The sequence below is a fragment of the candidate division KSB1 bacterium genome, from assembly GCA_034506255.1.
Taxonomy (GTDB): domain Bacteria; phylum Zhuqueibacterota; class Zhuqueibacteria; order Zhuqueibacterales; family Zhuqueibacteraceae; genus Coneutiohabitans; species Coneutiohabitans thermophilus.
The window spans coordinates 1-115,343 of sequence record JAPDPX010000012.1 but is presented as its reverse complement, the minus strand read 5'-3'; the positions used below and the strand labels follow the sequence as shown (position 1 = coordinate 115,343).

At 59.8% G+C, this 115,343-nt stretch carries 69 protein-coding genes (1 of these 69 running past the window's edge); 51 read left to right on the top strand and 18 right to left on the bottom strand.

Annotated features, from left to right (window positions below):
• From ONB52_20695 to ONB52_20570, 26 genes are all read left to right on the top strand, one after another.
• Nucleotides 1-288, top strand: the 3' portion of a protein-coding gene (locus tag ONB52_20695; protein ID MDZ7418552.1) for an extracellular solute-binding protein. The gene continues 1,029 nt to the left of window position 1, outside the view; only the last 288 of its 1,317 coding nucleotides appear in the window; its start codon lies beyond the left edge, outside the window; the stop codon is at nt 286-288.
• Nucleotides 289-290: 2 nt separating this feature from the next.
• The gene (locus ONB52_20690; GenBank protein ID MDZ7418551.1) at nt 291-1,778 is read left to right on the top strand and encodes an ATP-binding protein; all 1,488 of its coding nucleotides are present in this window, start codon (nt 291-293) and stop codon (nt 1,776-1,778) included.
• A 47-nt stretch (nt 1,779-1,825) separates the two neighbouring features.
• On the top strand, nt 1,826-3,283 hold the full coding sequence (locus ONB52_20685) for a sigma-54 dependent transcriptional regulator (protein ID MDZ7418550.1): 1,458 nt from the start codon (nt 1,826-1,828) through the stop codon (nt 3,281-3,283).
• A 1,024-nt stretch (nt 3,284-4,307) separates the two neighbouring features.
• Nucleotides 4,308-7,037 (top strand): tetratricopeptide repeat protein, encoded by a 2,730-nt coding sequence (locus tag ONB52_20680; GenBank protein MDZ7418549.1) that lies wholly within the window; start codon nt 4,308-4,310, stop codon nt 7,035-7,037.
• 908 nt (nt 7,038-7,945) lie between these two features.
• Nucleotides 7,946-9,277: a group II intron reverse transcriptase/maturase gene (gene ltrA, locus ONB52_20675; protein ID MDZ7418548.1), complete on the top strand. Its 1,332-nt coding sequence runs from the start codon at nt 7,946-7,948 to the stop codon at nt 9,275-9,277.
• Nucleotides 9,278-9,361: 84 nt separating this feature from the next.
• On the top strand, nt 9,362-9,493 hold the full coding sequence (locus ONB52_20670; protein ID MDZ7418547.1) for a hypothetical protein: 132 nt from the start codon (nt 9,362-9,364) through the stop codon (nt 9,491-9,493).
• Between the two features lie 236 nt (nt 9,494-9,729).
• Nucleotides 9,730-9,942, top strand: a complete 213-nt coding sequence (locus tag ONB52_20665; protein MDZ7418546.1) for a hypothetical protein — start codon at nt 9,730-9,732, stop codon at nt 9,940-9,942.
• A complete protein-coding gene (locus ONB52_20660) occupies nt 9,942-10,346 on the top strand; it encodes a type II toxin-antitoxin system death-on-curing family toxin (GenBank protein ID MDZ7418545.1) in 405 nt (134 codons plus the stop codon). Before ONB52_20665 ends, ONB52_20660 begins: the two co-directional genes overlap by 1 nt.
• A gap of 337 nt (nt 10,347-10,683) precedes the next feature.
• Nucleotides 10,684-12,300 carry a sodium:solute symporter gene (locus ONB52_20655; protein ID MDZ7418544.1) on the top strand — a complete coding sequence of 539 codons (1,617 nt, stop codon included), beginning with the start codon at nt 10,684-10,686 and terminating at the stop codon, nt 12,298-12,300.
• 7 nt (nt 12,301-12,307) lie between these two features.
• On the top strand, nt 12,308-14,116 hold the full coding sequence (locus ONB52_20650; protein MDZ7418543.1) for a family 16 glycosylhydrolase: 1,809 nt from the start codon (nt 12,308-12,310) through the stop codon (nt 14,114-14,116).
• Between the two features lie 30 nt (nt 14,117-14,146).
• Entirely contained in the window at nt 14,147-15,838 is a 1,692-nt protein-coding gene (locus ONB52_20645; protein MDZ7418542.1) for a CotH kinase family protein, read from the top strand.
• 882 nt (nt 15,839-16,720) lie between these two features.
• A complete protein-coding gene (locus ONB52_20640; GenBank protein ID MDZ7418541.1) occupies nt 16,721-18,730 on the top strand; it encodes a GDSL-type esterase/lipase family protein in 2,010 nt (669 codons plus the stop codon).
• A 1,029-nt stretch (nt 18,731-19,759) separates the two neighbouring features.
• Nucleotides 19,760-22,018 (top strand): glycoside hydrolase family 3 C-terminal domain-containing protein, encoded by a 2,259-nt coding sequence (locus ONB52_20635; GenBank protein MDZ7418540.1) that lies wholly within the window; start codon nt 19,760-19,762, stop codon nt 22,016-22,018.
• A 213-nt stretch (nt 22,019-22,231) separates the two neighbouring features.
• Complete coding sequence (locus tag ONB52_20630) at nt 22,232-24,844, top strand: T9SS type A sorting domain-containing protein (GenBank protein ID MDZ7418539.1); 2,613 nt, start codon at nt 22,232-22,234, stop codon at nt 24,842-24,844.
• Nucleotides 24,845-25,022: 178 nt separating this feature from the next.
• Nucleotides 25,023-26,825 carry a family 16 glycosylhydrolase gene (locus ONB52_20625; protein ID MDZ7418538.1) on the top strand — a complete coding sequence of 601 codons (1,803 nt, stop codon included), beginning with the start codon at nt 25,023-25,025 and terminating at the stop codon, nt 26,823-26,825.
• A 220-nt stretch (nt 26,826-27,045) separates the two neighbouring features.
• Complete coding sequence (locus ONB52_20620) at nt 27,046-29,346, top strand: T9SS type A sorting domain-containing protein (protein MDZ7418537.1); 2,301 nt, start codon at nt 27,046-27,048, stop codon at nt 29,344-29,346.
• A gap of 312 nt (nt 29,347-29,658) precedes the next feature.
• Nucleotides 29,659-32,358 (top strand): TonB-dependent receptor, encoded by a 2,700-nt coding sequence (locus ONB52_20615; GenBank protein MDZ7418536.1) that lies wholly within the window; start codon nt 29,659-29,661, stop codon nt 32,356-32,358.
• Nucleotides 32,359-32,543: 185 nt separating this feature from the next.
• On the top strand, nt 32,544-35,993 hold the full coding sequence (locus ONB52_20610; protein ID MDZ7418535.1) for a hypothetical protein: 3,450 nt from the start codon (nt 32,544-32,546) through the stop codon (nt 35,991-35,993).
• A gap of 49 nt (nt 35,994-36,042) precedes the next feature.
• Nucleotides 36,043-37,116 carry a PorV/PorQ family protein gene (locus ONB52_20605; GenBank protein MDZ7418534.1) on the top strand — a complete coding sequence of 358 codons (1,074 nt, stop codon included), beginning with the start codon at nt 36,043-36,045 and terminating at the stop codon, nt 37,114-37,116.
• Between the two features lie 37 nt (nt 37,117-37,153).
• Nucleotides 37,154-38,011, top strand: a complete 858-nt coding sequence (locus tag ONB52_20600; GenBank protein ID MDZ7418533.1) for a glycoside hydrolase family 16 protein — start codon at nt 37,154-37,156, stop codon at nt 38,009-38,011.
• Between the two features lie 16 nt (nt 38,012-38,027).
• Nucleotides 38,028-39,083, top strand: coding sequence for a glycoside hydrolase family 5 protein (locus ONB52_20595; protein ID MDZ7418532.1), 1,056 nt, complete (start codon nt 38,028-38,030; stop codon nt 39,081-39,083).
• A 197-nt stretch (nt 39,084-39,280) separates the two neighbouring features.
• Complete coding sequence (locus ONB52_20590; GenBank protein MDZ7418531.1) at nt 39,281-41,329, top strand: cellulase family glycosylhydrolase; 2,049 nt, start codon at nt 39,281-39,283, stop codon at nt 41,327-41,329.
• Between the two features lie 55 nt (nt 41,330-41,384).
• Nucleotides 41,385-42,890 (top strand): hypothetical protein, encoded by a 1,506-nt coding sequence (locus ONB52_20585; protein MDZ7418530.1) that lies wholly within the window; start codon nt 41,385-41,387, stop codon nt 42,888-42,890.
• A gap of 154 nt (nt 42,891-43,044) precedes the next feature.
• The gene (locus ONB52_20580) at nt 43,045-43,956 is read left to right on the top strand and encodes a CsgG/HfaB family protein (protein MDZ7418529.1); all 912 of its coding nucleotides are present in this window, start codon (nt 43,045-43,047) and stop codon (nt 43,954-43,956) included.
• 7 nt (nt 43,957-43,963) lie between these two features.
• Nucleotides 43,964-44,737 (top strand): hypothetical protein, encoded by a 774-nt coding sequence (locus ONB52_20575; protein ID MDZ7418528.1) that lies wholly within the window; start codon nt 43,964-43,966, stop codon nt 44,735-44,737.
• Between the two features lie 6 nt (nt 44,738-44,743).
• Nucleotides 44,744-45,412, top strand: a complete 669-nt coding sequence (locus tag ONB52_20570; protein ID MDZ7418527.1) for an Ig-like domain-containing protein — start codon at nt 44,744-44,746, stop codon at nt 45,410-45,412.
• A 494-nt stretch (nt 45,413-45,906) separates the two neighbouring features.
• Here ONB52_20570 and ONB52_20565 read toward each other — a convergent pair whose 3' ends face one another.
• Nucleotides 45,907-46,764 (bottom strand): polysaccharide deacetylase family protein, encoded by an 858-nt coding sequence (locus ONB52_20565; GenBank protein MDZ7418526.1) that lies wholly within the window; start codon nt 46,762-46,764, stop codon nt 45,907-45,909.
• 103 nt (nt 46,765-46,867) lie between these two features.
• Nucleotides 46,868-48,688 carry a glycoside hydrolase family 9 protein gene (locus ONB52_20560; protein ID MDZ7418525.1) on the bottom strand — a complete coding sequence of 607 codons (1,821 nt, stop codon included), beginning with the start codon at nt 48,686-48,688 and terminating at the stop codon, nt 46,868-46,870.
• Between the two features lie 638 nt (nt 48,689-49,326).
• Between ONB52_20560 and ONB52_20555 the strand changes: the two genes are divergently transcribed.
• Nucleotides 49,327-49,974, top strand: a complete 648-nt coding sequence (locus ONB52_20555) for a deoxynucleoside kinase (protein MDZ7418524.1) — start codon at nt 49,327-49,329, stop codon at nt 49,972-49,974.
• 117 nt (nt 49,975-50,091) lie between these two features.
• Here the strand turns inward: ONB52_20555 and ONB52_20550 are convergent, their stop codons facing one another.
• Together ONB52_20550 and ONB52_20545 are read right to left on the bottom strand one after the other, a co-directional pair.
• Nucleotides 50,092-50,766, bottom strand: coding sequence for a bifunctional 4-hydroxy-2-oxoglutarate aldolase/2-dehydro-3-deoxy-phosphogluconate aldolase (locus ONB52_20550; GenBank protein ID MDZ7418523.1), 675 nt, complete (start codon nt 50,764-50,766; stop codon nt 50,092-50,094).
• An 18-nt stretch (nt 50,767-50,784) separates the two neighbouring features.
• Nucleotides 50,785-51,162 (bottom strand): hypothetical protein, encoded by a 378-nt coding sequence (locus ONB52_20545; GenBank protein ID MDZ7418522.1) that lies wholly within the window; start codon nt 51,160-51,162, stop codon nt 50,785-50,787.
• 124 nt (nt 51,163-51,286) lie between these two features.
• On the opposite strand from ONB52_20545, the gene ONB52_20540 reads away from it, so the two are divergent.
• The 4 genes from ONB52_20540 to ONB52_20525 all read left to right on the top strand — a co-directional run bounded on the left by ONB52_20540 (nt 51,287) and on the right by ONB52_20525 (nt 57,336).
• Complete coding sequence (locus ONB52_20540; GenBank protein ID MDZ7418521.1) at nt 51,287-52,279, top strand: aldo/keto reductase; 993 nt, start codon at nt 51,287-51,289, stop codon at nt 52,277-52,279.
• A 496-nt stretch (nt 52,280-52,775) separates the two neighbouring features.
• The gene (locus ONB52_20535) at nt 52,776-54,431 is read left to right on the top strand and encodes a fucose isomerase (GenBank protein ID MDZ7418520.1); all 1,656 of its coding nucleotides are present in this window, start codon (nt 52,776-52,778) and stop codon (nt 54,429-54,431) included.
• A 1-nt stretch (nt 54,432) separates the two neighbouring features.
• Nucleotides 54,433-55,947, top strand: a complete 1,515-nt coding sequence (locus ONB52_20530) for an FGGY-family carbohydrate kinase (GenBank protein MDZ7418519.1) — start codon at nt 54,433-54,435, stop codon at nt 55,945-55,947.
• A 264-nt stretch (nt 55,948-56,211) separates the two neighbouring features.
• Nucleotides 56,212-57,336, top strand: a complete 1,125-nt coding sequence (locus tag ONB52_20525; GenBank protein MDZ7418518.1) for an ArgE/DapE family deacylase — start codon at nt 56,212-56,214, stop codon at nt 57,334-57,336.
• A gap of 567 nt (nt 57,337-57,903) precedes the next feature.
• On the opposite strand, the gene ONB52_20520 is transcribed toward ONB52_20525, so the two are convergent.
• The 3 genes from ONB52_20520 to ONB52_20510 all read right to left on the bottom strand — a co-directional run bounded on the left by ONB52_20520 (nt 57,904) and on the right by ONB52_20510 (nt 63,935).
• The gene (locus ONB52_20520) at nt 57,904-59,172 is read right to left on the bottom strand and encodes an L-rhamnose isomerase (protein MDZ7418517.1); all 1,269 of its coding nucleotides are present in this window, start codon (nt 59,170-59,172) and stop codon (nt 57,904-57,906) included.
• A 159-nt stretch (nt 59,173-59,331) separates the two neighbouring features.
• The gene (locus ONB52_20515) at nt 59,332-61,428 is read right to left on the bottom strand and encodes a bifunctional rhamnulose-1-phosphate aldolase/short-chain dehydrogenase (protein MDZ7418516.1); all 2,097 of its coding nucleotides are present in this window, start codon (nt 61,426-61,428) and stop codon (nt 59,332-59,334) included.
• A 203-nt stretch (nt 61,429-61,631) separates the two neighbouring features.
• The gene (locus ONB52_20510; protein MDZ7418515.1) at nt 61,632-63,935 is read right to left on the bottom strand and encodes a hypothetical protein; all 2,304 of its coding nucleotides are present in this window, start codon (nt 63,933-63,935) and stop codon (nt 61,632-61,634) included.
• Between the two features lie 283 nt (nt 63,936-64,218).
• On the opposite strand from ONB52_20510, the gene ONB52_20505 reads away from it, so the two are divergent.
• The 4 genes from ONB52_20505 to ONB52_20490 all read left to right on the top strand — a co-directional run bounded on the left by ONB52_20505 (nt 64,219) and on the right by ONB52_20490 (nt 69,338).
• Entirely contained in the window at nt 64,219-65,751 is a 1,533-nt protein-coding gene (locus tag ONB52_20505) for an MFS transporter (protein MDZ7418514.1), read from the top strand.
• 48 nt (nt 65,752-65,799) lie between these two features.
• Entirely contained in the window at nt 65,800-66,921 is a 1,122-nt protein-coding gene (locus tag ONB52_20500) for a glycoside hydrolase family 88 protein (GenBank protein MDZ7418513.1), read from the top strand.
• An 8-nt stretch (nt 66,922-66,929) separates the two neighbouring features.
• Nucleotides 66,930-67,700, top strand: a complete 771-nt coding sequence (locus tag ONB52_20495; GenBank protein MDZ7418512.1) for a 3-ketoacyl-ACP reductase — start codon at nt 66,930-66,932, stop codon at nt 67,698-67,700.
• A 195-nt stretch (nt 67,701-67,895) separates the two neighbouring features.
• A complete protein-coding gene (locus ONB52_20490) occupies nt 67,896-69,338 on the top strand; it encodes an NADH:flavin oxidoreductase (protein MDZ7418511.1) in 1,443 nt (480 codons plus the stop codon).
• A gap of 356 nt (nt 69,339-69,694) precedes the next feature.
• Here the strand turns inward: ONB52_20490 and ONB52_20485 are convergent, their stop codons facing one another.
• The 10 genes from ONB52_20485 to ONB52_20440 all read right to left on the bottom strand — a co-directional run bounded on the left by ONB52_20485 (nt 69,695) and on the right by ONB52_20440 (nt 85,395).
• Complete coding sequence (locus ONB52_20485) at nt 69,695-70,765, bottom strand: dihydrodipicolinate synthase family protein (GenBank protein MDZ7418510.1); 1,071 nt, start codon at nt 70,763-70,765, stop codon at nt 69,695-69,697.
• 20 nt (nt 70,766-70,785) lie between these two features.
• Nucleotides 70,786-71,820, bottom strand: a complete 1,035-nt coding sequence (locus ONB52_20480; protein ID MDZ7418509.1) for an NAD(P)-dependent oxidoreductase — start codon at nt 71,818-71,820, stop codon at nt 70,786-70,788.
• Nucleotides 71,821-72,085: 265 nt separating this feature from the next.
• The gene (locus ONB52_20475) at nt 72,086-73,261 is read right to left on the bottom strand and encodes a carbohydrate kinase family protein (GenBank protein MDZ7418508.1); all 1,176 of its coding nucleotides are present in this window, start codon (nt 73,259-73,261) and stop codon (nt 72,086-72,088) included.
• A gap of 63 nt (nt 73,262-73,324) precedes the next feature.
• Entirely contained in the window at nt 73,325-77,122 is a 3,798-nt protein-coding gene (locus ONB52_20470; GenBank protein ID MDZ7418507.1) for a heparinase II/III family protein, read from the bottom strand.
• 326 nt (nt 77,123-77,448) lie between these two features.
• Nucleotides 77,449-78,423, bottom strand: coding sequence for a hypothetical protein (locus ONB52_20465; protein MDZ7418506.1), 975 nt, complete (start codon nt 78,421-78,423; stop codon nt 77,449-77,451).
• Between the two features lie 157 nt (nt 78,424-78,580).
• Nucleotides 78,581-79,657 (bottom strand): aldose 1-epimerase family protein, encoded by a 1,077-nt coding sequence (locus ONB52_20460; protein MDZ7418505.1) that lies wholly within the window; start codon nt 79,655-79,657, stop codon nt 78,581-78,583.
• A gap of 122 nt (nt 79,658-79,779) precedes the next feature.
• Nucleotides 79,780-80,478: a D-lyxose/D-mannose family sugar isomerase gene (locus tag ONB52_20455; protein ID MDZ7418504.1), complete on the bottom strand. Its 699-nt coding sequence runs from the start codon at nt 80,476-80,478 to the stop codon at nt 79,780-79,782.
• A gap of 187 nt (nt 80,479-80,665) precedes the next feature.
• Nucleotides 80,666-81,817 (bottom strand): Gfo/Idh/MocA family oxidoreductase, encoded by a 1,152-nt coding sequence (locus tag ONB52_20450; protein MDZ7418503.1) that lies wholly within the window; start codon nt 81,815-81,817, stop codon nt 80,666-80,668.
• A gap of 526 nt (nt 81,818-82,343) precedes the next feature.
• Entirely contained in the window at nt 82,344-83,174 is an 831-nt protein-coding gene (locus ONB52_20445) for an aldolase (protein ID MDZ7418502.1), read from the bottom strand.
• Between the two features lie 109 nt (nt 83,175-83,283).
• Complete coding sequence (locus tag ONB52_20440; protein MDZ7418501.1) at nt 83,284-85,395, bottom strand: sodium:solute symporter family protein; 2,112 nt, start codon at nt 85,393-85,395, stop codon at nt 83,284-83,286.
• Nucleotides 85,396-86,379: 984 nt separating this feature from the next.
• On the opposite strand from ONB52_20440, the gene ONB52_20435 reads away from it, so the two are divergent.
• The 8 genes from ONB52_20435 (at nt 86,380) to ONB52_20400 (ending at nt 105,594) form a co-directional block, all read left to right on the top strand.
• A complete protein-coding gene (locus ONB52_20435) occupies nt 86,380-89,307 on the top strand; it encodes a carboxypeptidase-like regulatory domain-containing protein (protein ID MDZ7418500.1) in 2,928 nt (975 codons plus the stop codon).
• A gap of 70 nt (nt 89,308-89,377) precedes the next feature.
• Nucleotides 89,378-91,903 carry a hypothetical protein gene (locus tag ONB52_20430; protein MDZ7418499.1) on the top strand — a complete coding sequence of 842 codons (2,526 nt, stop codon included), beginning with the start codon at nt 89,378-89,380 and terminating at the stop codon, nt 91,901-91,903.
• Between the two features lie 64 nt (nt 91,904-91,967).
• A complete protein-coding gene (locus ONB52_20425; GenBank protein MDZ7418498.1) occupies nt 91,968-92,996 on the top strand; it encodes a PorV/PorQ family protein in 1,029 nt (342 codons plus the stop codon).
• A 299-nt stretch (nt 92,997-93,295) separates the two neighbouring features.
• Entirely contained in the window at nt 93,296-95,539 is a 2,244-nt protein-coding gene (locus tag ONB52_20420; protein MDZ7418497.1) for a hypothetical protein, read from the top strand.
• Nucleotides 95,540-96,821: 1,282 nt separating this feature from the next.
• The gene (locus tag ONB52_20415) at nt 96,822-99,059 is read left to right on the top strand and encodes a hypothetical protein (GenBank protein ID MDZ7418496.1); all 2,238 of its coding nucleotides are present in this window, start codon (nt 96,822-96,824) and stop codon (nt 99,057-99,059) included.
• A gap of 306 nt (nt 99,060-99,365) precedes the next feature.
• Nucleotides 99,366-100,193, top strand: a complete 828-nt coding sequence (locus ONB52_20410) for a sulfotransferase (GenBank protein ID MDZ7418495.1) — start codon at nt 99,366-99,368, stop codon at nt 100,191-100,193.
• A gap of 24 nt (nt 100,194-100,217) precedes the next feature.
• Nucleotides 100,218-102,629 carry a hypothetical protein gene (locus ONB52_20405; protein ID MDZ7418494.1) on the top strand — a complete coding sequence of 804 codons (2,412 nt, stop codon included), beginning with the start codon at nt 100,218-100,220 and terminating at the stop codon, nt 102,627-102,629.
• A 361-nt stretch (nt 102,630-102,990) separates the two neighbouring features.
• The gene (locus ONB52_20400) at nt 102,991-105,594 is read left to right on the top strand and encodes a hypothetical protein (protein ID MDZ7418493.1); all 2,604 of its coding nucleotides are present in this window, start codon (nt 102,991-102,993) and stop codon (nt 105,592-105,594) included.
• 23 nt (nt 105,595-105,617) lie between these two features.
• Here ONB52_20400 and ONB52_20395 read toward each other — a convergent pair whose 3' ends face one another.
• Entirely contained in the window at nt 105,618-105,899 is a 282-nt protein-coding gene (locus ONB52_20395; protein ID MDZ7418492.1) for a hypothetical protein, read from the bottom strand.
• Nucleotides 105,900-106,298: 399 nt separating this feature from the next.
• Between ONB52_20395 and ONB52_20390 the strand changes: the two genes are divergently transcribed.
• From ONB52_20390 to ONB52_20355, 8 genes are all read left to right on the top strand, one after another.
• Nucleotides 106,299-107,438, top strand: coding sequence for a hypothetical protein (locus ONB52_20390; protein ID MDZ7418491.1), 1,140 nt, complete (start codon nt 106,299-106,301; stop codon nt 107,436-107,438).
• Between the two features lie 89 nt (nt 107,439-107,527).
• On the top strand, nt 107,528-108,181 hold the full coding sequence (locus ONB52_20385; protein ID MDZ7418490.1) for a corrinoid protein: 654 nt from the start codon (nt 107,528-107,530) through the stop codon (nt 108,179-108,181).
• 2 nt (nt 108,182-108,183) lie between these two features.
• Nucleotides 108,184-109,185: a uroporphyrinogen decarboxylase family protein gene (locus ONB52_20380; GenBank protein MDZ7418489.1), complete on the top strand. Its 1,002-nt coding sequence runs from the start codon at nt 108,184-108,186 to the stop codon at nt 109,183-109,185.
• Between the two features lie 156 nt (nt 109,186-109,341).
• A complete protein-coding gene (locus ONB52_20375; GenBank protein MDZ7418488.1) occupies nt 109,342-110,193 on the top strand; it encodes a hypothetical protein in 852 nt (283 codons plus the stop codon).
• A gap of 549 nt (nt 110,194-110,742) precedes the next feature.
• A complete protein-coding gene (locus ONB52_20370; GenBank protein ID MDZ7418487.1) occupies nt 110,743-113,424 on the top strand; it encodes a TonB-dependent receptor in 2,682 nt (893 codons plus the stop codon).
• A 259-nt stretch (nt 113,425-113,683) separates the two neighbouring features.
• Nucleotides 113,684-114,022: a transposase gene (locus ONB52_20365; GenBank protein ID MDZ7418486.1), complete on the top strand. Its 339-nt coding sequence runs from the start codon at nt 113,684-113,686 to the stop codon at nt 114,020-114,022.
• Nucleotides 114,019-114,387: an IS66 family insertion sequence element accessory protein TnpB gene (tnpB, locus tag ONB52_20360; protein ID MDZ7418485.1), complete on the top strand. Its 369-nt coding sequence runs from the start codon at nt 114,019-114,021 to the stop codon at nt 114,385-114,387. The genes ONB52_20365 and tnpB overlap by 4 nt, the downstream gene beginning before the upstream one ends.
• Nucleotides 114,388-114,467: 80 nt before the next feature.
• Nucleotides 114,468-115,343 (top strand): IS66 family transposase (locus ONB52_20355; GenBank protein MDZ7418484.1); only part of this gene is annotated, 876 nt, incomplete at its 3' end.

The following is a 115,343-nucleotide window of genomic DNA, read 5'->3' as shown; positions in this document are numbered from 1 at the left end:
GCCACCAGCCGGGAAATGCAGCGCCTGGTCTACGAAACCATGGGGTATCTGCCCGCCATCCATTCCGTCTATGACGACAGTCTGTTTTGCGCCCGGCATCCCGATTTGCGCTACTACCGTCAACTGCTCGCCACCGGCATGCACCGCCCGGCGCTGGTCGAGTACACCAAGATTTCCGACATTCTTTCTTTCTTTGCCCATCGCGCCATCAAGCAGGAAATCTCCGTCCCCGCCGCGCTCGCCGGTGCGGCTGCCATGATTCGCTCGCAAAAAGTGCTGATCAACTGACCATGAATTCGCCGCAAGACCGTCTCGTTGCCAGGCTGCGCCGCCATCATTTCGAGTTGAAACACGTGCTGGTGCTGTTCAGCATCATGGTGGCGTCACAGGTGCTGGTGTCCTTCGTGCAGAAGAATTCGGTGAGGGATTTCCTGGTGCGTGCCCAGGAATGGTATCAACGCGACTCCGCCGAGCGCTTCGCCAATCTCGCCGCCATCTCGCTGGAGCTGCTGCTGGAGACGGCCTCCCCGGCGCACCGCCAGAGCGCCGCCGACCGCCGCAAGCTGATTCAGGCGTTCGACATCATTTTCAGCCAGCAGTTGCTGCTGCAGCATGTCGAAGAGGCCTGCGTGCTGGTGGCGCAGGGCGAGCGCGTCTTCGCCATCGACAATGGCACCGCGCTCTACCGCTTCTTCTTCGAGAACCCGGCGGAGCCGCCCCCCGCCGACATGCCGCACCGCGAGGCCACCCGCCTCTACCGCCAGGTGCGTGGCCGGCTCGAATCCACCGAGCAGGTCTGCAATCTGCTCGAAGGCCGGCAGACCTTTCACGTGTTCGTGCCTTTCGTCCCCAAGGGCGAGTATGCCGGCGCGGTCTACATCAAAAATGCGCCCGATTTCGGCTTCGTCACCCGCGAGATCATCACCCGCTTCAATCAATCCGGCATGGTGTTCATGGGCATGATCCTGTTCGGCATGCTCGCGCTGTTTTTTGTCTCCTCCTATTCCGTGCAGGAGCGCGATGAGGCCCAGCAGCTCCTGTTCAAGGAGCGCGAAGCCCAGCTCCGTGAGCGCATTCACTATCAAAAGGAAGCCCAGTTTGCCAAGCGCATCTACCACACCCACCACAAGGCCGAGAAGGTGATGGGCTTCATCAAGGAAGATGTGCGCATGCTGTCGACCGCCAACATCGAGGAGATCAAGTACCGCGTCACCAAATACGCCAACTACATCTCGCGCGTCATCTACGACATGAAATGGTATGAGCCCCCGGTGCTGGCGATCCGCGGCCCGATCTTTCAAACCGACCTGAACGAAGTGCTGCGCTTCATCGTCGAACACATCTGCCTGCGCCTGACCCGGCAGTCGGAGGAGTTCCGCTTCGAGATGGACCTCGACCCCGCCCTGCCGCCGGTGCAGGTCAATGAATTCGTGGTGTGGGAAATCTTCGAGCCGCTGCTGCAAAACGCCCTGGACCACAGCGGCGACGGCCGCATCACCATCACGGTGCGCACCCGTTTCGAAGCCGCCACCGGCGTCGCCTGCGTCGTCATCGCCAACAACGGCCGGCCCATTTTGCCCGAGCTGCTGGAAACCAACGAACACGGCATCAAACGCCTCTTCCTGGAGAACATCTCCACCAAGGGCAACGGCCTGCATTCGGGCTATGGCTGTTATCTTGCCTACGAAATCTCGAAACAGCGCTGCGGCTGGGATTTGGATGCCGAAAATTTGCCCGGCGGCGGCTGCCAGTTCACCCTCCGGATTCCCCCGGCGTGAAACACCACCGCCGCAGGCGGACACAAGACTCGGCGGAGACCACCAGCATGAAAACCAATGACATCATCTCTCTGCTGCTCATCGAAGACGAGGAATTCGACGCGCGCCGCGTGCGCAACACCCTGCGTCCCTTCGCCGACCGCATTCATATTCGCGATGTGGTCGCCGACGGCCAGGAGGCCCTCACGCTGCTGGAACGCAACCCCGGCCGGTATGATGTGGTGATCATGGACTTTCAAATCCCGGGCGCGATCATCGGCGAAAACCTGATCCGGCGCATCAAGGAAATCGACCCCACCCTCCAGGTCATCATCGTCACCAAGATGACCATCAACGTCACCGACTTCGAGTTTGCCCACCGCCTGCAGGAGGCGGGCGCGATCTGGTATTGCACCAAATACCCCGGCGATATCGAAGCCTACATTTATCAGCCCACCGATTTCGTGCTCAACATCATCAATGCCTTCGAACGCCGGCGCCTGCTCGAAGAACAGCAGCGCACCGCGCGGCGCCTGCAAAACACCGTGCAGGGGCTGCTGCGCCGCAAGCGCATCATCGGCGATTCGCCGGCCATGCGCCACCTGCGGGATTTGATCGCCAAGTTCGCCGGCACCAACGTCAACGTCATGGTGCGCGGCCCCTCCGGCACCGGCAAGGAACTGGTGGCGATCAACCTCCACTACAACAGCCGCCGGCAGTTTGAAAACTTCGTCCCGATCAATTGCGGCAGCCTCCCCGATCACCTCATCGAGAGCGAACTGTTCGGCTTCGAGAAAGGCGCCTTCACCGGCGCCCATGCCACCAAAAAGGGCCTGTTCGAAGTCGCCGATGGCGGCACCGTCTTCCTCGATGAAATCACCGAGCTGCCGCTCTCCGCACAAGCCAAGCTGCTGCGCGTCATTCAGGAGGGCGAAATCGACAAGATCGGCCGCACCGGCACCATCGCCGTCGATGTCCGCATCATCGCCGCCACCAACAAGGACCTGGAAAAGGAGGTCGCCGCCAAACGCTTCCGCGAAGATCTCTACTATCGCCTCAATGTCGCCACCATCAGCGTGCCCGCCCTGGCGCAGCGCCGTGAAGACATCCCGCTGCTCATCGACCACTTCATGGCACTGTTCAGCGCCGAAATGAACCAGCGGCCGCCGCATCTGACCGGGGAAGCCCTGCAGGCACTGAGCAACTATGACTGGCCGGGCAACGTGCGCGAGCTGCAAAACGTGGTGCAACGCCTGCTCCTGGCGCATGCCGATCCCGTCACCATCGCGCAAGTCCATGCCGCCCTGGGCATGCAACCACAGCCTGCCGCGCCGGTGGAATTCCTCAACTGGGGGCAGGGAGACGGCCGGCGCATCCTGCCCTGGCGCGAGATGGAAAAACAGATGCAGGCCGGCTATTTTCGCTTTGTGCGTGAACACGCCGGCTCCGATGCCGAGGCCGCGCGGCTCCTGGGGCTGGCACCGCCCAACTTTCACCGCATGTGCAAGCGTCTGGGCATCAAATAGCACGGGCACGCGCCGCCAGCTCCTTCTCGGCCGCCGCCGCTGTTCGGTGAAAAGCCCGGCCTGTGCCCGAGCCGGTGCCACTCCCGGCCGCCCTCTTTTCCCCTCCGCAGGGCTTCCCGCCTGCTGGCACCCTCGCCGGCCCTCAGCATCGAAACATAGTGCCACAGTCACATGTGGGGACGTCGCGCAGACCTGTTGTCGGCCGGCGGGATTTTTCGTGCCAAACTTGAACCGCAAAGTCGCAAGCAACGCCAGGCTGGCATTGCTTTGCGTACTTGGCGGCTCGGCGGTTCAAGCAGGCTGACGTCCAATGGCTAATTTTTCAACCTGAATTTTGCACCCGGATTGATCTCTTGCGCGAGAAACGCTGATTTCATCGCGACGCCCGTTCAGCGCACGGCAGAGATTCCAACCTCGAAGTCAAGATGACTCTCCCAAACCCTCCCACCAAAGCAGTATTCCCACGAGAATGCCGTAGCGCAGGCCTCCCGCCTGCCTGCAGACAAGATTTCTGTGCGACATTCTCATCGTGAGGGGTGTGCAAATGAACAGGGCAAATCACCACACGAAAAGACTTTTGTAGTAGACCCTTCAGGGTCGGAAGGCACCACTATGAAAGCTCATTTTGATTCTGAGGGGTGCCGCGCGCCGCATGACAATTACCTCGACAAGACAAATCCCGGCCGGATGAAACACCCCCGTGCCCCCCACCCGCGGTCAAAGTCCTGCCATGCCTCATCCACATCAATCCAACATAAAGCCAAAAAATTTCGCGGGAGTCATTTTCGTGGGAGGAAAACATCCCGTTTATCGCAGGTTGCAATTTGAATCAAGGCGGACCAATCGCAGGCAAAACTATTCCAAAGCAATGACAGAAAAAGTGAACGGCAAAAATATCTCTTTTGGAACTTGGCAGGAGATCGGAATATCTTTATCTTTCCGCCAGACGTCTTCCCGGCATGACTTGCCTGAAAAGGCCGGTGACATTGGGCTTGCAGTCTGCCAATACATTGCAGGGGTAAATATGCCAGCGGAACTTCCTGCGTCCTCGCCGCAACTCCGCCACTACCTGCGCCTGCTCGTCGTCATCGCGGCGCCGGTTTGCGGCAAAACAGAAAATGACCCGCCCGCCCAGCCGCTGGACGTCTGGGGCGAGTGGCAGCGCTTCAGCCAGGCCCTCAAACACAGCCGCGACCCTGTGCACGACCGGGCCGCGCCCTATGCCGTCGTGCGCCTGTTTCCGCCCACGCTGGAAAATCTCCGGCACGCCCTGACCTTCGGCGACGAAAACAGCACCTATCAAATCCTCCACTTCATCGGCCACGGCAGCGCCACCGGCCTCGCGTTGGAAGACGAATTCGGCCGCGAGCAGTTTGTGCCCGTGGCCGAACTCGTGGCCGCCTGCAAAAACTCCCGCCTCAAACTCGTGGTGCTCAACGCCTGCGAAACCCGGCCCCTTGCCCAAGCCCTGCAAGCCGCCGGCATCCCCAGCGTAATTGGTACCCACGCGCCGATTGCCGACCTCGTGGCAAAAACCTTCAGCGAAACCTTCTACAGCCGACTCGCTCTCGGCCAATCCCTCAAAACCGCCTTCACCGCCACGCAGGAAATTTTAGCCGGCAAATTTGGCGAAGAAGCGGCGCAAAATCTCGCGCTCCTGCAGCTCAGCGACCAAACCCTGGCGCTGCCCCCGCAACCGGCCACGGATTTTCTGCTCCTTGCCAATGAGCCGCCGCACAATTTGCCGCTGCTGCAGTACACCCGCCACTTTGCCGGCCGCGGCCCGGAGCTGGTGCAAATCGGCCAATGGCTGGCCGGGCGACCCGAGGCGGTGATCGCGCTCTCCGGTGTCGGCGGCATCGGCAAGTCCAGCCTCGCCACCATGGCCGCGCTGCGCCACAGCCACCGCTTCGCAGGGGTGATCTTTGCCACCGCCAAAGACGACCCGCAAAATTTCGGCGTCGAAAAAATCGTGCAGACCATCGACGCGGTGTGCGGCAGCGACTGCCTTGCCGCGGCCATGCCGGAAAAGCGCCAACAAGCCGCCTTGCGCCTGTTGAACAGCAAGCCGCTGCTGCTGGTTTTGGATAATTTGGAAACGCTTTCCGCCGCTGCCACCACCGCACTGGGAAATTTTTTGCGCCAGCTCGATCCCCGGCAGGGCAGCGTGGCGCTGCTCACCTTGCGGCCGCGGCACAAGGATCCGCTCACCACTCTGGCCGGCAATTGCCTGCTGCCGGTGGAAGCGCTCGACCTGTTCAGCGCCTGCCTGCTCGTGCACAATTTGTCCGGCGAAAGATTGCTGCTGAAATTCGAGCGCCGGCCGCCGGCAGCAAATGAAAAGCCGCTGCTGCTGGCGCTGGCGCAGCACCTCGGTTATCGCGAAACTGCCTTGCCCCTGCTCGCCGCGGTGCATGATCTCGCGAGCGATTGCCATTGCCATCCCCGACTGGTGGAGCTGGCCCTCGGTGATTTGCGGCGGGCCACCACCTCCTTCGCGGCGGTGCGGCAGCATTTACAAACCCTCTCCGGCAAAGATTTGCAGGCTGCGGTGAATGACATGCTGGGCCGCATGTTGACTGCCTTGCAAGCCGAAGTGCCGGCGGCCCTGGCTCTGTTGCAGACCATGACGATCTTTCGCGGGCCCGCGGAGGTGGAGGCGCTGGCCGCGGTGCATGGCAGCGAAGAACCGGAGGCGTTCGAAAAGGCTCTGAACGCGGCGGTGGACAGCTCCCTGCTCAACGCCGAAAATGAGCGGGTTTGGCTGCACTCGCTCACCGCGCAATTTTTGGAAAAGCACGCGCCCCTGCCCGCAGCCACTGCCCACGCCTGCCGCCGGCGCCACGCCGAGTATTATTTGGCAAAGGCGCGGCAGTACAAAGAGAGCAACATGGAGCACTGGCGCGCCTTTGACGTGGATTGGGACAACATAGCCGCAGCCGCCGAATGGGTGGCAACCTTGCCGGTGGAAGAAAAAGCGCAGGCCGAGCTGGTGGGGGATTTTGCCCGCGCGGTGACAGATGTGGTTTACTGGCGCAAACTGCCGGCGGAAAAGTGGCTCTTGGCCGGCGCCACTGCCTTTGTGCGTTTGGGCAACAAAAAGAACGAAGCCTTGATGTACAACCAGATCGGCCTGATTTACGACGCCCGTGGCGACTACGACGCGGCGCTGGAGTGGTATCAAAAGAGCCGGGAGATACTAGAGGCGCTGGGCGATCGTGCCGGCCTGGCCAGATCCTACAATAACATCGGCCTGATTTACAAAGCCCGTGGCGACTACGACGCGGCGCTGGCGTGGTATCAGAAAAGTGTGGAAATTCAAGAGGCGCTGGGCGATCGTGCCGGGCTCGCCACCTCCTACAATAACATCGGCGAAGTTCATCGCGCCCGTGGCGACTACGACGCGGCGCTGGCGTGGTATCAAAAGAGCGTGGCAATAGAAGAGGCGCTGGGCGATCGTGCCGGACTGGCCAGATCCTACAATAACATCGGCGGAATTTACCACGCCCGTGGCGAGTACGACGCGGCGCTGGCGTGGTATCAAAAGAGCCGGGAGATATTGGAAGCGCTGGGCGATCGTGCCGGGCTGGCCATCACCCTGCACAACATGGGCTACGTGGCCAAAGCCCAACAAGACTGGCCCGCCGCCCTTGCCTATTTCACCCGCAGCCGCGAGCTCTATCAACAACTCGGCTTGGAGAAGGACGTGCATGAGGAGGAAGCGCTGATCGCGGAGGTGCAAGCGAAAATGTAACGCCGGCACCGTAGCGCCGGTATCTTGCTTGCAAAAGTTCGTAGCGGAGGCTTCCTGCCTGCATCGCCCGGGCGGGAAAAGAAGCTTTTTTGCCCGGCGAATCCAGCAGGCCTCGTAGCGCAGGTTTCCAGCCTGCCGGAGTAGCGCAGCAGTAAAAATTTTTCTTCGCCCGGCAAGTTCCGCCGGCCTCGCAGCGCCGAAACGTAGCGCCGGCACCGTAGCGCAGGCATCCTGCCTGCAAGAATCCGTAGCGCCGGTATCTTGCTTGCAAAAGTTCGTAGCGGAGGCTTCCTGCCTGCATCGCCCGGGCGGGAAAAGAAGCTTTTTTGCCCGGCAAATTCAGCAGGCAGGATGCCTGCGCTAGTGCGTTAGGCAAAGCTTAAAGTTTCTGGCAGAGTGAAAGTCTCTGCAGGGCAAGGTCTAGCCAACCACCCTTACCGAGTGTTGCGGATGTGACAAGGCAGACGATCTATTTCGGTCGGAAGCCAAGAAAGCGTCCGAGGCGTACACAGGGCAGCACATGAGCCGTAAGGAAGACCGCACGTCCTTAAGCTTGATATAGCCCCGTTAGAGCATGATAAAGCAGACGGCCAGGGTTTTAGCGCGCCGGAAGCCAACACGAAAGCGTCGCAAGTTTGTGGCGAGACGCCGTAGGGTCTGCCGGGGTTGCACAAAAGCATGGTACGTGTGCAGAGAAGCTTTAGGAACCTAAGAGACCTTGTCGATTCCTCCTCTACGGATTTATCCATGAGCAGGTAGGGACACTCAACCACAAGAAGAGCAACCGACGATCGGCGAGGAGTCGGATCAGCTCATAGTACTCTGAAGACGGGAGAGCCGACTACACGTGCGCAGGAAGAGCACACGGGGAAGGAGCTGACAGAGATACGCAACCTGCAAAGGACAACATGGCCCGAACGAGCAAAGTCGGCAACACCGTGCAAACCTCCCTGCAGGGCATAGCCAACAAGGCGAAGCGCGAGAAGAAGTACCGGTTTCGCAACCTTGCGGCGATGCTCACGGAAGACTATTTCCAATACTGCTGGAAATTTCTCCGCAAAGATGCGGCAACGGGCGTGGACCGCGTGACCGCCGAGGAATACGGCAAGCACTTTTCCACGAACGTTCGCGCATTGATCGAGCGTCTCAAGCAAGGCCGCTACCGGGCAAAGTTGGTGTTGCGCAAGTGGATTCCGAAGGGCGAAAACAAGTTTCGTCCGCTTGGACTGCCGGCTCTGGAAGACAAGCTGCTCCAGATCGCAGTCGCGTTGATCCTGCGCGCGATATTCGAAGAAGATTTTCTGCCGTGCAGCTACGGCTATCGACTCCGTCGCGGAGCACGAGACGCCGTGCGGGCACTCAGAAACGACCTTCGATTTGGGCGCTATCGGTTCGTCGTTGAAGCCGACATCAAAGGCTTCTTCGACAACATCGACCATGCATGGATGATCCGCATGCTGGAACAAAGGATTGATGATCGGCGGTTTCTGCGTCTCATCAAGAAATGGCTGAAAGCGGGCATCTTGGAGCAAGACGGCAAGGTATTGCATCCGGACACAGGCACGCCGCAAGGCGGCATCGTCTCGCCGGTACTTGCCAATGTCTACTTGCATTACGCTCTCGATCTGTGGTTTGAAAAAGTCGTGAAGAAGCAATGTCGCGGCGCAGCGTATCTGCTCCGCCATGCGGATGACTTTGTTTGCGCCTTCGAGTATCAAGAAGACGCGGAACGATTCTACCGCATGCTCTCGGAACGGCTTGGCAAGTTCAACCTGACGCTCTCGGCGGAGAAGACGCGCATCGTGCGCTTCAATCGTTTCCCCGAAAGCGCGGGCAGCAGTTTTGACTTTCTCGGCTTTGAGTTTCGCTGGGGCGACAGTCGCAAAGGCGAAAAGATGGTCAAGCTTCGCACCTCTCGAAAGAAGTTTCAACAGGGTCTGAAGAACTACACGAACTGGTGCCGCGAGAGTCGCGGACTCGGCATTCGACAAATTCTAAAGACGCTTAATGCGAAACTTCGCGGCCATTACAACTACTATGGCGTGATCGGGAACTACGAATGCTTGCACAAATACTTTCGCCAGGCGATGCGCATCCTGCACAAATGGCTCAATCGGAGAAGTCAACGGAAGAGCTACACGAGACAGCGCTTCTGGGCGATGATCAATCGCCACCGCATCGAACGGCCGCGCATCACAGAAAGACGCTTCGGACAACAACGACTTCGTTTCAGCTTTTAGCCGACTGCGGAAGCGAGTATCTCTGAAGAGCCCGTTGCAGGAAAACTGCACGGCGGGATCTGTGCGGGGGGCACGGGGAAACCCGTGTCCCTACCGCGACCAACGCCAGCATTGGCCTATTTCACCCGCCGCCGCGAGCTTTTCCAACAAATCGGCTTGGAGAAGGACGTGCAGCGAGAGGAAGCGCTGATCGCGAAGGTGCAGGCAAAAATGTAGCGTCGGCACCGCCCGACGTGAGTGAAGTCCGACTTGGTCGCGATCTGCTGCCCAAGTCGGACTTCGCCCCTCGGCATTGCCGGTTGATTTTGGGGAAGAACTTTCTTACCCTTTTCTTGTCAAAGTGTAATTATTCACCGTCCGCATGCTTGCGGACGCAGGCTTTTGAACGACCATGAGTTGTTTCGGTACAACAAACTCGCGCAACGACGGAAATTTTCATGCAGGGTCAAACCATGAGCAAAACGATCGTTTTAAACCGCGACGAAGCCGTACGGATCATTCAGGAGATGCTCCTCTTGCTGGGGCCACAAGTCAAGATCGAGATTCAGCAATCCAACAATACCGTGACGCTGCGGGCGCAGACCGATCAGCCCGAATTGTTGCAGTGGGCTGAACGGATTGGTGATCGCTACCAGAATGTATTTGAACGGCTGGCAAAGAGCTGATGTCGATAACTTATCTCACAATTGACGAAGTCATTGCCTTGCATGATTATGCCATACGACGTTTTGGTGGCGCAGGGGGACTGGCTGATCGTGGCAAACTCGAAGCGTCAATTGCTGCGCCAATACAGAACGTATTCGGTACAGAATTATATCCCGATCTCTGGAGTAAAGCTGCTGTCTTATTCTTTCTGCTCATCAAAAATCATCCCTTCACAGACGGCAATAAACGCACCGCTTTGTACGCCTTGTTGAGATTTTTGGAAGTCAACGGTTTCACTATATCGGGCATCAGCAATGACGAGCTTTATCAGTTTACGATAGACGTGGCGAGCTCATTGTTGAATCAAGATAAAATTGTTGAGTGGCTGAAAACGCATACGGTTTCCATGCCGCAACCAGGTTGAGTTACCAGCCGGGCCGGCGGCAGTGACCCATCTCACCCGCAGCCGCGACGTGAGTGAAGTCCAACTTGGTCGCGATCCGCTGCCCAAGTCGGACTTCGCCCCTCGGCAATTTGGCCTCTCTCATCCACCTCACCGCTTGTCACCCGTTATCATCCCGATAAGCCTGGATTATCGAATTGATAATCTGCCCCGAAAAAGGGGAGCCCGCCCCCAAGATTTTCAAGCAAATAAACCGCGGCCGGCAATGGCACCATTCTTGATCATTTTCCACCCATGGAGATGATCCAGTCCCAACTCTAAGAAAGTGTCGTAGATTGCCATTAAGCGGGAGCAAGAAGTGGAGAATCAGCTTGTTGCGCTCGACTATGCGGTGATTGGGCTCTACTTCGGCGCACTTTTCTGGATCGCATGGTGGGCGACCGCGCGCGGTCGGGCGGTGGTGGACAGCGCAGAGGGGTACTTTCTGGCGGGGCGAAATGTCGGCTGGTTCGTGATTGGGGCCTCGTTGTTTGCGTCGAACATCGGCTCGGAGCATATGGTGGGCCTGGCCGGCACGGGCGCGGCCAGCGGGGTGACGGTGGCACAGTTCGAGATTCTGGCCTCGCTTATTCTGCTGATCCTGGCATGGGTTTTTGTGCCGTTGTATTTGAAGACCCAGGTCTATACCATGCCGGAGTTTTTGGAGCGGCGCTATTCGCCGGCGGCCCGCATCTATCTGTCGTGGATTTCCATCATGGCCTATGTGTTGACGAAAATTTCGGTGACGATAGCGGCCGGTGGCATCGTGTTCGAATCATTGATGGGAATCGATTTCTGGACGGGCGCGCTGATCGTGGTGACGGCCACCGGCCTGTACACGGTTTGCGGCGGGCTGCGCGCAGTGGTCTACACCGAATTGATGCAGATGTTCATCATGATCTTTGGGGCGGTGGTGGTGACCGTGACCGGCTTGGTGGCGGTGGGCGGGTGGGGCGCGATGCAGGAAATCGCGGGCAGCCGTTTCTTCAACATGTGGCAGCCGGTCTCTGATCCCCACTTTCCGTGGACCGGCATCCTGTTGGGCGCGCCGATTTTGGGAGTGTGGTATTGGTGCACTGACCAGCTCATCGTGCAGCGGGTGCTGTCGGCCAGGGATCATTGCCAGGCGCGGCGCGGCGCGATCTTCGGCGGCTATTTGAAGATCCTGCCGGTGTTCATCTTTGTCCTGCCCGGCATTGCCGCCTATTGCCTGGTGCAAACCGGGCGTCTGGTGCTGCTCAAGCCCGATCATGCCCTGCCGGCTCTGGTGGCGGCATTTCTGCCTGCCGGACTGCGCGGGCTGGTGGTGGCGGGTTTGCTGGCGGCATTGATGAGCTCGCTGGCCTCGGTCTTCAACTCCTGCTCCACGCTCATCACCTGGGATATTTACAAGAAGCTCAATCCCTGCACCTCGGAACGGCAACTGGTTCTGGTCGGCCGGGTGGCCACCGCCATTTTGGTGATTTTGGGCCTGTCGTGGATCCCCTTCATCAAGTTGATCTCCGGCCAGTTGTATTTCTACCTGCAGAGCGTGCAGGCCTACATCTCGCCGCCGATCGCGGCGGTGTTTCTGCTGGGCATCTTCATCCCGCGTCTGAACGGCCGCGGCGCCATGGCGGCGTTGCTCACCGGCCTGGTTCTGGGTTGCGGCCGGCTGGTCGCTGAGATCAACAAGCACAGCCTGACCGGCCTGCTGAAAAGTTATGCCGAGCTGAATTTCCTGCACTTCGCGGTTTTCCTGTTCCTGATATGCTCCGCGGTTTTGGTGGTGGTCAGCCTGACGGCGCCCGCACACAACGCGGCCCAGCTCGTCGATGTGACATATGCCACGTATCGCGGGCCGCAGGAAAATCCGGCGCGGCGGCGCCTGGACGTGCAGCTCTCGCTTCTGCTCGCGCTGGCGGTCGCCACGGTCTGGTTTTATTTTACCGGATGAGGCGAACATGAAAAAAACGGTTGGCATGCTTGCCCTGCTGGGCGCGTGGAGCTGGGCCACCACTCTGCCGGCCCAGATCAAAACCTACCGCGGTGCGGAGCTGCGCACACGCACCCCCATCACCTACGGCCGCTGCGAGGTGCGCATGAAATCCGCGGCCGGCAGCGGCGTGATTTCCTCCTTCTTCACCTTCCACGACGGCAGTTCCAATCCGCTCGCCAACTGGAACGAGATTGACATCGAGATTCCCGGCCGCCATCAGAACCAGGTGCAGTTCAACACCATCACTCCCGGACAGGTCAATCACGTTTTCACCAGCATGACCGCCTTCAACCCGCATGCCGCCTTTCATGTTTATGCCATTGAATGGACGCCGGACTATGTCGCCTGGTTCATCGACGGCTATGAGGTGCACCGCCAGACTGAAGCCCACATTGCCACGCTTACCCGGCCGCAGAAGATCATGATGAACCTCTGGCCGCCGGCGGCGGTGGACTGGGCGGGCGCGCTCAACCCCGCGGTGCTGCCGGTTTACGCCTATTACGACTGGGTCAAATACTACGCCTACACCCCCGGCCAGGGAGATAATTTCACCCTGCAGTGGACGGATGATTTCACCGCGTGGGATCAAAACCGCTGGAGCAAGGCGACGCACACCTGGGAGGGCAACAATTCCAACTTTATTCCGGACAATGTCGTTTTCCTAAACGGCTACTTGATTCTCTGCCTGACCACCAGCACCCAAACCGGCTATCGCGGCAGCCCGGTGATCGAGGAAGACCGTGAGCCGCCCTATTTGGCGTGGGCGCGAGGCTTTGATCAGCGCGTTCATGTTTACTTTTCGGAGGAACTGGAGCGGGGCAGTGCGGAGACTCTGGCCAACTACACTTTGCCCGGCGCCACCTTGCTGGCGGCGCGCCTGCTGCCGGGCAACAAGTCGGTCGAGTTGCTGACCGAAGGGTTGGATCCCGCACTCACCTACATTTTGGTGGTGAATGGTGTGCAAGACCGCTCGCCTGCGGCCAATCGCATGAGTCTGCAATACACCAGCATGAAAGTGGCGCCGCCGCTGCCGCTGCACATCAATGTTGGTGGCGAGGGGCAGGAGGGTTTTCTGCCGGATCAAGTGTGGCAGGAACGGTTGGAATATGGCGCGGTCGGCGGCAGCATCAGCACGGCGCCCGCCGGCACGCCGATTTCCGGAACCGCGCATCCGGATGTTTTTCTCTCCGGCCGTGAAGGTTTGACGTTCTATCACGTGCGGCTGGCGCCCGGCAATTATCAGGTGACGCTGCTGCTGGCGGAGACGCTCGCGCAAGCCCCCGGCCAGCGGGTGTTCGAGGTGTGGGCGGAGGGCCGCCTGGTTTTTGACAATCTCGATCCCTTCGCGCTCGCCGGTCCGAACCGTGCCTTGGAAATGACCCTCGCCAGTCTCAGCGTCACCGACGGCCGCCTCGATCTTTATTTCAAACCGGTGGCCGGCAGGACGCTGCTCAACGGTCTGATGATCGCTGCGCTGCCCAGTGCAGTGACCGGGGCATCCGCGCCGCCCACCGACTTTCAGCTTGCAGCTTTTCCCAATCCTTTCAATTCTGCGACCCAAATTGCATATTCCCTGGCCGCGCCCGGCCGCATCGGGATCACGGTCATTGACGTGCAGGGGAAAGTTGTGCAGGAGGTACTGCGGGAATTTCGCACCGCCGGCACGCACACCCTGCGGCTCGCGGCCATGAATTGGCCGGCTGGCATCTACTTCCTCCGCCTGCAGGTGGAGGGCCGGACGGTCGCCACCCGCAAGCTAACCCATTTGAAATGAGCAGCGACATGCTGTGAAGGGATGGTTGCCATGTTGACGAAACGCTTTGCCAGGGTGCTGCGGAGCGCCTGCCGCTTGTCCACGCCGGCGGTGCTGTACCTTGCCGCCTTGTTGTCGCCGCTTTTTGCCCAAGGGCAAACGCCGCAGGTGGAATTTACCTCCTCGAATTTGCCGATCGTGGTGATCGACACCCACGGCCGGGAAATCGTGGACGAGCCCAAGATCACGGCCGACATGGGCATCATCGACAACGGCCCGGGCCGGCGCAACTATCTTTCCGATCCTTTCAATCACTATCACGGCAGGATCGGCATCGAAATCCGCGGCTCCAGCTCGCAGATGTTTCCCAAGAAGCAATACGGTTTCGAAACCCGGGACTCGCTGGGCAAGGACATTGATGTGGCGCTGATGGGCATGCCGGCCGAAAGCGACTGGATTCTGTCGGCATCCTATTCGGACAAAACGCTGATGCGCAACGTGCTGGCCTATCATCTCGCCAGGCAACTCGGCCGCTACGCCAGCCGCACGCGCTTCTGTGAACTGGTGTTGAATGGCGACTACCGCGGCGTTTACATCTTCATGGAGAAAATCAAACGCGACAAGAACCGCGTCAACATCAGCAAGCTCGAGCCGGCCGATGTCGCGGGCGATGCGGTGACCGGCGGCTATCTCATCAAAATCGACAAGCGGGAAGGCTCGGATACGCAGGGCTGGTACTCCTCCTTTTTGCCCTATCCCGGCTCGCCGCACCGCATTTATTACCAGTACGACTATCCCGATCCCGATGACCTCGTGCCGGCGCAACAAAGCTACATCCAGGATTTCATCCACCGTTTCGAGAGCCTGATGGCCGGTCCGGATTACAATCATCCGCAGACTGGCTACCTGACCTTGCTCGATCCGGCCGCCGCGGTTGACTATTTCCTGATCAACGAAGTCTCCCGCAATGTGGACGGCTACCGCCTGAGCGCGTTCATGCACAAGGATCGCGACAGCAAGAACGGCCGGCTGACCATGGGCCCGGTGTGGGATTATGATTTGGCCTTCGGCAATGCCGATTACTACGACGGTGCCAAAATCTACGGCTGGCAGGTCGACTTTCGTGTGGAATCCGACGGCTTTCAAATTCCTTTCTGGTGGCCGCGCCTGGTGCGGGATTCCACCTTCGCCCGTCTGCTGGTCGAACGCTGGCGCAGCCTGCGCACAACCGTGTTCGACGTGCAGCGGATTCACGCCTTCATCGATTCCACCGCCCTGCTTTTGGAGGAGGCCCAGCAGCGCAATTTCCAGCGCTGGCCCATTCTCGGCGTCTACGTCTGGCCCAATGCCTACATCGGGCAGAACTATCGCGAAGAGGTGGAATATCTCAAACACTGGGTGAATCTGCGCATCTTGTGGATGGATGCCAGTCTGCCGGGTCTGGCCGTGGCCGTGAAGGAAGCACGCACCACGCCGCCGGAGCAGTTCACGTTGAGGCAAAATTATCCCAATCCCTTCAACCCCGAAACCACCATCCGTTTTCACCTGCCCGCTGGCGGCCGGGTCTCGCTCACCATCTTGGCGGGCGATGGCCGGCGGGTGGCGACGTTGTGGGAGGGAGACATGTCGCACGGTGAGCATGTCCTGCGCTGGCAGGCACGCGGCCTGGCCAGCGGCGTTTATTTCTGCCGCCTGCAGGCCGGCGAACAGGTGGCGGTGCGAAAATTGATGATCGCCAGGTGACACGCCATGACCGGGGCATGCCCGAGCCGCACCAGGCGGCAGCAAAAAGCAAAAATGCACGCCGGGTCACAAAGGTGCAAAGCGTCCGCGGAGGCCTCCTTTGCAGGAACTTTGCAGCCCGGCGTCTTCGCATGAATCGTTTTGCTCCCCCTGCAGAGATTTCACCTTGAAGATACGAGCAAACCGCCATCCCCAATTGCCGCCTTTGCAACGGCGGTTCCTGCAACGCCCCGGCCGTTGCTTCGAATTCCCCGGTTTTTTCATGAGCCTCGCCGTTTGGGAAACCCCGGCGCTGCCGCGGTTGAAACGTTTTCGAACAGAAGAGACTAAGCGGAAATGACAATCATAGTCGCGAAGATTTGGGACACAGATTTTCGCCGAGGAAGGCAGATGCAACCTGAATGTTGCATGCGGCTTGCTGTTCCCTGGAAGAAATGGCGTGTTCACCAAGCTCCGCCAGTTATTCCGTCCGAAGTCAGGCAGGATCTTTTTCGAATGTGGCGAAGCCCTGATTGCGCAGTTCGCCCGTTTGCCGCAGGCGTCACGGCTTCTCGCCCACAAAACTGGACTCCCACGAAATGGCTTTTTCCACGGGATTTCTGCTTTCGTAGGTGGATTGTTTGTGTTTGATCCTGACACGGAGGGTTGAATCGCTGTTGTGCTGCCTGAATTTTGCATGCTGGCTTGCCGTTGTCCGGAAGAAAGGGCGTGGGTGACGTGCACCCCTGCTGGAGTTGACCGCATGTTTGCCGGCAAAATTTTTTAGGCACCACCCCCTCGGGCCCTGTGCGTCACGATTAAAACGGCGTCTCTCGCGGATTGGGCCAGCTTCGCTGCAAAAGTCAGGTTTATTCCAGAGTCCCTGCCAGGAGCCGAGCGTCCATGACCAAACGAGCCCGTCACTCCAAACTTGCTGTCACCAAACCCGCAGCTTCGCCCGGCAAGGCGCACCAACGCGTGTTCAGGATCCTGCTGGGTCTCGTGCCAATCCTGCTGCTGGCGCTGGCGGAGGCAGGTCTGCGGCTGCTGGGTGCCTTTGCGCCCGAGCCTTTTGTTTTGGAAACCGTCAGGGCCGGCAAGTCCTGCTATCAACTCAACCAATGGGTGGCGAAGCGCTATTTCGATCCCGCGCGGGTAACCGTGCCGGGCATGCAGCCCGATCTCTTCGTCAAGCACAAAGGCCCGGAGGTTTTTCGCATCTTCTGCGTGGGCGGCTCCACCACTGCGGGTTTTCCCTTTGATTGCAATGTTCCCTTTCCGGTGCAGCTTCGTTATTTGCTGGCGCAAACCTATCCGCAGCGCCGCTTCGAAGTGCTCAACGCCGGCATCTCCGCGGTCAACAGTTTCACGGTGGTCGATCTGCTGCCCGAGATGCTGGCGCTCCAGCCGGATATGATCATCATCTACATGGGGCACAACGAGTTTTACGGCGCCTATGGCAGCGCCTCGACCATCTCGCTGGGGCAGAATGGCAGGCTGATCCGAACATACCTGAAGCTGCACAAGCTGCATGTGGTGCAGATGCTGCGGCGTTTGATCTCGTGGCTGCGGCCCGCAGCAGAACAAAATGCCCGCCCACCCTCGTTGATGGCCAATGTCATTGGCGACCAGGCCATTGTGTTCGGCTCGCCGAAATACCGGCGCACGCTGGCCAATTTTCAAGACAATCTCGCTTTGATTTTGCGGGAATGCGCGCGCCGCGGCGTGCCGGTTTTGATCGGCACGCTCTTCTCGAACCTGCGCGACCTGCCCCCCTTCGCCAGCGAACAACCGGCCCTGCCCGCGGACGCCCGTGCGCGCTACCAGCAGGCCCTGGCCCGCGGCGACAGCCTGCTGCAGCAGCGCCGGTTCGCGGAAAGTGAAAGCGCCTATCGCACCGCCTGGCTGGAGGATTCCAGCGCGGCGGTGCTGTGGTATAAACGCGGTTTGGCCAGCGCCGGCCTGGGCGATTCAACCGCCGCCCTGCATTTCTTCACCGGTGCGAAAGACCGCGATCTCATTCGCTTTCGCGCCAGCGAAGAGGTCAATCAAATCATCGCGGCGCTGGCACGGAAGTACCGCGCCCATTGCGTTGATCTCCGCTCCCGGCTGGCGCAGCGTTCACCGCAGGGACTGCTGGGCAACAACCTGCTCGTCGATCATCTCCATCCCAATCCTCCGGGCTATTATCTCATGGCCACCGGCTTTTACGAGGCCATTCGTGCCGGCGGGTGGCTGACCGATCCGGTGCCGCAGTTTCAGCCGGCGGATCAGCCTTATTATGTCACCGACCTCGATTGGGACATCGGCCTGATGAAGATTCTCGAAATGACGCATCGCTGGCCTTTCCCGGAGAAGCCGGTCTCATTCCACGACTACCGGCCTTATGGCGATCCCGCCACCCTGCCCATTGTCCGGGATTATTTGCTGAGGGACAATGTCTGGTCGCGGGCGCATTATCGCATGGCGGAAGTCTATTGGCAGCGGGGCAATTTCGCACGGGCACGCCGGGAATATCTGGCGGTCAGTGTCTTCGCACCGGAGGATCCTTATCCCTACCAGCAGGTGGCCAGGACCTACGAGCAGGAGGGCGCGTGGGATATGCGGGAATTCTACCTTCGGAAAACCCTGCCATACTCCGACCACAAAGGCATGTTGCTTTACCAAATCGCGATCGCACAATGGCGCCAGCAAAAGCTCGCGGCGGCATGTGAAACGATGCGGGCGGCGCTCGAACAAGCTGATCTCACTCACCAGGAACGGCAAAATGCGAAATTTTATCTCGCCGGGTTTCATGCCGATGCCGGTGACCCGGCCCGGGCTGCCGAGCTCCTGACCGGCTTGCTGCGCGAAGATCCCACTTTCCAGCCGGCCAGGGTGTTTCTGCAAAGATTGCGACCGCCGGCGCAATGAACAGCACTTTTGTAGTAGACACTTTAAGGTCGGTGCCTGAAAGGCACTACTACGAAAGCTCATTTTCATTCTGATGGGTGCCGCGCGCGGCATGGCAAATTACCCTGAAGACACTATTCCGGCCGCAGAGATTTTGGCGACGCCGCTTTGTCCAGCCTGCCACTGATAAAAATCAGCGCGACACGGCGTCGATCAGCGTCCAGAGAATTGGTTCAGGGCCGCATGCCGCATTACGATTTGCCCACACAAATCGACAGAGAACCAGTCTGTTCGTGGTATCTGAATTTTGCCTGCTGGCCTGCGGTTGCCCGGAGGAAATGACGTGTTCACAGAACTCCGCCAGTTATTCCATTCGAACTCAAGCAAAACCTTTTTCGAATGTGAAGAGGCCCGGACTGCGACATTCGCCCATTTGCCGCAGGCGCCTCGTCTTTTCTCACACGAAGATGGACTCCCACGAAATGGCTTTTCCCGTGGGGCTTCATTTTCGTGGCCGGGGCAGGCCTGCAGTTTTCGTGATAAACGCAGCGCAGACATCCCTGTCTGCCTGTGGGTATTTCGTGGCGATTGCGGAGAAACCGCTGCCTTTGTTCTGCCACGAAGATACACTCCCACGAAAAAGCTTTTTTTTGTAGGACTCCACCCTCAAGAAGAGTGAAGCATTTCCCGAAAGCGCCTTTTTCATGGGATTGCATTCTCTGGAGAGGATTTTGGGGGCTGCTTCCAACGCCGCCCTATCTTGCTGTGCCGCCGGCTTTGCGGACTTGCAGTGCAGATTATCAAATTTATAACAGCGGCATTATCAAATTGATAAATTTTTCTTTGCTCGGAGCGTTCTGTCGAACTTAAGCTGTTTAATATCAAAAGCTGCTTTCTGCCAGGAAGGTGGCGCAATTTTTGTCGATTGTGTATCAAATCAATTCCCGGTTTCCGATTCCGGCGGCGCGCCGCCAAATCCCTCTGACTCACTCGAGCAACTGCCGCCTGGGCCCGCGTGAGTTGTGTTGCGATTCCAGGCAAGGATGAACGATGACGACTTCCCGCCATTCTTTACTCCTGCTTGCGAGTGCCGTAGTTCTCGGTCTCGCCCCCGCTTATGGCCAGAATCATTCCCGCCCCGATTACACCGCGCAAGTGAAGCGATTGTTGTCGCAAATGACGGTTGAAGAAAAAGTCGGGCAGATGACGCAGGTGACCATCGACGTGGTTTCCAGGGATACACAAACCCCCGGCAAGCCCCACCAGCTTGATCCCGCCAAGCTGCGCACCGCCATCAAGGATTATCACGTGGGATCGATTTTGAACGTGATGGGCTCGGCCTACTCGCTGGACAACTGGCATGAGATCATCACACAGATTCAAGAGGTCGCGACGCGGGAGACGCGCTTGAAGATTCCAGTCATCTACGGCATCGATGCCATTCACGGCGCGAATTACACCATCGGGGCGACCATCTTTCCGCAGCATCTCGGCATGGCCGCCACCTGGAATCCGGAGCTGGTCAAACAGGAGGGCATCATCACGGCCTATGAGGTGCGCGCCAGCGGCATCCCGTGGAATTTCAATCCCGTTTTGGATATTGGCCGGCAGCCGCTGTGGCCGCGCTTGTTTGAAACTTTTGGCGAAGATCCCCATCTCGCGCGGGTCATGGCAGTTGCTTACGTCAAGGGCCTGGAAGGAGAGGATAATCAGATCAACCGCAAAGACAAGGTGGCAGCCTGCCTGAAGCATTATCTGGGTTACAGCTTCCCGCTCACCGGCAAGGATCGCACACCCGCCTACATTCCCGAGATCATGTTGCGCGAGTATTTTCTGCCCACCTTTCAGGCTGCCATTGCGGCCGGCGCGCACACGGTGATGGTCAATTCGTCTGAAATCAACGGCGTGCCGCTGCATGCCAGCCATTATTATTTGACGGAATTACTGCGCGGCGAGCTCGGCTTCCAGGGCTTTGTGGTGTCGGATTGGCAGGACATCATCAACCTGCATACGCGCGAGCGGGTGGCGGCCACGCCCAAGGAGGCGGTGCGCCAGGCGGTGATGGCCGGGATTGACATGAGCATGGTGCCGCTTGATTTTAGTTTTTATAATCACCTGCTCGCCCTGGTGCGCGAGGGCGCGGTGCCCATGCGCCGCATCGATGAAGCGGTCGGCCGCATTCTGCGCGTGAAATTCGCGCTCGGCTTGTTCGACAATCCCTATCCCGACAAGACACTGCGGGCCGGGTTCGCCGCGCCGGAGTTCCGCGCCGTGGCGCTGCAGGCCGCACGTGAATCGTTGATCCTGCTCAAGAACCAGGACAACCTGCTGCCGCTGGTGCCGCAAACCCGGTTGCTGGTCACCGGCCCGACCGCCAACAAGCTGAGCGTGCTCAACAGCGGCTGGACCATCACCTGGCAGGGCAATGAGGAGTCGCTTTATCCCCATGAGTATCACACCATTCTGGAAGCGTTGCAGGAAAAATTCGGCAGGCAAAATGTCACGTATGTGCCGGGCGCGAGTTATGACAAGCTCATCGACGTGGCCGCTGCCGTTCAAGCGGCACAGGCAGCGCAGGCGGTGGTCGTCTGTCTGGGTGAAGAGGCTTATTGTGAATCTCCCGGCAACATCACGGATTTGAGCCTGCCGCGCGCCCAGCTCGAGCTGGCGCAGGCACTGCAGCAGACCGGCAAACCGGTGATTCTGGTGCTGGTGCAGGGCCGGCCGCGTCTGATTCGTGAGATTGAAGAGAAAAGTGCGGCGATCCTGGCGGCATTTCTTCCCGGCATGCAGGGCGGCACGGCCATCGCCGAGGTTTTGGCCGGCGAGGTGAATCCCTCCGGCAGGCTGCCCATCACCTATCCGCGCCACCCCAACGACCTGACGTTGTATGATCACAAGTCCAGCGAGAATGCCAGCGAACATCACGTCTATCGGCCGCAATTCCCCTTTGGTTACGGGTTGAGCTACACCACGTTCGAATACCGTGATTTGACGCTCTCGCCCGCCACCCTCAAGATGGGCGAAAAATTGAACGTGCGCGTCATCGTGCAGAACACCGGCACGCGGGCCGGCCGGGAGGTTGTGCAGCTTTATCTCACCGACTTGTACGCCTCGGTCACGCCGCACAACAAGCGCCTCAAACGTTTTGAGAAGATTGATCTGGCGCCGGGTGAGAGCCGGACCGTGACGTTCACGTTGCAGCCGCAGGATTTCGCTTTTATCGGGCGCGACAACAAGCCGGTGGTCGAGCCGGGCGAATTCCGGGTTGCCGTCGGCGGTCTGTCACGGAATTTTATGCTGGAATAAGCCCTGTAAAAACGCCCTGCCATCCCGTTGGAATTTTGTCCACGAGACATGGGAACCCAAAAGTGAAAAGCTGTTGCGGCCCCGTTTGTTTGGCGGGTTGGGTGCAGCTCTTCCCCAAAACTGACAAGCAAAAGGAGGTGATAAGCCAAGATTTCGCTGGCAACAAATTTTTTCAAGTCACGAGTCTGTTCATCAATTTTAGCGTGGAGGGTAATGATGCGACGCTACAATTTTTTGCTGCTGCTCCTGCTCGTTCCCGGCCTGGCCGCTGGGCAGGAGGCGCTGGATACCTTCGATGCCGCCCCGGACTCGGGGTATTGGGTCTTTGATAACATGACGTGGAGCACACCGAACTGCTCCACGAAACTGACCTACGTGAACGATCTCGTCAAGACGGGCGCCGGCGCGCTCAAAGTCGATTGGGTGGTGCAAGCCGCGGAAAGTTGGGGTGGTTACGTCAACATCATGCACGGCGCGGACAGCACCGCGGTTTTTGACTTTTCCCCTTTCACTCACATTAAGATGTGGTATTACAACGCCGTGCCGCAGAGCAAGCCTGGCACCACCCACCTGCGTATTCTCCTGAAAGATGTGAGCAATGTTCCGGTTGCCGACCGCACCCTGGCGAATATCGCACAAGCCGAGTATTGGTACTCGCATTTCTACATTCTCGATACCCAGCCGGGATGGAACGAGCTGGTGTTGCCGCTGAAAGACGTCGGCACGCAGTCGGACCAGGGCGTGTGGCTGCCCGGCTGGGCGGGCGCCGCCGGCAACGGCCAACTCGATCTGGAATCGATCAAAGCCTGGAAGATCGAATGGTCGATCGATGGCTCGCTGTATAATCCTGCTGACCGGTTGAATTCCGGCAACTCCACCGGCACGATTTATTTCGATCATCTCCAACTCACCGGCCATGCCTATCCGGTGATCAACTACTTCGACACCACCGCCAGCATGCCCGCCTCGTTTGCGGGCACCGGAACCAGCAGCATCACCGTGACCAATAACAACCAGAATTTCTTCGAGACTGCCTCGGCCCAATTCGACTGGAAAGTGCATGCCACCGAATCCTGGGGTGGTTTTGCCAGCCTGAAATTCGGCAGCGACACCAGCTTCCTGCCGGACATGAAGGGCCACACCCACATGACCCTGCGCTACAACAACCTGGTGCCCTCCAGCAGCCCGGGCAATGTCGTGTTTCGCATCCAGTTGTACGACTACAGCGAGGGCGACAACTCTGAAGAGCAGTGGGTTTTCGAATCATCCGCCGTGCTCGACGCGGCGGCCGGCTGGAAAAAGCTGCTCATTCCGCTCGACGACCGCGGCACCGGCGTGACCCCCAATGCGGACGGTTTCTCCAATCCCGGCTGGTCGGGCGTGCCGGGCAACGGCAAGCTGGATTGGGACAAGGTGAAGAAGTATGAGTTTGCCTTCTCCGCCGCGCCGGCGATACAAGGAACCATCTCCACCGGCACGGTGCTGTTCGACAATCTCGAACTCTATGGCAAACGCCAAACTGACTTCGAACCGCCGCCTGCTCCCAAAGGCGTGGCTGCCGTGCCCGATGCCGCGGGCAATTTCAACCTGGTGATCTGGCAGGATGTGCCCAACGAAACCGGCGAAAAGTACACCGTCTACGCCAGCAAGCAGCCGATCACCGATATCAACGCGCCCGGCGTGGAAGTACTGGCAGAAGGCATAGTCGAAAACACCCAGACGTTCGTGCACTATCTGTATTATCCGTTGGTGGATCAGCAGGTGACCTACTACTATGCCGTCACGGCCGCTGACAAGGTGGGTAACGTCAGTCTGCCCGGCGTTTCCTTCCCCGGCGTCACCAACACCGCCAAAGGCGTGGCCACCATCTCGCTCAAGCCGCCGGCGCAATTCAAGGCGGACGGCATTCTGACGGAATGGGAAACCAGCGGCATCAAACCCTTCGTCTTCAAGAAGTCAGTCAGCCACATCGGCATCGGCGTTTTCGACAACGATGATGATTTGAACCTCACCATGTACATGGCGATGGACAGCGTGTATTTCTACTTCGCGGTCGACGCCATCGACAATGTGTTTTCTTACGATCCCGCCGGCAACTGGTGGGAGGATGACGCCATCGAGATGTTCTTCGGCCTGTATGACGGCCGGCCCGGTCCGCCGCATGCGGCGCGCCTGCGGGGCGCCAAGCCAGACTATGCCCTGCAGTTCCGTTACGATGGCTTGTTTCACCCCGACAATTCCAACCGGCAGCTCTACACGCGCGATTCCAGCGATTACTACTTCGAAGGCTTTGGCTCCGATTACATCATCGAGACGCGCGTGAAACTGACTGACATCACCTTCGGCGATGACGCCCCCTTTGTCCCGGTCAACGGCATGCGCATCCCGCTCGACTTCAGCATTCACGACTCCGACGCGCCGAACACGCGCGATGGCATCCTGACCCTGTCGCCCATCAACAACGATAATTCCTGGCAGTCGCCGCGCAACTGGACTTACACCTGGATTGGTGATCGCGAAAGTCCGACGGCGGTGGCGGACAATCGCAACGACGGCATGCCGGCGCACTACCGCCTGAGCCAGAATTATCCCAATCCCTTCAACCCCTCGACCAAGATCACTTACGCCCTTCGCCAGACGGGACGGGTGCAGCTCGCGCTGTACAATGCGCTGGGCCAGAAGGTGCGCACCCTGGTCGATGCGGTGCAGGCGGCGGGCACTTACACGCTTGACGTGCATGCCGACGGCCTGCCCTCCGGCGTGTATTTCTACCGCATCAGCGCGGGTGATTTCAAGCAAACCCGCAAAATGTTGTTGATGAAATAAGGTCGTTGGGCAGGAGGAGGGCGCGCGCGTGGCCGTGCATTTGCCTGCCATTCTCCCGATCATGTTTGAACCTGGCGAGGACACCCGGCTGCGGGTGTCCTCCCACCTGTTGGGTGTTTGGCAGTCCCCCCAACGAACTGCCCGCCGGGCCTTCTCGACACGCAGGCAGGATGATAACATGAGAATCGCCTGGAGTGTTTCCCTGTGTGCGGCACTGCTTTGTCCGCTGCTGGCTGCCGCCAAAAACTACAAAGGCGCCGAGTACCGCACCAAGGCCGCCTACACCCACGGCCGCTTCGAGGTGCGCATGAAAGCCGCGCAGCGCGAGGGCATGCTGGCGTCGTTTTTTACTTACCATGATGGCGGTGGCGAGTGGAATGAAATCGATATCGAGATTCTCGGCCGCTACAGTAACGACGTCCAGTTCAACACCATCACCCCGGGGCAAAACAATCATCTGCGCCATCAACCCACGCCGTTCAATCCGCATCTGGATTTTCATACCTACGCCTTTGAGTGGACGCCGGAGTACGTGGCCTGGTTTATCGACGGCGTGGAAATGTACCGGCAAACCGGCGAGCACGTGCTGATGCTCACCAACCCGCAAAAAATCATGATGAACGTCTGGAACCCGGCGTACACCAACTGGGTGGGACGCTGGAGCGACGACGCGCTGCCGGCCTTTGCCTATTATGACTGGGTCAGTTATGCCTCCTACACCCCGGGCTCGGGGAATACCGGCACCAACAACAACTTCACCCATCAATGGAAGGATGATTTTGATTCCTGGGATCAGGCGCGCTGGGACAAGGCAACGCATACCTTCGGCGGCAACAATGCCGACTTTGTGCCGGAAAACGTGGTGTTTCGCGACGGCCTGATGATCCTCTGCCTCACCATGCCCGACAATCTCGGCTACAATGACCGCAATCCGCCGGTGGTCAAATGGGCGCGCCTTTCGGGAAAAAACGTCACCGTGATGTTCTCGGAAGAAGTGGATCAGGCCACGGCGGAAACCACCTCCAATTATCTCATACCCGGGGTGACGGTTGCCCGCGCCACTCTTCTGCCGGATCAGAAGAGTGTGCTGCTCGAAACGACGGGTCTCGATCCGACGGCGACTCACACGCTCGCGGTGTTGAACGCGCGCGATCGTGCCGCCCCACCCAACCACAGCGGCCCGCGTGCCGTGAGCGTGATTAATGAAGCGCCGGTGACCTTGCCGTTGCAGATCAACGTCGGAGGCGCGCCGCAGGACGATTTTTCAGCCGACCAGCCGTGGAGTGAACAAGTCGAATACGGTTATCTGGACGGCACCGCCAAACAATGGCCGGGTGATCTCGCCATCGCCAACACCGAAGCGGATGCGATTTATCAAAGCGAGCGCGCGGGGTTGGTATCTTACAAAGTCCGCGTGCCAGACGGCAATTATCGCGTGACTTTGATGATGGCGGAGAATAACTTCACCGCCGCCGGGATGAGAGTTTTTGATGTTTTCATCGAAGGCAGGCTGGTGACGGGCAGCCTCGACTTGTTTCAAGAAGTCGGCGCGCACGCCGCGTACACAAAAATTTTGGATTCCGTTGCGGTCACCGACGGCATTCTCGACCTGCATTTTGCCGCGGTGAAAAAAGATCCCCTGTTGAATGGTCTGATCATTGAAACCCTGGCCGCCACCGGCGTCAACGAGCAGGAGGCCGGAGCGAAGATTTATTTGGCGCAAAGTTTTCCCAATCCTTTCAATGGCGGCACCACGATTCGCTATCATCTCGCTGCGGTAAAAAGACTGCGATTTCAAGTGTTTGACCTGCGCGGCCATCTCGTTTACGAAAAGGATCTCGGTGTACAGCCGGCGGGAACGAGGGATTTCACCTGGGAGGCGGTTGATCATGCCGGCCGGCCGTTGAGTTCCGGCGTTTATTTTTACACAATTCATGGCGGGGAGAAACTGGCGGCGGGCAAACTCATGTTGTTGCAATAGTGTATCCGGTGCGGCGTCACAAAACGCAGGAGGCACAGCCGCGGCGGGAACTTTTCCAGAGGGGATGAAACAGCAGGGAAGGCCCCGTGTACGGCGTACCACAGGCAGTGGCTGGGTTATCCGGCCGCTGCCTGTGCCGGATTTCAACTTTTTCATCAGGGCTCGTGCAATGAGCATTTGCAAAAAGTGGCGAAGCCTTGGTGCAATCTTGGTGACAGGCGTGTTGCTGCTGTTTCCCGGCGGCTATGCGCTCGCGCAAATAGCCTCGCTTGATGCCTCGTTGCGCCTGCAAACGGTGGCGGGCATTGCCATTCCCCATCAAAACGGCATCCCTGTCCCTTCTTTTGAAAAGCAGCGGCGCACGACCATCAACCTCGCCGGGCCGTGGCGCAAACAGCGCTTCGCGGCCAATCACGACTTGACGTTGCTGAAACGCGATGCCGCCGGCATGGCCGAGTTACTGGCGGAGGCCGCCGGCCGGCAGGAACCGGGCTATGATGACAGCGGCTGGCCTCTTCATCACATTCCCGGCGTCGAGAATACCATCAATGCTTATGAGAAGCGACCGGAGTATTATCAGGATGGCGTGTGGTACCGCCGCGTGTTTGCCGTTCCCGGCGAACTGCGCGGCAAGTTTGCCAAGCTGATTTTTTATGCCGTCAACTACGTCGCCGATGTCTGGCTCAACGGCCGGTATCTCGGCTATCACGAGGGCGGATACACCTCCTTTGCCTTCGATGCAACGCCGGCGCTGCGATATGACACGCTCAATGTCATCGCGGTACGCGTTGATAATCCGCCGTGGGGCTCACGCACCGACATCATCCCCTATTCGCGCGTCGACTGGTTCAACTATACCGGCATCCTTCACGATGTTTACCTGGAGTTTGCCGACGAAATTTCCGTGGTGCGCGCCGATATCGTGCCCAAAGACCTCAACGGCCGCCTCCAGACAACGGTGACAGTTTTCAATGCCGGGACCGCCCCGCAGGATGTCGAAATTGCCCTGCAGGTTTATGCCGCACGCGTCGACTCGCAAAATATCCTCTCGGAAAGCGCCGCTGATTTGCTCGGCGCGCCCGTCGCGGTGAGCGGCGAGACGCGCCATGGCAACAGCGTGCCGGCGCGGGAGGCCGCGGTGTGGCGCACGGAGATTATCATTGCCAACCCGCGGTTATGGTCGCCGCAGACACCGCATCTCTACATCCTGCAGGTGACGCTGGCGCGCGGCAGCCGGGTGGTGGATGCGTTTCACACCCAATTTGGCGTTCGCACCGCCAAAACCTCCGGCACCAAGTTTCTGCTCAATGAAAAACCGGCCTTCTTTGTCGGCGTGGCGCGCCATGAGGATCATCCGGTTTACGGCCGCAGCATGCCGGTCGCGGCGATCTACAACGACCTGGTGAAAATCAAAGCCCTCAACGCCAACTGGCTGCGCACGGCGCATTATCCCAACCACCCCTTCACCTATCTCGCCACTGACCGGCTGGGCTTGGTGGTAATGGAGGAAATTCCCCTCTGGCAATTCGACGTGGCCCTGGCCTGGGTGCTGCAAAATCTCATTCGCCACCTGCACGAGCAAATGTTCAGGGAAATGGTGTTCCGCGACTACAACCGGCCCTCGATTGTCCTGTGGAGCACCAACAATGAAAGCATGGATGTTGACAACCGCCGGGTGTTCATCAAGCGTGTCAATGAAGAGCTGGACAGCCTGTATCCCGACGGCCGGCTGGTGGGCCAGTCTGCGGCGGCCGACCGCCCCGGGCCGCATGATCCCTCGCAAACAGTGAGTGATTTTGCCGGCTGGACGATGTATTTCGGCATCTTTTACGGCCAGCAGGCTTACACCGAAACCAAATACTTTCTTGTTGATGCCAATCTCGCTCATCCCAACAAGCCCATTCTCAACACCGAATTCGGCTACTGGTCCTCGGAAAACGGCAGCACCGCCGGCCAGCAAGTCACGATTTTCAATGAAACCTTTCGCGCGCTCAAACAGCGCGCCGCCATCGACAGCGTGGGGAAGTATGATTGTTGCGGCTACCTGATGGCGGCGACGTGGTGGTGCGCCTTCGATTGGTACCGCATGACGGAGGGTTATCAGAGCATGGGTGTGTTGCGCATGGATCGCGTCACCGAAAAGCCGGTGACGCCGGTGTTGCGCGCCGCCTATTTGCCTTATTTCAAAACCGGCGGTTTTGCCACTGCCGTGGAGGAGAGGGGGGCGGATGGCAGCCGGCTGCCGCAGCATCCGCAGTTGGAGCAAAACTATCCCAATCCCTTCAATCCGGGCACGAAAATTCGTTTCATGCTGCCCCAAGCGCGGCACGTGAGGCTCAGGGTGCTGGATGTCCTCGGCAGGGAGAAGGCGGTGCTGCTGGACGAGGTGAAAAACGCCGGTTCCCATGAAGTGATTTTTTCAACTGCACAACCTGGCGGGGATTGGCCCAGTGGCGTCTATTTTTGTGAATTGTCCGCCGGCGCCGAAAGGGCGGTGAAGAAGATGATCTTGCTGCGCTAGGAGGGAGTTGTTCGGGAAGTTTCACTGTCTGCGGGAAAGATCACCGGCCGGGAGACAGGGGAGAAGCCGCACGCAAAGCGGTGTGCGCGAAGTTGGCTGATGACGTTCTGGCGGGTCTTCCCAATGTTTCGCCGCACGGCTGCCCGGAGCGTTGCCGCACGCTTTCCTGTTTCGGGACGAGGAAGCGTCGCCGCCCACTTTGATTCTTTGCAGGCTGACGGGAGGCGGGGCCAGCCCCCTCCGGTCTGAAGAGGTGTGTGACGGCAGCAAAGAACACAGCAAATAACCACGAGGAACAGGGACATGGCTGGGATGAAAAGAAGGTTCGGTTGGTTGCTCGCCGGCGCGGGGTTGCTGCTCTGCGCCAGCGGCATGGTCCATGCACAAACCACCGGGAAAATTGCCGGCAGGGTGCTGGATCAGGAAACCGGCAGCGGTCTGCCGGGCGCGAGTGTGCAGTTGGAAGGCACGACGCGCGGTGCGGCTGCCGATGCCAACGGTGATTTTTTCATTCTCAATGTGCCGCCCGGCAGCTATGTGGTGCGGGTGCAAATGATGGGCTATGAGCCGGTGCGCGTCACGGCGGTGCAGGTGTCGGTGAATCGCACGGCCACCGTCGAGGTGAAACTCAAACCCACGGTGCTGACCTCCGCGGAGGAAGTGGTGGTGATGGCCGAGCGGCTGGCGGTGAAAAAGGATCAGACCAGCTCGATCCGCAATGTCTCCTCCGAACAAATCGAAAACCTGCCGGTGGAAAGCGTGGCCGCGGTGGTCAGTCTGCAGCCGGGCGTGGTGGCCGGCCACTTTCGCGGCGGCCGTACCACCGAGGTGTCCTACCTGATCGATGGTTTGCAGGTCGATGAAAGCTTCGGCGGCGAGGGCAAAACCGTGGATTTGGAGCCGGAGGCGATTCAAGACCTGGAAGTCATCACCGGCACCTTCAACGCCGAATACGGCCGGGCGATGAGCGGTGTGGTCAATGCCGTGACCAAGGACGGCAGTGAGAGCTATCATGGTGCGATCTCTGCCGAGCTGGGCAACTACTACACGCCCCACAAAGACATCTTCATCGGCCTGCGCGATGAGGAATTCGACCGCAATCAGGATTACAAATTTCAGCTCAGCGGGCCGGTGCCGTTGCTGCGCCGCAAACTGACTTTCTTTTCCAACTTGCGCTACCAGAATTACCGCAACCATCTCAACGGCCTCCGCCGTTTCCGCGTTTCGGATTTCAGCAACTTCCAGTCGGACAACCCCGCGGAATGGGTTTCGGAGCACACGGGCGACAGCGCTTATGTTCCAATGAACGGCTCGCAGAACGTTTCGTTCACCGGCAAGCTGACCTCGAATCTGTTCCGTTCCTTCAAAACGTCGTTGCTCTACAATTACAACGATGACGTCTGGCACAGTTACGATCATGCCTTCAAGTACAACCCGGACGGCATGGCGGCCGCCTACCGCCGCACCCACATGTATGCGCTGCAACTCAATCATCTCTTTTCCCGCAACGCTTTCTACGAAATCAAGCTGCAGTACGTGGACTACTACAACGGCTGGTATGTCTACAAGAATCCCCTGGATCCGCGCTATGTCAATGACCGTTTTTTTTACAACGATGGCCCGGGCTTCTATACCGGTGGGCAGCAGAAGGGTCACGTGGAGCGCACCCTGAAGGACTTCAATGCCAAGTTTGATTTGTCCTGGCAGGTGCACAAGCATCACAGCCTGAAGACCGGGGTGTTGTACACCCATCATAATCTCGACAACCGCGACGTGCAAATCCGCAACCTGTATGCCGGCACGGACCAGGAGTTCCTGCTCTATCAGCCCGTCATTTTCCCGGACTCCAGCATCTACTCCGACATCTACCGGGTGAAGCCGCGCGAGTTCTCCGCGTATCTGCAGGACAAGATGGAATTCGATGAAATGGTGATCAATCTGGGTGTGCGCTATGACTACTTCGATCCCAACACCGTTTATCCCTCGCAGCGCCGCAACCCCGCCAACCAGTTGCGCTTCCCCGACAATCCGGAAAAGATGTCGACCTATCCCAGAGCCAAGCCGCAAACGCAAATCAGCCCGCGGCTCGGCCTGTCCTATCAGTTGAGTGATGTCGCGCTGCTGCATTTCAGCTACGGCCATTTCTTCCAGATGCCGCCGATGTATGCCCTGTATGAGAACCATTCCTTCCAGGTGGCGCCCACCGATTATGAAACCACCATGGGCAACGCCCAGGTCAAAGCTGAGAAAACCGTGCAATACGAAATCGGCCTGTGGCAGCAGCTCGCCGAGGGCATGGGAGTGGACGTGGCGCTCTTTTACCGCGACATTTACGATCTGCTGAGCGCCCGCATCGTCAGCACCTTCAACCAGATCGAATACGGCTTGTACTCCAACAAGGACTATGGCAATGCCCGCGGCCTGGAAGTGAAGTATGACTTTGTTTCTGGCAAGGTTTTTACCAACGTCAATTACACCCTGCAATTCACCCGCGGCAATGCCGACAATCCGCGGTTCACATTCGATCGCGCGGGCGACAGCCGCGACCCGATCCCCACGCTCATCCCGATGAGCTGGGATCAGCGTCACACCCTCAATGCCAGCGTGGGCTACAACACCGCGAAATACGGCGCCACCCTCACCGGCTATTACAACTCCGGCACGCCCTACACGATGTCCCCGCTGGCGGACAACCGGCTGGCGCTCATCAACCTCCACCCCAACAATGCCAAGCAACCGAGCCAGTACAGTGTCGATCTCACCGCCTATTACAATCTGCGACTGGCCGGCAACTTCAATGCGCGCTTCACGTTGTCGGTGTACAATCTGCTGGACCGGCTCAATGAAGTCTGGGTCAACCCCCAGACCGGCCGCGCCTACACCGCGATCATCACGCCCTCGGATTTGGCCGGCCACCGCAGCAATTTCAACGAATTCATCGATCGCGTACAAAACCCGGCAATGTACTCGACGCCGCGCTACGTCAAGCTGGGGATGGGGATTACGTTCTAAAACTCTTACTCCCACTCTCCAGCTTACTCGCTTCTTATGATTCTAAAAAAGGCGAGAAGGAGTAAGAGTAGGAGTAGGAGTAGGAGTAGGAGTAAGAGGAGAAAGAGAAAGAGCAGAAACCTGAGACGTGAAGCGATTCGCGATGAAATTCTCAGCACGCTCATAAATTGCAGGTGCAGGCACCTATGAAAAAGATCACCGCTATTTTCCGCCTTGTTTTTCTGCTTCCCATATTTGCCGCCCAGTTTCTCTACGGACAGGGCCGGCCCTATGAAGGCCCGGAGGATCCGCCCGGCGATATTGCCGCGGAACGCGAAGGTTTCATGACCGGCAACCGCGTTTTCCTCTACTTTCGAAACACCACCGAGCTGTCGGACTGGCCGCGGCCGGATGTCTCGCGCTGGCCCAACAATGCCGACGGCGTCAAAATGCTCGACGGCGTGGCCCTGCTCATCGGTGCGCGGGTGTATCTCAAGAATGACACCATTCCGGTCACCGACCCAGTGGAGATCAGCATCCGGCGGGATTTGGACACGCTCTATTTCCTGCAGACCAGTTATCGCGAAGAGATGGATCGTGACCCCACCGGCACCATCGAATGGGGCCTCTATCCCGTGTTCGGATACTTCAACGAGCTCAATGAATATCCCGCCATGAGCAACCGTCCCGATTCCTGGCCGCGCAATGGCTGGCCTGCCACCGGCTACAACCGCAAATGGCCGGGCGAGTGGAACGGCCGTTTCGGACGCGGGGTGATCTATGCGGATCTGGAGACCTTTTTCGTGGCCAATGATGCGCAGGATCAGGAATATTTGGGCCCGGAGGATCGGGTCAAATACTATCCCCGCCCGGGGCGAATCATCGGCGACAACTATCCCGCTGTCACCATTCAGAAGGGCAAACCCTGGGGCGGCATCGGCATCCGCGTGGAACAGCGCGGTTTTCAGTGGAATAATCCGCAATCGCGCGATGCCATCTTTTGGGAATACACCATCGCCAATATTTCCGCCTACGATCTGCCGGAAGTGGCGTTTGGCTACTGGGTGGACAATGCCATCGGCGGCGAACGCGACGACGAACTCGGCTATTTCGACAAGCTGATCGACATGGCCTATTCCTGGGACGTTGACGGCACCGGCCGTGGCGGCCTGATTTGCGGCACGATGGGTTTTGCCTATCTCGAAAGTCCGGGGCTGGGCTATGACAACCTGGACAATGACGATGACGGCCTCACCGATGAAAAGCGGGACAATTTCGCCGCGCAAATCATCGGGCCGACCGAGGGCCTCACCGACGTGAACAAGTTTCTCACGTTCTACAGACTGAAGCCGGAAGATTTGCGGCCGCACTGGGATGCCGATGAGGATCAGGACTGGCAGGACGGTGAGGATCGCAACGGTGACGGCATTTATCAAATCAGCGAGTTCTCCGGCGATGATGTCGGCCTCGATGGCGTGGGTCCCAACGAGCTGAACTACACCGGCCCGGATGAAGGCGAATGCAATCACAAGCCGGATTTCGTTGAAGGCGTGGGCTGCGAGCCCAATTTCGCGGTCACCGATGTCTCCGAGTCCGACATGGTCGGTCTCACGGCTTTTCGCCTGTTTCCGGTGCCCAGCCATTCCTCGGAGTTCCGCTGGTTCCGCGGCGATCGTTCCATGTGGGAACTGATTGGCCAGGATTCCCTGGTAACGTATTTCGGCAGCATCTCCAACCTGATTGAAGTCTTTGCCTCCGGCCCCTTCCCGCTCTACAAAGGCCGCACCGAGCGCATCTCGATGTCCGAGCTGCACTCCTATGACCCGCTCAACGGTCTGAATTCCGACACGCACAGCGCCCCCGCCCTGTTCGAGCAGAAGCGCATCGTGCAGGTGATCTACGAAAAGGATTACCGTTTTGCGCAGCCGCCGCTCACCCCGACGCTCACGGCCACGCCCGGCGACGGCTATGTGATCCTGACCTGGGACAATGCCGCCGACACCAAAACGCGCGATCCCTTCCTTGCCAATGTCAATGACTTCGAGGGTTACAAGCTTTTCCGGGCCACCGACAAAAAGTTTTCGGACGCCGAGGTGATCACCGACGGTTTCGGCACGCCCATTCTCAAGAAGCCCATTTTCCAGTGTGATTTGATCGACGGCAAGCTCGGCTTCACCAACTTCGGTTTGGTCAACGGCATCGGCTACAATCTGGGTTTTGACACCGGCATCACGCACTTTTTCATCGACCGCACGGTGCAAAACGGCCGCACCTACTATTATGCGCTGGTGGCCTATGACTATGGCGCCCCCAACATTGGCCCCGGGATCGCGCCTTCGGAAAACACCACGATCATCGAGCTGGATGAAAACGAGGAGGTCCGGGCGTATGGCAAAAATGTTCAGATTGTAACGCCACGGCCGCCCGCCGCCGGTTATGTGCCGCCCGCCATTGCCGGCCTCGCGGATTACACCGCCTTCGGTTCCTCGCCCGTCATTCCGGAGATTCTCGCCACCGGCGATTTGAAGCCCGGTCACACCTACAAGGTCAAGTTCAGCGTGGACACCCTGCAAACGGTGAGCGATTACCCCAACGCCTTCACCTACACCAACAACGGCCTGTTCATTTATGATGTGACCGCCACCAACACGCTGGTCTACCAGGAGACCCCGCAAAAATTCGCCTATGAAAACCTGGTCTATAATGATTCCAGCGGCTACTGGCATTTCAACACGCAGGGGCCCCTGACCACCGACGTTTTCGACGGGCTGCGGCTGACGCTGCAGGAGCCGGTGGAAATGGCCAGTTTCGACCCGCGGCATTCCGGGTGGCTGAAGGGCACTGCCGGTATTCGCATTGTGCCCACCACCATTGAGTCCAAGCTGCTGGCATGGGATTACGACATCGTTTTCACCAATAACCCGCAGGCTTACCGCACGCGCGCGATCACGCGCACCATGCGCGACGAGAACCACGTCCGCATCGACCGCAATGCCTTGTTGCTCGACCAGGCCTTCAGCTTCTACGTGCTCAACAAATCCTTCACCGATGCCGCCGGCAACTACGAACTGATGGATTTGGTGGTGCATGACCGCGACCGCAACGGCCAGTTCGACATTTTGGTTGACCGCGTTCTGGTCGGCCCCGTCACCAGCACCGGCCGCTGGGTGGGCACGGCCTTCATCATGGATTTTCCCTCCCTGACCGACCCCTCCCAATTGCCGCGTCCCGATGACGTCTATCGCGTCACCTTCAAACGGCCGTTTGCGGCAAGCGATTCCCTGCTGTTTCGCGTCCAGGAAGCGGGGGCGCTGGACCGTGCCGCGCTGCGCCGCACCATGGACAACATTCGCGTGGTGCCCAATCCCTACGTGATGACCAATGAGATGGAACCGGCCGTCGCCAACGAGTATTTGAATCAGCGCCGGCGGCTGCTGTTCACTCATCTGCCGGCGCAGTGCACCATCAGGATTTTTACCGTCAGCGGCATTTTGGTGAATGAGATCCGGGTGCAGAATGCGGCCGACAACGGTGCGGTGCACTGGGATATGAAATCGCGCGAAGGTTTGGATATTGCCGCGGGCATGTATCTCTACCATGTGAAGGCGGATCTTACTGGCGATGAGAAAATTGGCAAATTCGCGGTGATCAAGTAACCACGGACTGAGTCACTCACCAACTTTTCGACCTTGCAAGAGGCCTGTCATGGGAGATAGAACACGATTGCTTTACTGTTTGTCCGCCGCCCTGCTGGTGTTCGGTTGGGCTGCGCCGGCAGCGCTGGCGCAACGGCCGTATCGCGTCGGTACCACGGCCGCCAATTTTCTCGAGCTGGGTTATGGCAGCGCCGGCAATGCCATGGGCGAAGCGGCCGTGAGCGTTGCGAAAGATCTCTCGGCCATCTACTGGAATCCGGCCGGTCTTGGTTATATGGAGCAAAGTGAAGCCATGTTTTTGCGGCAGCCCTGGCTCGCCGACATTGCCAGCACGTTTGCGGGGGTGGGACTGGTGCTGCCGGATTTGGGCACGCTCTCCTTCGGCTTCTTTCACGTCGATTACGGCCAGGAGGAAGTCACCAACCTGCGCCAGCAGGAGGGCACCGGCGAACTGTACACCGCCAATGATTTTGCCCTGGTGCTGGGCTTTTCCCGGCGGTTGACACACTGGTTTTCGTTCGGGGCTAACGTCAAATACATCTCCTCGCAAATCTGGCATACCAGTGCCAACGCCATGGCGGTGGATTTGGGCGTGATGCTCAACACCCGTTTCTTCTCCGTCACCGGCGAGCGCGAAAACGGTCTGAGCATCGGCATGAGCATCTCCAACTACGGCTCGCGCATGCGCTACGGTGGCATGGATTTGCTCAATCCCATCGACATTCTGCCGGCCGAAGATGGCAACTTTCGGGACACCCCCGGCCAATTTCGCGTGGAGCAATGGGAACTGCCCCTGCTCTTTCGGCTGGGCGTCTCGCTGCAGCCTGTGGTGGGAGAGCACGCGCGACTGACGCTCGCCGCGGATGCCCTGCACCCCAACAACAACAGCGAGTCCATCAACCTGGGCGCGGAATATCAATACCGCCTGCCCACCTCCGGCACCTTCTACCTGCGCGGCGGCTACAAGTCGTTGTTCATGGATGAACCCCTCTTCGGCCTGACTCTGGGCGGCGGGGTGGAATGGCGCATGATGCACAATCTGGCCGTCAAGGTGGACTATGCCTTTCGCGAGGTTGACCTGCTGGGCAACACGCATTCCTATTCCCTGGGTGTGAAGTTCTGACGCCCGTATCGTTTCGGACTTTTCAGTTGCACACGCCATGGCCCTCACGATTTTCCCGTGCCGCGCCGCCGTCGTCTGTCTGGCCGCTGTTTTTTCCTCCTGCGGCAAGCAGACCGTCACTCCCAATTCCGAAAAACCCGCGCCCTGGGAAATCGCGGGCTGGCAGCTCGTCTGGCATGATGAATTCGAGGGGCAAACCCTCGACCTCACGAAATGGGAGCATGAAGTCAATGCCCAGGGCGGCGGCAACAACGAGCTGCAGTACTATACCGCGCGACGGGAAAACTCTTTCGTGCGGGATGGCACCCTGGTGATTCGCGCCTTGCATGAAAACTATACCGGCCCGGAGGGCACGCGGCAATACACCTCCGCACGTCTGCGGACGCGCAACAAGGGTGACTGGAAATATGGCCGCTTCGAGATTCGCGCCAAGCTGCCACGCGGCCAGGGGCTGTGGCCCGCGATATGGATGCTGCCCACCGACTGGGTGTATGGCGGTTGGGCCGCCAGCGGTGAGATCGACATCATGGAGTTGCTCGGCCATGACACCAAGACCGTCTATGGCACGTTGCATTACGGCGGTGCCTGGCCGGCCAATGTTCACACCGGCACCTCCTTCAAGCTGGCACAGGGCGATTTCTCCGAAACGTTTCACACTTTCCGCCTGGAATGGGAGCCGAATGAATTCCGCTGGTACGTCGACGACCAGCTTTACCAAACACAGACCAAATGGTACACGCAGGGCCATCCCTACCCGGCGCCGTTCGACCAGCGCTTTCATCTGCTCTTGAACGTTGCCGTGGGCGGCAACTGGCCCGGCAACCCTGACGCCACCACGGTTTTCCCGCAAACCATGGTCGTGGATTACGTGCGGGTTTATCGCCGGCTGAATTGAGATGAGGTGCGCAGCAATGAAATCGTCCGCACTGCTGTGCGCTCTCGCTCTCGTGCTGATGTTCAGCGCTTGTTCAAAAGAGGGCAGCAACCCCACGGCGCCGGAAAAAGAACCATTTCCCGATGCCTTCACTCTCAATCAGCGGCTGGGGCGCGGCATGAATCTCGGCAATGCGCTGGAGGCGCCCAATGAGGGCGAGTGGGGGGTGACGCTGCGCAGCGAGTATTTCGACTGGATCAAAAGCGCGGGGTTTACCTCCATCCGGCTGCCGGTGCGCTGGTCGGCACACACCTCCGGCACGGCACCCTTCACCATCGAGACCGCCTTTTTGCGGCGGGTGGATTGGGCGGTGAACCAGGCGCTCACCCGCGATCTGCCGGTGGTGCTCAATGTGCATCACTTTGAAGAGTTGATGCAGAATCCCGCGGCGGAAAAGGCGCGCTTCCTGGCGATTTGGGAACAATTGGCGGCGCATTATCGCGACCATTCGCCGGCGCTGATTTTTGAACTGCTCAACGAGCCGATGGGCAATCTCACACCGGCCTTGTGGAATGAGTACCTGCAGGAGGCGATCACCGTTATCCGCAAAACCAATCCCACCCGCACACTCATGGTCGGGCCGGGGTACTGGTACAGCATCAGTGCGCTCCACAGCCTGTTGTTGCCGGAGCAGGACGATTACCTCATTGTCTCCGTGCATTACTACAATCCGTTTGCTTTCACCCATCAGGGTGCGGAGTGGGTGCCCGGCAGCGAGGCTTGGCTGGGCACCCAATGGCTGGGCACGGCTGCGGAGCAGCAGGCGATCGCCCGTGAATTCATGCCAGCCGTGGTTTGGGCCGCGAACAATCAACGGCCGTTGAATCTCGGTGAGTTTGGCGCCTACAGCAAGGCCGATATGTCCTCGCGTGCACGCTGGACGGCCTTTGTCGCGCGCCTGGCGGAAGCCAATGGCATGAGCTGGCACTATTGGGAATTCATTGCCGGATTCGGCGCCTATGATGCGGCCAACAACCGCTGGCACGAACCCCTGCTCAACGCCCTCATTCCCAAACCCGGGCCGTTGCCGTGATGTCCCGGCAAACACGGGAAGTGCACCGGCTTCTCCCCAATACCGGCGCGCTCCGGACGAGTTACATGTGATTGTCCACGGGCAATGCCCGGGGAACTGGCGAAGTTCATAGCAGACAGCCGGGCACGGACGGCATTTCTGCCGTGTTCCCGGGCTGCCCGTATGGTGTTGGATGTTACCGCGTGATGGCATCTGAGATGCGCACAAAATTTTTCCTGCTGATCTTTCTGCAGGTGCTCGGCACCGTGGATTGTCCCGCCCAATTCGTGCAGGCCCGCGGCAAGGAAATCATCGATCCCGCCGGCCGGCCGTTGCTGCTGCGCGGCATTGGCCTGGGCGGCTGGCTCGTGCCGGAAGGCTACATGCTGCACGTGCCGGGTTATGGCTCGCCTACCGCGATCCGCACGCTCATTGAACAGTTGCTGGGGCCGGCAGATACCGCGGAGTTTTACCGCCGCTATCAGGCCAATTATGTCAATGAGAAGGATATTCGCCTGATTGCGAGCTGGGGGTGCAACAGCATCCGCCTGCCCTTCCATTATCAACTGCTCTCGCCCAAAGACCAGCCGGAGGTTTTTCTGGAAGAGGGCTTTCAGGTGCTCGATTCCCTCATCACCTGGTGCAAACGCGCCGGCTTGTACGTGGTGCTCGATATGCACTGTGCCCCTGGCGGCCAGAACGCCAACAATATCAGCGACAGTGACGGCCAGGCGCGTTTGTGGACCGAGCCGGCGAATCAGGACCGCACCGTGGCCATTTGGCGCCAAATCGCCGCGCGCTATGCCAACGAACCATGGATCGCCGGCTATGATTTGCTCAATGAGCCGGTGATGCCGGCAGGCTTCACCAACCTGGACCTGCGCAATCTCTACCGGCGCATTGCCCTGGCGATTCGCGAGGTGGATGCCAACCACCTGCTCTTTCTCGAAGGCAGCAATTTCGCGACGGATTTCACCGACCTCGCGCCGCCGCTGTTCTACGGCAGTAACGTGGCCTACAGCTTTCACAAATACTGGAATGAAACCACGCAGCCGACCATTCAATCCTATCTGAATTTGCGCGACAATTGGAATGTGCCGCTGTGGATGGGCGAGTCCGGGGAAAATTCCAATCCCTGGTTTTATGAGACCATCAAGCTGCTGGAGGAAAACAACATCGGCTGGAGCTGGTGGACGCACAAGAAAGTTCACACCATCACCAGCCCCTTCTCCGCGCCGTTTTCGCCGGGCTATCAAACCGTGCTCGATTACTGGAATGGCAGGACGGACAAACCCGGCCCCGATCTCGCGCGCGCCGCGCTGTTCGGCCTGGCCGACAATCTGGCGCTGGAAAAATGCACACCACGGCCGGACGTGCTGCGCGCGCTTTTTGACCGCGAGTTCAACACCCGCCTGCAACCCTACGCCCCGCACAGCCTGCCCGGTAAAATCCCGTGCGTCGCGTTCGACTTTGGCAACGCCGGCCTGGCCTATCACGATCAGGATTTCAAGAAAACGCGCTGGGATGTCGATCAGCCCTGGAACAGCGGCCGGGAATTCCGCAATGATGGCGTCGATATCGAAGCCAGCAAAGACGCCCAGGGCGCGGCCTACGGCATCGGCTGGATTGCCGATGGCGAGTGGGTGAAATATTCCGTCATCGTGCAATCAGCCGGGATTTACGAAGTCAATTTCCGCACTGCCAGCCCGAATGGTGGCGGCCTGCTCAAGCTGTTGCGCGACGGCCGGGAGCTTGCTCCCGCCATCGCGGTGCCGCGCACAGCCGGCTGGTATGATTGGACGACGCTGCGTGTGCCGAATATTGCGCTGCCGGCCGGCAGGCAGGTGTTGACGCTGTTTTTCGTGCGCGGCGGCTTCAATATCAACCAAATGGAATTCGTTTTGAAAACACCCACAACGGTTGACAACAGGCCCGACGGTGCGATGTTGGAGGATTTTCATTTGCAGCAAAACTATCCCAACCCCCTGCGTCTGGCCGGCAGGCAGGGCCTGGGCGCAACCGCCGGCAGCGCCGCCACCACCATTGCGTTCTCGCTGCCTGTTGAAGCGCAGGTGAGTTTGAATCTCCACACCCTCTGCGGCCGCGAGATTCGCACGCTCAACCACGGCTGGCTGCGCGCCGGCCGGCACACAGTGGCGTGGGACGGCCGCGACCGCCACGGCCGGATGGTCAGTGCCGGCATCTACGTGTATTCCCTGCGCGCCGGCAGCCACTGCCTGTCACGCAAATTGCTCGTGCTGCCCTGAGGCCGCGGCGATGTCCGCGGGAATCAGTTTCACTCCGGATGTGAGTCAAGCACTCATGCTGCAACGATCCTGTATCGCCTGGTTGTGCCTGAGCTTGTGGCTGGTGCACTGTGCCAGGCAAGAGACCAGCGCCCCGCCGGCGGAAACGTTGATCGCCCGCATCGGCGACAAGACGATTTCGCTCAATGAATTCATTCGCCGGATGGAATACACCCCCCGGCCGCCCTATTGCCGCGGCGAGGATTACGTGCAGCGCAAAATCGCGCTCAATTCGCTGATTGCCGAAAAATTGCTGGCGCTGGAAGCCGGCGAGCAGAACGCGCTGACGCGCTCGGAGGCGTTCCAGCTCTATTTGCAGGGCCGCAAGGAGCAGGCGATGCGGCAGTGGCAGTACTATGAAGAAGCTTATAAACCGGCACAAGTCACTGCGGCGGAGGTGAAAGCGGCCTATGAGGCCGCGGGGCGAAAGTATCGCATCGCTTATTTCACCTGCAAAGACAGCAGCCAGGCCCGCCAGATGCGCCGCCAAATCCAGGAACAGGGGAGGCCATTCGCAGAAATTCCCCTGGCGGCGGGCACGCTTGACAGCCTGCCGCAACGGGAAGTCGAGTGGAACTCGCCGGAACCCCCGGCCATCCATGCGGCGCTGTATTCGCAGCCGCGTGCGCCATACGAGGTGCTCGGCCCGATCGCCACGGGCGAGGGCTCCTACGTGCTGCTGCAAGTGCTGGGCTGGACCGAAACCCTGCCGCTCACCGATACCCAGCAACAGCAGCGCTGGCAGCAGGTGAGGGAGCGCCTGAAGCAACAAAAGGCGGAAGCGCTGTATGACCAGTTCATCGCGCGGGTTATGCGCGGCAAGCGGCTGGATTTTGCGCCGCAGACTTTTCGCCGTCTGGTTGCGATCGTGGCGCCCTACTACCTGCAATCCAATGCCGCCAAAGGCGCGGCCCTGCAGCAACAACTGTGGGGCACGCCGGAAAATCGCGAACGGCTGCAGCACATGAGCACCCAGCTCGATGCGCTGCTCGATGAGCCGCTCATGCAGATCGACGGCCAGCTTTGGACCGTGCGCGATTTTGAGCGGGAAATCAAGCTGCACCCGCTGGTTTTTCGCAAAACCTCTTTTCCCGCCGGTGAGTTTGCCGAGCAGTTGCGCCTGGCCATCGTGGACATGGTACGCGACCGCTATCTCACCCAGGAGGCCTACAAAAAAGGCTATGACCGCGTTCCCGAAGTGCAGCGCTACACCGGCATGTGGAAGGACAACCTGCTCTTTCTCCACCAGCAGAACGAATATCTCAAGGCACGCGGCAAGCAGGAAGCCTTCAATAAAAATTTCATCCAAGTCATCACCGAGGATCTCAACCCTTATGTCAAGCAGTTGCAACGCAAGTATCATGACCTGATCGAGATCAACACCGAGGTTTTCGAAAGGACGCCGGTGACCCGCATCGACATGCTGGTGACGCAAAGCAGCGTGCCCTTCCCGGTGGTGGTGCCGGCCTTTCCGCTCATCACCACCGCTCATCAACTGGATTATGGCCGCAACATGCCGTGATTCAACCGGGTCGGCTCCCGCCACGGGCAAAGAAATTCTCTTGCATCCCAGGGCGAATTTGCTCACATTTTGCCGCTACCTTTGCACAAGGCTGCAAGCAAAGAAACGCACAGGTCGTGCACCGCCGATCACTTGCGTTGTTGCTGCCTGAGCCATGCGTCTGCTGCCAGAGTTGCTTTTCTGCCTCACCGCCGCCCTGTCGCTGGCGTTTCGCCTCGCCTTTGCCCAGCCGCCACCGCTTCGCCCGGCCGCGCCGGCAACCGTCCCCGCTGATTCCCTGCTCACCGTCGCCGTCCTTGATTTCAAGAACAACAGCGGCCTGTTTCATCTCGACCTGCTGGAGAAAAATGTTCCGGAGATGTTGCAGACCGAATTGTCGCGCCCCGGCTCCGGCATTCTGGTGGTGGCGCGCCAAAAACTGGAGTTGATCCTGCAGGAACAGGCGCTGGGGCAAACCGGTGTGATTGACCAGCAAACCGCGCAGGCGGTGGGGCAACTGGCGGGCGCGCAGTATTTGCTGACCGGCGAAATCAGCATGGCCGGCTCCCGTTTGCGCATCGATTGCCACATCCTGAAAGTGGCGACCGGCCAGGTGCGCGGCGAGAAAGTGGTGGGCCGCGATTGGCGGGTTGGCGCGGAGATGGTGCAGTTGCTTGCCGCCAACATCTTGTACAATCTGACCGGCAGGGGACAATATCGCGAGAGTGTCCGGCTGAGGCGATATCCCGCCTCCTGGGTGGCACTGGCTGCCGGCCTGAGCGCTGCTGCTGCCGGAGTCACGCATGGCATCTCGCGTGCCGCCTACCGGAAATATCAAGCCGCCACCACGCTGGCGGATCTGGAAAAACACTATCACCGCGCCGAAGACTATCGCACCGCCCGCACCACCAGCGCGCTCGTGACGGGCGTCCTGGCACTGGTGAGTGTGCGTTTTTGGTTGCAAGATCATTCGGAAAAAAACCGCATCTTCGCGGCGGCAATGCCGGCGGAGCGCCCGCCTGCGCCGCGCCTCGCTCTCTTTGCCGGCGGTCACACCCTCTGCCTCGGGGTTGCGTTTCATTTTTAGAGAAAAGATGAAGATTACCGTGCGCAGTTCATGTCTGCCGCTGTGGGGTCTTGCCCTTTTGCTCGCCGGCTGCGGCGGGCTGGAACGCACCAATCCGCTCGACCCGCGCAATCCGGCGAGCGCGCGGCCGCGCGTGATCCTGCTCGAAGCGTTTGTCAATGATGCCACGCCCTACAGCCCCTTTGCCCTGGCGGCACTCGACAGCTTGCGGCCGGCCTATCCGCTGGATCAAGTGATCATAGTGGAACATCATCTGCCCAGCACGAAATTCCACGATCCTTATGCGCTGCCGGAGAGTGCGGATCGTTATCGTTCGCTCGCCGCTGCGGACCATGCCGTGCCCGATGTTTTGGTAAATGGGTCGGCGATCCGATTGCAGGGGGCCTCCCGTGCCGCCACCGCGGCGCTGCGCTATCGCACCGCCCTGCAAAATGAGCTGGGCAGGATTGCCCACTTCACCATTGAAGCAAAGCAATCATTCTCGGCGGCGGGTGTCGCCATCGAGGTCGCAGTTGCCCGCCTCGGCAACAGCGCGTTCGGACCGTTTGCGCTGCGCGCGCTGGTGTGGGAGGATCTGGCCCTCGCCGGCCATCATCAGGTGGTGCGCAAAGTTTTTGCTCCCCAAAGCTTCAACGGGATTGCGGCGGGTGAGAGCAAAAGAGTCCGGTTCAGCGCGGCGCTGCCGGAAGTGCGTGATCCCGGCCGTGTGCAGGCCGTGGTGATCGTTGAAACCGGTGCCAGTTTGAACAAAGAAGTTTTACAGGCGGTGTTGGCCGAGTGAGGCGATATGAAAGCGAAAATCATCCTGCCACTGCAGATCGGTGCCGTGGCCTGGTTCGCGCTCGGCATTTTGGGGGGATGTAAAGAGCTGGGCGAGCTGATCGACAGCAACCAAGCGCCGGTCATCGATCGTCTCGTCGCTCTGCGCGAAGCGCTGGCGCCGGCTGATACCACCACCATCAAGGTCGAAGCGCATGATCCGGAAGGTGGAACGCTTGCCATCAGCTGGAACGCTGCCGCCGGCATGCTCTCTTCCACCACTGGCAGCAGCGTGCGCTGGACTGCTCCCGCCGCCGCTGGTGCTTATCGCATCACCGTCAAAGTTCGCGACGACAAAGAGGCGGAGGCGGAAGGGGCGGTGACGGTCACGGTGGTCGCGGTGGAGCGGCCGTTGGTGAAGATTGTCCGTCCTCTGTCCGAAGCCTTCCTCCCCGGACTGGGCACGGTCGTGATCGAAGCGTTGGCGAGTCATCCCAACGGCATCGAGCGCGTGGAGTTTCGCGTGGGCAGCACATTGTTGGGAGTCGACAATTCTCCGCCCTATCAGCAGCCTTGGCGGGTGGAGGGGCTTTCCGGGCCGGCAAGGCTTTTTGCCAGTGCCTTTCGTGCGTTGACGCCGGGCGAGCCCGGTGTCGATTCCGTGCAGGTGAGCATCGAGGGCGCGACACGCTTGTAGCCGAAGGGCAGCAGGCACAGGGGAATTTTGCCCGCCGGTGTTGCGGGAAACGGCGGAAGTGGCGAGAATGAAATCTCCGGCAAGAAGGATTTGGTCAAGGTTGCCTCGAATCAGGAACGGCCGGGCGGTGGAGTTCTGCAAGCGGCCAGACATTCATACAATTTCCGTTCAAGCGCAAACTTTTGCAGGTTGTCCGGCAACCTGCCCGGCCGATATCTCACCCACTTGGCAGGTTTTGCTCCCGTGAAGATGGCAATTGCGGGAAATGGTTTTCAATTGTTTTTGTAAAAGACGCCCTCTGGCTGGCCGGTTTGAGTCTGCACGGCGTGGCATCTCGGCGTATCCCGCGCTGCCGTGTCTCGCCGCTGCTTCCGCGGCCGTGCCAGGGTGTCATCCCTTCGCCTGCCATGCCCATTTGCCCGGCTGCTGATCTGTTCGGTCCTTCCCAGTCACGAGAGCCCGGCAGGCACGAGACGGCAAAACTCCGGCATCACTCATCCACCACAAAGAAGGGCAAGCCGTGTTTTTATGAAATCGGCGACCGGGCAAAGGCTCGCGTAACGTCTTCCTTCCTCGAGCAACTCGTCGATGCGCCGGCAGCGGTATCCTTTCTCGCGCAGCGCGGTCAGCAAAGCATCGAGCCGCAAATAAAATTTGTCGGTGCGGCGGGGGTCGGCGCCGAGGTGAAGCAGCAAGATAAAGCCATTCAATCCCGCGGGATCCTTGCGCTCATACTCCCAAATGCTTTCCCAAATTTTTGCACTGGAAAGGTAGCGTGCTCCCATTGCGGGATGAGTATAATCCGCCTGGGTGCGGGTGCCGGGTGTGAAATTTACCAGCGTCAACCCCCGGGCCCCGGCCCAGGCACTGATTGTCTCGTTGTACCATTCATATGGCGGAAGAAAATATTTTGCGCGGGCTGTGTGGATGCCGAATTTTTCCATCTCGCGATAATTTGCGGCGAGATCGGCTTCGAATTGTTGGCGGGTGACCAGCAAACTGTCGCGCTTTTCCCAGGAGCAATAAAGCAGGTGCGCATCCGAATGCGCACCCAGGTAATGCCCGTCTGCCGCCAAATTTTCGATGAGCCGGCGCAGATCAATCCGGCGGTAGAACCTGCCGGTGAAAAAGAACGAAGCTTTGACCTGGTGCCGCTTCAGCGTTTGCCGAATGTGCTCTCCGCCCCCGGCAAAACTGTCGCCGGTGAAAACGAGTGCCAGGTCTTTGCGGGCACGGTCGCCACGAATGATGCCGCCCCGATCATACACAAAGTTCCTTTGCTGTTGCTGTCCCGCGGTATGGCAGGAGAGCAGCAACAGCAGGACAATGCCCGTGCCGGCACCGATCGCCACGCGCTGATTTCGTGCAGTGATGGCCGGGCGGCTGCGACCGGAGGCGGCAGGGCGGCGCGGTTGCATCCTGCCATCACACCGTTGCGCCGCGCACGGCCGGCGGTCAGCGGGCGCCGTCACGCGCGAAATGTGCCAGGAAAAACGAAGCATTGGCAGTGCCGTCCATGATCGGCTCGTTGGTGGAATAATCCCAGCGGTCGTCGTGATAGACCACCAGCTCTGATTGAAATGCCGCATAGGGATCCTCACGCGAGAGGCGAATGCCTTTCAGGCTCTTGAAGATGCTGGCGTACACGGGACCATCATTCAAGCCGCCAATGATCGGTCGACCGGTTTTGTCGGCAATCACGCTGTGGGGGAATTGCGGTGTGTTGCCACCCTGCGCTGGCATGCCGACGAAAGCACTGATGCCCCAGGGATTGCGGCCCAGCAGCCAGTCGCGATTCTCCAAAATGAATTGATGATACTGCCGGTCACCGGTCATTTTCTCATAAGCCAGGCCATGCGCGATGAAATCCGTCACCAGGTTGAACGAACACCAAATGAAGGGCACGCCCATACGGTAGGGATTTTGCCGGGCGCGCCGCAGAACCGCCTCGAGACCGTGGCGATAATAACCCGCGAGTGTGTCTTGCCAGGCCCTGTCCACCAGCGGATACAGGGCATAATGTCCGAGATTGACGAAGGGATAATACTCGTAGTGATTGGCAGTGTCCGCACCCATCCAGGAGATGGTGTTGATGAGGCGGGCGAATTTTTTTGCCTCTTCGAGATAGGAGGGCGCACGCGTCACTTTGAACAGCTCCGCCGCGCCCCATTCCATGTCATCCGCCCAGGTTTTTTCATAATAGCGATAAGGCGCGCGGCACGGCACGCCTTCACACGATCCGGGCTGGCGTTTGCCCATCTCATAAACTTCCCTCCCGGCTTTGAGGCATTGCCCCGCAAACGCGGCATCCTTCAAGTCGTCTTGCCAAATGTCGGCAGCCATGGCCATGGCCGCGGCATAACGGCCGGCAAGATTGGCAATGCCGGTGGAAGTGTTTTGATATTGCCCCAACCCCTGCGGCTTGCCGGTGGCGTAGTAGACCACGCGATAGCTGCCCGGCCCCCAGCCATAGTCCGAGGTGTCCTCATGCGGCAAGTCCCAACCCAGGTGATCACGATCATCCGCGATTTGATGGAAGAGCTGATCGGGCGCGGGATGCATTTTCAACATCCAATCCAGGCCCCATCTGGCTTCATCGAGAATGTCGGGGATGCCGTTGGGCCGGGGGTGGCCGAGGGCATCATAGGCGTCCTGAAATTTGCCTTTATTTTCACGGTAGGAAAAGAGCAGGCGGCAAACGGCATTGCTGGAAGTGAGCAAATAGCGCAGATAGTCGCCGGCATCATGCCAGCCGCCGCTCACCTCGATGAAGGTGCTGTCCGGCATCGGGCCATCCATGGTGCGGCCGTCTTTGCGGTGACAAACTTCGTCGAGAAAGGGATTGTACCCGCAGCGCTGCTGGCGCAGGTAGGCGAGCAGCAGCTCATGGTGCTGGTTGTAGGCTTCCGGTTCGATATTGAAGGGTAATGACTCGAAGGTCGTACCGCTGAGTCGCACTTTGTAGCGGCCGGCTTTCCGCAGGGCGGTGAAATCCAGGCGGTAGTGAAAGGCGAAATTGCCGTACGCACCGGCATTTTCGCCGACTGTTTGCGGCCCCCACACGCGCTTGCCGGTGGCGGCATCGATGATCTCGAAGCGGCTGCGCGCCAGCGAGTGCTGCGCAAATGCAATCGCGATCTTGTCATCTTCCGGCAGATAGCCGATTTGGTTGGCGCGAAGATACACGGTTTTGTCCGCGGCCAGCACCCCGGGCGCGGCAATGGCCAGCAGTGCGATAGCCGGGAGATGGAGTGCCAGCCACTGGTTGATTTGCATTTTCGCCCGCTGATTGTGTTCGTCTGAAATGAACCCCGCACCAGCAGAGCCGGAGATTGCCCGAACTCCCGCTGTTGTTCAAGCTCCGGTAATGGCGGGGCAGCGCTCTTTGGACAAAAAGTCTCTGTTGAGGGATTTTGCTTGCTGTTTTGTTTGCCCCCGGGTTTTCGGATTCAACACTTGTCAAACAGCCTGAAGGTGTGCGATAATCGCTTTGTATCGCAGACCATTGCCGGGAATTCTTGCTTGGTTGGCGCGCCGCAGAGTCATACTGGTAAATTGAATGAATTATCCCCCCATTTTTGAGAAACGCTCACAGTTGACAGATGACAGCACCATGACAATGATCAGTCCGTTGGCACACATTCAGTTTAGCTTTTGCAATTTTATTTTAAGGTTCTATTTTGATTTGTGTAGATAAATCGTAACGCGGCACCCATCAGAATGAAAATGACCTTTCGCAGTAGTGCCCACAAGCGCCGATCCTGAAGGTCTGCTGCGTAATTGCCATGCCCGTATGGGCACCCATCGGGATGAAAACGGAGTACAGACTTCTTTTCTGCCAACACAGCAGACGGGAGAGCCGCACCAGGGCATTTTTGTGGTAATGATGGCATTTTCACTTTGGAAAGGCAGGCATGACTTCCGCCAAAAAGCTGTTCCTGGCGATGGCCGGCAACATCGGCGCCGGCAAAACCACCGCCGCCAAACTCATCAGCCAGCATTTTGATTTCGAACTGTTCGATGAGCCGGTGATCGACAATCGTTTTCTGAAGGACTACTATGCCGACATGCGGCGCTGGTCGTTCACTTTGCAGCTCGAGTTTCTCATCCGTCGTGTCGAGCATCATGAACTGATCCGGACTGTGCCCAAAAGCTGCATTCAAGACCGCACGCTGTACGAAGATCCGGAAATCTTCGCCAAATATCTGCATGGCCTGGGCTGCATGGACAATCGCGAGCTGGATTTGTATTTTGAATACTTCCACCGGCTGCAGCGGGATCTGCAGCATCCCGATCTCATTCTGATGCTGAGCGTCGAGCAGGTGTCAACCCTGCTCGAGCGCATCCGCCGGCGCGGCCGCGCCGAAGAGCGCGGCATCGATGAAGCATTTCTGGCGGGATTGAATGCCTATTACTCCACCTTCCCGCTGGTGTGTGAGAAGAAGTACGGCATTCCCATTCACCAAATCGCGGCCGACAAGCTGGACATCCGCTCGCCCGCCGGCAAGAAGGCGTTTCTGCAGGAGGTGGAGAAGGCGCTCGCGGCAGCGGGACTGGCGTGAGGGGCAATACCGTCATACTTTGATGCCTTGCAGATCAATACAGAGACGTGGAAAACGCCGGGGGCAGGTGTGCGGCCCCGGCGAATGTCAATTTCATCCTGCGGGCGTTGGCATGCCTCACTTGGCCCGGGCTGCCGCGATCCAGGCCAGCACCTGACTGACGTTGTCACGGATCGTGTCGAAGTCGCCGGCTTTGACCAGCTCTTTGCGAATGAGATTGCTGCCCATCCCCAGGCAGGCGGTGCCGGCCTTGATCCATTCCTGCACGCTTTCTTTCGTGGCTTCGACACCGCCGGTGGGCATGATGCGAGTCCACGGCATCGGTCCGAGCACGGCTTTCACAAATGCCGGGCCACCCACTTGCGCCCCGGGAAAAATCTTCACGATTTCCACGCCCCATTCCTCGGCCGCCGAAATCTCACTGACACTGCCGCAGCCCGGTGAATAGGCGATCTTACGCCGGTTGCACAGCCTGGCGACTTCGGGATTGAACACCGGCCCCACGACAAAGTTGGCGCCACTCGCGATAAACAACCCGGCAGTCGGCGCATCGACAATCGAGCCGACCCCCAAAATCAATTCCGGAAGATTGGCAGCGGCAAAGGCAGCCAGTTGCGTGAACACCGGCAACGCGGCCTCGCCGCGGTTGGTGAATTCCAGCAGCCGTGCGCCGCCGGCATAACAGGCCGCGGCGACTTTCTGCGCCACCTCCGGCTGGGATTCATAGAACACCGGCACCAAGCCACTGTCCAGCATGGTGCGCAAAACTGTCATGCGATCAAAGCGAGCCATGATGCCATCCGTTGCTGGTCAGAATTGTGTTGCGGGAAAGCCGACGCCTCGCTGTGCTGTCGCGGCAATCGCCCGTTTGAGCTGCAGCAATATATCGCCGTGCGTGAAATTGTCAAAGGAATAATTGGTGACTTCCGGCCACTGACCTGTGCGCAGCAGCAAGGCAACCCCGGCAACACTTCCATTTCTCCCGAATTTTACACCCAGTTTGATCCTCTTCGCGGGGACCGCGGAGTTGATCGTGATGCCCAACCACGCAAAGGGTTGTGCAGAAAAAATTCCGCAGACCAACGCGCTGACAACTCCGTCAGGAGCGACCTGCTTGGTCTTTTTCAAAAAGCCGTGCCAGATCATGAGAAATTCCACAGGCCACTTGCCAAAGGAGCTTAAAGACATGCAAGATTCCCCTGTCTGTCTACAAACAGTTAACTGCTGACGGCGTTTTGCGAACACACCATCTCTTCCAGACAACAGCAACCAACATGCAAAGTTCAGTCAGCAAGTGAGAGGAGAGCTTACTATGAAATTCCGACAATTCGGCAAGACGGACTTGCAGGTCAGTGAGATCGGTTTCGGTGCATGGGGCATTGGTGGGCCGGCAATGGCCGGCTCCCGGCCCATTGGCTGGGGCAAAGTGGATGATGCCGAATCGCTGGCCGCGCTTCATGCCGCGGCGGAGCGTGGCGTCAATTTCATCGACACCGCGGATTTCTACGGGCTGGGACATTCCGAAACCCTGATCGGCCGGGCTTTCGGCAACCGCCCTGACATGCTGATCGCCACCAAAGTCGGGCACCGCCTGGATCGGGAGAACCGCCTGGTGCTCGATTATTCCCGCGCGCACATTATTGCCGCATGCGAAGCCAGCCTGCGCCGGCTGCGGCGCGACACCATCGACTACTACCAATTGCATTCCGCAAAAGTGCCGCATTTGGAGAACGGCGAATGCCTGGAGGCCATGATCCGCCTGCAGGAACAGGGCAAAATTCGCTATTGGGGAGTCTCCCTCAATACCTTCAATCCTTTCCCGGAAGCGGAATTTCTGCTCCAGCGCGGTCTGGGCGACGGGCTGCAACTCGTCTTCAACATCATCAATCAACGCGCCACCGGTTTGCTGGCGCGTGCTGCAGCACAGGGTTACGGCATCATCGCGCGCATGCCGCTGCAGTTCGGTCTGCTCGCCGGCAAATTCAACCGTCACACCCGTTTTCCCGCCGATGATCATCGGCATTTTCGCCTGAACCCGGCGCTTCTGGCCGAGGCGGAACAGGCGCTGGCACCGGTTTGGCAGATCCAGCAGCGCCTGCAACTCACACCGGTGGCTTTCAGCTTGAGCTTCGTGCTCAGCTTTCCCGCGATTACCACCGTCATCCCCGGCATCAAGACAGTGCAGCAGGCCATCGAGAATACTGTGGAACTGGCTTCGCTGCCGGCGGCCGAGGTGGCGGCACTGCAGCAACTCTACGAGGAAAGCCTGTCTCGGCTGGTGAAGTTGATGGAAGCCGCCGAATAAGTTTGTGAGCAGTCACAGGCGTGAACGAAAACGAGGTTTCTTTTCTCCCAAGAAAATGAAATCCCCCGGTAAGTTTGTTTCGGGATCACCGCGCGGTCCGTTGCAAACTGCCGTACTCAAGGGGAACACATGTGCCAGGAAAAAGATCGCCACCGCGAACACCAGACCCTGCGGGGAAGAAATAAAAAAAATGCCGGTTTGACCAAGACATCGGTTTCTTCTTTTCACAAAAGAAATTTCGCGAAATGGTTTCGCGAGGGATCTCTGTTTTCGTGGGGGTATTTTTGTGCTGGAGCCCGTCGTCCCGGTGGGGCGGGCGGGGCTGTGTTTGACTTTTCCCCAGGGTGCCGGCCTTCGCTTTCACATGATGCTCCTTTGGGACAGTCGCGCGGAATTTCTTTGCAGTCTGTTGCAATCCGCCGTACCCAAAGAGCATAACCGTGACAGCGAATGGCATACTTCCGGACAACGTCTCATTCCAAGTGGAGCGACCCTAATGCAATCCTATCTTGTTCCCCGGTTGCGCAAACCGCCGCGATGCAAACGCGGAGAAGTTTATTTGATCGCGAGCGGCGATTTGCGTCTCGCTGCCAATCAAACCTGCTGGCCGGCGCAAATGGCAATGGAGCAGCGCCTGGTCGCCGCTTTGCAGGAAATGGGTGCAAAAGTCATCCGTGCGCATGAGTACAATCCTGCGCTGGGACATGGATTCATCTGGAATCAACGCATGGGCATGGACGTGTTGCAACGGGTTCCACCGGAGGCACCCCTGATTGTGGCAGAAGCGGTGTGGCAGTACAGTTATCATGTGCTGGCGGGTTTGCGCGATCATCGCGGCCCGATTTTGACGGTTGCCAACTGGAGCGGGCAATGGCCGGGTCTGGTCGGCCTGTTGAATCTCAATGGTTCCCTCACCAAGATGGGCGTGGCTTACAGCACGATCTGGAGTGAAAATTTCACCGATGCTTTTTTTCTGAAGGGCGTGCAGCAGTGGCTGCGAACCGGCAGGATTCGGCATGATCTCTCCCACGTCCGGCCGTTGAACCCCGACAAGCTGCCCAAAGCCGAGGCCCGCCTCGGCACGGCGCTGGCGCGTCAACTGCAGCGGGAGAAGGCCATTCTCGGCGTGTTTGACGAGGGCTGCATGGGCATGTACAACGCCATCATCGAGGATGAGTTGCTGAACCCGGCGGGCCTGTACAAGGAACGCCTGAGCCAGTCGGCGTTGGTGGCGGCCATGCGCGAGGTGACGGAGGCAGAGGCCCTGCAAGCGCGTCGCTGGCTGGAGCAACGCGGCATGCGGTTCATTACCGGCACCAATGAAGAGACGGAATTGACTGATGCCCAGGTTCACGAGCAATTGAAGATGTACATTGCAGCCGTGCGCCTCGCCGCCGAGTTTCACTGTGACGCCATTGGCATCCAATATCAGCAGGGCTTGCAGGACATGGCGCCCGCCTCGGATCTCGCCGAGGGGCTTTTGAACAATGTCGAGCGGCCGCCGGTTTTTCGCAGGGGCACGAATGAGGAATTGTTTGCCGGACAGGCGCTGCCGCATTTCAATGAGGTGGATGAAGGCAGTGCCGTGGATGCGCTGGTGACCAATCGCGTCTGGCGGGCGATGGGCTTTGATCCCGCCACCACCCTGCATGATGTGCGCTGGGGCGCGCCTTATCACGGCGACGGCATCGACGATTTTGTCTGGGTGTTCATGATTTCCGGCGCTGCGCCCGCCTCGCATTTGGTTGGCGGATATGCCGGCGCCACTTCGGAACGGCAGCCGCCGATGTATTTTCGTTTGGGGGGCGGCACGCTCAAAGGCGTCAGCAAACCGGGCGAAATTGTCTGGAGCCGGGTGTATGTGGAACGCGGCCGGTTGTACGTCGATCTCGGCCGCGGCACCGCCGTCGCCCTGCCTGCGGAAGAAACGGCCCGGCGCTGGCAGGCCACCACCCCGCAATGGCCGATCATGCACGCTGTGTTGCACGGTGTCTCGCGTGACCAGATGATGGCAAAGCACAAATCCAATCACGTGCAAGTGGCTTACGCTCCCAATGCAAAAGCTGCTGATCAAGCTCTGGCAGCCAAGGCGGCAATGTTCGCGGAAATGGGATTAACCGTGCGGCTGTGCGGCACAGTAAAGGTGGGTTGATATGGGATCACTTTTACTTGGAATTGACGTCGGCACTTACAGTAGCAAGGGTGTGTTGGTTGAGCCTGACGGCAAAGTTTTGCGAACCGAAGTGGTCGAGCATGAGATGGAGGTCCCGCGCCCCGGTTGGGCGGAGCAGGATGCCGAGGCCGTCTGGTGGGGCGATGTTGTCAAGATTTGCCGCGCGTTGCTGGACGGCCATCCCTACTCCGGTGATGACGTTGCAGGCCTGGCAGTGAGCGCGATTGGACCCTGCCTGCTGCCGTTGGATCAGTCCGGCAAACCGTTGCGCAAGGGCATTCTCTATGGTGTCGATGCGCGTGCCGGCGCGGAGATTGAATGGCTCAACCAAAAACTCGGTGAAGACAATATCTACGCCTTCTCGGGCATGGCGTTGAGCAGTCAGGCCGTCGGACCGAAGATTCTTTGGCTGCAGCGCCATGAGCCGGAGGTGTGGCAGCGCACCGCGCATCTCACCACCGCCAGCAGTTATCTCATTTACCGCTTGACGGGTGAGAAAGTGATGGATCGCCACACCGCCAGCCACTACATGCCGCTGATGGATATTTCCAAGCTGGTATGGTCACCGCGCTTTGCTGATGCGGTCGTGCCGCTCGACCGTTTGCCGCGTTTGGGTTGGAGTGATGAAGTTGCCGGTCAGGTGAGCGCATTGGGCGCAGCCGCAACCGGCCTCAAAGTTGGAACGCCGGTGGCCGTGGGTGCGGTCGACGCGCTGAGCGAAGCCATCAGTGTTGGCGCGGTGCAGCCCGGTGATTTGATGATCATGTACGGCAGCACCGCCTTTTTCATCCTGGTAATCGGCAAGCCAACCCCCGATCCGCGCATGTGGACCGTGGCCGGTGCGTTTCGGGGGCAATACAATCTCGCCGCGGGCATGTCCACCACCGGCTCGCTCACGCGCTGGTTTCGCGATGAGCTTGCCCCTGATCTGCCAGATGAAGCCGCTTATGCGACGCTGTTTCAGCAGGCGGAAAAAGTGGTGCCGGGCGCAGGCGGATTGCTGGTGCTGCCCTACTTCAGCGGCGAGCGCACGCCCATCAATGATCCCAAAGCGCGCGGGATTATTGCCGGTCTCACGCTGGCACATGGGCGCGCGCATTTGTTTCGCGCGGTGCTGGAAGGCGTGGGCTATGGCATTCGTCACAACCTCGAGACGTTCCAGCAAGTCGGCGCGGAGGTGAAGCGGATCGTGGCGGTGGGCGGCGGCACCAAAAGCACGGTGTGGCTGCAAATCGTTTCCGATATCGCCGGCGTGCCGCAAATCGTGCCGGAAGTGACGATTGGCGCAAGCTATGGCGATGCGTTCCTGGCGGGGCTGGCGGCCGGCGTGCTGCAACGCGATGACCTCGCCCACTGGGTGCGCGCCAAAAACATCATTCAACCCAGGAGCAGCCGCACACACGGCTACGATCAACTCTATCAGGACTATTTGCTGCTCTATCAGCGCACCCGCGAAATCGCACACCGGCTCGATCATTTCAATTTGCAGCCCTGAGGCCTGGCACGGCCGGTTGACTGGTGGGGCGCTGGACGCACAGCTTGCGCACGCCTGCCCGTGTTTTGCACCGTGCCACATCATGGGTCTCTTTGCCCGTCGCGCCCGCGCCGGTCCGCCAGCGGGGTCTGTCCCGTCCGGGCTGTCTCGCTGCCGGGAAAACAGCCTCGCATAAATGCCCCGGCGATTGCAACCGCCCCTTTGACAAGAACCAGATCCCGCATCGGCATTGGGTGAACTGTAACACAAAAAGGAGCCGGAGCAATGCATCGTGCCATTGCCATCGCCCGTGATTTGATTGCCATTCCCTCGGTGAATCCCATGGGCAAAAATCTCCGGGGCGAAATTTACTCGGAGAAACAGGTGGCTGCTTATGTGGCGCAGTTTCTCTCGGCCCTGGGCGTGGCTGTGGAGGTGGAGGCGCCTGATCCCGAGCATCCCAACGTCATTGCCCGCATCGACGCCGGCCGGCGCGAGACGCTGCTGCTGGAAGCGCACATGGACACGGTTTCCCACGAGAACATGAGCATCGCGCCGTTCGATCCGAAGATCGAAAATGGCCTGTTGTTCGGCCGCGGATCGTGCGACACCAAATCGGGTCTCGCCGTGTACCTGTATGCCATCGAGCGGATGCTGCAGGCCGGCCACGCCTGGGCGCGCAACCTGATTCTGGCCGCCGTGCATGACGAGGAATTTTCCTTCAGCGGCGCCAAACAACTGGCCCGGCGCGGCATCGCTGCGACCTTTGCAATTGCGAGTGAGCCAACCTCGCTGCAGGTGATTCATGCGCACAAAGGCGTGTGCCGCTTTCTGCTGGTGACGCACGGCAGGAGCGCGCACGCCGCCCTGCCCTGGTTGGGAGAAAGTGCCATTTACAAAATGGGAGAAGTGATCCGACGGTTGGAGGACTACAGCCGGCGGTTGGGCGGGAGCGTGCATCCGGAGTTGGGACCGGCCACCGTGAATCTCGGAAGAATTTGGGGCGGTGAAACGGTCAATACCGTCCCCGCAACCTGCACGATGGAAATCGATCATCGCCTGTTGCCCGGCGATGATTATGACACGATTCGCGCCGGCATCGAACAGGCGTTGCAGGGAATGACGGGATATGACATCGCGCCGCCATACCTGCAGGTGCCGGGTATGTACGTCGCGAAAAACAGTCCGGCATGTCGCAGCCTGGTGCAGGCCTGTCACGCCGCCGGCTGGAAGCCGCAGGTGCAAACCGCACACTATGCCACCGATGCCTCCATTTTGTGCGGCGCGGGCATCCCGACCCTCGTGTTTGGCCCGGGCGATATTGCGCAGGCGCACACCGCCGCCGAACACATTCGCCTGGGCGAGATCGAACTGGCGGGGGAAATCATCTTGGCATTGCTGCGGGCTTGAAGAGGAAAGGAGGCAGGATGAACAGCGGAAGGGGCCCCGCCAGATTTCAGACAAGCTGAAAACTGGGGCCGCTTCCCGGCAGCCTTTGTTTTTGACAGACTAACAGGATCAACACGATTTTTTTGAAATCCTGCAAATCCTGCCATCCTGTCACCCAGCGGAATGAAAATGTAGCGCAGACCTCTTGTCTGCAGCAGGCTGGAAGCCTGCGCTGCGGCATTTTCGTGGTAATCTTCCTGAGTATCGGGATTGATGCTTATTCTGGCATTATCCCAAGCACTCAAGAAGATTCTTACAGAATGACATTGGGGGTGGAGGTGCCAACTTAACGTTGTAGTGCTATTGAAAATTGACGCCCTGGGGCCACACCAACTCTTGGAATTCTATTCTGAGCTTGAGAGCCTTTTGTTGCTTCCACAGACTTTCCACACAAACTGAGAACTCGACCGGTCTGGCAGCGCGAAAATTCTCCAGCCAATACAAACAAGCCAATCGTTGGCGATTTGCATTGCGTTGTGGCTTATTCGCGTGGCGGGGTGAGTTCTCGAACGTAATTTGGTCATGTCCTCATTCCCGCCTGCTCGTCACTTCCTTTTCATACTGCTTCAGTTCCTGGAGCCAGGCCATGCCCGGGGGCACATTCATTCGCAGGCAGTAGTGATCCCACACTGCGCCGAACGGCAGGGTTTTCGTTTCCTCCAACAAGGCGAGCCGGCCGCTGTAATCGCCCGCTGCTTCGAGCTGACACAATTGCTCGCGGGGCTCCAGCAGCGCCAGCAGCAGCGCCTTGAGCGTGGCGCGCGTGCCGATCACCCACGCCGCGACGCGATGGATGCTGGCATCAAAAAAATCCAGCGCGAGATGAACGCGGGTCAGTGCCTGACCGCGCACGATCTCCTCGGCCACCGCCCGCACCTCGTCGTTGAGGATCACGACATGGTCGCTGTCCCAGCGGACGCCGCGGCTGACATGCAGCAGCAGCTCGGGGAAAAACTGCAACAGTGCGGAAAGTTTGTCGGCCACCACTTCGGTGGGGTGAAAATGGCCGAGATCGAGGCAGATGATCTTGCCGTGGCGCAGGGCATAGCCGAGATAGAATTCATGTGAGCCGACGACATAGGCCTCGCTGCCCAGGCCGAACAGCTTGCCCTCCAGCGCATCCTTCATTTCCCCGGGCGAATAAGCCGTCTGAAAGATTGCATCGAGCGATTCGCGCAGGCGGGCGCGCGGACGCCAGCGATCGGCGGGCAAATCCTTCATGCCGTCGGGAATCCACAGATTGTGCAGGCACGGACTGCCCAGGCGGCGTCCGATCCCGGCACTGATCGCACGGCAGCGCTGCACGTGTTCGATCCAGAAGGCACGCACCGCCTGATCAGGGTGGCTCAGCGTGAAGCCGCCGGCGGCCAGGGGATGGGAAAAACATGTGGCGTTGAAATCGAGTTGGAGCTGCCGGCTCGCCGCCCAGTCGATCCAGCCCTGAAAATGTTCGATGCTGATGGCGTCGCGATCGACCTGCCGGCCGCCAAACTCGCCGTACATCGCATGCAAATTGAAGCGATGCCGGCCGGGAATCAAGGCGAAGGCTTGTTCCGCGTCGGCGCGCAATTCGTCCGCGGTGCGCGCCCTGCCGGGATAATTGCCGGTCACTTGAATGCCGCCGTCCGCCAGTGCCGCGCCGGCGCGTTCGAAGCCTGCCACATCATCTCCCTGCCAGCACTGCAGCGAAATGGAAAGCTGCTGCAGTTGCGCCAGCGCCGCCTCCGTGTCCACGCCGAATTCGGCATAGCGCTCGCGGGCAAGATCGTAGGCCTTGCTTATGAGGGATGAATTCATCACCGCCTCCCTAAAATGGTGACGCTGTGAAAGGCCGTGCCAGTGCCGGGGCCCGTTGGTGAGTTGGTGCCGTTGCCCGGCCGCGCACGGGAGGCCGCGCCGCACGCCATGCTGGCGCAGGCGTGGTCTGCCGGGTTTAGCCATACGTGGCCAGGGAACTCAGCGCGTGAACGCCGCGGCATGGCCGGCATCGACATTGAGCACATTACCGGTGGATTTCGCAGACAGCTCCGAGGCAAAGAAGTAGATGGCCTCGGCCACGTCCTCGGGAAAGACGCTGCGTTTGAGCAGGCTGCGCTGGCGGTAGAATTCTTCCAATTGCTCCTCTTTGATCTGATAGGCTTCGGCCCGTTGCCTGCGCCACTGGCCGGTCCAAATCTTCGAGCCGCGCAGCACCGCATCGGGATTCACCACGTTGGCGCGAATGCCAAACTCGGCGCCTTCCAAAGCCAGGCAGCGCGCGAGATGCAGTTCCGCGGCCTTCGCGGTGTTGTAAGCCGCCGCTTTGGGCGAGGCCGCCAGCGCATTCTTGCTGCCGACAAAGACGATGGCGCCGCCCAGGCCCTGCTGCTTCATCAGGCGGCAGGCCTCGCGCGCCACCAGGAAATAACCGGTCGCCAGCACACTCATATTTTTGTCCCACAGCTCCAGGCTGGTCTCCTCCAGCGGGGAGGCGGAGGCCAGGCCGGCATTGGAGACCAGAATATCCAAACCGCCGTACTCCAGCGTTGCCTGGCGGAAGGAGGCGATCACGGCAGCTTCGTTGGTGACATCGGTGACGACCGCGCGCACGTTGTCTTTGCCGAAGGCATTTTGCAATTCCTGACAGGCCTGCTCGAGCGCCCCGGCGTCGAGGTCAGTGAGGACGACGCAGGCGCCTTCCTGCAGGAAGCGCCGTGCAGTGGCCATGCCGATGCCGCCGGCCGCGCCGGTGATCAACGCCACCCGGCCGGCCAGACTGCGCGGTTTGGGCAGGCGCTGGAGTTTGGCCTCTTCGAGCAGCCAGTATTCGATGTTGAAGGCCTCCTGCTCCGGAATGCCGACATATTCGCTCACGCTGGTGGCGCCGCGCATGACGTTGATGGCATTGACATAGAACTCGCCGGCGATGCGGGCGGTGGCTTTGTCCGCCGCAAAGGTGAGCATGCCCACGCCCGGCACCAGAATCACCACGGGATTGGGGTCGCGCATGGCGGGCGAATCGGGGCGGCGGCAGCGCGTGTAGTAGGCTTGATACTCGGCGCGATATTGCTCCAGCAGGGCGTCCAGCCGGGGCAGCAGGCTCGCGGCGCTTTCGCGGCCGGGATCACAGTCGAGCAGGAGCGGCCGGATTTTGGTGCGCAGGAAATGATCGGGGCAGGAGGTGCCGATCGCCGCCAGCTCCGCTGCACGGTGCGAGTTGACGAACTCCAAAACTTCCGGCGCCTGGCTGAAATGGCCGATTTTGCGCAGCGCGGGGCTGACCTTGCCGCGCAGCACGGGCAACAGCGTGATGGCAAAATCGCGACGCTGCGTCTCCGTCAGGGCGGCGTATTTCTGTCCGCCGAAAATTTCCCCGCGGCGATGGCTGGCGAGATAGTCGCTGGCGGTTTGAATGACGCGCAGCGTTTGTTCATAACAGGCTTTGGAGGTTTGGCCCCAGGTGAACAGACCATGGCCGCCGAGTATGACACCTTTGAGATGGGGCCGGGCCTGGCAGAGTGCCTGCAACTTCAAACCCAAATCAAAACCCGGCCGCTGCCAGGGAAGCCAGCCGAGTTCACCTTCAAAGATTTCGGCGGTGAGGCGTTCGCCGTCGCGGGCCGCGGCAATCGCGATGATGGCATCAGGATGGGTGTGATCAACGTGGGGATGGGGGATGAAGGCATGCAGCGGTGTGTCGATGCTGGCCGCCCGCGGATTGAGATTGAAGGTGCAATGCGGCAGATAAGCCACCATCTCATCCTCGAACGCCGGGCCGCGATACAGCGCCGGCAGGGCGCGCAGTTTGTCCAGGTAAAGCGTGGCAAAACCGTCCAGCTTCATGCTGCCGAGATCGCCGCCCGAGCCTTTTACCCACAACACTTCGACTTGCTGCCGCGTGAGCGGGTCCGGCATGAAAATCTTGGCGGAGGTGTTGCCGCCGCCGTAGTTGGTGATGCGCAGATCCGAGCCCAGCAGGTTGGAACGGTAAAGCAACAATTGCGCTTCACTCAAGCCGCGGCAGGCTTGGTCATCCCAGCGATTTTCCAGCCGGGAGATTTTCATGGAATTCATTGCAGTCATGCTCCAAGAGAACCGGTGAGGCGCCGGCAAGCCCGTGCACTGGCCCAGGCCCCCGTTTGCAAATGTTCCCGTCCCGGCTGAGCCGGGGAAACGAAACCCTGCGCCGTGCGGAAAACTCCGACGCCTACAGGGCGGCAGCGCAGCCGTTGCGGGAATCCTTTTGTGAATCGGCAGGCGGGCATGCCGGTCGCCGCTCAGACTTTCCACATGATGTTCATGTCGATGGCGGGCTCGACGTGGCGATACTGTTCGACCAGGGCGATCTTGCGGCGCAGCAAGTCGCCGAAATTTTCGCCGTAGAGGAAGCTTGTTTCGCCGGTTTGCGACACCACCATGAAATGGACCCGGCTGGTTTCCCACAATTCGAGCAAGTCCCTGGTGTTTTGCAGGTCGCGCGTGATCATGTCATCCAGATAAGCGCGCCAGTTTTGCTTTTGCCTCTCTTCCACGGCGGCGAGATAGCCGTGCACACCCGCCACCCAGGCCGCCAGGCTGCGCAAGGCTCCCACCCAGCAGCGCAAGCCGCGCAGCCGGTCGCGCTGATCGACAAACACCCGCCGCGCCTGTTCCGAGAAGGCGGGATCATCAGCCAGTTGCTGCGCCCGGGCCACCACCTTTTGCAAACGCGGCCAGACATATTCATCGACGCGTTGCACGAACTGCTGCCCCGACTCCTGCGTGACGAGCTCGAAGAGCACATCCTTGCCCAAATCCACCAGGTTGGTGTTGTTGCTCGTGCTCACCATGAATTGTTCGTAGTAGCGGCGCTCCGCCTCCGGAATGGCGAGCAGATCGGGGATGACCGGCCGCACCCAGAGCCTGAGCCACACGAAACCGAAATTGGAAAACAGCGGCAGAATCGGGAGATGTTGCACGGTGTCGTCACTCTGCCGCCAGAGATCGACCAACTGATCCGCGGCCGCGGCACCAGCCCACTCCCGGGCTTTGTGCTGCAGAACTTCTTCGAGCCGGGCGTCGGGATCGAGCATGAAGGCGCGAAAGACCTCCTGGTTGATGTGATAAGGCGCCAGACTGGCGGGGGTGAAGCCGCCGAGATTGGCGGCATACTCGACGCCGCTCCGGCGCATCGCCTGCAGCTTTTGCCAGATCATGACGGGATAAGGCAGCCCGAGCAGCGGCTCGAAATTGTAACCGTTGCCGTGGGAATAGATGAGATGGGAGGCAATGCCACGCTGCTGGTGCGCGGCGATCAGTTGTTTCTCCTGCGGCTCCAAATGCAGATGATGCACGCTGCCGGCTATGCCCGTCACCTCGGGATACTTCTCGTGATGGTAGGGCAGGTCATAACCGCGCACCAGCAGGGAAGGCACCTCGATATCGAGATGATCTTCGAGCTGCGCCATGATCACGTCATGTTCCACTTTGAACGGCTCCAGACGCAGCGCGACCCGAAATTCCGGATTCACCTGCGCGGCGGCTTCGCGCAGCAGTTTCATGAAGCGCACGACGTTTTTGCCGGCGACCTCGGCGATCTGTTCGTGCGTGCGCCACTCGCGGATCAAATACGGCCCGCCGTTGCGGCCGACGTAGAGCGAGCTGGTGTACTCGAAGCCGGAGCCGCTGTCATTGCTCCAGATGCTGAGGTAGGAAAGGTCGGGCACGGCATGCAGCAGCTTTTGCATCATCTCGCGGTAATGGGCCTGCACCAGGGGATGGGCGAGGGTCATGGCGAAGCGCGGCCGGCGGCTGCGATAGGGATGATCGACGCGGGCACCGCGCAGCGTGGGATATTTGTGGAAAAATTTCTCCGGCACCGAGCGTGGTTCGAAGCATAGCAGTCCCGGCTCCAGGCCGTATTTCCGGCCGAGGCCGGCATGGCGCACCAGCAAATTCAAATTGGCCGTCAGGTATTCCACCGGATAGAGACCACGATTCAGCTCACTCGATACGAATTGATCGAGGGCGGGACAATAGGAATAGAATTGCGAATAATATTCGCCCGCCACCGGATCTTCGAAGGGCACGGGCATGGCCAGGCCGTTCACTTCCACATGGGTGTAGCCAGCCCGCGCCAGCTCACGAATGTGCGCGGCGGGATCGAACGCGCGTGCTGTCCGCCAGGTTTGCGTCAGGAGATAATCGAACAGCGGCCGGTGCCAGCGAAAGGCTGCGGTGAAATATTTGCCGGTTTCAAACTCCGCCTGTGGCAGGTCGATCCAGTCCTCCAGCAACCGCCGGGTGTAGGCAAACAACAAGGCGGGATGCGAGGTCACCAGTTCGCCCGCGCCGGCGGCACTGACCCGCACGAATGCCCAGTGCGGGCCGTTGGGCGCTGCCGCTACAATCCGGCCTGTGTCAAAAGAGGCGTGATGCGCCACCGCGAGCCGGAGGGCTGGCTCCTCATTGCCGGGCGCGTGCCGCACGCGAAGCTGTGGAAAAAACTGTTGCAGTTCGGCAGCGCAGGTTTCCTCAACCGGCAGTGCCTGCGGTGCAAGCTGCAGCCATTTGGTCTGGAGCAGAGCATTACGAAGAGTCATGTCAGAGTTCCTGTGGTTGATGGGTGCGCCGGGGAGATGGCGCAGCCGGGCCGGTTCATCGCGCCGAATAACACCGCATGATTCCGTTCACAACAAAATCAATTTTGAAATCTTCCCTCCCAAAATCCATGCCTTTTTGGCAAAAAAAATTCGCCTTTCCCCTGCTTGAAAGTTAGAGGAAATCTGTTAATGTGATTGCAAAGCCGGTTGCTTCTCTGCGCTGCGGCGCTGACGGGCGCGCACCGGGCCGGCCTCATATCGTTTTGCGACTGTGATCGGGTCTATGCGTCTGCGTGATCTCTCTCCGTTTCATTTTGATTTGACGGCGGACCAGGCCGGTTCGGCGGGCAACCTGCGCAACATGAAACTTTCATTTTGGGAGGGCGCACTCACCGGCATCATGGTGGTGTTGACCGGCGGCGTGGTGCTCACCGGCTTTGCGCTCAGTCTGGGCGCCAATGAGTTTCACATCGGCCTGCTGGCCGCCCTGCAGGTGGGTGCGAACCTGTTGCAGATTCGCGCCTTTCGCCGCCTGGAAAAGCACGGAGGGCGCAAGGCCATGGCGGTGCGCTTTGCGGCCTGGTCACGACTGCTGTGGCTGGGGATTGCGGTCGTGGCTGCGATTAATCTGCCGGCATTCGCACCCTGGCGCCTTTGGCTTTTTCTTTTGCTCTTTGCCATTTCCGCCGGGTTGGGCGTGTACAGCCTGGTGCCCTGGGTTTCCTGGCTGGTGGATCTGGTGCCCGAAAAAGTGCGTGGCCGCTTTTACGCGCAGCGCAACTTTGCCGGCGGCGCGCTGGGTGTCGTCGTCGGGGTGTTGGCGGGGAAATTCATTGACTGGTGGCAGGCGCAACAATTTGCGCCGCTGCCGACGGGCTTTGTCCTGCTCACCCTGATCGGCATGGCCTTTGGATTGTGGGCGGTGCGCATCATCAACCGGATGGAAGACGCGCCGTTTTCACCCTCATCCCCCCGCCACACATTTTGGGAGGTGCTGCGGATTCCCCTGCGGGATCCGAATTTTCGCCGTTTGTTGCGGTTTCGCATCGTTTATGACCTGGCGATGGGCATTGCCGGCACGTTCTATGGCGTGTACATGCTCACCCAGGCGGGTCTGAGCTATTTCTTCGTCTCCACCATGGTCATGCTGGCCACGCTCACCAACTTGCTGGCACTCAAGCCCTGGGGCTGGATGATCGACCGCTTCGGCAACAAACCGGTGTTGCAGATTTGTCTGATCGGTAAGGTGGTGTTTGCGATGTTGTGGCTCTTCACCACGCCGGACAGCATCGGGCTTTACATTGTGTTGCATTTGCTCGGCGTCTTCGATGCTGGCAATACGCTGGCGATTCCCAATCTGGTTTACAAGCTGGCGCCCGCCAACCGCCGTGCCAATTACATCGCGGTGGATGGCACGGTGGCCGGCATCGCGGCCACGGTGGCGCCGCTGCTGGGCGGCGCTTTGGCCATGATCTTTGCGGACTGGGAATGGCAGTATGGCCGCCTGCACTGGGCGCATTTCCATTTTCTCTTTTTGACCGCCGGCCTGTTGCGCCTCGCCACGCTGTTGCTGTTGCAACGTGTCGATGAGCCGGTGTCGAAATCGATCAAACATGTCATGCGCGTCATCTGGCCGGTGCGCAGCCTCAGCCTGGGCGAGGGCTTTCAACAGGCCTGGCATTTACTGCTTGCGCCTTCGCGTGCCATCATCGACAAACTGGCCGAACGTCACGAGCGCCGGGGCCGGCGCCCGGATGCCATAAAGGCCAAAAAAGAATACCTGCACTACCAAGAAAACCGCCGCGAGAATTTGTAACCAGGCATCTCCACACCAAGCGAACAGATCAGCCAAGGAGAACCTGACGTGCCGCCAGCCGACCTGCAACGCAAGCGCGAAAACGTTTTCGCCTTTGCCGAGAAACAACTGCATCATTTGATCACCACACATCCCGACTTCTTCCCCATCTACACGCAAAACGGCAGATGGAAACATGGTGGCGAGGCCTGGACCAACTGGTGCGAGGGCTTTCTCGGCGGGCAGTTGTGGCTGCTCTACACGCACAACCGCGAGCAGTGGTGGCGCCGCCAGGCCGAGCATTACTCCCGCCTGATTGAACCTCGCAAACACGACCGCACTGTCCACGATCTCGGTTTTCTGTTTTTTCCAACCTGGAAGCGCTGGTATGATTTGACCGGTGATCCGGCGATTCAGCAGACCGTGATCGCGGCCGGCCGCACGCTGGCGCTGCGCTTCCAGGAGAAGGGGCAATATCTGTGCTCTTTTGTCGCGCCGGAGAGTCTGTTCATCGACATCATGATGAACGTCGGCATCATCTTCTATGCCGCACAGCAGACGCACGACGACAGGCTGTGGCAGATCGCCCGGCAGCACTGCCTGACCACGCGCAAATACCTGGTGCGCGGCGATGGCAGCACCGCCCATGAAGGTATTTTCGATCCTGCGAGCGGGGCGTTTCTGCGGCAAACCACCCATCAGGGCTGGCGCCACGATTCCTCCTGGGCCCGCGGTTTGGCGTGGGCATTGTATGGTTTCGGCACGGTGTATGCCTTCACCAGGGAGTCGCGCTTTCTGCAAACCGCGGAAGCCTGTGCCAATTTTTACATCGAACGCACGCCCGCGCATGGTGTGCCGCCCAACGATTGGGACGAGCCCGCTCCCGTACTCCCCTACGAAAGCTCGGCGGCGGCGATCGCGGCCGGTGGCCTGTGGCAGCTCGCCGGCCTCACCGGCGATCCCGCGCGCGCGCATCTGTATCGTGAGTACAGCCGGCGCATTTTGGACACGCTCACCACGCCGGAATTTCTCGCGCACGACACGCCCGGCTGGGAGGGCATTCTCAAGCACGGCATCTATCACTGGCGCAAAGGTCTGGGCGTCGATGAAAGCGTGATGTGGGGGGAATATTTCTTCCTGGAAGCGGTGGCCAACGTGTGGGGGGCGGATTCGCAACAGGCCAGTGCGTGAGGCGCGCAATGAACCGAGTGGCTCTGATTACCGGCGCCAGCCGCGGCATTGGCCGCGCCATCGCGCTGGCACTCGCCGGCCGCGGCTGGAGCATCGTGGTCAACTATCGCCGCAATGCACCGGCCGCCGCGGCGGTGGTGGAGGCGATTGTACAAGCCGGCGGCCGCGCGCACAGTGTGCAGGCCGACATCAGCGCGGCTGCCGGCCGCGCCGCCTTGGTCGAGGAAACGCTGCGGCAATATCAGCGCCTCGATTTGCTGGTGAACAACGCCGGCATGGCACCGCGCCAGCGCACGGATCTGCTCGCCACCAGCGAAGCCAGTTACGACGAAGTGATGGCGGTCAATCTCAAGGGGCCGTTTTTTCTCACCCAGCTTGTGGCCGGCAGAATGATCGCGTTACAGACGGCGGGCATCATCTCCGCGCCGCGCATCATCAACATCGGCTCGCTGAGTGCCTACACCAGCAGCCTCAACCGCCCGGAGTACTGTCTCTCCAAGGCCGGCGTGGCGATGATGACCCAACTGTTCGCACACCGCCTGGCAGCGCACGGCATCGGGGTTTATGAAATCCGGCCGGGCATCATCGCCACCGACATGACCAGTCCGGTGAAAGACAAATACGACGGTCTGATCCAGGGCGGTTTGATCCCCTTGCAACGCTGGGGTCTGCCCGAGGACGTGGCGATGGCGGTGGTCGCGATTGCCGAGGGCCTGCTGCCTTATTCCACCGGCGAAGTGATCAATGTCGATGGCGGATTTCATCTCCGCCGGCTGTGAGAGGGCACGGCGCATGAATCTGCAGCCACTCGCCGCCAGCCGCCGCCCGGCTGCTCTTGATTCGAATCTACTTTGATGGTTGCATTCCTGCAGCACCCGGGTTTCCAAAAGTTTCAGGCGCCCGGCGGCTTTTCGGCTGACGCCATTTTTGCCTTTGGCTACTGATTCCACGCTCGATTGCGCAGATGAGGCTGCATGAAATACCGCCGCATCGCTTCTTTCAAGACGCTCGCAGAGTTTCAGGATTATCTTGGCGAACTGGGGCTGCAACTCCCTTTGGAAAGCGGGCTGGAAAGCGGCGCCGCAGCCCCGCTCGCCCAACCCTGCGTGCTCCACAACGGCTTCACCATCGGCAACCGTTTCTGTATTTTGCCAATGGAGGGCTGGGACGGCACTACCGAGGGCCGGCCCACCGCGGCCACTTACCGCCGCTGGCAGCGCTTTGGCCAAAGTGGCGCCAAGCTGATTTGGGGCGGCGAGGCCGTGGCCGTCCGGCACGATGGTCGCGCCAATCCCAATCAATTGCTCATCACCCCGGCCAACCTGCCCGAGTTGGCAAAATTGCGGGAGACGCTGGTCAAAACACATGAACGCCATTTCGGCAGCAGCAGCGATCTGCTCGTGGGCCTGCAATTGACGCATTCCGGCCGCTTCAGCAAACCCAACCGCCATGACCGGCCCGAGCCGCAGATACTTTATCATCATCCCGTGCTCGATCGGCGCGTGGGGCTGCGTGCCGAGCATCCGGTCATGAGTGATGAGGAGGTGGCGCGGCTGATCGATGATTTCGTGCGGGCAACGCGGCTGGCTCAGGCGGCCGGTTTTGCCTTTGTCGACCTGAAACATTGCCACGGCTATCTCGGACATGAATTTCTCAGTGCGGTGCGGCGGCCCGGCCGCTATGGCGGCAGTTTCGAGAATCGCACACGCTTTCTGCGCGAGTTGGTTGCCGGCATCCGCGCCCAGGCACCGGGCCTGGCGATCGGCGTGCGTCTGAGCGCCTTCGATTTTTTGCCGTATCGGGCCGGTGCCCAGGGCGTGGGCGAACCGGAAAGACCGGCGGAGGGAGATTGCCCCTTTGCCTTTGGCGCTGATGCCAGCGGTCTGCACATTGATCTCACCGAGCCGCGCGCCTTTCTGGACCTGCTCGCCAGCTTGCAGATCGAGCTGGTTTGCGTGACCGCCGGCAGCCCCTACTACAATCCCCACATTCAACGACCGGCTTATTTCCCACCCTGCGACGGCTATCTGCCGCCGGAGGATCCGCTCGCCGGCGTCGCGCGCCAAATCGCCGTGACCGCCCAGCTCAAACAATACCGCCCGGACCTGATTTTCGTCGGCTCAGGTTACACCTATTTGCAGGAATGGCTGCCGCATGTTGCCCAGGCCGTTATCCGCCGGCGCCTGGCGGACTTTGTCGGTTTGGGGAGAATGGTGCTGTCCTATCCCGAGCTGCCCGCCGATGTACTCGCCGGCCGGCCGCTCGCCCGCAAACGCCTCTGCCGCACTTTCAGCGACTGCACCACGGCCCCGCGCAACGGCCTGCCCTCAGGGTGTTATCCCCTGGATGACTTCTATAAGCGCAGACCGGAGGCGGTACAACTGCTGCGCATCAAGGGCAAGACGGGAAAACAATGAAAAAGCCTGCGGATCAATCCCCCGGCGGAGAAGAGCAAGCCGCAAGCAGGCGATTGCTTGCCATGATTGCTGGCTTGATCGTGTCTCTCCCCAAACGCCAGCAGTTGTGAAAAGCCTGAAAATTTTTTTGCAACGGCCGGGCCATTGCGAGCGCATTTTCTCGAGAGTTCGCACTTTCAGACTGCACAGAAAGGGTCACCGGCGGGATCTTGCTGCAGACTCCCGTGAACAATCGGGTGCCGGGCTGGAGGTTTCAGAGGCTCCGTCTTGAATGATGCGTCGGGGGGCACTTCTTCGCAGCAAGCTGACAGAACACCCGGCGTGCCGGGGCAATGCCCGCCGGCGGCCACAGCTTCTCACTGCAACCACTCCTCCAAATTCTCCCGGACAAATTCGTCATCGTTCAGATGCGGATAAGCGGCATAGACCCGGTCGATTTCCGCGAGTTGACCGGGAGAAAGCTCCTGCGCGGGATTCAGCGTCCATCTTCCTGCCAGCAAACCCTGCCGCCGCAACACCTCGTGAATGCCCGCAATACAACCGGCAAAATTGTTGTGCGGATCAAAGAAGGCGGCATTGCAGTCGGTGATCTGATGTGCTTTGAGCAGCAGCGCTGCGGGGATGGCCTGCTGCTGTTGCACCACCGCATGAATTTCCGCGAGCAGTTTCACCGCGCGCCTGGTCCATACCGCCCAATGTCCCAACAGCCCGCCGACCATGCGCAAGGTGCGGGCCTGGTTGCCGGCGGTGAAGCGAAAGCCACTGAGCAAATCGATCACAATGTTGTCATCGTTGCCGGTGTACAGGGCAATTTCATGTCCCCGGCCGGAGGCGGCCACGGCACGCAGGACGTCAAGGGTGTCGTAGCGATTGAAAGGCGCGATTTTGATGGCCAGCAGATTTTCAATCTCGACCGCGGCACGCCAAAAATCGAAACGGAGGCGGCGGCCGCCGACTGCCGGTTGCAAATAGAAACCCATGATGGGAATGATCTCGCTGATCGCGCGTAAATGGGCGACCAGCGCGGCCTCGGAGGCGGTGGCCAGGGCGCCCAGGCTCACCATGCCGAGATGATAGTGGAGATCGGCAGCCAGGCGGGCCTCGCGCACCGCGGCGGGTGTGGGCCCGGCAATGCCGGCGATGCGAATATGGCGGATGCCGGTGCGCGCTTCGATGTGATCAAGCGTGTCGGCCGCTAAAGCCAGCACCGGTTCATAAAGCCCGATCCTGGGGTCGCGGATTTCAAACTGTGTTGTGTGCACGCCCACGGCCACGCCGCCGGCGCCGGCCGCACAATAGTAGCGAGTCAAGGCGCGCTGCCGGCGCTCATCCAGCCGGCGTTGGGAGGTGAGCGCCAGCGGATGTGCCGGAATCACCACGCCGCGGCGCAGGGCGGCGAGAATGTCGGCAGGAGGGAGGGGTGGCATGGCGGGATCCTTCGGGAAATTCAAAAGCGGCCGGTGCGCGTTTCGAAATGGGTGGGCTTGTTCAAAGTCGGGCCGCCGATTTTGACCCAATGCGCGGTCCAGGCAATCATCTGCTGCAGGGTTATCACGGGATAGCCGAACTTGGCGAACATGCGACCGGCATCGCTGAGCAGCGCGGTCTCCGCCTCCTCATTCACAAAGACCGGTGTGCGGACGAGCAATTCCCCGAATTTCTCGGCCAGCCGGCGAATGGAAACCGTTTCCGGGCCGGTCACATTGAGCAGCAGCGGCGGTGTTTGGGCATGCGCCAGGCAGCGCAGCGCCACGGTGTTGGCATCGCCCTGCCAGATGACGTTGACGTGCCCCATGCTCAAATCAATGTCCTGGCCGTTGTAGACTTTTTGGGCGACGTCCAGCAACACGCCGTAGCGCAAATCGATGGCATAATTCAACCGCAGAATCACCCCCGGCGTGTGATTTTGCCGGCAGAAATATTCAAAGAGACGCTCGCGTGCCAGCGCGGATTGCGCGTATTCGCCGAGCGGGCCGGGAGCATCGTCTTCCGTGCAGCCGCCGAATTTCACCGGCGTGAGGGGATAGACGTTGCCGGTGGAGAACAGGACGATGCGGCTGTGTTTGAACTGTTGCGCGGCCACCGCGGCGAGGTAGGCATTGACCGCCCAGGTCCCGGCTTCGCGCCCGGTGGTGCCGAATTTCATGCCGATCATGTACACCACGTTTTCGACCTCGGGCAACTGTTGCATCGCCCCGGGGTCGAGCAGATCACAGGCAATGGTTTCCACGCCGGCTTGTTCCAGGGCCTGGCGTGCCACGCCATTGGCGAAGCGTGCCACCCCGATGACACGCCGGCGTATGCCCGCCTGGTCGCTGGCACGTTTTGCCAGGCGCGCCAGCGAGGGGCCCATCTTGCCGCTGGTGCCGAGGATCAGCAGATCGCCCGGGAGTTCCCGCAGGGCGGCAATCAAAGCCGCGCCGGGTGTGGTCATGACTTCTTCAAGTTCGGCCACTGTGTTGATTGAATTGGGAAGGGTCATGGTGTTTGATGAATGCCGTAAGGTGTGCTGGTTGTGCCGTGACTGAAATGGCCGTCATCACGCGGGAGCCATCAACACGAAGTGGAAGGTTGCTGCCGCGATGAAATTGATGCAAAGACGAATTGCAATTTACCAGGCTGTTCATTCGCAGCACCGTTGAGCCTGATCGGGTGCCGTTCCAGAGAGGTCTCCGGCAAGATGCCCTGCCGGGTTGTTGCCAGTATGCGCGACCCGCATGGCTGCACTGCGAGACGGACACCTCGCGTCATGATGGACTTCTCTCCCAAACCCCGCGCGCGGCAGTCGCATGCCAGTTTTCATCGAGAAATGGCGGTGCGTGCACCGGCAGCGCGGGCAGCAGTGCCAGCGTTTCCGCCAGGGTGCCGATGCCGCTGACGGTATCCAGCGCGCGCAGATTTTGCCAGCCCAAGCAATTGCCGAATTGCAGGGTTTCTTCCAGCGATTTGCCGTGCAGCAGGGCAACCAGGATGCCGGCCGCTGCGGCATCGCCGGCACCCGCGGCGGATTGTATGCTGTCCGACTGAAACGCGGCAGCCCAGATTTCGCGGTGGGCCCAGGTTTGGGGCGCGCCGGCTGCGAGCAGCGGAATGCTGCGCAAGCGGGCGGCATCATTGCTGCGGCAATACATGCCGCGCGGCCCGGCCTTCAAGATCACGACCCCGCAACCCAACGCAAGCAAGGCCGCGGCGATCTCGCGGTAGCACGCCAGCGCCACGGCTTCGACAAAACTGCCGCTGCGTTGCCGGCACTTTTCCCACGCTTTGCGGTCCCACAACAACAGCATTTCGTCGATGCTGGGCAGGAAAAAATCGACGTGCGGCATGACGTGGTGCAGCCAGCTCCGCCAGCTCCTGCGGCCGGCCTCGCTGTCGGGATCGGGCATTGCCATGTCCAGCGAGGTGGTCACCCCCAGCGCCTTGATCCTGGCCAGCATCTCCCCCAGACCCTGGCCGTCATCCGCGTAGAGCGAACGCATGAGCGGCGGGTAGCCCAGGTGAAAAATCCGCGCGGCTTGAATGATCTCCCAATGCAAGCGCTGCGTGTTGAAGAAATCATTGCAGCCGGGATGATGCAGGAAGATGCGGTCGACTCCGGGCGGCGCAATCACGATGGAATACGAGCTGCCGTGTTCCGCATCGACCGCGATGCCGTCGACCCCGCCCCATTCTGCCATCTTCGCGATGATGATCCGGCCAAACGCATCATCCCCCACCTGCGCCATGAACGCCACGCGGCAGCCCTGTTTGCGCAACGCAATGCCGGTGTTCGACACCGCGCCGCCGGTGCTCAGCACGGCCGGCCCGACGTGCAGCAGTTTGCCGGGCTGCAGGAGGCGGGCCGGCGCCTGGCTGGCCGCGGCAAAAGGAGGGATGATGTCCAGACAAAGGTGGCCGGCAGCGACGACGTCATAAGCTGGCATGTCTCATCTTCCGCGCTGGTGGATTGTCGGGTGCGCGCGCAAATATCCGGCACGGCCCCCGTTTTATTTCGGCCCGAACACCAGTGCCCCGATGGTGCCCACATCCCACCACGATTGATTCTGCGTGAATCCCGCCCAAATGTGCTGATTCTTGCGATAGTTCAAACCGTCATTGTCGTTAATCGCGATGTCGAAGCCGATCTTGCAACCCGGCTCGGCTCTGACCCCCTGCAAGCTGGCGAGCGGATAACGGCAAATGAGATTGTAGCCCTGTGCCGTGCGGGTGAAGTAGGTTTCGGCATCGGGCACCAAATTGGGCTTGGGCAGCAAAGGCCCGCCGGCACCGCCCCCCTGCCATTGTTTCGCACCGAAGTCAGTGATGCGATATTCCGCCAGGGAAAGATGGCGGAACAGTCCCGGTGTGGGCGGATCATGGCCCTGTTCGGAATTGGTGCGGGTGTCGAGCATGACCTCCATGCAGTCGGTGTCCCAGGGATAGCTCATCACCGGGAAATCCCAGTGCGTGATCACCACCTCATCCGTGACTTCGGCGCCGATGTAGAGATACGCCTCATCGTACATGGCATAAACCTTCGCCGACAAATCCTGCGGGCCCAGCCAGGGTTGATTGCCCATGAGCAGCCGGCAGACTTGATTCGCCTTGTCGATGGTCATGGGAGTGCGGCGGTTCCAGCCTTCCCAATTGCCCTGCAGCGCCGGCGGGGTGGCGGCGTAGTGGGCCACGCCGACATAGAGATCCCGCACCGTTTCGGATTGAAAATTCCCACAGCGCAACTGCAGCCGCACGGGATAGAGCTGTTCCTTTGCGTTGTACGCGGAGAGTTTGCAGGGAAGCATCAGTTTCTGCGTGGTGTGTGGCGCCAGGCTGACAGCCGCGGCCGGCGGCGCGGAGATTTGCCAGGCGGGATCCGTGAGCAGTCGCGGTTGCACCGACAGGGTTTGCGCGGTGTGATTGGTGAGAGCAAGCAGCAATGTTTCTTTTTCCGCATTCGGCAGCAGCAAGTCCGCGGTGACCGGTGCGGTGACGCGCAACTTCCGCACCCAGGTGTTGGTGCCAAAACTGACCTGCACGGTGTAAGTGACGGCGGGCGCCGCATTCGGAATGGTGATGGGCAGGAGGAATTCCACAACGCCACCAGCGGGAATGTCTTTGATTTCGGAAAGCTGGCCATGCAGCCAACCGACGTAACGGGGATTGGCAACCGGCTGCGCCTGCCGCTGCACCGGTCCCTTGTTCCAGGCGGGTAAATTCACGATGCCGCCCCACCACTCGAGCTGGCTGCGCACCTGCTCCGGCCAGTCCGCCGGCAGCGAGAGTTTGACGCGGCCACTCACCGGCCGGCCGGTAGGATTCAGCACGCGAATCGTCAACTGGTTCTTCATGCCCAGGAACAGTGTGGTGTCGGCAATTTGCAGGACGACACCTTCGGGTTGACGCACGATGACATAGTCGCCCTCCCGCCGGAAAGTGACGGGCTTGCCGTTCAGGTGCACGACTTTGGCGGCGGGCGCCCAGAGCTTCAGACGGCCATATTGTGCGGGCGCCAGCAACACCAGTTTCTCGCCCTGCCAGGCACATTCAAATTTTTCCAGTGGCAGCGGGGAGGAAAACAGTGTGGTCTCCCGCCATTTCACTTCGTTGAGATTGAAGCCGGCCAGCAGCGTGGGATGATCGGCGGTGCGGCGCAGCAGCCAGTAGCGCGAACGCACCACTTCCGCAAACAGAATATCCTCGCCGCGGGCGTGGTGGATACGATAGGTGTTGGCGGCCTCCGTCTTGTCGAACGCGCTGACGGCGGGTGTCGGCTGAAAAGCATGAATGAGATGCGCAAAGCGCGTGCTGGCCGTGCGACGCCGGCTCATCAGCATGGGCACCGGCTGTGGATCACGCACCATTTGTTTGTAAAACCCGCCGATCGGCGGAGTCATCGCCTGAAAAACTTCGGTGCCGGGTTCGCCGACGGCCAGCACCAGCAGGCACTTGCCGTTGGGCAAGGTGAATTTCGCCTGCCACGGGCCATCGGTTTTGCCGGCATGAATGTCCCTGAGCTGATCATAGCCCGGGATGCCGGGCGGATGGCCGAAACGATTGCGTGGTTGTGCTTCAAGAGCGACCCCGCTGATCTCGAGCCGGCCAAAGCTGTGCAGCGGCCAGTCCATCAGGCGCTCTTCCGGGCAGTCGACGTCGAACAGATCGATGAAGTAGTCGCCCACCTGCAGCAGCGTGCGGGTGAGAGTGGCGCCCGGATAGGCGGTTACACTTCCGCCGGAGGCCACTTGCAGCGCGGGCAGCGCGCCGAAGAATCGGCCATAACCGTTGGCCCATGTCTGCGAGGTCTGGTTCAGCACCACGGTGTTGTGCGCAATGCTCTGGCGATACCAAAGCTGCAGATTGGGATTGAAGTAGGATTCATTGAGCGGATCGACGATCCAGTTTTCTCCCAGGGCATAGTAGCCCATCTGCAGGCGGTCGGGATGGCCGTGCTCGCCACCCATCAGGCCGTAATCGAGGTAGAGATAGCGCCGGTTGTCTCCCTCGCGGTTGCGAAGGATGGCAAAGCCGTTGCCTTCGAGGTTGAAACTCGCTTCGGGATAAATGCTGGTGGTGTCCGCGGGGAAGGGCAGCTCGGGCACGAGGTTGAACATTGAGATCGGCGTGCGCTTGCTGCCCGGCCCCGATTCTTCGCCCACCACCTGTGTGTCGCGTTTGACGGTGGTGAGATGCAGCAGCGCGAGATAGCGTGGGTCACGATAAAGCGCATAGCCGATCTCATAAAAGGGGGCGTACTCCTGCAGGTTGCCGCCGCCACTGTCCTTGATGCGCGGGAATTCATAGTTCGGCTTGATCAGCTCGAAGGGCACGTCGAACATCTTCTGCAGCGTGCGGCCGGCGAGATTGCGGCGGTACAGGTCGATGCCATTGTGGCGCGCCATCTCGGCAAGGTGAATCATGCCGCGCAACGCGACATAGTGATAGCCCGGGCCCTCCGCCCAAAAGCCGCTCGCCGGTGTGGCCGAACCCAGTTGCCATTCGAAACCGTAGCGGCCTTTCAGGGCAAAAGCGATGAGTACCGGATCATCATACAGAAAGCCGACCGCGGCCGAAACATTGTTGTACCAGAGCTGGCGGTTCGAGGCCGACTCCGGAAACTTTTGCGTGATCTCGGCGAGCGGATAGAAAAGCTTCTCCTTGAGTTTGCGCCGGTCGGCGGGGGTGAAGCCGTCATAGTTGTAGAGCAGATCATAGCCATACGCCATGTCCACGCCCCAGAATGACTCCGACAGCGTGCCGAAGAAAACATGCGCCGGTCCAAGGATGGTGTTGGTGATGGGATACTTGAGATAGAGATCGGCAAATTGCATCAGGATTTCGCGGCCGGCCTCGGCATAGTTCTGCTCGCCATGCAATTGATACAGAATGCCCATCCACACCAGATAGCCGGCCAGCTCGCGATTGTACCAGCCGGACCAGGCGGCATCGTATTTTTCCCCGCGATAGACCTCCGTGGTGTCCACCGGACAGCGATGATCGTGCGGCCGGAACAACTCGTACTGCAATTCCACGTCGTGCCTGGGGCAAGTGTACATCTTGTACTGATAAGTTTGCTTCACCGGCGAAACGTAAATCGGCCGGCGCTCGAGGAGACGGTCGATTTCCGCCTGCTGACGGTCGATGATTTGGCGATACCAGGCATGCTGCCGGTACCAGCGCTTGGCCTGCGCGATGTCAGCGGCATCGGCCAGCAGGCGGGGATGGGAAGGTTGGGGCAGGGCAGAGGCGAATGAAAACAGCAGCAAAAGCCACCAGAACATGGCGCAGCAGGAAGGGGAAGGTCGCATGAAGCATCCGTGAATTTGTGGATTTCCGGTTTGGCCGGGAACGCTTATGGCGCTCTCCGGTTGCATGAAAAATCATCACCCGCCCTGTTATGCTGCAGACCTCATTCCTGGCACTGCCATCAGCGCGCGGTTGCGGATGATGCTCCGTGTCCGACAGGATTTCAGCAAAATGACAGCAAGCGGGGTTCGCGGTGGCCGGCCGGTCAATGCGGTTGTCTGCCCCAGCCGGCGCGGCCGGCATGACATAAGAAATACGCCGGCTAAATTCCCGTGTGTTGCGTGTCGCGATTTCGAATGCCTCGTGCTGGAAAGACCGCACGACACGATCAGAAGCCGAATTCCGCCAACGCTGCAGCATGGCTGATCTGTTGAATCATCGGTTGTGGCTGTGACCAATCGAGCACGCCGAGAAACAGACGAAAGCCGTCCGAGCAATGCCCGAGGCCCAGACGAAAGTATCCCACCAGCCAGCGTGCACCTGCGCGTTTGATGACTTCCATTGCGGTGATGCCCCGGCCAATGGGCCGCCGCTCCTGCTCCGGCCAGTGCGCCGGATTGTCTGAAATCACATACGACCAGGATTCGATGTGGCCGCCGAAGAAGAGCAGGTATTGCCCGCGCCACTCCTGCACGTTGCATGATTCCGGATGCGTCAAATCCTTTTCGAGATAGGCCGGCCCCCGGTCCTGCCAGTTGATCAGATCGGTCGAAATTGCGCGGGCGATGCAGGCACGACCGGTTTTGGTCACGGCGGTATAGTAGAGCCAAAATTCCCGGCCCTGCTGCAGCACATGCGGATCGCGGCAGGCGGCGCCCTTCTCGGTGGGGCAGAAGGCCCAGCCATATTCCTCCGGCCGGATCACCGGCCGCCCGCCTACGCGCTGCCAGTGAAACAGATCTGTGGAAGTTGCCAGCCCGATGCGCTGGGTGTTTTCAACGGTCACGCCGGTGTAGAACATCCAATAGCATCCGTGTGCCGCGATCACAAACGGGGCAAACACGTGGCCGTTGTCCCAGCCGTCGGGATCGATGTAGAAGCATGGCTCGTGCGTTTGCCAGGTTTGAAAGTCCGTGGTGGTGGCATGGCCGAACCAGATTTCATTGCCGGGCAGGCAGCAGCTCACATTCGGCACCCCGGCAATGTGAAAGAGATGATAAACGCTGCCTTCCGGGATCAAACAGAAATCTTTCAAATAGAATCCCCGCGGCGCATAGCCCGTCTTCAGCCAGTCCTGCTGATAAGCGCGCTGGCTGTTGACGGCCTCGAGATAACATTCGTAGTCGAGATTGCGGATGCTCATGGCACGCGGTTCCGCAGGAGATTCGTGAATCGTGAAAACGGCATTCCCGTCCGGCAAAGTGCTGCCGGCGATTGCCCGACTAAAAAGAGGCCGCTGTGTGTCGGGAGTTTTCTGCCGGCAGCGGCAGAGCCAGTCATCCCCAAAATCCAAACTACAATCACCGCCCTTCGCCACCGATGGTCTTGATCAGCCGATCAATGGCGTCCGGCCCCTCGACCACCCCCAGACGCAGCAGGGTCTCGCAGGTTTCGCCGGGTGCGAGCTGACGCAGCGTGCCGCGCTCACGCTCGGCGGCGCGCCCCATCACCAGGCAGTTGGCCGGCTCCAAACCCAGGACATAGGTGCCGGCGCCCATCTGTTTCCACTCGATCAACTCGGGCAGTTCGCGCTGGCGATAGGAAACATATCCTGCCAATTGCAAGGCTTCATTGATGACCGCGGCGGTCACCATGCCGTCAGCCGCCGCCATTGCCTCATGAAAGAAAACCTGCTCCGCAAAGCCGGGCTGGGGCGGGTCGATGACCAAATGCGAGTCGAAGCCGGCGCGGGCCACGGCATCACGCGGCCGCACCGATTTTTGGTTGATCACCACCCGGCTGCCGGCCGCCAGCAGCGGAAAACCGAAATTGCAGTGATAAAGCAGCATGAAGGGCGTGGGCCGATCACCGAGATTTTCGATGGTGTCGACGATTTGCAGCATGCTTTCGCCCAGACGGGTGGTGAGCCGGCGCGTCAGTTGCAGATTGCAACCGAAAACCGCGGTTTCGCGCACGCACCCCTCCAGCCACAGCTCATAGTCGTCGCCGAGCCAGCGGCCGCCGCAACCGAGCAGCTGCGCCGGCAGGTTGGAAAGCCGGCCATGCAGGCCGTATGCGCCCAGCTCGTCACTCCCGGGCGCGCCGGCATTACTCAGGCCGCAGGTGTTCAGCCAGCCGCCATGAAACGTGCGCAGCCAGCCCAGGCCCTCCGGCTCATACAAAAACGGCGAAGTGATGCCGCCGGCCGATTGCCATGCCAGTGCCATGCCTTTGTAATGGGCATCGTGAATATCCAGGCCGCGATCGAGCAGCACCGTGAAGCTGAAGCCCGATCCGGTTTTGAATTCCGCCAGGCGCACGCTGCGACCGGGGCCGTCAGTCAACTCACACAGGCGAACATCGGCGAGCTGGCGAATGTCGCCGACGTGAGCGAGCAGCCCGGCGCGTGTCCAGGTGGTGTCGAAAAGGGTTGCCATGGAGTGATTCCGTTGCAAGGCGGTACGATTCATCGGGAGAATGCGTTGCGCGCAGCACAGCCGCAGCATGTCTGCAGCCGCGGGAGGCAGATTCTGCCGGAGAAAAGCCGGCGGCGACTGCCTCAGTGTTCTGCGGTCTCCGCAGAGAGCCAGGCCGGATATTCCGTGCACAAATAATACAACACCGGCTCGTCTTCGTCAATGGTGGGGAAGCGACCCACGGGCGCGAGAAAACGATTGTCCCTGTCATCATCGTTGACGCGTGAGACTTCACCGATCAACACCGCGCCTTTGCCGCGAGCGGCATGGAACTGATGATACATGCGGGGCGGCAGGGTGATGCTTTCGCCCGGCCGCAAAACGATTTCGCCCTGCGCCGGGACCGTGCGGAGCAGGCCATCGGTGAGCACGGTCACCGGTGTGTCCGCCAGTTGCTCATCGGGCGTGGCATGGCAGACGGCAACGACCAAATCGCCCCCGCCGCGATTGATGATGTCCTCCATCTTGTGCCAGTGAAAGTGCCACGGGGTCACCTGCTCCTGCTGAGCGATCATCACCTTTTCGCAATAGTCCTTGCCGCCCGCCTCACCCGGCCTGCCGTTGCGCAGCGTGAACAGGATGAGACCCATCTCACGAAACCTGCCCAGGCCGAAATCGGTGAGGTCCCAGCCGAGTTTTTTATCGACCACTTCCCGGGCGCGGCCGCGATTCCGCCACCAGTCGTCCGGCGTCCAGAAGGCCCACGGCGGCAAATGAAAATGATGTTGCTGAAAAAAAGCAACAGCCTCGCGCTGCAGCGCGTTGATTGCTGATCGTTTCATGGCAGTTGCCCTCATCGCCGGAGGCCTGAGGCCGGCGGGCAGCCGCAGCGCAAAGGTCGCGCCGGGCTTTCCGGGCTCACAGCTCTCCGCCGCTCCATGGTTCAAAGGCCGGCATGGCCGGCGGCACGCCTGCAGTGTTGGATGGTGTGCGCTTGCAATCAGCGTTTTTGTCGGAACAATCCGCGGGTCATACTGCAACGGCGTTGCCGGTTCTGCCCGAGTGCAGCGCCGCTGTGAGAATCTTGTGCTGCAGCAGGGTTTCCTCCGGTGTCATGCAGCCGAAAGGCATGTGGGGCCGCGGTTCGTTCAGCTCGTCGAGGAAGGCGGCCCACATTTGCAATATGGCATCAGTGAAGCCGAATTCGAAAATGCCGCCGGTTACCGTGGGATAGGCCGAGGCATAGCCCAAATCTTCATGCTGCCAGGCTTGCGGCCCGCCGTTCTCGTAGCGCATGGTCTGCAGCGTCTTGGTGAATTTGGTGCTGTAGCGCGCACTGAACTGGGTGCCCAGCACCTCGAGATACCAGGTGTCGGTTTCGCCCGGTGCAATGCGCCAGGTTTTCACCGTCATGGGAAAGGTGTAGCCTTCGGTCGGGTGCATGACTTCGCACTGCAGGGTGGCGTTGTCCCAGGTTTCACAGGGCGCCATGCCGCCCTTGCCGTCCGGGCGCTGTGTGACGATCTTGACGAGCGTGGCATGCAGCCGGGTGGGAATCCAGCGGGCGCGAATGGGCAGATGCAGCGCGTGCATGCCGAGATCGCCCAGGCAGCCATATTCGCCATTGCTCGCCAGCGTGCGTTTCCAGTTGATCGGCTTGTTGAAATTCAAATCGGAGGAATGCAGATAGCCACTGTTCACTGCGATGATGCGGCCCCAGGGATTGGCGAGAATGTACTGGTGCATCCGGTGACCGCCGGGGTAAAAAGGATATTCCGAGGAGCAGCGCACGAACAGTTCGGGATGCTGTTGAATGGCGGCGAGAATGCGTTGATTGGCGGCGAGATCGATGCCGAAGGGTTTCTCGCCCAGCAGGTGTTTGCCGGCGGCGAGAATGTCACAATAGATTTGTTCGTGCAGATGGTGCGGCACGGCGCAGTAAACTGCCTCCACCTCCGGGGCGGCGAGCAGCTCTTGGTGGTTGCGCGTCGCCAGCTTGATCGAGGAGAAATTGCCGGTGTACCAGTCGAACAGTTGCTCGTTGAGATCACAGATTGCCACGATTTCAGGCCGGGCTTTGGTCTCCAGCAGCGCGGGCCAGCGGCCGCAGGCCACTGCAAATTCACGCCCCATCAGGCCGCCGCCGATGATGCCGAAGCGGATTTTGCGTTGCGCAGACATGGCGCCTCACCAGTTTGGCGCATATGAGTTGCCGATTTGGGAATTTTGCGTGTGCTGTCCGGCAATGTCGTAGCGCAGGCTTCCAGCCTGCCTGCAGACAAGATGTCTGCGCGACATTTTCATCGTGAGGGATGTGCAAATGCACATGGCCAATTACCCTGTAACGACCATGACAACCGCGAAGATTTCTCTGAACCGCGACGACGCGGGGAACGCAAAGAGAATGATCCGGAGATAACCATGGCTGTTCAAACGAACGCCTGAATAATCGTATCGGTAGGTGCCGCCATCAAGGCACCTCGTGCCCTTGGCCGGGGTTGCTGGAATCCGCTTGCCAGCGGTGTTATGCTTACGACCGGTGCAAGTGTAGTTTGCAAATGGATTGCCGGGCAGCAATCTCTAACGCATGATTGAACGGGAAAGCAGTAAGAACAAAATCCTCAGGCGCTCCTTATTCAGGTTGAACCATCCCCGCCAAATTCTTGCGGGCTAACCCTGTGGGCGACCGGGCTTTGCCACGACAACATTAGCCCGCCAGCAGCGCGAGCGCCTGCGAGACGCTGGCGCCTTCGTGCACGATCGCCATCAACGCCCGGGTCATGGCCACCGGTTTTTCATGCTGGATGATGTTGCGGCCGTAAACAATGCCGCTGGCGCCCTGCTGCATGAGAGCCCAGGTGCGCTGCAAGACCTGGCGTTCATCGGCCTTGCCGCCGCCGCGCGGCAACACCGGCCGGCCGGCAACCGTGATGACGCGATGATACTGGCTGAGGTCATCACAGGGATCGGCCTTGATCAGGTCGGCACCCAGCTCGCAGGCCTGGCGCACCAGTGGCAGGATCTTGTTGAGATCGCCGTCAACCTGATAGCCGCCATTTTCTTCGTTGGGCCGCATCACCAGCGGCTCGATCATCAACGGCATGCCATAACGTTCGCACAGCGGTTTCAAGCGCGCCACATTGGCGACACACTGGCGGTGCAAATCCGGCTGGTTGGGCAGCAGCAGAAGATTCACCACCACGCAGGCGGCATCCAGCACCAGCGCCTGTTCAACCGCGTCATCAATCAGCAGGCTGAACAACACCTCGTGAATTTGGGGATTGTAGCAATTGGCGACGTCGGTGCGCAGCACCAGCGCCGGTCTGTTTTTGCCGGGAATGCGCTGCAGGATTTCCGCCTGGCCAACGGTGAGCTGAATGGCATCAGGTTGCGCCGCCACCAGCGCCTGAATGGCCGGTGCGAGGTCCTCGATGCCGTTGAGAAAACTGACTTCATTGAAGAAACCGTGATCGAGGGCGATATCCAGGCATTTGCCGGAAGTGCCAAACAAGCGCTGGAGACGGAATTTCTTGTTCATGTTCATGCCAGATCTGCGTGACAGGCTCAGGCGCCGTCGGACTGCAACGCGATACCGGGAGGGGATTCTCCGCGGCTGCCGTGTCCCAACCCGTTGATTCGCCGCGGTGCTAAGCGCCGAGATTGACAACTATCCACAACAAGAGAATGACCAACCCCACCAGCCCCCAAGTGCCAAAAAAACCCAGGTAATCCATCTTTAGCGGCTTGTGAAACTCCCAGTGGGTCCTGGGAAAGAGCTTGCGTGCCTCGAGGTGATGCATGTGTGCCGCGTTCTCCAGCACCAGGCGCCTGTCCTCCTCCGGCGTGGGCTGGATCGGCGTGTGCACTTTGGCGAAGAAATAGTCCAGCGTCTTGCGGCTGACGGGCCGGGTGAAATAGCTCAGCACGATCAAGCACAGCAGCGGAAACAGGGCGTCGAAGGCAAAGCGTGCGGCTTCGAGCTGGGCCTTGTTCCAGCCGGAGAAATCGAGGCCGAACCAGCTCAATACCCACAGCTCGGCGTTGAACCGGCCGATGCCGATCAGCCGGGAATTGGGATCCTCGGGATTTTCGCGCGCCACTTTGTCGAAGAAAATCGGATAGGGTGGAATGACGCGGGTCTTGGCGATGCGTTCGCCCACTTCACGGGCTAGGCCGGCATCGACATCGGTTTGCAGCGCCTTGGTGTGAATCACAATCTGTCGCTCTTGCGTGTGGGCGAGAAAGGGTGGATGGCTGCGGGTCACCTCCCAGGCGGTAAAGACGTTGGGAATGATCGCCATGATCAAAAAGGAAACGAAAATTTGAATCGTCACGGCCGTCGTGCTCAGCCGGCGCCAGGTAAAGCCCAGCCAGATGGCGGCGCCAAAGATGGCCGGCATGCTGATGAAGTATTTGAACAGCTCCAGCAGATTTTTCACGTAGAGCGCCATGCCGATGCCGCCAAAAATTGTCAGAAAAACCACGAGACGGCCCACACCGAGATAGTGCTTTTCAGAGCGGTTCGGCACCAGCGGTTTGTAGACTTGGTTGACGAAGAGCGCGGCGAGCGAGACCGATTGCACGTCGAGCGTGGACATGTTGGCGGCCAGGATGCCGACCATCATGATGCCGATGAAGCCCGGCCAGAGGAGCTGTTGTGTCATGTAGCCCCAGATGAGATCGGGGTCGCTCAATTTCCCGGTATACAGGCCGATGGCGAGCAGGCCGGCCAGCGCCCAGAAAATCATCATCACCCGTTTGAACATCATGCCGCCGATCATGCCGAAGCGTGCCGTATTCTCATTGGTCGCTGATCCGCTCACCTGCATGCCGGTGGCCACCGCGGTGATCGACACGAGATTGGCGAACGACATCGCCGCAATGGTGTACCAGGCATATTCGCTCAGCGCTTCGGTGCCAAACAGCCAGAACATATGCTCCGGCACGGCGGCATGCAGGCCGGAAAACCCGCCGATCTTGATCAAGCCGAAGGGGATGAGCAGGCAGGAAAAAAAGATCATCAGGGCGCCCTGAATGACATCGGTGAGGGCGGCGGCGGTCAAGCCGCCGAGCAGCACATAGACGCAGACAATGGTGCCGTAGGCGAAGTAGAAATAGACCGGTTTCACATGGGAAATAAAGGCCACCAATTCGCCCCGGTCGTCCAGGCTGCGCAGTTCCTGATAACGCGCCCGCTGTTCCTGCGGCAGTTTGCCCTCGGAATAAAGCGCCTTGAGTTCGCGATACTCGTGGTAGGACTCAACGCTCCGTTTTTCCGCGGCGGTATAGGCGGAAGCCGGTTTGGGCGTGAGCGCCATGAACGTTTTGGCGGAGACCAGATAGCCGACGGCAGTGCCGAACAGCGCCAGGAAGATCGCAAACACGGCAAAGGCACCGCCCAGGAATTTGCTTTCGAAGCGCTCGGTGAAGAAATCGCCGATGGTCACCAGCCGTGCCCGGCGAAAGAGCATCGCGGTGAACCAGTAGAAGGGGGTCAGGAAGAGCACCAGGTATTGAATCCACATGCCGGCAATGCCCTGGCGGTAGATTTCACGCGAGACGGCCGCCGCCTGGCTGGCATCGGTGGAGGCGCCGAAGTTGAGAAAGAATTGATAGAGCCGGCCCATGCGGCGGCCACCCATGAAATAGTCTTCTGTGCTGTGCATGCGCTTCTGCAGGAATTTGCCGATCCCAATCATGGCTGCGAAGTAGGCGACGATGATCGTGACGTCAAGCACGTGCATGCCGAGGATGTGCATTCCTGACCTCCGGTGGGGGGTGAGAGGCTTGCGATGAGGGCGGCGGCCGCAGGATTGCACTGCGCGCCCGCGCCGCCTGCCGCTGGTTATGAATTGCCGGACAGGGCTTGGTCTGGGAAAGCAAGCCGGGACGGCGTCAGAAATTGTCCTGCAAAACCGGGGGAAGCAATCGCCAGGACGGAACTGCATGCCTTTGGACCAGCCGCCGGCCGGACAGACTTTCCCGTGCTGGAGCAAATTCGCGAAAATAATCTAGCGGCGCCCGCAAAACTTTCATTGCCTTTCCGGTGAATTCTTTTTTGGCATCTGGCTATGGGCCGGCGGCAACGGAAGAACGGGTCTGGGCGCGCAACCGTTATGCGGACAACAGGCGGCACGCCGGGGGATGCCGGCTGCGCAATGGTAACCGCGCAGCCCGCGAATTGCAAGTCACAAATCGCCGAATCGCCGCAAAAAGCAATGTGCCAAAAAAGCCAATTTTTTCCGCAGCCGCGGCAAAGATATTGGCGGCAATAATGATTGATTCATACATCAACTAACTGCTTTCCCCCTTGTTTTCCCTTAGCCATCTCGCCGTGCCGTGCGGGAGGATGAGCCTTGCCGTCCTCCATGAAATTTTGGTGAACTGGTTTTGGTCGACAACACCCATGCAGACGAAACGGTTCATGATCCAATCTCTACTTTTCCCCCAACTTGTCATCAGCAGCCCCCCAAGCTGTTTTTGCCACTTCAGAGGGCAGATGCGTGCACACCCCGTCCGGTGCGGAGAGTCTTGCGGCCCGGCACGCCGGTAGTGAAAGCCATGCCGGGTGGGCGTTGCAAGCTGCCTCGTCTCAGAACATGAAACCCGTTCAGGAGTGAGCATCAACAAAAGAAAAAAAGGAGGTGACGGTCGGTCAAAGTCTTGCGCGACAGTGAAAGAATGGCAGCACCCGCGAAACGATCTGAAACATCATCCCCTGTTTTCTAACACGGAGGGTCGTTATGCCTGATCGAGCCTTGAGAAGTGTGGTTGGTGTCTTGCTGCTTGCTGGCATTTTCCTGGGTGCGACCAGCGCCCTGGCCGGCCTGGGCAAGATTGCCGGCACGGTGAAAGATGCGCAGAATGGCGCGCCGTTGCCGGGAGCCAACATGGTGCTGGTGGGAACCACGCTGGGCGCCAGCAGCGATTTGCATGGCAATTACTTCATCCTGAATGTGCCGCCGGGCGTCTACACCATGCGGGTCACCTACATCGGATATGAGACCGTCACCATCAGCAACATCCAGGTGAGCCTGGATGTCACCACGCCGGTCGATATTGCCCTCACGCAGACCGTGGTGACCGGGGAGGAGGTGACCGTGGTGGCGGAACGGCCGCTGGTTGACCGGACGCTGACCGCCACGCGTTCGAACATCGGCGTTGCCGAATTGAACAACACGCTGCCGACGGCGAGCCTCGCGCAGATTGTGGAGACCACGGCCAGCACGTTCCGCGGCTACATTCGCGGCGGCCGCAAATATGATTCCCGCACGCTGGTGGATGGCATCAATATCTCCGACACCTACTTTTCCGGCGGCACGGGCAGCAACCAGGTGTATCAAGTGTACACAGCCACCCGGCGTTCCGAGGGCAATGAAACCAACATGGTGGAGGTCAATGCCCAGTCGGTCTCGGAGCTGGCAGTTTTGGCGGGCACGTTCAATGCGGAATATGATGCAGCTTCGGCCGGCATCATCAACATCGCGACCCGGGATGGCGGCCGCAAGCTTTCCGGCAAACTGTTTGTGCGCAGCAGCGCCGGAGGCCTGACCTATGCCGGCCCGCGGCTTTACAATGACCTGCCGCGCTATCTGGCGGACCGGCAGTCCCTGCTCAACAACCGCAAGGCGGCGGACAGCGTGCGTGCCAATCTGATGACTTTCAACGAAGCCACGATCGAGAAGTATGGGCTGGGCAGTGATCCCACCATCGATGGGGAGTTGTCGCTGGGCGGGCCGCTCTCCAGCCGCGGCAATTTCTATTTCACCGGCCGGCTGCTCAATTCCCACGGCCGTTTCCTCAATGAATTCAACCGCGAGCTCAACACCTCCCTCAAACTGAATTACAATCTGACCAACACCCAAAAGCTCACCGCCAATGTCATCATCAACGACGGTGGTATTTTGGGTGGTTGGAAAAACCGCGCCTTCAGCAGCCGCTACAAGTTCTTCCCGGTGGGCAATGCCCAAAACGAGAAGTTGGGAATCGTGAGCTATCTGGCGTGGACCAACAACATTTCGGCCAGGACGTTCTATGACGTGCGCGCCAGTTACACCGGCCGCACCTCGCGCTTCGGCTACTCCGACGATGACGGCGACGGCATCATCGAGGATGGCGAAGACGGTGATTTCCTGATCCTGCGCACCAAGGAGCAATCCGAGAAATATCTCGGCGTGGGCGGCACCGGTGTGATCGGCACCCGCCGCACTTTCTTCACCGGCGACCCGGGCAACGAGCGCTATCATGACGTGCCGTTCAGCTCCGGCCAGTATCGCTTCGGCCAGCCCGGCTTCTACTATGAAGAACTCAAGCGCAACGCCCTGCAGCTCAAAGGCGACTTCACCAGCCAGATCAATTTTCACCATCAACTCAAAGCCGGGTTTCTGTACCGCTACCACACGGTGGAGAATTTCCAGCAGCGCACCCAGGTCATCAAGACCTTCGACAAGAACTTCCCCTTCGAACAAACCTCGTACAAGCTGCATCCCAAGGAGTGGGCTTTCTATGTGCAGGACCGCATCGAATATCAGGGCATCATTATCAATGCCGGCGTGCGGGTGGATGCGTTCGACACCGGCGCCCAGCAGTTCAAGGATTTTTACAATGTCTCCCGCACGGACACGCTTCCCAATGGCGCGCTGCAACGCACGCAGTTGCGCTCCGCCAATGTGCCGGTGAAGTGGTTTGTCGGCCCGCGCCTGGGCATCTCCCATCCGATTTCCGACAATGCCGCGATGCATTATTCCTGGGGCCGCTTCTTCTCGCCGCCGCCCTTCGGCCTGCTGTTCGAGAATTACGGCAACTGGGCCAATCCCTCGCTGCCGGTGTTGCAGGATGTCGGTCTGGAACCCTCCAAAGCCACGGCCTATGAAATCGGCGCGCAGTGGTCCTTCCTGCCCGATTATGCCGTCGACGTCACGGCTTATTACCGCGACATCAGCAACTACGGCACGGCCGGCTACACCATCAATCCGCTGCCGGGCCAGGGCTTCGGCTCCTACACCTATCTGACCAGCTTTGGCTACGCCGATTCCCGCGGCATCGAGGTGACCCTGGAAAAACGGCCTTCCGGCTGGCTCTCCGGCCGGTTCACCTATGCCTACAGCTACATCAAGGGCGCAGCCAATGCCTCCAACATTTCTTTGAACAAAAGCGCATTCTCGTCGGTGGACGGTCCCATCCCCTTTGACGATCGCTATCAGTGGAACACCTATCCGGTGAATATTACGGGTGGCGGCAACGCGCTGGATTCCGGCTTTGACCGCGAACACCGTCTGGCGTTGACCTTCCTGCTGGATCTGCCCTTTGACATCGACGTCACCGGCATCAGCACGGCGCAAAGCGGCTTCTGGTATTTCCTGACCAACACCACCACCGATCCCCGTGGCCGCGAACAAGCCCGTTCGCCGTGGAGCTATCGCACCGATCTGCGCCTGTCCAAGGGCGTGAATCTGGGCGGCACCCGCGTGGCCCGCATTTTTGCAGAGGCGCGCAATCTGTTCAACCAGAGCAACATTCTCACCTGGGACAACTACAACATTCCGAGCGCGACGCTGTGGGAGAAAAAGCAGGATCCCACCGGTGATTTGAACCGGCCGACGACACAAGATGGCGTGCCGCTGTATGACATCGCGCGGGAAATCTATCTCGGCATTGACTTTTCGTTCTGAGCACCGCCGGCAGGCGGCCCGTTTCGGTCGAGCGTCGAACGTGGTACTCTCCACTACCGTGAGGAAACTTATGAAAGCAACGCAATTTCTTGTCATACTTGCCGGACTTTTGGCCGGGGTGCCGGGGGCGCAAGAGCTCCAGGCGCAGAGCCTCGCCAAGCCCAGTGATCCCTATCCCAGGGTCGGCGTCATCACTGCCGGTGATCTCTGGGACACGTTCGCGCCCACCTGGGTGCGGAAAACCTATTACGAGCAACAGGACAACCCCAACCAATCCTGGTATGTCGTGCGCGTCGGCAATCTCGAGCGGCAATGGACGACGCCGACGCAAATGATTGCCGGCACCGACATGCACATCCCGTGGAAGCAGGCCATCGAGATGATCGAGTACACCCCCGGCATCAACAACTTCACCACCTCGACGGATCCACGGGCGAAGAATTATCTCTACGCCTTCGAGACCAGCAAGCTCAATCTGCCGCCGCCCTACAACCAGCGTTTGGCGGACAATGCCGCGCAATGGGTCGATCCCAATACGCGGGATCAAATGCTGTATCAGGCGGAGGGCCCGACCAACCTGGGCATCTATGTCAAGATGCGGGTGCGGCAGTTCACCATCAACCATGCCAACATGAACGACTTTATTGCGGTTGAGTTCGAACTGACCAACACCGGCGTGCTCGATGCCGATGGCAATGGCACACCCGAGAAAACCAACAACCGCATCAACTGTCTGGTGCTCAACATGCGCAGCGAGCCGATCAACAGCATGACCAACAGCCTGGCCGGCACACGCGGCGCCTCGGGATGGTTCACCGGCGTCATCACCGGTTATGATGCCACCCCGGATGAGGAGGGCAATCCCTGGGATGTCCCGGTCAATTTTAGCGGCCCGCCACCCGGCGACCTCACCACCACCAAAACCTTCACCACAGCCTCGGGCAAACAAGTGACCATTCCCTGGGCCCCGGATGGCAAGCGCACGCTCGGCAACACCATGAACTCGCGGCGCTGGTACCAGGACATTTATGTCGGGCACCAATGGATTGCCGTCAAGCAGGGACCGTTGCCCGCCACCGGCAGCAGTGTGACCCAGCCCGACAAGAAGACGATTTATGACAGCCACCCCGTGGGCGTCGGCTCCCAACGTGGCTGGTTCACCTCGGTGAGCAAGGGCTATGGCAACAACGATCACAATGCCTGGGAGAATCATATTCTCTCGATGGGCACCTGGTATGCCAATGGCGGCAAGATTTGGGACCGCACCAAGTTCGATCTCAAGCCGGACCCCAACTGGTTTGACACCAGCAAGCCCTATGTCGAGGGCGATCCGCTGTCCTTCGTGGGCATCGTCAAGCCGGAAGGCCAGCGCGGCCGCCCCGATGGCAGCATGAAGTACAACAATACCTGGGCGCAGAATTGGGAGCTGGGCAACGCCAACCCGAAAGACGATTGGATCGAAGGCTACTCCTTCTCCCATGGATTTGACGGTGATTTTTATGTGGGCGTCGGCCCCTTCTCGCTGGAAGTGGGCGAGACGATCAACCTGGTGCTGGTGGAGTATATGGGCTTCCGGCTGCAGGGCGCCCGGCAGTCGCGCAAAGCGGCACAATGGGCTTATGAAAACAACTGGAATGTGCCGAAGCCGCCGCCCATGCCCGACATGAAAATCGAGCCGAGCGTGGGCGTGAAGGTGAATGTGAAGTGGGACAATCGCGCCGAAAGCGCCGCGGATTTTGCGGGCTACAAGATCTACCGCGCCGCCGCCTTCCCGCGCGTGAATTCGCTCGAAGTGGGCACGCGCATCATGGAGACCTACCACCTGCAAACCAAGCCCAATCCCACCGATGCCGAGCTGGCGGCGCTGGGCCGGCCCAACAACCCCAATCTCAGCACGGCCCCCGACTTCTACCGCGTGCAGGATCCCAATGCCTGGGGACCCTACAAGCTGGTGCGCATCATTCCGAAGGCGGAACTGGCCACCTATCTCAACACCGGTGCCGATGCCGCCCAGTACAAATACATCTTTGAAGACACCAACGAGCTGGTGCAGTTCGGCTTCAAGTATTGGTACTACGTGGCGGCCTATGACAACGAGAGCGGCGTCATTGCCGGCCAGCCTTTCACCAGCCTCGAAAGCCACAAGGGCAACTGGAACGGCCGCAGCGGCTTGTGGGAAGGCACCTATCACTTTGCCACCGGCAGCTCCTACTTCCCCAAAACCCTGGATGGTTTGCGGAAAATCGGCGCAGATTTCATTCTGAAAGCACCCCTGGCCGATGCGGCGAAGATCGCCTCCGGTGACTTGAAGATTCGCGTCAAACCGAATCCCTACAAGAAGCAGGCGCTGCATGACACCGGCCTGGAGCACAAGATCCTGTTCTTCAATCTACCCACCGGCACGAAGATCACGATCTTTGATGTTTCCGGCCAGGTGATCGATGTGCTGGAATTCACCGGCACCAACCCCAACGACGGCACGCTGTTCTGGGACATGTTCTCCAAAGACGGCATCGAAGTCACCAGCGGCCTCTACATCTACGTGGCGGAGTATCCGGGCGGCCAGCAAACCGGTTACTTCTCGATTCTGCGATAACCGCCGCGATCGTTGCGATGTCGTTTGGAATTGGCGCAGTTGTCCACTTTTTGGGAGATCGACTATGACTCACATACAACGTCTCATCGCCGCGCTGGTGGTGGTGCTCGTGACTGCCGGCGTGGGCCTGAGCCAGGTGAAGAAAACCGGCCTCACCGGCGCGGCCTTCCTGAAAGTCGGCGTCGGCGCACGCGCCGTGGCCATGGGATCCGCCGCGACCTCCGTCTCCGGCGATGTCAACCAGATGTTCTGGAACCCCGCCGGCATTGCGCTGAGCAACAACCAGTGGCAGGCCACCTTCACCTACAATCGCTGGATCGCTGATCTGACGCACAATGCCGGCGCCATCGCCCATGACTTCGGTGATTTTGGCACCCTGGGCGTCGGCTTCATTTCGCTGGGCGTCTCCGGCATCACCGCGGATCGCGACGTCGTCCCGAGTTTCCTGCTCAACACCTTCAAACCCTATGACAGTGAAACCGCCACGACCTATGATTATCTCGACCTGGCCGTGCAGGTGACCTATGCGCGCCACTTCACCGACAAACTGTCGCTCGGCGCCACGGTGAAGTTCATCCGCCAGGGCATCGATGATGTCAGCGCCACCAGCTACGCCTTTGACTTCGGCTCGCTTTACCAGATCGGCTTTCGCGGGGCGGTGATCGGCGCCCGCATCAACAATCTCGGCCGCGACCTGAAGTTTTATGACATCGGCTCGCCGTTGCCGTTGGTGTTCAGCGTGGGCGGTTCGATCAACCTGCTGCAAACGGAACAGTACACCCTGGCCCTGCACGCGGATGCCACCAAGCCACAGGACGCCGACCAACTGGTGTGCGCGGGCGGTGAGTTTTCCTTCACCGACAAGCTGGCGTTTCGCGGCGGCTACAAGTTCAACTATTCCGGCGTGACCGACTCCAAGCGCAACGAGTTCGATCAGCGCAAGATCGCCGCGCCGCGCACCGAGGAGGGCTTTTCCGCCGGCGCCGGCATCAAAGTCCCGATGGGCGACAATCAGGTGACGCTGGACTATGCCTTCACCGAGTTCGGCATTCTTGACACGACACACCGCTTCTCGCTCAAAGTGACGTTCTGACGCCTGCGTCGCGTTGCGAATGCAGTCAATGCTCCCGGGGACCAGCGCCGCGCCTTGGGAGCATTTTTGTTCGCCATGATGCCGGAGCCCGCCCGTCTCGGGCGGCACGGCCGGATCGTGAAAGTCGCCGAAGATGCTGTTGCTGTCAAAACCCTCCGGTCTTTGGCGACTTTCCTGCTGGCGGCCGGTGTTGGAGTGTCGTGCTGCCGGCCCGCGCGAATCGGCCGGCGGTGCGCGCGCAAATCCCCGCTGCAACAACAGCGACATCCGCTTGATTCTGTCACCAGCGCATGATCCGAATGACCATCCTCCCCGTTGCTTTGCTGCTGCTCATGCTCCTTTCACTCCCGTTGCCGGCATACTCGCAAAAGTCGAAATATCTCGACTGCATCACCGCCGCCGTCGAACACGCCTGGGCCCGTCATCCCGAAGTGATTGCCGCCTGGAAGGCCAGAATCGATCCCAGCGAGTTGTGGGGCTATAACCCGCCGGCTGAACCGCTCTATCTCGCCGATGCCCTGGGATTTTTGCATCAACAGACGGGCGAAAAGATTCATGCCGCGCGCGCGGCACAGTTGCTCGCCGGGTATGGCGACCTGCGGCAGACCTACCCCGGCGATTATGCCAAAACGCGCGCCGAATATGGCAACGGCATCCCGGCGCTGGCCAATTTCTTTTTTCTGCCACCGTACGTGCGCGCCTATTTGCGCATCCGCACCAGCGGTGTGCTGGACGACGACACACGGACAAAAATCGAAAGCGATCTGGCACACAGCCTGGATTTCGTCTTTCACTTTCCCGAATGGGGCGCGCACAACCGCGCCATGTTGCGGGCGGAGGGGCTTTATTACGGCAGCCTGGCGCTGCCCAACCATCCCCATGCGGCAAGGTGGAGGCAAATGGCGGAGACCATCGCCAGCGACAACCTGCGCCAGTGGGAAATCGAGGATGCCGGTCTTTATCATCCCATCTGGCTGTTGTCGCTGTTCACGTATGCCGACCTCAGCGGCCGTGAGACGCTGTTCGATTCACCCCTGATCCGTTATTATGCCGAGTATTTCAAGCGCCTGTTCACGCCGGCATACAACTTCCCCGACTTCGGCGATGCCAACTGGAATCCCACCTGGGATCGCTACCTTGCCGTGTGCGAACGGCTCGCCACGCGCTATCGTGATCCCGAGCTGAAATGGGTGGCGGAGCGCATGTTCGAGAAGATGACGGCACTGCCTTCGCAAACCGGCATCGGCGCAGCTTCCTCCCTGGCCCTGGCTTATCAGTGGAGTGACGACAACCTGGCGGTGCGGCCACCGCAGTCTCTCAGCCAGGAAGTGCTCGATGATGTTGTCGGCAAGAAAATCGTCTTCCGCAATGGCTGGCAGCCCGGCAGCACCTATTTGCTGCTCAACTATCGCGATGAAGGCGAGGGCGGTTTTGTGCATCGTGAGTTCCTGCGTCACACGCTGTCCGTGGAAGAAGAGAAGATGCATCACGGCCATGCCGATGAGAATGACATCTCGCTGCTCATGTCCGGCGGGTCGGTGCTGTTGCATGACGGTGGCTATCGTGACGGCCTGCCGAGCGGGCCTTACGGCCAGTTCCGTGCCGACTATTTTCACAACCGCCTGGTGGTGCGCCTGAACAAACGTGACCGGCAGCAACCTCTGCAGGAATTCGTGCGGCACTCCGGCGCTTACCGCCCGGTGCGCACCCGCAAGATCGATTTCCTCACGCTGCATGCCGTGGACATGAGCCGAACCCGCCTGGAGGATGAGGCCCTGGGCTACGCCTGGGACCGCATCATCACCTATCTCAAAGAGCAAAATCTCTTCATTGTCATCGATGCCGTGGAAGTCAAGCGGACGGATTACTACACTTTCACCAACTTCTGGCACACGCGCAAGATTCTCGAACAGGGTGAAGATTATTTCGTGACCGCCATCGATGCCATCGGCGCCATCACCCTGCCGCAGAATGAGCGCCTGCTCCTCCGTTTTCTGGAAACGCACGCCAAAACCGCCGGCACCCATGCCGAAACCCGGCACTATCAGGATGAGATCGCCATCTACCAAACCCAGTCGAGCCATTATCTCGCCGGAGACTATGAGATTTTTGTGACAGCACTGATCCCCCTGAAAGCCGGCGAGCGGGCGGCGGACAAGCTGCCCGGGCTGCGGCTGCTGCCCCTGGCGGCTTTTCCCGCGGCGGTGGGCGTCGAGCTCAAAGAGCGTGACCGTGTTTCATATCTCTGCGTCAAAATCGACCTGCACGCGGAGCTGGTGCGGGAAAACATCCGGCCGCGCTACACCTGGGAGTCCGGCCGTGTTTCCTATGGTGAGGTGGAAACCGACGCTCATTTTGCTTTTGTCACGCGCACGGGTGACACGCTGCATTACTCGGCTTCGGAAGTTTTGAAAATGATCTATCGGGGCCGGGTTTTGCTGGAGGCTTTGCCCAACACCCACGGTCTGCAACTCGATGGCGCGCCACCCCGTGTCGGCTATGTGAAATGGCGATATTGGGAGGACAGCGTGGTGCTGAAGTAACGTGGTGGCCGGCATCCATTATCCTGTTGGGGATGACGGCACGCACGAAGCGAGCCGGTATTAGGGAGGAGGTTTGCAGCATCCGGAGTGGCAACGGATTTTCAAATAACCAGTGGCGGGGAGAACCTTCCGCGAAAGTTGAAACCCCGGGAAAAGCCATTTCGTGGGGTCGATTTTCGCAGGAGAAAATTTCCCCGGGTGCCGTCCTGCACGGTTGCCCTTATCCCCGTTGGGAACGCACGAGGAAGCGGGTTGGAATTGCGGCGTCGTGTCAAAAGAATTGCGCATCCCCGCATAAACTCCTTTCTGTCAAAGGTGAGCCCATTGGGCCCGGCCGCTTTCAGCGCACGACACTGCCGCTCTGCCGCGGTTTTCAACTGTTCAGTTACGTCTGGGGACGTGGCGCTGATATCTTGGCCAAAGCTGCTATCTGAATTTTGCATGCTGGCTTGCTGTTGCCCGGAGGAAATGGCGTGTTCCCCAAACTTCGTCAGGAGTGGCCTGGAGAAATTCTCATGATCTGGCGCGGTTTTTTTGAGGAGGGCTAGTAGTACAACGTTGAGTTGGCACCTTCACCACCCAAATGTCATGCTGGAAAGAATCTTCTTGAGCGCTTGGAATAATGTCAAAATAAGCATCAACCCCAGTACTGAGGAAGATTCCTTCGGAATGACAATTTTGGGTTGCAGAGCGGATTTTAGAACTTAACGTTGTAGTACTAAGCAGGTCACTCCTGACGGAGTTGACCACAAGTTTGCCTGCAAAATTTTTTATGCACCCCTGGGTGGTTTGGGCGTCGCGAGCAAAGCGGCGTTTCCCGTTGCAGGGATCAATCCGGGTGCAAAAGTCGGGTGCTGACTTTTTCGAAGCGATAAAATCCAACAACCAAAACACGCACGGACAGGAAACCGCAGGGATTTCACAAAGAGTAACCGTTCTGCCACGGTTTGACCGTGGCTTTATCTTGCAATCCTGCGTATGCTCTCTGCCGGAATGCCACGGCCAAGCCGGGGCAGATCAAATAAGGGCGCCGAACTGTCGCCGCGAAGATTTTTGAACCAAGCCACCTGCCAAGAGCACGAGGGAAAACTTGGTGGCTTGTGTGATTTTTGTGAGGCTGGGGCTGGTTGTCGGGCAAGTGCAGCAGAAAAGCTCTTTGCGTGAGAGTTTTGGCGTTGTTTGAAAAATTAGTGGCATTGGCCTCTTGTCTGCAGGCAGGGATGTCTGCGCCACTCCACCCGGTTATTGAGGAATTACCATCAACCGGAGGGCTTCTGCCGCCATGACCATGTTCCCTGAAATTGAAAATCTGCGTCATGAACCGGCGGCGCAGGCGCGCGTGGAAACGCGCAACGGCGCGCCGCGACTGTTCCTCAACGGCCGCGAAGTGTTTCCGCTGCTCGCCTGGAGCTGGAGTCTGTTGCACAGCACGCCGTTTTTCAAACAGGCGGGTCTCCGCTTGCTGCACCCGATTCTGGGGCTCAACGCGGCCTGGCCGGCACCCGGTGAGTATGACTGGTCCGCCTTCGATGCGCTGTTTGCCAAATTGCTGGCCCAGCATCCGCAGGCCTTTTTTCTGCCGCGCGTGTTGCTCGAGGTGCCGCAATGGTGGAAGGATCAACATGAAGATGAATTGATCGTTTGTGCGCTGCCGCTGCAACCAGAGGATCAACGCCAGTACCGGCCGGTGATCCAGTGCCCGGAAGGCGGCTGGCAGTGGGGCATTCAACTGCGCGAGCCGTCGCTGGCTTCGGAGCGCTGGCGTGCCGACATGGAAAAACTCTTTCGCGCCTTCCTGCAGCATATTGAGCAGTCGCCGCTGCGCAGTCGCGTGTTTGGTTATCAGATCGGCTGTGGCATCTATGGTGAATGGCATTATCCGCTCGCGGAATTTGTGCCGGATCTGCATCCCGCCATGCAGGAGAAACTCGGCCATGTCCCGGACTTCGCGGCGCGCCGCAACAACACCTTCGGGTTGCTGCGCGACCCGGCGTGCGAGCAGAAGGTGATCACCTACTATCAGCGTTTCCATGAGTTCAATGCCGGTGTGCTCCTGCATTTCGCCCGTCTCACCAGGGAGGAGACCAACGGTCGGGTGATTTGCGGCGCGTTCCATGGCTATCAGCTCGAGAACGTCTGGATGCAGGAAGGCGGCCATCTCGCCCCCGGGTTGATTCTCAACAGCCCGGACATTGATTTTCTCGCCGGGCCGTATTCCTATCAAACCACCAACCAGGAAGCGCGGCAGTGGTGGGAGCATGACATTTTCGATGAGGCCGGCAACTGGCTGGGCCGCACGCGTGGCATCGGCGGGGATGCCGGTTATCGCGTCCTGCTGCAATCGCTCAAGCGGCACGGCAAACTCTATTTCGTGGAAATCGATCCCACAACTTTTCTCGAACCCCCGCCGGTCAATCCCGACGGCAGCGGCGGCACAGCGGTCGAGAAGGAATTGTGCATGCTGGGCGGGGAGGGTTGCACGACCTGGGAAGGTACGCAGCGCATTCTGCAACGGGACCTCGGCCGCCTGCTGGTGAGCGGCAATGGCGGCTGGTTGTTCGATTTTGGTCCGGTGTTGCGCACGCGCCGGAGCTGGTATGCGGACGACCGAATCATCGCCGAAGTGGCGCGCATGTGCCGGCTGGGCGAGCAGCGGTCGCAGTGGGATTTGCGCTCCTGCGCGCAAATAGCCGCGGTGTACGATGCCAAAAGCCTGTTTGCCACACGCCATTGGCGCGCCGAAGCCCCCTTCAGCAAAGGCGGCCATTGTCTGGATTACTTCACCCGCTGGTTCATGGATTCCCAGGCGCGGGCGCTGCATCGCGTGGGCGCGCCGGTGGACTTTCTCTACCGCTTTGATTTGCAACCGGCAGATCCATACCAATACCGGCTCCTGCTGATGGTGAATTTGTTCCTGCTCACGGAGGCGGAGATGGCACACCTGCATGCGCTGCTTGCCGGCAGCAATGCCACCGTGGTATGGTATTACGCCCCTGGCTTCCTCGCCGAAGACCGGCTGGATCCCGGCCGCATGACACAGCTCACCGGTTTTCAGTTCAAGCTGCTTGCCATGCCCGGCCCGATGCTGATCCGCAGCAGCGCGCCCGCACCGGTGCTGTCATTCGGCGTGCAGCAGAAGGAGTGGCCCCGCTTTGCCGTGCGTGACGAAGCGGCAACCCCGCTCGGATTTTGGAGTGATTGCGAAGAAGTGGCGTTTGCGCGCAAATCGTACCAGGGGTGGAATTCGGTTTATCTCGGCAGCGCACCGCTGCCGGTGCCGTTGTTGCGCTGGCTGGCGCAACAGGCCGGTGTCCCCCTGTGGAGTTCGGCAGCCGATGTCATCGTGGCGGCACAAGACGCCGCGCTGCTGGTCGCCACCTCGCCGGGCAAACGGGAGCTCACCCTGCCAAAAGAGATGAAACGCCTCCGCAACGGCACGATCGGCCGGCAGCATGAGCTGAATCTGGCGTTCGGCGATGTGGAGCTCTTCGTTCCGCCGCATGCCGCTGGAGCGGAATAACTGCGGCGGCAACGCCAGCTTGCCTGCCCATGCCATCGGCGAAGCCACCCAGGCTGGCATCCCGTGAAATGCGGGCACACGGCCGGATATTTTCCGAGTGGCAAAGCAGCAGGCACATGCGTGATTCTTGCGACAGGATTGTCGGGAGTCACATGAGTCGGAATTGTTTGCGAGGGCCGGCGCAGGGCCAGACAACAGTGCGGGCAGTGGGCACGTGCAGCCCTGTGAACCCTGCGACCGACGCTGCGCGAGGATTTCCAAGGCTGATTTGTATTGATGAGACCGACAGTATTGGATGCTCCTTTTTTGCGACCGTTATTGAAATATCCGGCCTGGCAGCTCGCCAACTGGCGTGCCACGCTGGCGCTTTACCGCCGGGCGCCGTGGCCGCTGGCGCGCCGCATCCGCCAGCTCAGCCGCCGGCCCGTCGTGATCGGTGGCTGCGGCCGCTCGGGGACGACCCTGCTGTTGTCGATCCTTTCCTGCCATCCGCATATCTTCGCCATCGCCGTCGAGACCACGGCGCTGTGCCGCGACGGCTATGGTGCCGACGGTCTCTACAATAAAACACCGGATCCCGACGCGCCCTTTGATCTCGGGAGAATCTACGGCTATTTGTTGGAACACGCGATTCCCCCATCCTGCACGCGCTGGTGCGAGAAAACGCCGCGCAATGTGATCTATTTCGGCCGCATCCTGCAGCATTTCGGCAGGGGCGTGCGCCTGCTTCATATTGTGCGCGACGGCCGCGATGTGGTGACCTCGGTGCATCCCAACGATCCCACGCGCTATTGGGTGACCCCGCATCGCTGGGTGATGGATGTCTCCGCCGGCCGCCGCTGGGAGCAACACCCGCAGGTGCTCACTGTGCGCTATGAAGAGCTGGTGCGCGATTATGAATCCACCATGCGCCGCATTTGCCGGTTCCTCGAAGAAGATTTCACCGACGCCTTCCTGCGCTATCCGGAAACCGCGCGGGTGAAGGAAAGCATCGCCTGGTTCAATCCCGCCCGGCCGATGAACGACCATTCCATCGGTCGCTGGCAGGAGGCAAAACATGCGGCGGCCATCGCCGCGCTCGAACGTGAGCCGGGCGCATTGGAGTTGCTGCGGCATTATGGTTATCTCTCTTGAGGGATGACAGCGAGGGTGAATTTCATGATGAGGGATTTGTTGCAGGCGGCGGATCACACGCCGCCCATGGGTGATTTGTTTTCGCATCCGCGGTTGTCGTTCTGCCGTGCGTTGTGGGCCACACCGCTGGCGGGCGAGGAACAGGCCCCCCGCCGCCGCATCATTCATGCCCGCATCCTGCAGTGCCACGGTCCGGCCAAACTGCAACGCCTGGGCGTGCGGCCGGCGCAGGGCTATCACAAATGCGGCAGCTTTCAGGATCTCGATTGGGTGATGGCGTTTCGCGTGCTGGTCTGGCAGGAGGGCCGCTGGCACGTGCAGTTGGCGGTCAACGATCTGCCCGCACCGGCGCCCGATGAAGTGCGGTGGTTCGACCTCGACGGCGTGATCACTTCCGCGGTGATTCTCGAAGTCCGGCGCTGCGGCATCGACAACTGGTGGCCCTCGTGGAATCTGGTCTCCGGCGCGTTCCTGCTCGAGGGCGAAATGCTTGCCGGCCTGGCGCCGCGGCGCGAACAGGTGCTTGTCACCGAAGCCGTTTCCCTGGCGGGTTTGCCGCGCGGCGTGACCGCAGCGTGCCACGATGGTGAAATTCGCTATCGCACCCGTTTCCTGGAAATCGGTTTCTGGCTGAATCGCGCCGGCTTTTCCCACCTTGGCCTCGATGAAGAGGGCAGCGGCCGCACTTCGCCAAACCTTCTCTTTCAGCAGGCGGGGAGTTTTCCGCAAGGTGTGATGCTGCATCCGCTCGCTTCCCGGCCGCTGGCCGCGCCCACGCTGCGTTATGAAGTGCAGGGCGTCACGCGCGTGCAGGGCAATCGCGTCGAGTATGAACTGGCGCTGCCGGAAGCCGGGCAGCAGTATCACTTGCACTGGCAAATCGAAGAAGACCGCCTGCTGCTGCGCGCCTCGCGCACCGCGACACACGAGGTATCCGCCTGGTACAGCAGTGCCTGGCTCATCAGTTTGCGGCCGACCGTTTCCCCGGCGCATGTTCTCGGCAGCATCACACGCTGTGGCGAAACCGGTTTGCTGGAGTTGCCCGTGCTGCTGCACGCTCCGCGTTTCGGCACGCTGCGCATCACCGCCAGCAACAACCACGCGCTTTGGCGCAGCGATGCTTTTCGCCCGCTCGATCTGACCACCGGCGAACTGAAGCTCGGCGAGATCCCCCGGCCGGAAGGATACTATTTTCTGCCTGCTGGAAAATTCGAGTGTGAACTGGAATTCACACTGGCGCGGCCCGCGGTCGCGCTTGCTGCCGGCACACCCGCGCCGGTCGCTGCCGCGCTGCAAAAATGCGGCTTCACCGCGCTCACCTACCGTCCTGACACCGCAACCTTCAGCAACAATGGCGCCTCCATGCACTGCCCGATTTGCATGGACAACTGGTCGGCGATCACCACGCGCATGGGCAGGCTGCTGCCCAATCTGCACGCCGTGGATTTGCTGCGCGATTCACTCGAACGCTGGCTCGAAGGCGGCCAGGGCTATACCAGCGGCAACATCCTGCAGCACGGTGTTTTTCATGAAGCCGAGGATGAATACCTGCTCACCGGCGCGGCCTGTTTGCTGGGACTCGGGGAATATCTGCAGCACTCCGGCACGGCGGCCTGGCTGCGCGAATATCGCGAAGCGATTCGCCGACAATTGGAGAAAATGCAGCGCCGTGATCTTGACGGCGACGGCCTGATCGAGAGCCGCTTTCGCACCGGCGTGAGTGGCACCGGCCAATGGAGCACATGCTGGTTCGATGTTGTTTCCTTCGGCTGGAAGGACGCCTTTTCGAATGCCATTCTCTATCGTGCCTTGCGGGTGCTCGCGGAGGTTCTCCCCGGCCTGGGGGCCGCCGATCTCAGCGCGGGGCTGGCCGATTGGGCAGCCGAGTTGCGCAGAAACTATCGCCCCACGTTCTTCAACCCGGAAACCGGCTGGCTGGCAGGCTGGCGGTGCGCGGAAAACAAACTGCATGATTATGCCTTTCTCTTCGTCAATGGTGCCGCGGTGAGCTGCGGTCTGCTGGATTTTGACGAAGCGCGCGCCATTATGAAGCGATTATGGCAGGAGACCAGGCGCGTGGCCATGCCGGATCCGCTCCTGGGATTGCCGGGCAATCTCTGGCATATTCCCGATGCTGATCTTGCCGACATCATGCAGGGGTATCCGCACGGTTATTATCAAAACGGCGGCCGCACCATGGCACAGGCCAGACATTTCGTCAATGCGCTTTATTGGGTCGGCATGAACGCCGAAGCCGAAGAACTGCTCTGCCGTTTGTGTGAAGGTCTGGCCCGCGGCCTGGTGTTCGGCGGCAACAAAAGCGGGGTGGATTGGCGTTTTGGGGATGACCGGCCCTGCGGATATGAAGGCCTGCTGACCGATCAATTTGGCGTGCTGGCCACCGCGCTGGAACGGTATGGCCGGCGTAAGGAATGACCCGTTGCGATCAATTGGGAGAACGCTGCGGCCACTTTTTCTCCCGCGAAATGGCTTTTTCCGCGAGCGTTCTGCTTTCGCGGGAGAATTATGCAGGTTGATTTTGATATTGAGGGTTGGATCGCTGTCGTGCCATGAACAGGGCGTCCCGAGCGGAACTGCCGGCTGTCCTGCCTCTCCTCTCGAGGCAGCGCCAGCAAGAAGCGGCTCCAGCAGAGTGCGCTGTTTATATCTGCGCTCTTGTTTCTATTATCGCTTTTGAATTGTTTTGCCCGCCATTGACCTGCCTTTTCGGAAGTTGGCAGCATGGAGCATGCTGTCTGCCCGCAGGTTGGAAGCGGCAATTTCGTGGAATCCTGCAATGTGGAACATTTCATTCCCGGCAACTCTTGCCATTCTGCCCCTGCTTTTGGCCGTCCCCTCAGAATCGCAGGAACTGTTCGTCGATTTTCGCCATGCGCCCTTTACGCATCTCAGTGCTCTGTGCCTGCCCGATGACTGGCAGAAGAGCCTGATCAACGAAAAAGGCGAACTGGCCTGCGATTTTGGCCCCGGCCCCTACGCCCGGCCGCTCACCACCATCGGCCTCGGCGTTGCCGGCCGGGAACTGTCCGTGATCAAACAACAATGGGAGCATCCGCGCATTGCAATTGCGCAAACCGAACTGGCGGCCGGAGACATTCGCGTACAGGTGCAAAGCTTCGCCCTGGTGCCGGCGCGGTGGCCGGTGGAACCAGCGCGTGAGGAGCAGGGTGTGCAACGGCGGAATGGCCGCAATGGTGTCATTGGCTGGACCACGCCGGCGGGCCTTCATGATCCGGCATTTCGCAACGCCGCCTGGGGGGTGAATCGTCCGATTCAATATTGCGTCCCGGTGGCAGCCGGCAGCGCCAAAAAGGTGGCGCTTGGCCTGTGCGAGCCATACAAGCCCCGGCCCGGCATGCGCATTTTGGAATTGCACGTGGAGGGCACCGCCCCGCGTCTTTTTGATCCGCTCGCCGCCGGTGAGCGCAATCAACCGCACGTTTTGCTGTTTGATGGCAGGGATGAAAACCGCGACGGTGTTTTGACGCTGGCAGTGCACGCCGCGCTCACCAGTCCGGATCCCAATGTCTTTCTCAACGGCTTTTGGATCTTCCCGGCAGACGCCGCTGTTTCCGCCGAAGCCGTTTTGCGCGGTGAGCTGTCGGCGCAGGCGGAGATTTACCATCCCTGTGGTCTGGAATATGAAACGGCTGCGCCCGCGCCCCGTCTAGATGCCATGCTCGCCACTTTCAACAGTGACACCGTCACCCCGGAAATCATCATACAAACCAACCGCGAGCTGGCATTTGATGCGGCAAACGGCAGGTTGCTGTGGGAGGGCCGGCCTTATTTGCTGAGCAGACCGGCTGCCCGGCGCGCCACTCAAACGAAAGGCGGCTGGCGCCTGGCACTGCCGCGCGGCACCCGCCAGGTGGAAGTGATTGTGGTGCACGGCCGGCGCGGTGCGGCGGGCATCACACACGTTCCTGATTTGCACGCGGAACTGCAGCGCAGCCGCCAATTTTGGCAGCAGCAGGCCGGCCTGCCTTATGATCGCATCCGCCTGCCTGATGACGGGCTGCAATACGTGCTGGATGCCAGCATTCGCAATCTCTATCAGATGCGCGAGATGGTGGATGGCCGGTTGCAGTTTCAACCCGGGCCTTCGGTGTATCGTGGCTTGTGGATGCACGATGTGGTCTACGCCATCGAAGCCGCAGCTTTTCTGGGCGATCTCGCGGCTGCCCGCGCCGTGGTGGAAAATGTCATGCGTTTTCAGGGCAGCGATGGCCAGGTGCGGGTGATGGCGCCGCATGCCATGCATCGCGAAACGCCGCTGCTGATTTACCTCATCTGCCGCTACAGCCGCCTGGCCAATGACGCCGGCTGGCTGCGCGCACACTGGCCCGCGGTCACACGCGGCCTGGAATGGATTGCACGCACCCGTGCACAAACCCTGGCAGACTCCGGCGCTTCGTATTTCGGCCTGATGCCACCAGGCTTCACGGACGGCGGCATCGCCGGCATCAATGCCGAATACAGCAGCGTCTACTGGTCATTGATTGCAACGCACACGGCGGTCGCCGCCGCCCGCTGGCTGGGGGAGGAGGCCGGAGCGCGAAGATGGCAGGCGTTTTTTGATGATTTCATGGCCTCCTTTCGCCGTGCCTATGAGCGCGACAAGCGCCGTGACCCGCACGGCCATTGGTATTTGCCCGTGCGCATCGCCGACACGACCCAATCCGAGGTGCCGCAGCGCGGCCAGTGGGCGCCATTGGAGGCCGCCTTTCGCGGTGGCTTCCTGGCATGTGACGGGGAATTGCTCGCCGGCACCCTGGCCGTGCTCGACGACAGCCTCAAACAAGGCCTGACCGTAAACACCGGCTGGCTGCAGAACGGACTTTGGCCTTTCTTTGACGCCCTGCGTGGCCTCGCACATTTGTGGTGCGGGAATCGCGCACGCGCGGTGGCGGCGCTCTACGCCATCGCCAATCATGCCTCGCCGCTGGCAACCTGGGTGGAGGAACAGCATCCCCGCGAGGTTGGCCGCCGCACTTCCGGCGATGTCTCGAATGCCAGCGCCAGTGCGTTCTTCCTCGGCTTGGTGCGCCATCTGTTGGTGCTGGAGCGCGGACGGGAGATCGAACTGCTTGCAGGTGTCCCGCCGGCGTGGCTGTCTTCCAATGCCACGATCGCGCTGCCGGAGGCTCCCACGGAATGGGGAACGCTCTCGTTGCAGGTGCACGTTTCCGCGGATGGCCGCCGCGCCAGTATCGCGGTGGTGACACCCCGGGTTTCCCCTCCGCCGGGTGAATTGGTGATCAGACTGGAAGCATTCAAAGAAAAGGGTTTCACTCCGCAGCGCGGCGGGACTTTGCCCGATGCCTGGCGCGGCAAATGGGGCGGGAGCGTGATGCTCGAGCTGGTAAGGCAAAATTGAACCGTGCAGGCGCAGCGCGGCTTTCAGGCCGCAACCAAATCTGTCAACCGCCAAGCCGCCAAGCACGCGCAGGATTTCTTTGTGTTCTTCATGCTTTTGCGTGCAATCATGCGTTGCAATTTTTCCTCATTCGTGGTATGCCTGCTTTCTTTGGTTTGGCGTTCCAGTTCAATAAGAACCCCGGGCGGCAGTCGCGTTCTTTCAAGCAGGCCGGTCGTTGGACCTCCTGTATGGGCAGCAGTTTTGGATACAACCTGAATTTTGCATATTGACTTGCTGTTGCCCGGAAGAAACAGCTTGTTCATAAAACTCTGGAAGGAGTGAACTGTTTGCAGACATGGGAAGCTTGCCTGTCTTTAAACTCCGTCAGGATGGGCCTGTAGAATTTCTCGTGAGCGGGCGCGGTTTTTTGAGCAGGGCCTCCTGACGGAGTTTGGGGAAATGCAAAAAGCAGTTTCACTAAAAACAGTTCACGCCTACCGGAGGTGACAGCACGTTGGCCTGCAAATTTTTTTTATGCACCACCCCTTGGGTGGTCGGTCGTCACCATCAAAGCGGCGTTTCTCGCGGAGGAGGCCAATCCGGGTGCAAAATTCAGGTTGAAAAGTTAGTGACATTGGGCGATGGCTGATCCGGTTTGGCGGGCAGCAATTGGAAGCGCCGGTTGCAAGCGCACACTCACCAAAACCAAGAGACTGGAAAACATGCCTCCTGTCCCAACCGCGCTGACCCCGCGCCAGCGCATTCTTGCGGCCATGCGCCGGCAAATCCCTGATCACGTGCCGGTCATGCCCGACATTTCCAACATGGTGCCGTGCCGCCTGCTGGGCAAACCCTTCTGGGAGATCTATCTCCATGAAGACCCGCCGCTCGACGAAGCCTATCTTCAGGCGGTGAAATATTTCGGCATCGACGGCTGGTACATCTACGACAATCTCACCATGTATGAAGCGCCCAAGTGGCCGCGACGCATCCTGCAATCCTCGGAAGACGGGTTGCAGGTGGAGCGCTGGCTGGATACACCCTTTGGCCGGCTCACGGAAGTCGTGTGCTATCCGCGCGCCGATCCGCCCTGGCAGATGAGCGGGATGATCAAGGATATCGCGCAGGATTTTCCCAAACTGCGCTGGTACATGGAACAACGCCCGTTCGTTGATCCCTGCAGGAATCGCGACAAGATCGGCGAGCTGGGCATCCATGGCCCCGGTCTGGAAACTTTCATGGGATTCTGGGTGTGGGTGCGGGAGGGCGGTGCGCTGCAGGCGTTGCGCGATTTTTATGAACAGCCGGACCTGATGCGCCAGGTGCACGAGTATTACTGCGATTTTGTCGATCGCATGCTCGATCGCGTGCTGCCCGGCCGGCCCGATGAGATTTTGATCAACGGCTCCTCCTCGTCGCTCAGCCTCAGCTCCCCGGCGATCTATCGCCAGTATGATTTGCCCGTCATTCAGCGCATCGCCGGCAAATGCCGGCAGGCGGGCGTCATCTGCCACCAGCACACCTGCGGACGCTCGCGGCTGATCATCGAAATCAATTATCACGAAACCGACGTCAACGTCATGGAGCCGCTGGAACGGCCGCCGGGCGGCGATGTCGATCTTGCCGAAGCGAAAAGAAAATTCGGCGACAAGCTTTGTTTGAAGGGAAATGTCAACACCTTTGAAACCATGCACCACGGCACGGTGGCCGAGGTCGAGCGCGAGGCCCGGGCGTGCATCGATGCTGCCGCAGCCGGCGGCGGTTACATTCTCGCCACCGGCGATCAATGCGGGCGTGACACGCCCGATGAGAACCTGTTCGCACTCGTCGAAGTCGCCAAAACTTACGGTCGCTATGTTTGACCGGCGCGGCCACTACCCCGCCCGCCCGCAATAAAATCCCGGAAGGCGGTGCCATGCCCCGGTTTTGAATTGTTCAGGAGTTCCGTGTTATGGAGGCAACCAGTGATCTCGCAAAAATCGTCGTGCTGCTGCAGGAAGGCAGCGTCACGCCGGTGTGCGAACTGACCAAAAAGTTGCTGGCGCAGGGCGTCTCCCCGCAAATCATCCTGAATGAAGGTCTGATTGCCGGTATGGCGCTGGTGGGTGAGAAAATGCGCCGCAACGAGATGTATCTGCCCGAGGTGTTGCAATCCGCCAGCGTGATGAAGGCGGCCATGGCAATCCTCCAGCCGCATCTGCTTCGCAGCGGCGTTGCACCGCTCGGCCGGGTTGTGCTCGGCACAGTGAAGGGTGACATGCACGACATCGGCAAAAACCTGGTCGGCATCATGCTGCGCGGTGCCGGCTTTGAGGTTGTCGATCTGGGCGTGAACACCCCGCCGGAAAAATTCGTGGACGCGATTCAAACCCATTCACCCGGAGTGGTCGGCATGTCCGCCATGCTCACCACCACCATGCTGCAGATGAAGAAAACCATCGCGGCCGTCGCCGCCGCACAATTGCGCACCAAGGTGAAGATTGTGATCGGTGGCGCCCCGGTTTCCCAGCGCTTCGCCGACGAGATCGGCGCCGACGGCTACGCCCGGGATGCAGTCACCGCCGTCGAGTGTGTCAAAGCATTGCTCGCACGAACCGGAGGATGAAAATGACTTCCCGTGAACGCATCCGCGCCGTGTTCGCCGGCGAAAAGCCCGATCGCGTGCCCTTGAATGTCTTTGCCGGCTGGAATCCGGAAGTCCAGATGCGCATGCGCAGCCGTCACGGCAGTCTGGCGGCCTTCATGGAGCGTTATCATATCGATATCGCCACCGGCGTGCTGCCGCGCTTCCCGTTTGGCGGCCCGGCGCGCCATGCCGAAATCATGGACCTCGACCGTTATCTGGAGCTTGAGCCGGATGACCCGCAGTCGCCTGCCATTCTCAGCACGCCCTGTGACGAAATCCTCGCAGTCACCGTGCAGCAGGCGCTCGCGGCTCATGAACAGCAGCTCGCTGTTTTCTGTCACGCCTGGGGCGTGTTCGAGCTGTCGCAATTCCTGTTCGAACGGGACGGATTGCCCGGCACGGAACAAGCCCTGTTGAACATGGCGCTGGAGCCGGAAAAGTCGAAGCGTCTTTTCTTCAAGCTGGCGGCCTGGACGGCCGACTGTGTGGAAACCGCGATCAAGGCGGGCGTGGATGTCATCGAGCTCTCCGATGATTGGGGCCAGCAAAGAACCATGCTCTTCAGTCCAGCCATGTGGTGGGACATGGTTTATCCGGCAACGAAACTCATCGTGGAGCGTGCGCGGGATTTTCAGGTGCCGGTGCTGTTGCACAGTGACGGCGATGTCACGCAAATTTTGGACGGCATCCTTGCGCTCGGGGTGTCCGGCCTGCATCCTGTGCAGGAGTCGGCCGGCATGTCACCCCGGCACGTGCGTGATTTTTTCGGAAAAAAGGTCTGCCTCATGGGCGGACTGGATACGATCACCGCGCTGCCCGTGATGAATGTCGAAGAGATCCGCTGCGAGGTGCAGCGCGTTTTCGCCATGCTCAAAGACGATGGCGGTTTCATCTTCTCCGGCTCCCACATGTTTCAGAATGACACGGACCCGGCGGTGATCGAAGCGGCTTACGACCGCGCCTATGAGCTGGCGCCGTATTGAAGCACCCCAATCAAAGCCCGCGGCTGTCACCGCTGCCTTGCGCTCGAACCTGTCAGCCGTGACGCCGGAAGCAGCACACTCCCCGCACCGGCGCCGTTTTGCGGTGCGCGGCCACGCCGGAGCAATCTGACAAAAAACAAACAGGGTAATTCTCGCATGTACCAGCTTCACAACGCACAGCTTACTGTCGATCTCCTCGACCCGGTTGCCGACCGGGCACGCCTGGGCCCGCGCTATTGCGTGGGCGGTTATGTCTTTCAAGTCAAAGATCACCGGGGGCGGCCATTACTCAGTGGTCCCGAGTATCCTTCACCTGCGCCCACTGGCACCGGCGGCCAGGGCCTGCCGGAGGTGTTTCAATTCACCCTTTACAATGAAGAACGCGAGCTGGAGGACCGCAAACTCATTATTGGTGTCGGCCTGGTTGACAAAATCAGGCCGGAGCTCCCTTATCATCTTTTCACCAATGCTCAAACCGTCGCGTATGCGGATTGGCAGGTCGAGCAAACCGGCACCAGCCTGCGCATGACCACGGTGCAGACCTTCAAACAGTGGTCGTTTCGCCTGGTGCGGGAGGTCCGGCTCGAGAACAAGAGCCTCAGCTCCAGCACGCTGCTGTACAACACCGGCAATACACCACTGCCGTTTCGCTGGTTTGCCCATCCCTTTTTCCCATTGGTGGACGCCGGACGCTGCTGCCAGCTTGCCGGGCTCACAACTTTGCCGGAGAATCCCGGTTTCCGCCTGGAGGCGGACGGCTTCATTGTGATGAATCCCGAATACAACTGGCCGGAAGGCTGCTATGTAAAATTCGAAACCCTCAACGGCAAACCACTCAACGCGCGCCAGGCACATGATTTGTGTGGTGAGCTGCGCGTGACCGGCAATTTCCCGCTTTCTGATCTCGCCCTGTGGGCGAATGAGCGGACATTCTCCTTCGAACCATTTTACCAGCGCACCGTGCCGCCCCAACAGGAAACGGCATGGACGATCGTTTATCACTTTTGAATGCTGCCGTGCACCCGACGGTTTTGTTTCCGACCCTTCTCCGGTGAATGAGAGCATGAATCGCATCGCCCGGGTCGGAACCGTGCCCATGACCGCCCACTTTGCCGGCCGCGCCCCGGCTGCAAAGCAGGCGCGCCATCACCGGCATTTTCAGACACGGTTGCGAATCATGGATGCGCATGTTTTCGTTCTCGTGCTGCGATCTTGCGCGGACATGCACGACACAATGTTTTTCGACAAAATGCCGGAGCCGTAACTGTTGTGATTGCCTTGCGCCGCACGGTGATTGACGGGTATTGATCAAAATAGATCACCAACAGGCTGAGCCCCGCCAATCGACGGGTGGCGCAGCCCTGGCAGGGGTAATAGCGCCTGCCACCAGCCGGAATGCTGCCACCGCATTTCCCGCCTGCCACCCCGCTTGCCATCGCGATGTAAAATCCTCTTGACAATTTCCGGTCATTTTTGCTGATTGCTGCCCACCCAAAGTTCCTCGTACGGCCACAAACATCCTCAATTCACTGGATCCATTCATGGAAGGGAGGTCGTATGAATCGACGTTATGGCAACACCTGGCTGAGGCGTGTGTCACCCCGGCGGAAGTGGACCGGAATAATTTTGGTGTTGTTGAGTGTGCTGGCACTGCTTTCGTCCCCTCTGGCAGCCCAGGAGGCGGGCACGATCATGGGCACGATCACCGATGCCCGCAGTGGACAACCCCTGCCCGGTGCCAACGTGGTTGTGCTGGGTACGCAATTGGGTGCCACCACCCGGCCGGACGGCACCTTTCGCATCAGGATTACTCCCGGCAGTTATGAATTGCAAGTGAGTTTCATCGGCTACAACCGCCTGCGCGAAAAAGTGACTGTGGCAGCAGGTGAGACGGTCACCAAAAACCTGGCCTTGCAGGAGAACCTGATCGGCCTGGGTGAGGTGGTGGTGACCGGTACGCGGCAGGCCGACCGCACGGTGGTGGAATCGCCGGTGCCGATTGACGTGCTGACCGCCACGGAAATTCGGCAAACAGGTTTGACCGAAACCAGCCAGATCATTCAGATGCTGGTGCCGTCCTTCAACTTCCCGCGGCCCTCGATCGCGGACGGCACGGATCACGTCCGGCCCGCCACCTTGCGCGGTTTGGGACCCGATCAGGTTCTGGTGCTGGTCAACGGCAAGCGGCGGCACACCACCGCCCTGGTCCATGTCAATGGCACCATCGGGCGCGGCACCACCAGCACGGATCTCAACGCGATCCCCGCCGGTGCGATTGAGCGCATCGAAGTTTTGCGCGACGGCGCGGCGGCGCAATATGGCTCCGATGCCATTGCCGGAGTGATCAACATCATCCTCAAATCCGACCAGCAGGCGAGCTTTGCCAGCACGGTGGGACAGACGAGTGAGAACGATGGCGAGACGGTGCAAGCCGGGGCCAACTATGGTTTTCAGCTCGGCAGCAGTGGTTTTCTGCATCTCAGCGGGGAATTCCGTGATCACGGCCTCACCAATCGTTCGCAGCCGGACAGGCGGCAGCAATATTTCAGCGGCGATCCGCGCAACAACGATCCCACACTCACCAACCGCATCAATCATCGCCACGGCGATGCTGATACGCGCGACGGGCTGCTGTTCATGAATGCTTCGCTGCCGCTTTCACCCAAAGTGACCTTCTATTCCTTCGGCGGTTTTTCGCGCCGCCGCGGTGAGGCCACCGGCTTCTATCGTCGCGCCCTGGATGACCGTACCGTGCGTGCCATTCACCCCAATGGTTTTCTGCCGGAAATTCACTCCACCGTGTACGATGCCTCGCTGAGCGCGGGGCTGCGCGGCACGATGGGCGGCTGGCTGTGGGATTTGGCCACCGTGTTTGGGCGCAACTCCTTCCGCTTCGAAGTGAAAAACAGCAACAATGTCTCGATGGGAACAGCCAGTCCCACGGAATTCTATGCCGGCACGCTCATCTTTCAGCAAAGCACGAGCACACTGGATCTCTCCCGCCAGCTCGACGTGGGATGGAGCGCTCCCATCAATTTGGCGATGGGCGCGGAATTCCGCTACGACAACTACCAAATCGAGGCCGGAGAGGAGGCCTCCTATATCGACGGCAAGGTGCCGATTTTGGACGGCCCCAATGCCGGCAGACTCGCGGCCGTTGGTGCGCAGGTCTTCCCCGGTTTCCGGCCTTCCGATGCCACCAATAAATCGCGTAACAACGTGGCGGTTTATCTCGATGCCGAGCACAGCCCCTCTGCCCGGGTGACGCTCAGCGCCGCCGCTCGCTATGAGAATTACAGCGATTTCGGCTCGACCACCAACGGCAAGCTGGCGCTGCGTTTCGAGCCGGTGGAAAACTTTGCCCTGCGCGGCGCGGTGAGTACCGGTTTCCGCGCGCCTTCGCTCGGCCAGTCGTATTTCTCCTCCACCGCCACCAACTTCATCAACGGTGTGCCGTTTGAAGTGAAGACCTTCCCGGTGGAAAGCCCGCAAGCCAAGGCGCTGGGTGCCGAACCGCTGAAACCGGAGAAGTCGGTGAACATAAGCGCCGGCTTCACGCTGGATCCGATTACGAACCTTTCCGTCACCGCGGATTTTTACCGCATCACCATCGATGATCGCATCGTGTTCTCGGAGAATTTCACCGGCACACGCATCGCTGATCTGCTGCGGCCATTCGGTGCCAGCGGCGGCCGCTTCTTCACCAACGCCATCGATACCAGAACCCAGGGCGTCGATGTCATCGTGCGTTATGCCTTTCAGTTCGGCCGCAGCACCCTGCGGTTGACCGGCGCCTTCAACAAGAATGAAACCGAAGTCACCCGCGTGGCACCCACTCCGCCACAACTGCAAGGCTTCGAAGAAACCCTGTTCGGCCGGGTGGAGCGTGGCCGCATCGAAGAAGGCCAGCCCAAGGACAACATCAATTTGATGGCGAACTACAGCCTGGGCAGCCTGGGCGTGATGGCGCGCACCATCCGCTTCGGTGAAGTCACCTCGCGCAATGTCAACCCCGCGAACGACCAGACATTTGATGCCAAGTGGATCACCGATGCCGAGGTCTCCTACAATTTCTGGGGAAAATTCACCGTCGGAGTCGGCGCCAACAATGTCTTTGACGTGTACCCCGAGCAAAACATCCCGGCCAACAACTTCAATGGCATCCTGATTTACAACAGTATTTCCCCCTTCGGTTTTAACGGCCGCTACTATTACGGCCGCATGTCGTATCGCTTCTGAGTTGTTTCTCTCTCCGCTGTTGCCGCGCGCAGAGGGCATAGCGCGTGACCGGACGGGTGAGAACAGTGGTGTTCCTGTTGCGATGGGCAAAGCCCCGCGCGACCCAAGGCCATCCCGCCGGGATGGCCTTGTCATTTTCGGTGCCTCATTGTTTGTCTTCCGAAAACCATTCGTTTTGCAGTATCCCCTCGGTGAACCGCATCTTTCCTCTTGGTGAATCGCTGCGTATCTTTGCGCAAAATTCACCAGGAGGAGTCCCATGTGGTCTCGCAGACGGCGGGTGTGTCCCGCGGCGCGTCTTGCCCTCATCAAAAAGTATCTCGCCAGCGGTCTGACTCAGAAGCAATTCTGCCAGCGGGAAAAACTGGCTTACCCCACGTTTCTCACCTGGCTGCGAAAGTACCGCGCCGCTGAAAGCCAGGCCCCCAATTTGCGCCCTGCCGCCCCCGGCTTCGTTCCGCTCCAGCTTGAGCCGACCGCCCACCGCGCCGCGTCCTGCACCCTGGAGTTTCCCAACGGCGTGTTGGTCCATTTCTCGGGCGACATCGCTGTGCAATTGCTCACCCGCCTGTTGTGCGCCGCCGGAGTAGAGCCATGATCGCACTCTCTCCCGGCCTGAGATTTTATCTCTATTCCCAAGCCACCGATATGCGCAAGAGCTTCGACGGCTTGTCCGGGATCGTCACTTCCATTTTGGCGCGTGACCCCATGAGCGGGGAAGTCTATATCTTTCTCAACCGCCGGCGCGATCGCATGAAGCTTCTCCTGTGGGATCGCACCGGCTTCTGGCTCTTCTACAAACGCCTGGAGCAGGGCACCTTTCAACTGCCCGACAATTTCGCCAGCCACACCTCTCTGGAGCTGCGCTACGACGAGTTGATGTTGATCCTGGAAGGCATCGATCTTGCTTCGGTCAAACGCCGTCGCCGTTATCAGCGTGGCCAGCCCTCGCTTGAGCAGTAATTTTTATTTTTTTCTCCGAAAAAAAAGTTTGGCATGAAAAAAGTTCGAGGTTTTCGCACACTTTGTGCTTATATTTGAGCATGACAGAAACCGCGCGCACACTCACATACGAAGAGCTTTTTATTGAATATCAACGTGTAAAAGAGGAGCTCGCACAACTCAAGCGCCTGCTCTTCGGCCAAAAGCGCGAGCGCTTCATTCCTGCTGCCAACGATCAGCAGCTCGAGATCGCGCTGCATGACGATCGCCAGCCGGCTGCTCCGGTTGCCACCACGACCATCACCTACACACGCCGCCAGAAGAAAACTTCCCCGGTCAAACTCCCCAGCCGCAATCCTTTGCCCGCTCATCTCCGCCGCGAAGAAATCGTCATCGCCCCGCCGGAAGACACCCGCACGCTCAAAAAGATCGGCGAAGAGATCACCGAAGAGCTGGAGTATAAACCGGGCGAGCTTTACGTCAAGCGTTATATCCGCCCCAAATACGCCCGCCCCGAAGGTGACGGGATCGTCGTTGCCAAGCTGCCCAGCCGTCCGATTGAAAAAGGCATTGCCGGCCCGGGGCTGTTGGCGCACATCCTCATCAACAAGTTCGTCGATCATCTGCCGCTCTATCGCCAGCGCCAGCAATTTCGCCGTCAGGGTGTTGAGATTTCCGGCGCCACCATGGATGGTTGGGTTGCGGGCAGTTGCCAATGGTTTGTGCCTTTGTATGACACTCAGCGCCGGCTGATCCAGCAGTCTTCTTATCTCATGGCGGATGAAACGCCGATTCCGGTTTTGGATCGCACCAAGGCCGGCAAAACACATTTGGGTTATCTCTGGGTTTATTACGATCCCCTCGCCAGGCTGGTGCTCTTTGATTATCGTCCCGGCCGCGATCGTGCCGGGCCCAATGAGCTGCTCAAAAATTTCCGCGGCTATCTTCAGATCGACGGTTATGACGGCTACAACGAT

Excerpts from the sequence above, each read along its gene's own strand:
- ONB52_20690 (MDZ7418551.1), top strand. The coding sequence starts at position 291 with ATGAATTCGCCGCAAGACCGTCTCGTTGCCAGGCTGCGCCGCCATCAT.
- ONB52_20685 (MDZ7418550.1), top strand. The coding sequence starts at position 1,826 with ATGAAAACCAATGACATCATCTCTCTGCTGCTCATCGAAGACGAGGAA.
- ONB52_20680 (MDZ7418549.1), top strand. The coding sequence starts at position 4,308 with ATGCCAGCGGAACTTCCTGCGTCCTCGCCGCAACTCCGCCACTACCTG.
- ltrA (MDZ7418548.1), top strand. The coding sequence starts at position 7,946 with ATGGCCCGAACGAGCAAAGTCGGCAACACCGTGCAAACCTCCCTGCAG.
- ONB52_20665 (MDZ7418546.1), top strand. The coding sequence starts at position 9,730 with ATGAGCAAAACGATCGTTTTAAACCGCGACGAAGCCGTACGGATCATT.
- ONB52_20660 (MDZ7418545.1), top strand. The coding sequence starts at position 9,942 with ATGTCGATAACTTATCTCACAATTGACGAAGTCATTGCCTTGCATGAT.
- ONB52_20650 (MDZ7418543.1), top strand. The coding sequence starts at position 12,308 with ATGAAAAAAACGGTTGGCATGCTTGCCCTGCTGGGCGCGTGGAGCTGG.
- ONB52_20645 (MDZ7418542.1), top strand. The coding sequence starts at position 14,147 with ATGTTGACGAAACGCTTTGCCAGGGTGCTGCGGAGCGCCTGCCGCTTG.
- ONB52_20640 (MDZ7418541.1), top strand. The coding sequence starts at position 16,721 with ATGACCAAACGAGCCCGTCACTCCAAACTTGCTGTCACCAAACCCGCA.
- ONB52_20635 (MDZ7418540.1), top strand. The coding sequence starts at position 19,760 with ATGACGACTTCCCGCCATTCTTTACTCCTGCTTGCGAGTGCCGTAGTT.
- ONB52_20630 (MDZ7418539.1), top strand. The coding sequence starts at position 22,232 with ATGATGCGACGCTACAATTTTTTGCTGCTGCTCCTGCTCGTTCCCGGC.
- ONB52_20625 (MDZ7418538.1), top strand. The coding sequence starts at position 25,023 with ATGAGAATCGCCTGGAGTGTTTCCCTGTGTGCGGCACTGCTTTGTCCG.
- ONB52_20615 (MDZ7418536.1), top strand. The coding sequence starts at position 29,659 with ATGAAAAGAAGGTTCGGTTGGTTGCTCGCCGGCGCGGGGTTGCTGCTC.
- ONB52_20610 (MDZ7418535.1), top strand. The coding sequence starts at position 32,544 with ATGAAAAAGATCACCGCTATTTTCCGCCTTGTTTTTCTGCTTCCCATA.
- ONB52_20605 (MDZ7418534.1), top strand. The coding sequence starts at position 36,043 with ATGGGAGATAGAACACGATTGCTTTACTGTTTGTCCGCCGCCCTGCTG.
- ONB52_20600 (MDZ7418533.1), top strand. The coding sequence starts at position 37,154 with ATGGCCCTCACGATTTTCCCGTGCCGCGCCGCCGTCGTCTGTCTGGCC.
- ONB52_20595 (MDZ7418532.1), top strand. The coding sequence starts at position 38,028 with ATGAAATCGTCCGCACTGCTGTGCGCTCTCGCTCTCGTGCTGATGTTC.
- ONB52_20590 (MDZ7418531.1), top strand. The coding sequence starts at position 39,281 with ATGCGCACAAAATTTTTCCTGCTGATCTTTCTGCAGGTGCTCGGCACC.
- ONB52_20585 (MDZ7418530.1), top strand. The coding sequence starts at position 41,385 with ATGCTGCAACGATCCTGTATCGCCTGGTTGTGCCTGAGCTTGTGGCTG.
- ONB52_20580 (MDZ7418529.1), top strand. The coding sequence starts at position 43,045 with ATGCGTCTGCTGCCAGAGTTGCTTTTCTGCCTCACCGCCGCCCTGTCG.
- ONB52_20575 (MDZ7418528.1), top strand. The coding sequence starts at position 43,964 with ATGAAGATTACCGTGCGCAGTTCATGTCTGCCGCTGTGGGGTCTTGCC.
- ONB52_20570 (MDZ7418527.1), top strand. The coding sequence starts at position 44,744 with ATGAAAGCGAAAATCATCCTGCCACTGCAGATCGGTGCCGTGGCCTGG.
- ONB52_20560 (MDZ7418525.1), bottom strand. The coding sequence starts at position 48,688 with ATGCAAATCAACCAGTGGCTGGCACTCCATCTCCCGGCTATCGCACTG.
- ONB52_20555 (MDZ7418524.1), top strand. The coding sequence starts at position 49,327 with ATGACTTCCGCCAAAAAGCTGTTCCTGGCGATGGCCGGCAACATCGGC.
- ONB52_20550 (MDZ7418523.1), bottom strand. The coding sequence starts at position 50,766 with ATGGCTCGCTTTGATCGCATGACAGTTTTGCGCACCATGCTGGACAGT.
- ONB52_20545 (MDZ7418522.1), bottom strand. The coding sequence starts at position 51,162 with ATGTCTTTAAGCTCCTTTGGCAAGTGGCCTGTGGAATTTCTCATGATC.
- ONB52_20540 (MDZ7418521.1), top strand. The coding sequence starts at position 51,287 with ATGAAATTCCGACAATTCGGCAAGACGGACTTGCAGGTCAGTGAGATC.
- ONB52_20535 (MDZ7418520.1), top strand. The coding sequence starts at position 52,776 with ATGCAATCCTATCTTGTTCCCCGGTTGCGCAAACCGCCGCGATGCAAA.
- ONB52_20530 (MDZ7418519.1), top strand. The coding sequence starts at position 54,433 with ATGGGATCACTTTTACTTGGAATTGACGTCGGCACTTACAGTAGCAAG.
- ONB52_20525 (MDZ7418518.1), top strand. The coding sequence starts at position 56,212 with ATGCATCGTGCCATTGCCATCGCCCGTGATTTGATTGCCATTCCCTCG.
- ONB52_20520 (MDZ7418517.1), bottom strand. The coding sequence starts at position 59,172 with ATGAATTCATCCCTCATAAGCAAGGCCTACGATCTTGCCCGCGAGCGC.
- ONB52_20515 (MDZ7418516.1), bottom strand. The coding sequence starts at position 61,428 with ATGAATTCCATGAAAATCTCCCGGCTGGAAAATCGCTGGGATGACCAA.
- ONB52_20510 (MDZ7418515.1), bottom strand. The coding sequence starts at position 63,935 with ATGACTCTTCGTAATGCTCTGCTCCAGACCAAATGGCTGCAGCTTGCA.
- ONB52_20505 (MDZ7418514.1), top strand. The coding sequence starts at position 64,219 with ATGCGTCTGCGTGATCTCTCTCCGTTTCATTTTGATTTGACGGCGGAC.
- ONB52_20495 (MDZ7418512.1), top strand. The coding sequence starts at position 66,930 with ATGAACCGAGTGGCTCTGATTACCGGCGCCAGCCGCGGCATTGGCCGC.
- ONB52_20490 (MDZ7418511.1), top strand. The coding sequence starts at position 67,896 with ATGAAATACCGCCGCATCGCTTCTTTCAAGACGCTCGCAGAGTTTCAG.
- ONB52_20485 (MDZ7418510.1), bottom strand. The coding sequence starts at position 70,765 with ATGCCACCCCTCCCTCCTGCCGACATTCTCGCCGCCCTGCGCCGCGGC.
- ONB52_20480 (MDZ7418509.1), bottom strand. The coding sequence starts at position 71,820 with ATGACCCTTCCCAATTCAATCAACACAGTGGCCGAACTTGAAGAAGTC.
- ONB52_20475 (MDZ7418508.1), bottom strand. The coding sequence starts at position 73,261 with ATGCCAGCTTATGACGTCGTCGCTGCCGGCCACCTTTGTCTGGACATC.
- ONB52_20470 (MDZ7418507.1), bottom strand. The coding sequence starts at position 77,122 with ATGCGACCTTCCCCTTCCTGCTGCGCCATGTTCTGGTGGCTTTTGCTG.
- ONB52_20465 (MDZ7418506.1), bottom strand. The coding sequence starts at position 78,423 with ATGAGCATCCGCAATCTCGACTACGAATGTTATCTCGAGGCCGTCAAC.
- ONB52_20460 (MDZ7418505.1), bottom strand. The coding sequence starts at position 79,657 with ATGGCAACCCTTTTCGACACCACCTGGACACGCGCCGGGCTGCTCGCT.
- ONB52_20455 (MDZ7418504.1), bottom strand. The coding sequence starts at position 80,478 with ATGAAACGATCAGCAATCAACGCGCTGCAGCGCGAGGCTGTTGCTTTT.
- ONB52_20450 (MDZ7418503.1), bottom strand. The coding sequence starts at position 81,817 with ATGTCTGCGCAACGCAAAATCCGCTTCGGCATCATCGGCGGCGGCCTG.
- ONB52_20445 (MDZ7418502.1), bottom strand. The coding sequence starts at position 83,174 with ATGAACAAGAAATTCCGTCTCCAGCGCTTGTTTGGCACTTCCGGCAAA.
- ONB52_20440 (MDZ7418501.1), bottom strand. The coding sequence starts at position 85,395 with ATGCACATCCTCGGCATGCACGTGCTTGACGTCACGATCATCGTCGCC.
- ONB52_20435 (MDZ7418500.1), top strand. The coding sequence starts at position 86,380 with ATGCCTGATCGAGCCTTGAGAAGTGTGGTTGGTGTCTTGCTGCTTGCT.
- ONB52_20430 (MDZ7418499.1), top strand. The coding sequence starts at position 89,378 with ATGAAAGCAACGCAATTTCTTGTCATACTTGCCGGACTTTTGGCCGGG.
- ONB52_20425 (MDZ7418498.1), top strand. The coding sequence starts at position 91,968 with ATGACTCACATACAACGTCTCATCGCCGCGCTGGTGGTGGTGCTCGTG.
- ONB52_20420 (MDZ7418497.1), top strand. The coding sequence starts at position 93,296 with ATGACCATCCTCCCCGTTGCTTTGCTGCTGCTCATGCTCCTTTCACTC.
- ONB52_20415 (MDZ7418496.1), top strand. The coding sequence starts at position 96,822 with ATGACCATGTTCCCTGAAATTGAAAATCTGCGTCATGAACCGGCGGCG.
- ONB52_20405 (MDZ7418494.1), top strand. The coding sequence starts at position 100,218 with ATGATGAGGGATTTGTTGCAGGCGGCGGATCACACGCCGCCCATGGGT.
- ONB52_20400 (MDZ7418493.1), top strand. The coding sequence starts at position 102,991 with ATGTGGAACATTTCATTCCCGGCAACTCTTGCCATTCTGCCCCTGCTT.
- ONB52_20395 (MDZ7418492.1), bottom strand. The coding sequence starts at position 105,899 with ATGAACAAGCTGTTTCTTCCGGGCAACAGCAAGTCAATATGCAAAATT.
- ONB52_20390 (MDZ7418491.1), top strand. The coding sequence starts at position 106,299 with ATGCCTCCTGTCCCAACCGCGCTGACCCCGCGCCAGCGCATTCTTGCG.
- ONB52_20385 (MDZ7418490.1), top strand. The coding sequence starts at position 107,528 with ATGGAGGCAACCAGTGATCTCGCAAAAATCGTCGTGCTGCTGCAGGAA.
- ONB52_20380 (MDZ7418489.1), top strand. The coding sequence starts at position 108,184 with ATGACTTCCCGTGAACGCATCCGCGCCGTGTTCGCCGGCGAAAAGCCC.
- ONB52_20375 (MDZ7418488.1), top strand. The coding sequence starts at position 109,342 with ATGTACCAGCTTCACAACGCACAGCTTACTGTCGATCTCCTCGACCCG.
- ONB52_20370 (MDZ7418487.1), top strand. The coding sequence starts at position 110,743 with ATGAATCGACGTTATGGCAACACCTGGCTGAGGCGTGTGTCACCCCGG.
- ONB52_20365 (MDZ7418486.1), top strand. The coding sequence starts at position 113,684 with ATGTGGTCTCGCAGACGGCGGGTGTGTCCCGCGGCGCGTCTTGCCCTC.
- tnpB (MDZ7418485.1), top strand. The coding sequence starts at position 114,019 with ATGATCGCACTCTCTCCCGGCCTGAGATTTTATCTCTATTCCCAAGCC.